Origin of the sequence: Sphingobium sp. (assembly GCF_049304695.1) — a bacterium.
In the GTDB taxonomy this organism is placed as follows: domain Bacteria; phylum Pseudomonadota; class Alphaproteobacteria; order Sphingomonadales; family Sphingomonadaceae; genus Sphingobium.
In genome coordinates, this window is the sequence record NZ_JBAQOK010000081.1 from 1 (window position 1) to 115,343 (window position 115,343).

At 62.7% G+C, this 115,343-nt stretch carries 104 protein-coding genes, 1 tRNA gene, 2 pseudogenes and 1 other annotated feature (1 of these 108 running past the window's edge); of the genes and pseudogenes, 68 read left to right on the forward strand and 39 right to left on the reverse strand.

The window, feature by feature from the left end:
* Together WA070_RS14830 and WA070_RS14835 are read left to right on the forward strand one after the other, a co-directional pair.
* Positions 1–379: transposase (locus WA070_RS14830; RefSeq protein WP_422634698.1), on the forward strand; the 379-nt coding region annotated here is incomplete at its 5' end.
* Between the two features lie 411 nt (positions 380–790).
* Positions 791–1,851: pseudogene (locus WA070_RS14835) on the forward strand (IS630 family transposase).
* A 563-nt stretch (positions 1,852–2,414) separates the two neighbouring features.
* On the opposite strand, the pseudogene WA070_RS14840 reads toward WA070_RS14835, so the two are convergent.
* A pseudogene (locus WA070_RS14840) lies at positions 2,415–2,534 on the reverse strand (electron transfer flavoprotein subunit beta/FixA family protein); the annotation flags it as partial.
* A gap of 130 nt (positions 2,535–2,664) precedes the next feature.
* Here WA070_RS14840 and WA070_RS14845 point away from each other — a divergent pair.
* On the forward strand, positions 2,665–3,408 hold the full coding sequence (locus tag WA070_RS14845) for a FadR/GntR family transcriptional regulator (protein WP_422634699.1): 744 nt from the start codon (positions 2,665–2,667) through the stop codon (positions 3,406–3,408).
* A gap of 95 nt (positions 3,409–3,503) precedes the next feature.
* On the forward strand, positions 3,504–4,691 hold the full coding sequence (locus tag WA070_RS14850) for a CaiB/BaiF CoA transferase family protein (protein WP_422634700.1): 1,188 nt from the start codon (positions 3,504–3,506) through the stop codon (positions 4,689–4,691).
* 20 nt (positions 4,692–4,711) lie between these two features.
* Here the strand turns inward: WA070_RS14850 and WA070_RS14855 are convergent, their stop codons facing one another.
* Complete coding sequence (locus tag WA070_RS14855; protein WP_422634701.1) at positions 4,712–5,071, reverse strand: YciI family protein; 360 nt, start codon at positions 5,069–5,071, stop codon at positions 4,712–4,714.
* 119 nt (positions 5,072–5,190) lie between these two features.
* Positions 5,191–6,330 carry an acyl-CoA dehydrogenase family protein gene (locus tag WA070_RS14860; RefSeq protein ID WP_422634702.1) on the reverse strand — a complete coding sequence of 380 codons (1,140 nt, stop codon included), beginning with the start codon at positions 6,328–6,330 and terminating at the stop codon, positions 5,191–5,193.
* A 206-nt stretch (positions 6,331–6,536) separates the two neighbouring features.
* Here WA070_RS14860 and WA070_RS14865 point away from each other — a divergent pair, with 206 nt between their 5' ends.
* Complete coding sequence (locus WA070_RS14865; protein WP_422634703.1) at positions 6,537–7,769, forward strand: LysR family transcriptional regulator; 1,233 nt, start codon at positions 6,537–6,539, stop codon at positions 7,767–7,769.
* Between the two features lie 144 nt (positions 7,770–7,913).
* On the opposite strand, the gene WA070_RS14870 is transcribed toward WA070_RS14865, so the two are convergent.
* The 5 genes from WA070_RS14870 to WA070_RS14890 all read right to left on the reverse strand — a co-directional run bounded on the left by WA070_RS14870 (position 7,914) and on the right by WA070_RS14890 (position 14,885).
* Positions 7,914–9,401: an aldehyde dehydrogenase family protein gene (locus tag WA070_RS14870; RefSeq protein WP_422634704.1), complete on the reverse strand. Its 1,488-nt coding sequence runs from the start codon at positions 9,399–9,401 to the stop codon at positions 7,914–7,916.
* Positions 9,402–9,421: 20 nt separating this feature from the next.
* The gene (locus WA070_RS14875; RefSeq protein ID WP_422634705.1) at positions 9,422–11,050 is read right to left on the reverse strand and encodes a GMC family oxidoreductase; all 1,629 of its coding nucleotides are present in this window, start codon (positions 11,048–11,050) and stop codon (positions 9,422–9,424) included.
* Positions 11,047–12,411 carry an MFS transporter gene (locus WA070_RS14880; RefSeq protein WP_422634706.1) on the reverse strand — a complete coding sequence of 455 codons (1,365 nt, stop codon included), beginning with the start codon at positions 12,409–12,411 and terminating at the stop codon, positions 11,047–11,049. Before WA070_RS14880 ends, WA070_RS14875 begins: the two co-directional genes overlap by 4 nt.
* Positions 12,412–12,491: 80 nt before the next feature.
* The gene (locus WA070_RS14885) at positions 12,492–13,424 is read right to left on the reverse strand and encodes a PDR/VanB family oxidoreductase (RefSeq protein ID WP_422634707.1); all 933 of its coding nucleotides are present in this window, start codon (positions 13,422–13,424) and stop codon (positions 12,492–12,494) included.
* Between the two features lie 147 nt (positions 13,425–13,571).
* Positions 13,572–14,885, reverse strand: a complete 1,314-nt coding sequence (locus tag WA070_RS14890) for a Rieske 2Fe-2S domain-containing protein (protein ID WP_422634708.1) — start codon at positions 14,883–14,885, stop codon at positions 13,572–13,574.
* A gap of 220 nt (positions 14,886–15,105) precedes the next feature.
* Here WA070_RS14890 and WA070_RS14895 point away from each other — a divergent pair, with 220 nt between their 5' ends.
* From WA070_RS14895 to WA070_RS14970, 16 genes are all read left to right on the forward strand, one after another.
* Complete coding sequence (locus WA070_RS14895; protein WP_422634709.1) at positions 15,106–17,358, forward strand: TonB-dependent receptor; 2,253 nt, start codon at positions 15,106–15,108, stop codon at positions 17,356–17,358.
* A 62-nt stretch (positions 17,359–17,420) separates the two neighbouring features.
* Positions 17,421–18,200 (forward strand): SDR family NAD(P)-dependent oxidoreductase, encoded by a 780-nt coding sequence (locus WA070_RS14900; protein WP_422634710.1) that lies wholly within the window; start codon positions 17,421–17,423, stop codon positions 18,198–18,200.
* A gap of 146 nt (positions 18,201–18,346) precedes the next feature.
* A complete protein-coding gene (locus WA070_RS14905) occupies positions 18,347–19,390 on the forward strand; it encodes a Rieske 2Fe-2S domain-containing protein (protein ID WP_422634711.1) in 1,044 nt (347 codons plus the stop codon).
* A gap of 175 nt (positions 19,391–19,565) precedes the next feature.
* Positions 19,566–21,941, forward strand: a complete 2,376-nt coding sequence (locus tag WA070_RS14910; RefSeq protein WP_422634712.1) for a TonB-dependent receptor plug domain-containing protein — start codon at positions 19,566–19,568, stop codon at positions 21,939–21,941.
* A gap of 17 nt (positions 21,942–21,958) precedes the next feature.
* Complete coding sequence (locus WA070_RS14915) at positions 21,959–23,227, forward strand: aminotransferase class V-fold PLP-dependent enzyme (RefSeq protein WP_422634713.1); 1,269 nt, start codon at positions 21,959–21,961, stop codon at positions 23,225–23,227.
* 40 nt (positions 23,228–23,267) lie between these two features.
* Entirely contained in the window at positions 23,268–23,561 is a 294-nt protein-coding gene (locus WA070_RS14920) for a hypothetical protein (protein WP_422634714.1), read from the forward strand.
* A 141-nt stretch (positions 23,562–23,702) separates the two neighbouring features.
* Positions 23,703–24,362 (forward strand): TetR/AcrR family transcriptional regulator, encoded by a 660-nt coding sequence (locus WA070_RS14925; protein ID WP_422634715.1) that lies wholly within the window; start codon positions 23,703–23,705, stop codon positions 24,360–24,362.
* A gap of 84 nt (positions 24,363–24,446) precedes the next feature.
* Positions 24,447–25,439, forward strand: a complete 993-nt coding sequence (locus WA070_RS14930; protein ID WP_422634716.1) for an alpha/beta fold hydrolase — start codon at positions 24,447–24,449, stop codon at positions 25,437–25,439.
* Entirely contained in the window at positions 25,439–27,067 is a 1,629-nt protein-coding gene (locus WA070_RS14935) for a carboxylesterase/lipase family protein (protein WP_422634717.1), read from the forward strand. Before WA070_RS14930 ends, WA070_RS14935 begins: the two co-directional genes overlap by 1 nt.
* 11 nt (positions 27,068–27,078) lie before the next feature.
* Positions 27,079–27,600: a DUF3237 domain-containing protein gene (locus WA070_RS14940; protein ID WP_422634718.1), complete on the forward strand. Its 522-nt coding sequence runs from the start codon at positions 27,079–27,081 to the stop codon at positions 27,598–27,600.
* Complete coding sequence (locus WA070_RS14945; protein ID WP_422634719.1) at positions 27,597–28,676, forward strand: hypothetical protein; 1,080 nt, start codon at positions 27,597–27,599, stop codon at positions 28,674–28,676. The genes WA070_RS14940 and WA070_RS14945 overlap by 4 nt, the downstream gene beginning before the upstream one ends.
* A gap of 110 nt (positions 28,677–28,786) precedes the next feature.
* Complete coding sequence (locus WA070_RS14950; protein ID WP_422634720.1) at positions 28,787–29,242, forward strand: type II 3-dehydroquinate dehydratase; 456 nt, start codon at positions 28,787–28,789, stop codon at positions 29,240–29,242.
* Positions 29,239–30,531, forward strand: a complete 1,293-nt coding sequence (locus tag WA070_RS14955) for an MFS transporter (RefSeq protein ID WP_422634721.1) — start codon at positions 29,239–29,241, stop codon at positions 30,529–30,531. Before WA070_RS14950 ends, WA070_RS14955 begins: the two co-directional genes overlap by 4 nt.
* A gap of 66 nt (positions 30,532–30,597) precedes the next feature.
* Complete coding sequence (locus WA070_RS14960) at positions 30,598–33,558, forward strand: TonB-dependent receptor domain-containing protein (protein WP_422634722.1); 2,961 nt, start codon at positions 30,598–30,600, stop codon at positions 33,556–33,558.
* 54 nt (positions 33,559–33,612) lie between these two features.
* The gene (locus tag WA070_RS14965) at positions 33,613–34,509 is read left to right on the forward strand and encodes a shikimate dehydrogenase (RefSeq protein WP_422634723.1); all 897 of its coding nucleotides are present in this window, start codon (positions 33,613–33,615) and stop codon (positions 34,507–34,509) included.
* Positions 34,510–34,513: 4 nt separating this feature from the next.
* The gene (locus tag WA070_RS14970; RefSeq protein ID WP_422634724.1) at positions 34,514–36,379 is read left to right on the forward strand and encodes a bifunctional sugar phosphate isomerase/epimerase/4-hydroxyphenylpyruvate dioxygenase family protein; all 1,866 of its coding nucleotides are present in this window, start codon (positions 34,514–34,516) and stop codon (positions 36,377–36,379) included.
* A 7-nt stretch (positions 36,380–36,386) separates the two neighbouring features.
* Here WA070_RS14970 and WA070_RS14975 read toward each other — a convergent pair whose 3' ends face one another.
* The gene (locus WA070_RS14975) at positions 36,387–36,860 is read right to left on the reverse strand and encodes an Lrp/AsnC family transcriptional regulator (RefSeq protein WP_422634725.1); all 474 of its coding nucleotides are present in this window, start codon (positions 36,858–36,860) and stop codon (positions 36,387–36,389) included.
* A gap of 155 nt (positions 36,861–37,015) precedes the next feature.
* Between WA070_RS14975 and ald the strand changes: the two genes are divergently transcribed.
* Both ald and WA070_RS14985 read left to right on the forward strand, forming a co-directional pair.
* Positions 37,016–38,131, forward strand: coding sequence for an alanine dehydrogenase (ald, locus tag WA070_RS14980; RefSeq protein ID WP_422634909.1), 1,116 nt, complete (start codon positions 37,016–37,018; stop codon positions 38,129–38,131).
* A 277-nt stretch (positions 38,132–38,408) separates the two neighbouring features.
* Positions 38,409–39,239, forward strand: coding sequence for a sulfite exporter TauE/SafE family protein (locus tag WA070_RS14985; protein ID WP_422634910.1), 831 nt, complete (start codon positions 38,409–38,411; stop codon positions 39,237–39,239).
* Between the two features lie 37 nt (positions 39,240–39,276).
* On the opposite strand, the gene WA070_RS14990 is transcribed toward WA070_RS14985, so the two are convergent.
* Positions 39,277–40,491 carry a phospholipase D-like domain-containing protein gene (locus tag WA070_RS14990; RefSeq protein WP_422634726.1) on the reverse strand — a complete coding sequence of 405 codons (1,215 nt, stop codon included), beginning with the start codon at positions 40,489–40,491 and terminating at the stop codon, positions 39,277–39,279.
* Between the two features lie 123 nt (positions 40,492–40,614).
* Between WA070_RS14990 and rpoZ the strand changes: the two genes are divergently transcribed.
* Positions 40,615–40,959: a DNA-directed RNA polymerase subunit omega gene (rpoZ, locus tag WA070_RS14995; RefSeq protein ID WP_422634727.1), complete on the forward strand. Its 345-nt coding sequence runs from the start codon at positions 40,615–40,617 to the stop codon at positions 40,957–40,959.
* Between the two features lie 141 nt (positions 40,960–41,100).
* On the opposite strand, the gene WA070_RS15000 is transcribed toward rpoZ, so the two are convergent.
* Complete coding sequence (locus WA070_RS15000) at positions 41,101–41,457, reverse strand: glycine zipper 2TM domain-containing protein (RefSeq protein ID WP_422634728.1); 357 nt, start codon at positions 41,455–41,457, stop codon at positions 41,101–41,103.
* A gap of 117 nt (positions 41,458–41,574) precedes the next feature.
* Positions 41,575–42,288: a uracil-DNA glycosylase gene (gene ung / locus WA070_RS15005; protein ID WP_422634729.1), complete on the reverse strand. Its 714-nt coding sequence runs from the start codon at positions 42,286–42,288 to the stop codon at positions 41,575–41,577.
* Between the two features lie 75 nt (positions 42,289–42,363).
* On the opposite strand from ung, the gene WA070_RS15010 reads away from it, so the two are divergent.
* From WA070_RS15010 to WA070_RS15020, 3 genes are read left to right on the forward strand one after another with little or no spacing between them, the layout of a single operon-like run.
* Positions 42,364–43,374, forward strand: coding sequence for a serine hydrolase (locus WA070_RS15010; protein WP_422634730.1), 1,011 nt, complete (start codon positions 42,364–42,366; stop codon positions 43,372–43,374).
* Between the two features lie 51 nt (positions 43,375–43,425).
* The gene (locus WA070_RS15015) at positions 43,426–43,794 is read left to right on the forward strand and encodes an Mpo1-like protein (protein ID WP_422634731.1); all 369 of its coding nucleotides are present in this window, start codon (positions 43,426–43,428) and stop codon (positions 43,792–43,794) included.
* Positions 43,795–43,845: 51 nt separating this feature from the next.
* Complete coding sequence (locus tag WA070_RS15020; RefSeq protein ID WP_422634732.1) at positions 43,846–44,919, forward strand: GNAT family N-acetyltransferase; 1,074 nt, start codon at positions 43,846–43,848, stop codon at positions 44,917–44,919.
* On the opposite strand, the gene WA070_RS15025 is transcribed toward WA070_RS15020, so the two are convergent.
* Together WA070_RS15025 and WA070_RS15030 are read right to left on the reverse strand one after the other, a co-directional pair.
* Positions 44,897–45,766 carry a cupin-like domain-containing protein gene (locus tag WA070_RS15025; protein ID WP_422634733.1) on the reverse strand — a complete coding sequence of 290 codons (870 nt, stop codon included), beginning with the start codon at positions 45,764–45,766 and terminating at the stop codon, positions 44,897–44,899. The two genes, WA070_RS15020 and WA070_RS15025, sit on opposite strands and share 23 nt — an antisense overlap.
* Positions 45,763–46,893, reverse strand: coding sequence for a GNAT family N-acetyltransferase (locus tag WA070_RS15030; protein WP_422634734.1), 1,131 nt, complete (start codon positions 46,891–46,893; stop codon positions 45,763–45,765). The genes WA070_RS15025 and WA070_RS15030 overlap by 4 nt, the downstream gene beginning before the upstream one ends.
* Before the next feature lie 165 nt (positions 46,894–47,058).
* Here WA070_RS15030 and WA070_RS15035 point away from each other — a divergent pair, with 165 nt between their 5' ends.
* From WA070_RS15035 to WA070_RS15050, 4 genes are all read left to right on the forward strand, one after another.
* Positions 47,059–48,060: an NAD-dependent epimerase/dehydratase family protein gene (locus tag WA070_RS15035; RefSeq protein ID WP_422634735.1), complete on the forward strand. Its 1,002-nt coding sequence runs from the start codon at positions 47,059–47,061 to the stop codon at positions 48,058–48,060.
* A gap of 349 nt (positions 48,061–48,409) precedes the next feature.
* Complete coding sequence (locus WA070_RS15040; protein ID WP_422634911.1) at positions 48,410–49,369, forward strand: KpsF/GutQ family sugar-phosphate isomerase; 960 nt, start codon at positions 48,410–48,412, stop codon at positions 49,367–49,369.
* Positions 49,366–50,175, forward strand: coding sequence for a 3-deoxy-manno-octulosonate cytidylyltransferase (locus WA070_RS15045; protein ID WP_422634912.1), 810 nt, complete (start codon positions 49,366–49,368; stop codon positions 50,173–50,175). Before WA070_RS15040 ends, WA070_RS15045 begins: the two co-directional genes overlap by 4 nt.
* A gap of 12 nt (positions 50,176–50,187) precedes the next feature.
* Positions 50,188–50,778 (forward strand): histidine phosphatase family protein, encoded by a 591-nt coding sequence (locus WA070_RS15050; RefSeq protein WP_422634736.1) that lies wholly within the window; start codon positions 50,188–50,190, stop codon positions 50,776–50,778.
* Positions 50,779–50,786: 8 nt separating this feature from the next.
* Here the strand turns inward: WA070_RS15050 and egtD are convergent, their stop codons facing one another.
* The 6 genes from egtD to gluQRS form a co-directional block, all read right to left on the reverse strand.
* The gene (egtD, locus tag WA070_RS15055; RefSeq protein WP_422634737.1) at positions 50,787–51,746 is read right to left on the reverse strand and encodes an L-histidine N(alpha)-methyltransferase; all 960 of its coding nucleotides are present in this window, start codon (positions 51,744–51,746) and stop codon (positions 50,787–50,789) included.
* Between the two features lie 4 nt (positions 51,747–51,750).
* The gene (egtB, locus tag WA070_RS15060) at positions 51,751–53,019 is read right to left on the reverse strand and encodes an ergothioneine biosynthesis protein EgtB (protein ID WP_422634738.1); all 1,269 of its coding nucleotides are present in this window, start codon (positions 53,017–53,019) and stop codon (positions 51,751–51,753) included.
* Between the two features lie 78 nt (positions 53,020–53,097).
* Positions 53,098–53,958 carry a GGDEF domain-containing protein gene (locus WA070_RS15065; protein WP_422634739.1) on the reverse strand — a complete coding sequence of 287 codons (861 nt, stop codon included), beginning with the start codon at positions 53,956–53,958 and terminating at the stop codon, positions 53,098–53,100.
* A 142-nt stretch (positions 53,959–54,100) separates the two neighbouring features.
* Positions 54,101–54,670 carry a cob(I)yrinic acid a,c-diamide adenosyltransferase gene (locus WA070_RS15070; RefSeq protein ID WP_422634740.1) on the reverse strand — a complete coding sequence of 190 codons (570 nt, stop codon included), beginning with the start codon at positions 54,668–54,670 and terminating at the stop codon, positions 54,101–54,103.
* 30 nt (positions 54,671–54,700) lie between these two features.
* Positions 54,701–54,937: a twin transmembrane helix small protein gene (locus WA070_RS15075; RefSeq protein WP_422634741.1), complete on the reverse strand. Its 237-nt coding sequence runs from the start codon at positions 54,935–54,937 to the stop codon at positions 54,701–54,703.
* Between the two features lie 10 nt (positions 54,938–54,947).
* Positions 54,948–55,829, reverse strand: a complete 882-nt coding sequence (gene gluQRS / locus WA070_RS15080; protein WP_422634742.1) for a tRNA glutamyl-Q(34) synthetase GluQRS — start codon at positions 55,827–55,829, stop codon at positions 54,948–54,950.
* Between the two features lie 96 nt (positions 55,830–55,925).
* On the opposite strand from gluQRS, the gene WA070_RS15085 reads away from it, so the two are divergent.
* Entirely contained in the window at positions 55,926–56,492 is a 567-nt protein-coding gene (locus tag WA070_RS15085) for an HNH endonuclease (RefSeq protein ID WP_422634743.1), read from the forward strand.
* A 9-nt stretch (positions 56,493–56,501) separates the two neighbouring features.
* Here WA070_RS15085 and WA070_RS15090 read toward each other — a convergent pair whose 3' ends face one another.
* Entirely contained in the window at positions 56,502–57,236 is a 735-nt protein-coding gene (locus WA070_RS15090) for a Crp/Fnr family transcriptional regulator (protein WP_422634913.1), read from the reverse strand.
* 209 nt (positions 57,237–57,445) lie between these two features.
* Here WA070_RS15090 and murA point away from each other — a divergent pair, with 209 nt between their 5' ends.
* On the forward strand, positions 57,446–58,729 hold the full coding sequence (gene murA / locus WA070_RS15095) for a UDP-N-acetylglucosamine 1-carboxyvinyltransferase (RefSeq protein ID WP_422634744.1): 1,284 nt from the start codon (positions 57,446–57,448) through the stop codon (positions 58,727–58,729).
* Positions 58,722–60,248, forward strand: a complete 1,527-nt coding sequence (locus WA070_RS15100) for a PAS domain-containing protein (RefSeq protein WP_422634745.1) — start codon at positions 58,722–58,724, stop codon at positions 60,246–60,248. Before murA ends, WA070_RS15100 begins: the two co-directional genes overlap by 8 nt.
* Here WA070_RS15100 and WA070_RS15105 read toward each other — a convergent pair.
* The 3 genes from WA070_RS15105 to WA070_RS15115 all read right to left on the reverse strand — a co-directional run bounded on the left by WA070_RS15105 (position 60,163) and on the right by WA070_RS15115 (position 61,563).
* On the reverse strand, positions 60,163–60,630 hold the full coding sequence (locus WA070_RS15105) for a response regulator (RefSeq protein WP_422634746.1): 468 nt from the start codon (positions 60,628–60,630) through the stop codon (positions 60,163–60,165). The two genes, WA070_RS15100 and WA070_RS15105, sit on opposite strands and share 86 nt — an antisense overlap.
* A 97-nt stretch (positions 60,631–60,727) precedes the next feature.
* Positions 60,728–60,949 (reverse strand): DUF2188 domain-containing protein, encoded by a 222-nt coding sequence (locus WA070_RS15110; RefSeq protein WP_422634747.1) that lies wholly within the window; start codon positions 60,947–60,949, stop codon positions 60,728–60,730.
* On the reverse strand, positions 60,946–61,563 hold the full coding sequence (locus tag WA070_RS15115) for a DNA-3-methyladenine glycosylase family protein (RefSeq protein WP_422634748.1): 618 nt from the start codon (positions 61,561–61,563) through the stop codon (positions 60,946–60,948). Before WA070_RS15115 ends, WA070_RS15110 begins: the two co-directional genes overlap by 4 nt.
* Before the next feature lie 77 nt (positions 61,564–61,640).
* On the opposite strand from WA070_RS15115, the gene WA070_RS15120 reads away from it, so the two are divergent.
* Complete coding sequence (locus WA070_RS15120; RefSeq protein WP_422634749.1) at positions 61,641–61,958, forward strand: 2Fe-2S iron-sulfur cluster-binding protein; 318 nt, start codon at positions 61,641–61,643, stop codon at positions 61,956–61,958.
* Positions 61,959–62,011: 53 nt separating this feature from the next.
* On the opposite strand, the gene WA070_RS15125 is transcribed toward WA070_RS15120, so the two are convergent.
* Entirely contained in the window at positions 62,012–62,752 is a 741-nt protein-coding gene (locus WA070_RS15125) for a TrmH family RNA methyltransferase (protein ID WP_422634750.1), read from the reverse strand.
* A gap of 108 nt (positions 62,753–62,860) precedes the next feature.
* On the opposite strand from WA070_RS15125, the gene WA070_RS15130 reads away from it, so the two are divergent.
* From WA070_RS15130 to WA070_RS15160, 7 genes are all read left to right on the forward strand, one after another.
* A tRNA-Tyr gene (locus tag WA070_RS15130) sits at positions 62,861–62,947 on the forward strand.
* Positions 62,948–63,286: 339 nt separating this feature from the next.
* Positions 63,287–63,376 carry a potassium-transporting ATPase subunit F gene (locus WA070_RS15135; RefSeq protein ID WP_422634751.1) on the forward strand — a complete coding sequence of 30 codons (90 nt, stop codon included), beginning with the start codon at positions 63,287–63,289 and terminating at the stop codon, positions 63,374–63,376.
* Between the two features lie 14 nt (positions 63,377–63,390).
* The gene (gene kdpA, locus WA070_RS15140; protein WP_422634752.1) at positions 63,391–65,094 is read left to right on the forward strand and encodes a potassium-transporting ATPase subunit KdpA; all 1,704 of its coding nucleotides are present in this window, start codon (positions 63,391–63,393) and stop codon (positions 65,092–65,094) included.
* 13 nt (positions 65,095–65,107) lie between these two features.
* Positions 65,108–67,144, forward strand: coding sequence for a potassium-transporting ATPase subunit KdpB (gene kdpB, locus WA070_RS15145; RefSeq protein ID WP_422634753.1), 2,037 nt, complete (start codon positions 65,108–65,110; stop codon positions 67,142–67,144).
* An 11-nt stretch (positions 67,145–67,155) separates the two neighbouring features.
* Complete coding sequence (gene kdpC, locus WA070_RS15150; RefSeq protein ID WP_422634754.1) at positions 67,156–67,737, forward strand: potassium-transporting ATPase subunit KdpC; 582 nt, start codon at positions 67,156–67,158, stop codon at positions 67,735–67,737.
* Positions 67,734–70,403, forward strand: coding sequence for a DUF4118 domain-containing protein (locus tag WA070_RS15155; RefSeq protein WP_422634755.1), 2,670 nt, complete (start codon positions 67,734–67,736; stop codon positions 70,401–70,403). The genes kdpC and WA070_RS15155 overlap by 4 nt, the downstream gene beginning before the upstream one ends.
* The gene (locus tag WA070_RS15160) at positions 70,400–71,089 is read left to right on the forward strand and encodes a response regulator (RefSeq protein WP_422634756.1); all 690 of its coding nucleotides are present in this window, start codon (positions 70,400–70,402) and stop codon (positions 71,087–71,089) included. The genes WA070_RS15155 and WA070_RS15160 overlap by 4 nt, the downstream gene beginning before the upstream one ends.
* Positions 71,090–71,098: 9 nt before the next feature.
* Here WA070_RS15160 and ubiG read toward each other — a convergent pair whose 3' ends face one another.
* The gene (gene ubiG / locus WA070_RS15165) at positions 71,099–71,839 is read right to left on the reverse strand and encodes a bifunctional 2-polyprenyl-6-hydroxyphenol methylase/3-demethylubiquinol 3-O-methyltransferase UbiG (protein ID WP_422634914.1); all 741 of its coding nucleotides are present in this window, start codon (positions 71,837–71,839) and stop codon (positions 71,099–71,101) included.
* A gap of 175 nt (positions 71,840–72,014) precedes the next feature.
* Between ubiG and WA070_RS15170 the strand changes: the two genes are divergently transcribed.
* From WA070_RS15170 to WA070_RS15185, 4 genes are all read left to right on the forward strand, one after another.
* Positions 72,015–73,280: an aspartate kinase gene (locus tag WA070_RS15170; RefSeq protein WP_422634757.1), complete on the forward strand. Its 1,266-nt coding sequence runs from the start codon at positions 72,015–72,017 to the stop codon at positions 73,278–73,280.
* Positions 73,281–73,337: 57 nt separating this feature from the next.
* Positions 73,338–74,351, forward strand: coding sequence for an NAD(P)H-dependent flavin oxidoreductase (locus WA070_RS15175; RefSeq protein WP_422634758.1), 1,014 nt, complete (start codon positions 73,338–73,340; stop codon positions 74,349–74,351).
* A gap of 65 nt (positions 74,352–74,416) precedes the next feature.
* Complete coding sequence (locus WA070_RS15180) at positions 74,417–75,382, forward strand: hypothetical protein (protein WP_422634759.1); 966 nt, start codon at positions 74,417–74,419, stop codon at positions 75,380–75,382.
* 36 nt (positions 75,383–75,418) lie between these two features.
* Positions 75,419–75,886: an SRPBCC domain-containing protein gene (locus WA070_RS15185; protein ID WP_422634760.1), complete on the forward strand. Its 468-nt coding sequence runs from the start codon at positions 75,419–75,421 to the stop codon at positions 75,884–75,886.
* A gap of 44 nt (positions 75,887–75,930) precedes the next feature.
* Here WA070_RS15185 and WA070_RS15190 read toward each other — a convergent pair whose 3' ends face one another.
* Together WA070_RS15190 and WA070_RS15195 are read right to left on the reverse strand one after the other, a co-directional pair.
* Complete coding sequence (locus WA070_RS15190) at positions 75,931–77,424, reverse strand: SulP family inorganic anion transporter (RefSeq protein WP_422634761.1); 1,494 nt, start codon at positions 77,422–77,424, stop codon at positions 75,931–75,933.
* A 61-nt stretch (positions 77,425–77,485) separates the two neighbouring features.
* Positions 77,486–77,541: a sequence feature (sul1 is cis-regulatory element that is thought to sense ions involved in sulfur or methionine metabolism; They are found in Alphaproteobacteria), on the reverse strand.
* A gap of 119 nt (positions 77,542–77,660) precedes the next feature.
* Positions 77,661–78,830 carry a pyridoxal phosphate-dependent aminotransferase gene (locus tag WA070_RS15195; protein WP_422634762.1) on the reverse strand — a complete coding sequence of 390 codons (1,170 nt, stop codon included), beginning with the start codon at positions 78,828–78,830 and terminating at the stop codon, positions 77,661–77,663.
* A 215-nt stretch (positions 78,831–79,045) separates the two neighbouring features.
* On the opposite strand from WA070_RS15195, the gene ptsP reads away from it, so the two are divergent.
* The 9 genes from ptsP to WA070_RS15240 all read left to right on the forward strand — a co-directional run bounded on the left by ptsP (position 79,046) and on the right by WA070_RS15240 (position 90,332).
* A complete protein-coding gene (gene ptsP, locus WA070_RS15200) occupies positions 79,046–81,322 on the forward strand; it encodes a phosphoenolpyruvate--protein phosphotransferase (RefSeq protein WP_422634763.1) in 2,277 nt (758 codons plus the stop codon).
* 82 nt (positions 81,323–81,404) lie between these two features.
* Positions 81,405–82,313, forward strand: coding sequence for a helix-turn-helix domain-containing protein (locus tag WA070_RS15205; RefSeq protein WP_422634764.1), 909 nt, complete (start codon positions 81,405–81,407; stop codon positions 82,311–82,313).
* An 87-nt stretch (positions 82,314–82,400) separates the two neighbouring features.
* Positions 82,401–83,345 carry a hypothetical protein gene (locus WA070_RS15210; RefSeq protein WP_422634765.1) on the forward strand — a complete coding sequence of 315 codons (945 nt, stop codon included), beginning with the start codon at positions 82,401–82,403 and terminating at the stop codon, positions 83,343–83,345.
* Positions 83,336–84,283 carry a tRNA lysidine(34) synthetase TilS gene (tilS, locus tag WA070_RS15215; RefSeq protein ID WP_422634766.1) on the forward strand — a complete coding sequence of 316 codons (948 nt, stop codon included), beginning with the start codon at positions 83,336–83,338 and terminating at the stop codon, positions 84,281–84,283. The genes WA070_RS15210 and tilS overlap by 10 nt, the downstream gene beginning before the upstream one ends.
* Before the next feature lie 132 nt (positions 84,284–84,415).
* Positions 84,416–84,607: a hypothetical protein gene (locus WA070_RS15220; protein ID WP_422634767.1), complete on the forward strand. Its 192-nt coding sequence runs from the start codon at positions 84,416–84,418 to the stop codon at positions 84,605–84,607.
* Positions 84,608–84,697: 90 nt separating this feature from the next.
* Positions 84,698–86,647 (forward strand): ATP-dependent zinc metalloprotease FtsH, encoded by a 1,950-nt coding sequence (gene ftsH, locus WA070_RS15225; protein WP_422634915.1) that lies wholly within the window; start codon positions 84,698–84,700, stop codon positions 86,645–86,647.
* A 287-nt stretch (positions 86,648–86,934) separates the two neighbouring features.
* On the forward strand, positions 86,935–88,392 hold the full coding sequence (gene guaB / locus WA070_RS15230) for an IMP dehydrogenase (protein ID WP_422634768.1): 1,458 nt from the start codon (positions 86,935–86,937) through the stop codon (positions 88,390–88,392).
* A 153-nt stretch (positions 88,393–88,545) separates the two neighbouring features.
* Positions 88,546–89,721 (forward strand): RsmB/NOP family class I SAM-dependent RNA methyltransferase, encoded by a 1,176-nt coding sequence (locus WA070_RS15235; RefSeq protein ID WP_422634769.1) that lies wholly within the window; start codon positions 88,546–88,548, stop codon positions 89,719–89,721.
* Between the two features lie 92 nt (positions 89,722–89,813).
* Positions 89,814–90,332 (forward strand): tetratricopeptide repeat protein, encoded by a 519-nt coding sequence (locus tag WA070_RS15240; protein ID WP_422634770.1) that lies wholly within the window; start codon positions 89,814–89,816, stop codon positions 90,330–90,332.
* 232 nt (positions 90,333–90,564) lie between these two features.
* Here the strand turns inward: WA070_RS15240 and rsmA are convergent, their stop codons facing one another.
* The 4 genes from rsmA to WA070_RS15260 all read right to left on the reverse strand — a co-directional run bounded on the left by rsmA (position 90,565) and on the right by WA070_RS15260 (position 96,162).
* Positions 90,565–91,413, reverse strand: coding sequence for a 16S rRNA (adenine(1518)-N(6)/adenine(1519)-N(6))-dimethyltransferase RsmA (gene rsmA / locus WA070_RS15245; protein WP_422634771.1), 849 nt, complete (start codon positions 91,411–91,413; stop codon positions 90,565–90,567).
* Positions 91,406–92,428: a 4-hydroxythreonine-4-phosphate dehydrogenase PdxA gene (gene pdxA, locus WA070_RS15250; protein ID WP_422634916.1), complete on the reverse strand. Its 1,023-nt coding sequence runs from the start codon at positions 92,426–92,428 to the stop codon at positions 91,406–91,408. The genes rsmA and pdxA overlap by 8 nt, the downstream gene beginning before the upstream one ends.
* On the reverse strand, positions 92,406–93,794 hold the full coding sequence (locus WA070_RS15255) for a foldase protein PrsA (protein ID WP_422634772.1): 1,389 nt from the start codon (positions 93,792–93,794) through the stop codon (positions 92,406–92,408). The genes pdxA and WA070_RS15255 overlap by 23 nt, the downstream gene beginning before the upstream one ends.
* An 85-nt stretch (positions 93,795–93,879) precedes the next feature.
* A complete protein-coding gene (locus tag WA070_RS15260; protein ID WP_422634773.1) occupies positions 93,880–96,162 on the reverse strand; it encodes an LPS-assembly protein LptD in 2,283 nt (760 codons plus the stop codon).
* A 186-nt stretch (positions 96,163–96,348) separates the two neighbouring features.
* Here WA070_RS15260 and WA070_RS15265 point away from each other — a divergent pair, with 186 nt between their 5' ends.
* From WA070_RS15265 to ndk, 3 genes are all read left to right on the forward strand, one after another.
* Positions 96,349–97,797, forward strand: coding sequence for a leucyl aminopeptidase (locus WA070_RS15265; protein WP_422634917.1), 1,449 nt, complete (start codon positions 96,349–96,351; stop codon positions 97,795–97,797).
* A complete protein-coding gene (locus WA070_RS15270; protein ID WP_422634774.1) occupies positions 97,797–98,234 on the forward strand; it encodes a DNA polymerase III subunit chi in 438 nt (145 codons plus the stop codon). Before WA070_RS15265 ends, WA070_RS15270 begins: the two co-directional genes overlap by 1 nt.
* 76 nt (positions 98,235–98,310) lie before the next feature.
* The gene (gene ndk / locus WA070_RS15275) at positions 98,311–98,733 is read left to right on the forward strand and encodes a nucleoside-diphosphate kinase (RefSeq protein WP_169570824.1); all 423 of its coding nucleotides are present in this window, start codon (positions 98,311–98,313) and stop codon (positions 98,731–98,733) included.
* A gap of 58 nt (positions 98,734–98,791) precedes the next feature.
* Here ndk and WA070_RS15280 read toward each other — a convergent pair whose 3' ends face one another.
* From WA070_RS15280 to WA070_RS15295, 4 genes are all read right to left on the reverse strand, one after another.
* On the reverse strand, positions 98,792–99,436 hold the full coding sequence (locus WA070_RS15280; RefSeq protein WP_422634775.1) for a hypothetical protein: 645 nt from the start codon (positions 99,434–99,436) through the stop codon (positions 98,792–98,794).
* 4 nt (positions 99,437–99,440) lie between these two features.
* The gene (locus WA070_RS15285) at positions 99,441–100,115 is read right to left on the reverse strand and encodes a glutathione S-transferase family protein (RefSeq protein WP_422634776.1); all 675 of its coding nucleotides are present in this window, start codon (positions 100,113–100,115) and stop codon (positions 99,441–99,443) included.
* A 272-nt stretch (positions 100,116–100,387) separates the two neighbouring features.
* Positions 100,388–101,410 carry a Rieske 2Fe-2S domain-containing protein gene (locus WA070_RS15290; protein ID WP_422634777.1) on the reverse strand — a complete coding sequence of 341 codons (1,023 nt, stop codon included), beginning with the start codon at positions 101,408–101,410 and terminating at the stop codon, positions 100,388–100,390.
* A 53-nt stretch (positions 101,411–101,463) separates the two neighbouring features.
* Positions 101,464–103,920 (reverse strand): TonB-dependent receptor, encoded by a 2,457-nt coding sequence (locus tag WA070_RS15295; RefSeq protein ID WP_422634778.1) that lies wholly within the window; start codon positions 103,918–103,920, stop codon positions 101,464–101,466.
* Between the two features lie 148 nt (positions 103,921–104,068).
* Between WA070_RS15295 and WA070_RS15300 the strand changes: the two genes are divergently transcribed.
* The 5 genes from WA070_RS15300 to WA070_RS15320 are packed head-to-tail and all read left to right on the forward strand — an operon-like array spanning position 104,069 to position 109,700.
* Entirely contained in the window at positions 104,069–104,980 is a 912-nt protein-coding gene (locus WA070_RS15300) for a LysR family transcriptional regulator (protein ID WP_422634779.1), read from the forward strand.
* A 41-nt stretch (positions 104,981–105,021) separates the two neighbouring features.
* Positions 105,022–106,185, forward strand: a complete 1,164-nt coding sequence (locus WA070_RS15305; RefSeq protein ID WP_422634780.1) for an alpha/beta hydrolase — start codon at positions 105,022–105,024, stop codon at positions 106,183–106,185.
* On the forward strand, positions 106,178–107,755 hold the full coding sequence (locus WA070_RS15310) for a bifunctional 3-(3-hydroxy-phenyl)propionate/3-hydroxycinnamic acid hydroxylase (protein WP_422634781.1): 1,578 nt from the start codon (positions 106,178–106,180) through the stop codon (positions 107,753–107,755). The genes WA070_RS15305 and WA070_RS15310 overlap by 8 nt, the downstream gene beginning before the upstream one ends.
* Positions 107,756–107,760: 5 nt before the next feature.
* Positions 107,761–108,825: a maleylacetate reductase gene (locus WA070_RS15315; protein WP_422634918.1), complete on the forward strand. Its 1,065-nt coding sequence runs from the start codon at positions 107,761–107,763 to the stop codon at positions 108,823–108,825.
* Entirely contained in the window at positions 108,822–109,700 is an 879-nt protein-coding gene (locus tag WA070_RS15320) for an intradiol ring-cleavage dioxygenase (RefSeq protein ID WP_422634782.1), read from the forward strand. Before WA070_RS15315 ends, WA070_RS15320 begins: the two co-directional genes overlap by 4 nt.
* Positions 109,701–109,772: 72 nt before the next feature.
* Here the strand turns inward: WA070_RS15320 and WA070_RS15325 are convergent, their stop codons facing one another.
* Both WA070_RS15325 and WA070_RS15330 read right to left on the reverse strand, forming a co-directional pair.
* Positions 109,773–110,411 (reverse strand): TetR/AcrR family transcriptional regulator, encoded by a 639-nt coding sequence (locus WA070_RS15325; RefSeq protein ID WP_422634783.1) that lies wholly within the window; start codon positions 110,409–110,411, stop codon positions 109,773–109,775.
* A gap of 11 nt (positions 110,412–110,422) precedes the next feature.
* On the reverse strand, positions 110,423–110,773 hold the full coding sequence (locus WA070_RS15330) for a c-type cytochrome (protein ID WP_422634784.1): 351 nt from the start codon (positions 110,771–110,773) through the stop codon (positions 110,423–110,425).
* Positions 110,774–110,991: 218 nt separating this feature from the next.
* Between WA070_RS15330 and WA070_RS15335 the strand changes: the two genes are divergently transcribed.
* From WA070_RS15335 to WA070_RS15350, 4 genes are read left to right on the forward strand one after another with little or no spacing between them, the layout of a single operon-like run.
* Positions 110,992–111,459 carry a hypothetical protein gene (locus WA070_RS15335; RefSeq protein WP_422634785.1) on the forward strand — a complete coding sequence of 156 codons (468 nt, stop codon included), beginning with the start codon at positions 110,992–110,994 and terminating at the stop codon, positions 111,457–111,459.
* Between the two features lie 14 nt (positions 111,460–111,473).
* Positions 111,474–113,096, forward strand: a complete 1,623-nt coding sequence (locus WA070_RS15340; protein ID WP_422634786.1) for an FAD-binding oxidoreductase — start codon at positions 111,474–111,476, stop codon at positions 113,094–113,096.
* The gene (locus WA070_RS15345) at positions 113,093–113,500 is read left to right on the forward strand and encodes a c-type cytochrome (protein WP_422634787.1); all 408 of its coding nucleotides are present in this window, start codon (positions 113,093–113,095) and stop codon (positions 113,498–113,500) included. The genes WA070_RS15340 and WA070_RS15345 overlap by 4 nt, the downstream gene beginning before the upstream one ends.
* Positions 113,501–113,507: 7 nt before the next feature.
* Positions 113,508–114,272 (forward strand): SDR family NAD(P)-dependent oxidoreductase, encoded by a 765-nt coding sequence (locus WA070_RS15350; protein WP_422634788.1) that lies wholly within the window; start codon positions 113,508–113,510, stop codon positions 114,270–114,272.
* A gap of 25 nt (positions 114,273–114,297) precedes the next feature.
* Here WA070_RS15350 and WA070_RS15355 read toward each other — a convergent pair whose 3' ends face one another.
* Positions 114,298–114,960: a FadR/GntR family transcriptional regulator gene (locus WA070_RS15355; protein ID WP_422634789.1), complete on the reverse strand. Its 663-nt coding sequence runs from the start codon at positions 114,958–114,960 to the stop codon at positions 114,298–114,300.
* A gap of 167 nt (positions 114,961–115,127) precedes the next feature.
* On the opposite strand from WA070_RS15355, the gene WA070_RS15360 reads away from it, so the two are divergent.
* Positions 115,128–115,343, forward strand: partial view of an ornithine cyclodeaminase family protein gene (locus WA070_RS15360; protein WP_422634790.1) — the start only. 759 nt of this gene lie beyond the right edge of the window; only the first 216 of its 975 coding nucleotides appear in the window; it begins with the start codon at positions 115,128–115,130; its stop codon lies beyond the right edge, outside the window.

A 115,343-nucleotide genomic window follows, 5' to 3' on the forward strand; every position in this document is an offset into this window, starting at 1 on the left:
CGTCAGCGCTGACGAGACCAAGGTAACCTTCCGCTGGCGTGATTACCGGCGTGGCAACGCGCCCAGGCAGATGTCGCTTCATCCGCACGAGTTCATTCGTCGCTTCCTCATCCACAGCCTGCCAGACGGCTTTCATCGCATTCGCCACTATGGGTTCCTCGCTAACGGCTGCCGCCGGGCACGGCTCGCCACCATACGGCAGATCCTGATCCCGACGGAGCCGATTGCGACCGCCGCGGCCGAGGTCAGCGAGCCCACCAGGCTGCTCCCGCACTTTGATCCAACCCAGTGCCCATGCTGTGGCGGCATTCTGCGCGTCACCGCCACGCTGCCGCGATGGCGCAACGGGCTGTCGCGACCGTGGCCCGATACGTCATGACCGCAGGACCTCGATCGAACATTCGACTTGGCAGCGGCGTGACATCTGCGCTGACGATCCCCCATGTCTGCCATCTTGCAATTCCGCTCGCCGGACAGCAGCGCCGTCCCAAAGTCCGCGCAAATATCCGTTTGGCGCGTCGATTACCTCGACCTATGCCGCCAATACGGCATCGTACTCACCAGCACAGTGATATCGGATCATCCCAGACCGGTCGCCCGCAACCAGAGGCGCGGCACTAATCCCATAGCTCGCGAGCGCGTCAGCGGGCTCGTTCAATCCGGCTTCAATGAGGTCGCGCCGCACCACGACGCCAGCGTTGCGCCGTGCGACCTCACAGAACCCTCCAGATTGAACCCTCCAGATTCCCTTGACGCTTGATTTGTGATTCACCCTCCTTGGAGGTGTATCATGGGCAAGAGCAGTTCGGTTGATCTTCGAGTTCGGATCGTTGGCGCGATCGAGCGCGGACAATTGTGTCGAGCGGCAGCGCGGCGCTTTGGAGTGAGCGCGGCGACGGCGGTTCGCCTGGCGCAGCGCAAAGCGCAGACGGGATCGTTGGCCCCTGCGCGGCAGGGTCGCCCGGCGGGGAGCGGTTTGCTGGCTGCGCATATCGACGTTTTGGTGGGCTGGGTGGACGCCGACGGCGACATCACCATGCCGGAGTTGGCGGCGCGGTTGCTGGCCGAGCGCGGGGTGAAGGCACACCCGGCCTCGCTGTCGCGGTTGCTGATCCGGCACGGTTTTACCGTTAGAGCGGACAGCATGATTTCTGAATCATGCTGTCCGCTCTAATTGTTTGTTGTCGCATCGTTTTAAGCGAAAAACCGGTTCCCACTTTTTCGCACGATGCTCTAAAAAAAACGCTGCTGGCGAGCGAAACCGATCGCGCTGACATCGTGCACAGTCGTCGGATATGGACGGTCCATCGCCAGCCGTGGATGAACAAGCGCCCGGAAAGGCTGGTATTTATCGACGAGACCGGAACCACCACCAAGATGACCCGCCTGCGCGGTCGGGCCCGCAAGGGCCAACGGCTCAAGATGAAGGCGCCGTTCGGTCACTGGGGCACCCAGACCTTCATTGCTGCCCTGCGTCACGACGGGCTCACCGCACCCTGGGTGATCGACCGCCCGATGAACCGCCAGATCTTCGAGGCCTGGGTCGAAACCCAGCTCGCCCCGACATTGAAGAAAGGCGACATGGTCATCCTCGACAATCTCTCCAGCCACAAGAGCGAGAAAGCCGCCGCAATCCTCAAGGAACGCGGGGCGTGGATCCTGTTCCTGCCGCCCTACAGCCCCGACCTCAATCCCATCGAAATGGCCTTCGCCAAGCTCAAGGCACACCTCCGCAAGGCCAAAGCCCGAACCATCGAGGCCCTGTGGCAGGCCGTCGGATCAATCTGCCAACTATACTCACCAGACGAATGTTGGAATTACCTCAAACATGCCGGGTATGTTGCAGATTAAAAGCACGGTGCTCTAGGTCAGCAATTGGCTCCTCGCCATTGGCCATTGAGGCGATAACGGCGGTTTTTATCCAGAGCTGCCGCTCGCGCCCGGTGCTCTGAATAGCGTAAGTTGGTCGCGAGGGGACACCGCAAGAACAGCAGCTGTTCCCGCATCCCGGCTCCGAACGGGACATTCACCAACCGCCAATCATGTGCGAGTAAAAGTGTCTAGACACGTCCAAGATCATCCGTCATTATGCCATCAAGCTGGTGGTTTTATGATCAGCAGAGGCGCTTGTGGGAACTGGTGTGGTAAAGCCTCAGGTAATGTGTAAGAAGAGTTTGGATTTTCGCCGTTTTTATTGACGGTTATTAATCCCTGCCGCTCCGCCACCCGGTCACTGACTGACAGAGAGTTCAGCCATATCCCGGTTGAAACGGCGCAATTGCGGCGCTTTTGATTTCAAAGCCGTAGCGTGGACAATTTTTCGTAACGGCCATCCGCCGCATTTTCCTGCATTTTCTCCGCGTGAGTGGGCAGCTGCCCTTAGAGGCCCGCAGACTATTCGCTCCTGCACGGATTTCTGGCGCAATGACTGGACCGATGGACACGGCGATCACTTCGGTTGCGACGCCCTTTTCCTTCATGCGCGGCTTTACATTGTAATCAATCACCCGCTTCACGGGCACGGGGATATTCATTTCCTCCTTTGTTGCGGTAATGGCCCGACCATTGATATTTTGACATACGCTGTCCATCCCGCTCGGTCCGGCCATTGCACCTTTGGTTACGGCGGCTATAGATTTTCCGGTCTATTCCGGAGCGCACCCTATGGCATCTACCTCTTCTGCAAAGCCCAGCTTCGCGCCCATCAAGACGCGGCGCGCGTTCGAGATTATCTGCGAGCAAATCCGCGAGCAACTGTCGGCGGGAACGCTCAAGGCCGGGGATAAACTGCCGGCGGAGCGCGAACTGGCGGTCGAGTTCCAGGTAAGCCGCAGCGCGCTGCGCGAGGCGCTGCGCAGCCTGGAGGTGGCAGGGATCATTCGCAACGTGAAGGGGGCAAAGGGCGGGGCATTCGTTCAGACCGCAGAACCCGACCGGATCGTTCAGGCGATGCAGGATTATGTCCATTTGGGCAATATCTCACTGAATGAACTGACCGAGGCGCGGCTAGCCCTGCAGGACATCATTGTGCGGCTGGCATGCGAGCGCGCGACCGAAATGGACCTTGCCGACCTGGAGGCGATCGCTGAGCGAACCAAGCGGGAAACCAGCGTCGAGGCGCGCTATCAATGCGCGGCAGAATATTATGGCGTGCTGGCGAGGGCGACGAAGAATCGAATATTCGGCATTTTCGTCGATTCCTTGTCGTCGATCCTGCACGAATTCGTGCAGGGGCCAGATTATGAGACATTGCAGCAGTCGCTGATCGAATCCCGATTCCGGCTGGTGCGGCAATTGCGGGCGAAGGACAGCGAGGCGGCGGTGGCGGAAATGCGTAAGCATCTGGAGCGGGTGCATCGCCATGTGCGCAAGAACAGCAAGGTGGTGAAAGGCCGACCTGGCTTTTGAAACAGCGAGACGGACGGGTGTAGCGATTGACCGCCATATCTCGCCATGCAATAGGTAGGACCATTGAATATTTAGTTCTACAGGCAGGTGAGGATATGGCGGAAGACGGCAAGACGGTGACGATCGGCGCGCTGGATGGCGTTAGGGTGTTGGATTTCACAAGCGTCATGGCCGGACCCTTTGCGACGCGAATGCTGGCCGACCTGGGCGCCGATGTCATCAAGGTGGAATCGCTGGAAGGCGATCAGGTCCGCGCGCGTCCGCCCCAACGCGACGGTTTCAGCGCCTATTTTGGCAATCTCAATGCTGGCAAGCAGAGCATCGCCTGCAATCTTAAATCGCCTGAGATTATCGCCCTCATCAAGCAACTGGTGGCGACTTGCGACGTGCTGGTGGAGAATTTCCGGCCGGGCGTCATGGCGCGGTTCGGGCTGGATTTCGCCGCGCTGCACCAATTCAATCCGCGGCTCATCTACTGTTCGATCTCAGGTTATGGCCAGACCGGGCCGAAGGCCCTGTTTCCCGCTTATGCGCCGGTGATTCATGCGGCCAGCGGCTTCGACATGGTCAATCTACGCTATCAGGACGGCGCGGACAGGCCCGCGACCAGCGGCGTCTTCATCGCCGACGTGCTGGGCGGCACCCATGCCTTCGGCGCGATCCAGGCGGCGCTTTACCAGCGCGAAAAGACGGGAGTGGGCCAGCATATCGACCTGTCCATGCTGGAAGCGATGGTCGGCATGCTCGTGTTCGAGACGCAGGAGGCGCAGTTTCCCGGCGACGCGCGGCGGCCGCTTTATACCCCGCTCAAGACCAGGGATGGTTTCATAATGGTGGCGCCGACATCGCCGCGCAATTTTGAGCAATTGTCGGAAGCGGTCGGCCATCCCGAGTGGCGCGACGATCCGCGTTTTCTGACCAATGCTGACCGCAACGCCAACTGGGCGACCTTGCTGGCGCTCACCGAAGAATGGACGCTGGAGCGTAGCGCAGAGGAGGCTGAAACTGTGCTATCGCAACATGGCGTGCCATGCGGGCGCTATCGCGAGATCGGTGAATTGCTGGATGATCCGCAACTTGCGGCGCGCGGCGCCTTTGCGGAGATTAGCGACGGGGCGGGTGCCTTCAAGGTGCCCAACCCGCCGTTCCGCATGAGCGGATCGCGGGCAGAGGCGCGCGATCATGTCGCCCGACTGGGTGAGGAGGGCGCGGATATCCTGGCTCAACTGGGTGTCAGCGAGACTGTGGTCACTGATCTGCGCAAGCGCGGCGACCTGCTGTGACAGGCGAGATGAGCAGACCTTCATTCTAGTTCGTGGAAGGGCCGGATCTCGATCTCGCTCGGCCCCGGCATGGGATTGGGGCAGCGTTTCACCCAGTCAACCGCCTCTTCCATGTCCCTGACCTCCCAGAGCCAGAACCCCGCGAGCAGTTCGCGCGGCTGGGGGAAGGGGCCGTCGATGACGGTGCGGTCGGTGCCGTCGAAGGCGACGCGCTTGCCCTGTGAGGACGGGGTGAGGCCGTCGGCCATCACCAATATGCCGGCATCGCGCAATGCGTCATTGAAGCGGCCCATCGCGGTCATCATCGCATCCGTTTCGGGCGAGGGCTGATAGCCTTTCTCGCTGTCTTCGGTCGCCTTCACCAGCACCATCACGCGCATCGCCTGTCTCCTTGCCCGGCGTTGAAACGATGGCGGGAGTGTTCGGGAATTACCGTCCCGGCACAATATATTTCATGGAGATGAGGGGGCGGAATGCCTGGACGCATCCCGCCCCACCTTTATCGCAGCAGTTCGCGCGCGATCGTGTTCTTCTGGATTTCCGATGACCCTTCATAGATGCGGGTGATGCGGATATCGCGATAAAGGCGTTCGATAGCGAAGCCACGGCAATAGCCTGACCCGCCAAAAATCTGGACCGCCGTATCGACTGTGCGGCTGCCCGCTTCGGTAGCGAATAGCTTTGCCATGGAGGCAAGGTCGCGGCGCTTTTCGCCCTGATCGTAGCGCCAGCAAGCGTCGAACAGGATCAAGCGGGCGGCGCGCATGTCGGTCGCCATCGTCGCGATATAGTGGCGGATCGCCTGAAAATCGGAGATCACGCCTCCGAAGGCTGGACGCTGTTTGGATTCCTCAATCGCAAGTTCCAGCGCATATTCGCCCATGCCAACCGCCGTCGCGCCGACATTCATGCGGCCCTCGTTCAGCCCTTCGAGCGCGTAATGAAAACCCCGGCCGAGTTCGCCGATCAACGCGTCGGGGCTGACCTGGCATTCGTCGAAGGTCAGTTCGTAAACGCCCGGCGTCGCGGTGCCCATGAGTTCGATCGTGCCGGTAACGGCAAAGCCGGGCGTGTCAGCCGGCATCAGGAACGCGGAAATGCCGCCGCGCGGCCCTGCGCTCTTGTCCGTATAGGCATAGACGATCACATATTTCGCGTTCTTGCCGTTGGAAATATAGGTTTTTGACCCGTTGATGACCCAGCCGTCGGCGTTGCGGGTTGCTGTGGTTCGCATGGAACCCGGATCGGAACCGCTGTTCGGCTCGGTTAGCGCAAAGGCGATCGGGATTTCGCCGGTCGCCATGCCCGGCAGCAACGCCTCGCGCTGCGTTTCCGAAGCGTGATACATAATATTTTTGGCGCCCGGCCCCATCAGCGGGCGCAGTTCGGTCCAGAATTGCGGGGGAAGGCGCGCAAGTTCGATCTGCACGGCCGCCTGCGCCAGTGCGCCTAGGCCCAGGCCGCCATATTGTTCGGGCAACGCCATGCCGAAATAGCCATTGTCGATCAATGTCTTGCGCACGATCGGCGGGACTTTGCCAGTCGCCTGAAATTCGATTTCGTGCGGCAGCAGGTCGCGAACTATGTCGCGGGTGACGTCGCAAAATTCTTTGATGTCGTCGGGCAGTTCAAAGTCCACGGGGCAGCCTCCTTACGGTTCGGGTCCGATGCGCCGATTGTCGCGCCTTTCCATCAATGGTCCTACCAATAAATCAATGGTCCGTCCATTGCATTTTACTGAATAAGTCCAGAGCGGCGGCTGTCCTTTGGGGCAGATGTCCATTAGGGATGGGGCGGCCCGACAGCGCAAGAGCGCGCGGACGCAGGGTAACAAGAGTAAGCGGTATGGCGACCGATCCGTTCGACCTCAATCTACGCCATTTGCGCGCGTTGCTGGCCATTCGCGAACATGGGAGCATTACGGCTGCCGCAGACGTGGTGAGCCTGTCTCAGCCCGCGTTGACGCAGGGGCTGGCCAAGCTGGAGCGGCAGTTTGGCTATACTTTTTTCGAGCGGCGTTCGGGGGGGATGGTGCCGACGCCCATGGGCGAAATCGTGATCGAGCGCGCACGTGCGGCGCTTGATCACCTGTCGCAGGCGGCTAAAGGGCTGTCGGGCGTATTCCAATATCCTGAGCGGTTGATGACGATGACACAGCTGCGCGCCTTTCTGGCGCTGGCGGAGGCGGGAAGTTTTTCCGCAGCCGCGCATGGCAGCACGCTGTCGCAGACAGCGGTGCATCGCGCCGTCGGCGACCTGGAGCAAATGATCGGCGGGAGGCTGGTCGAGCGGCGCGGGCGCGCGGTATGGCTCAATCCGGCAGGCAAGCGCTTGGCTCGTGGGACGAGGCTGGCGGTCGCGGAGATTGTCGCGGCGCTCGCCGACATGGGGCTGGATAGCGGCAGCGGCAGCGAGGTGATCTCCTTTGGGGCTCTCCCATTGGCACGCCCCTATCTCGTTCCGGCCGCGATGGCGAGGATGGCGCGGAGCGACCCGCGCGCGGCATTCAAAGTGCTGGAGGGCAGTTGGCGTGAACTGGTGGAACCATTGCGCGACGGCGTGATTGACATGATCGTCGGTGCGCTGCGTCCCTATGAGATTGCCGACCTGTATCAATTGCCGCTGTCCGAGGATCGGCTGGTGATTGCAGCGGGAAGCCAGCATCCACTTGCAGCGGTGGCAAAACCAACGATGGACCAGCTGGCCTCCTATCCCTGGATCGTCGCGCCGGCCAATTCGCCGCTGCGCGAGCAATGGGAGAAATTGTTCGGCGATGGGAAGTTGCCTGCTACCCCGGTCGAATGCGGGTCGGTGATGATTATTGGGCGGCTGTTGACGGAAGGCAATTTTCTGACCCTGCTGTCGCCCGATCAGGTGGCATTGCAGATCCGCAGCGGGCTATTGACGCAAATCGGTCCGCCGCTTGAGGGCAGCAAGCGCGTGGTGGGAATTACCACGCGCCGAAGCTGGCGCCCCACCGCAACGCAGCGGCGCTTTCTTGAAATGCTCAGCGAGGCGGCAAAGGGCGAACGGATCGAAGGTGCGCCGCCCGATTTGCGGGAGTCCGGCTGGGTGTGATGCTATTGTCGGTTGGCGGCCTGCAAAGCAGCTATGCGGCTCTTCAGCCGATCGGCAGATAGGGAGGCGAATGGCCTGTCCGGCTATCAGTTTGCGCAATATATTGTAACGCCGTTGCGGCTGGTCTGGTGCATGGCGCGCACGTCAGTCCAGATTGATCCAGACCGCCTTGGTCTCCAGATAATCCTCGATATGGTGCGGACCGGATTCGCGTCCAAAACCGCTCATCTTATAGCCGCCGAAGGGAACGGCGGGGTCGAGCATCTGGTAGCAGTTGATCCAGACCGACCCGGCACGGATTCCGCGCGCCATGCGGTGTGCAGTGGCAAGGTCGCGGGTCCATACACCGCTGCCCAGGCCAAATTCGGTTGCGTTGGCTCGGGCCAGCACTTCATCCACCGTGTCGAAGGTGAAGGCGGAGAGGACAGGGCCGAAAATCTCTTCCCGCGCGATCGTCATGTCATCGGCGACATGGGTGAAAATGGTCGGCTCGATGAAATAGCCCGCGTCATAGCCCGCACCGCGCATGCGGTTGCCGCCGGTCAAGGGACGGGCGCCTTGCATGCTGGCACCGTCGATGAAGGCGAGGATCTTATCCATCTGCAGCGCAGACACTACCGGTCCCATCTGGGTCGTTGGATCCAGCGGATCGCCCACCTTGATCGTCTTCGTGAACGCAGCAAGGCGCCCCATAAATTCGTCATGGATCGCGGATTGAACGAACAGGCGGGTGCCTGCGCTGCAAATCTGCCCGGCATTGGCGAACACGGCCATGGCGGCGGCGGGGACGGCCTTGTCGAGATCGGCGTCGGCGAAGACGATGTTGGGCGACTTTCCGCCCAGTTCGACGGTGACGCGCTTCATCGTCGGGGCGGCGGCGTGGAGGATTTTTTCACCGACGCCGGTGGAGCCGGTGAAGGCGATCTTATCGACGTCCGGGTGGCTGGAAAGCGCGGCGCCCGCGTCACCCAGGCCAGTGACGATGTTGATGACGCCTTCGGGCACGCCCGCTTCCAGGCAGAGTTCGCCGAAACGGAGCGCGGAAAGGGGCGTCTGTTCGGCAGGCTTCATGACAAGGGTACAACCAGTGGCAAGGACCGGGCCGGCTTTCCACACCGACATGCCGATTGGACCGTTCCATGGATTGATCGCCGCAACGACGCCGATTGGCTCCTTGAGGGTCTGGGAGAGAATGTCGCCGGGCGCATTATTGTCGATCGTGTCGCCGGTGATCAGCATCGCTTGCCCGGCATAATAGCGCAGCAGCGCGCTGGCGCGTGCCTTCCCCATGATAGTGCGGCTGTAGGGCGCGCCGAGGTCGAGCGTATCGAGCATCGCCAGCTCTTCAAAATGGTCTTCCACAAGATCGGCGAGGCGGAGCATGATGCGTTGGCGATCGACCGGTTTCATGCGACGCCATGGTCCTTCGAACGCGGCGCGAGCGGCCTTGACGGCGCGATCCACATCTTCCGCGCCGCCCTGCGCAATGGTGGCGAGCAGTTCGCCGGTAGCGGGATTGCGTGTCTCGAACCGCTTGCCCGACAGCGCTGGGACGCGTTGGCCGCCGATCAGCATGTCCTGTTCTGGCGTATCGAGCAACGCGGGGCGGGGGGGGATGGTCATCATGTTCATAGAAGTTCTCCGGGCCGCGATCAGGCGGCGATATTTGATGTGACGGCGTCTTCCAGGATGAAGCGAGCGGCGCGCTCGGCGATCATCATGGTCGGGGCAGAGGTGTTGCCGCTGATGATTTCAGGCATGACTGACGCGTCGACGACACGCAGGCCCGACACACCGCGCACGCGCAGACGGCGATCGACCACAGCCATGGGGTCGCTATCCGGTCCCATCTTGCAAGTGCCGGTCGGGTGATAGGCGGTGTTGACGATCTTGCGCAGGGCGGTGTCTATCTCCGCGTCGCTTTGATGCTGGATGCCCGGTTCAATCTCCGCTCCGGTCATGGCAGCGAGCGCTGGCTGGGCAAAGATATGACGGCACGCGCGGAACCCGGCGATCAGCGTCTTCATGTCATAGGGATCGGCAAAGAAATTGGGATCGATGACGGGCTTGTCTTCGGGTCTGTTGCTGGCGAGCCGGACCGAACCGGCGCTTTTGGGCCGCAGCAACTGGATCAGGCCCATATAGCCGTGACGGCGGGGAACCGAGCGGGCGTCGAGCTTCAGTCCGGCAAGAAAGGTGATCTGGATGTCAGGGCGCCCGCTGCCGTCGGTGCAGAGGAAGCCGCCTGCCTCTGCAACGTTGGATGCCAGCATGCCCTCACGCTTCAAAAGATATGTGGTGGGGCTGGCGAGGATGCGGGGCAGCACCTTGGCCGAAATGGCGTAAGATTCAGCCGTGGGATTTTCCATCGCGACATGAACGGTGGGGTGGTCCTGAAGATGTTGGCCGACGCCGGGGAGATGGTGGACGACATCGACGCCCATCCCGCGCAAATGGTCCTGCGGGCCTATGCCCGACAGCATCAGCAGTTGCGGCGAGTTCGTCGCACCGGCGCAGAGGATGATCTCCCGCTTTGCGGCAACCGTGCTGCGCGCGCCGTCCTTCTCGATTTCCAACCCTATGGCATGGCCTCGATCGAAGAGGATGCGGCGGACCATGGTCTCGTCAAGAACGGTAAGGTTGGCGCGCTTGAGGGCGGGATGCAGGAAAGCGCGGGCGCTCGACAGGCGGGTGCCGTTGCGTTGGTTGAGGTCATAACGGCCGAAACCGCCCTGGCGCTCGCCGGCGAAATCATCATTGCGTTGATGGCCGGCTTGCTCGGCCGCATCGACGATAGCGCTGCTGATGGGGTTCCAGCTTTTGGGCTTCTCCACGTCCAGTTCGCCGCCTTTGCCATGCCACGGCTTGTCGGGACCAGCGTAATTCTCCACCGCTTTGAAGGCGGGCAGGACATCCTCATAGGCCCAGCCATCATTGCCAGCGTCTGCCCATGCGTCATAATCCGACTTCTGCCCGCGAATATAGACGCCGCCATTGATGGCGCTGCATCCGCCCAGCAGCTTGCCGCGCGGGAAATTGATCCGGCGGTTATTGACCGCTTCATTACCGACGAGCGACTGTTTCCAGTTGTACTTCTCATGCGGGAGAAGGAAGATATTGCCCACCGGCATGGCGGTTTTCAGGTTCACTGGCCATTTTCTGTCGGACGGTCCGGCTTCGATCAGGGCGACGCGGTTGGCAGGATCGACGGACAGGCGGTTGGCCATCAGGCTGCCCGCCGATCCGGAGCCGATCACGATATAGTCGAAAGCGTCCATCATAGCGCATCCTTGGCATTGAGCGCGGGCACATGGCCCCGCACGGCGATGAAGCCCAAAGCATTGACCAACATCAGGACAGCGAGCGCGCCAAAGAAGCCGAAATTGCCCCAGTCGATCAGGATCGCGCCCGCGATGGCGCTGACAATCGCGCCGACGCGACCCGCCGCACCCATCATGCCAAGGCCACGGGCGCGCAGGCCAGTGGGAAAGGCGTGCGCGCCGACGGCAAACATGGCCGATTGCGCGGCGCTGGCGAAGAGGCCGAGCGCGCCGAGGCAGGCAAGGACGGCCCCTTCGTTCCGCGCCCCACTAATGGGGAGCAGCGCAAGCGTGGCGCAGACCGCCGCCCCGACGACCGCCATCAGGATCAGCACCGGGCGCGATCCGAAGCGGATGATAGCCAGCGACGCAATCATCGCGCCGATGGTGCCGCCAATGTTGAAGCTGGTAAGGCCGAGACTGGCGGTTTGCAGGCCAAAGCCTGCGCTGGTCAGCATGGTCGGCGCCCAGTTGAACATGAGGTAGATCATGAACATGCCGGAGAACATCGCCACCGACAGCGCCAGTGTATCGCGGAGCAGGGCCGTGCCGAACAGGTTGCGCATCGGTTCGTAGCGGGGCGCTTCCCCCTCGGCGCGTGGCACATGTGCGACGGAGGCAGGGTCGGGATGGCCGATGCGACGCAATATGCGGTCCAGTTCAGCGGCGCGATCGGGCCGTTCGGCGAGGTATCGGGGGGATTCGGGCAGGACCGACCAGAGCCAGACGACAAAGATCATCGTCACCGTGCCGCCGATATAGAAAAGCCAGCGCCAGCCCAGATCCGGCAGGATCAGCGCGGCGGCGACCCCGCCCAATATCCCGCCGATCGACACACACACTACGCCGAAGGTGACGGCGACGCTGCGCCAGCGGACGGGGGTGAACTCCGCGATCATGGCGCTTGCGGTGCCGGGGACGCCGCCAAGACCCACGCCAGCCAGCGTCTTGAGCGCTGCGACCTGCCACAGCGCGTTGGAAAAGCCGGTAAGCAGGGTCGCAACGCCAAAGATGGCGACGCCGATGATAAGCGCGCCGCGTCGGCCGAATCGGTCCCCGACCCAGCCCGATGTCAGCGTGCCGATGGTCATGCCGACGAATCCCAGGGCGAAGACGGATCCGAGTGCTTCGCGGGATATGTCCCATTCCTTGAGCAGAGATGGCGCGGCGAGGCCGAGCATCTGATTGTCGAGGCCGTCGAGAATGACGGTCGCAGCGATCATCAGCACCGACCAGATCTGGAAGGACGACATGGGTATGTCGTCCAGCATGCCCCCTGATCCCGCAGGCCTGCTGCTGGCTTCTACCGTGGCGACCGCCAAGACCTTCTCCTTACCCTTGGACCGTTTGCGGCCGCTTCATTCATTTGCCGGTGTGACATTGGAAAACCGGAATGTCGCAATCAAATATCGAGAACCAGGTTCGCCGTTTTCGATCCCGAGCAGCAAACCATAATCGATCTGTTTGCCGCCTTATCGTCGTCGCTGAGGAAATGATCGCGATGGTCGGGGATTCCGTCCAGCACCTTGACCTCGCAGGTGCCGCAAATCCCCTCCGAACAGGCGAAGCCGACATCGACGCCCGCGCCAAGCAAAGCATCGAGCATGGTCTCGCCTTCCTCAACGGCAATGGTCTTGCCGCTCTTCGCCAGTTCCAGCGTGTAGCCGCCCTCGGTCGCCATTTCGGTTTCAGCCGAGAAATATTCGATATGGGCGTGGCCTTTGGGGCGGTCGCAATTGATGGCGACGAACGCGTCGAGCATGCCGCCCGGCCCGCAGCAATAGAGATGGGCGTCGGCAGGCGCGGCGGCGCAGATGGCCTTGAGGTCGAGGCGGCGGCCACCGGGGATGCCGTCATAGGCGATTTCGACCTGCGCATAATCGGACAGCCGATCGACATAGGCGGCGCGTTCCGGGGAAGCGGCGACATAATGGAGTTCCCAGCTTTTCCCCAATTTTTCAAGGCGTGCGATCATCGGCAGCATCGGCGTGATGCCGATCCCGCCGCCGATCATCACCGTGTGGCTGGCGTCATCCACCATCGGGAAATTATTCTTGGGGTCAGAGATTTCGAGAACCTGGCCGACCTGCCATTTTTCATGGATGTGGCGCGATCCGCCGCGACCGTCGATCGCATGATGGACGGCGATCTCATAATAGCCGCGAATGGCAGGGTCGTTGACCAGCGAATAGCTGCGCGCCAGGCCCGGCGATAGCTGCACATCGACATGAGCGCCCGGATCGAAGGCCGGCATCAGTCCGCCGTCGATGGGTTCGAGGATGTAGCTGTTGATCCCTTCGGCTTCCCAGCGGATATTCTTCAATCGTGTACGCATCACCCTCTCCGTCCGGTGCGATGCGTCTCTTGGCAGGGCCGGAGCGCCATGGATCGGCGAACCGGGCAAACCGCAATGCGTTTCGTCACCTCAATCATCCTCGTCCGTAAGGTCGGCGCATGGATCGCGCCGACCCCTTTTAATATCCTATTCAGCCGCTTCGACCTTGTCAGGCCAGCGCACTGCCTTGGCCAGCGCCGATTCATAGGCGTTGGCGAGCGTGTCATGGGGATCGTGCAGAAACGATCCCGCGCGCGCGCGATAGAAGATGCTGGGGTCTTCGATGCCCGGCGGCAACGTGCCCTTGTTGGCGAGCGCGCGGGCGGCGAGCAGCACGCGGCGGCGCACGCGGGCGATCATCTGGTCGGTGGGGGCCAGATTTTCAAAACTGTGGTCGGTGATCGGCCCCATGCTTTCGGTCACCGCCTGATCCTGCATCGTGATGTTGGCAATGCCGGTGAACTGGGTGCCATTGCGCTGGGAGTCGCGGTCGATCGCCCAGTCGTTCGCCTGACTGTCGGGCGAGCGCCAGCGGCCATACCAGTCGGTGGTCGTCGGCGCATATTCCAGCGGCGCAAACAACGGCGTGCCGTTCTTGAGCGTCGAGGTATAGGCCGGGTTTCCGGCATCAACGCCGCAGGTGATGTCGAACAGCATCGAATGTTCGTCGTCCATCGGCACCCAGGCGCGGGCTATTGCGCGGGTCGCGAAACGGTTGTTGGGCGTCTGCGTCCAGAACGGAAACATATAATGGGCGACGCGCCAACTCATCTGGCCATCGTCGTTCGGGCGATATCCGCCATACATGACGCCCCAGTCCGCCTGCGCCACTTCATAATCGGGCGCACGGTTGAGGACGGTCGGGCGCATCGGATGATCCTCATCCAGATCGTCGGCCTCGATCGATCCGACGTGCAGGAATCCGACATGGCTGGTGTCAATGTCGCCCTCCAGCGCCTGAAGCCAGTTGCAGTCGCGCTGCAGGCACCAGATTTCGGCGTCCGGGTGCATCGCCGCCTCGATTTCGGGGATAGGCGGCGGCGCGGACTGGTTCTCGCCCATATAGACCCAGATCAGACCATTGGCTTCGTGCGTCTTGTACGCCTTGGCATGGACCTTTTCCTTGAAATCCATGCGGGCGGGGACGGACGGCATGTCGACGCACTTCCCATCCACATCGAACTTCCAGCCATGATAGACGCAGCGTATGCCGTTTTCCTCATTGCGGCCGATGAACAGCGACGCGCAGCGGTGCGGGCAGCGATGGTCCATGATGCCGACCCGGCCGCTGCTGTCGCGAAAGGCGATCAGCTTTTCACACAGGATCATCAGGCGTATCGGATCGCCATCAGCGGTAACTTCGGACGACAGGCAGGCGGGCAGCCAATATTGGCGCATCATCGTGCCCATGACCGTGCCTGGCCCCACTCTGGTCATGTCGGCGCTATCTGTGGACTGCATGAGTTTTTCAGCCTCTTCCTTGCTTCACGTTATCGGCGCGGCTTGGATCAATGCCATGCCATTTCCTGATTCTTGACTAGATGGACACGCTCGATCACCCCAATCGGAATGTGGTCCGACCATTCAATAATCGGGACGATACTATTGCGCCTCGTCCTGTTTTCCTGCTTCACGCTCTTCAGGCGGCATCAAGCCGTGTTGTTAAGGGAGAGTCCGGGAAATGCCTTTCAGCTTTAAAACATCCTGCGCGTTGGGCGCGATTTCCGCCGTTATGGCGGGTACGCCGGCCCTTGCGCAGGCCGATCAGTCCGCGCCTCAGGAGAGCGCGCCGCAGGACAAAATATTCCCGGAAGATATCGTCGTCACTGCGGAAAGGCGCGAATCGACGGTGCGTGAAGTGCCCTTTTCTATTGCGGCATTCGGCGGTGAACTGCTGCGCGAGGCACAGGTCTACAGCCCGGCGGCACTGACCCAGCAAATGCCCGGCATCACCGTCAATACCGCCGACAAGTCGCTATCGATCGTCGCGATCCGCGGCAATGTGTCGACCTTCCGTACCGCAACCCTGGACACGCCGGTCGCCTATTTCATGGACGACGTCTATTATGTGTTCAACAACGACCTGAACGCCAACTTTTACGATACCAATCGCGTCGAAGTGCTGCGTGGGCCGCAGGGTACATTGTTCGGGCGCAACGTGGTCGGTGGTGCAATCGCGGTCATCACCAACAACCCCGACTTCAAAGATGATTATTACGCCCAGATCACCGGCGGCAACGGCGGCTATGTACGGACCGAGGGCATGGTCAACGGCACTCTGGTCGATGACAAGATTGCCGGTCGCTTCGCGTTCAGCACCGAACATAATGACGGGCTGATCGATACGCCCAACCAGTCCGGGAGCTATGGCAAGTCGGACAGCTATTCGGCGCGCGGTAAATTACTGTTCCAGCCGACCGACACGCTCAAGATCGTCCTGTCTGGCGATTACAGCTACACCAAGGGCAATGGCGGCGCGATCCAGTTGGGTATTGGCGGGGTGCAGCGGATCCCGGCGACTTTCGGCAATTATGACGATGACGAGTGGACCAATAACGACTTTGTGTCCTCGCCCTATCGCCAGCGTCTGCGCGGCGGCTATCTGCGCGGGGATCTGGATTTGTTGGGCGGCACGCTGACGTCGATTACCGGTTATCGCATGAACGACAGTCGCGCGATCAATGATGACGTGCCGGTCGCCACGGTCGTGCCGGTGTTCGACCGCCGCCAGGTGGTAAAGAACCGCAGCTTCACGCAGGAAGTGCGCTTCGCGTCGGCGCCGGGGCGTTTCTCCTATGTCGTTGGCGCCTATTTCCTGTCGGCCGATGTTTCGACCACCAACATCTTCTTTTACAGCCCGCTGCCCGGTTCGGCCGTGCCAGCCAGCATTCGTCGCAACCCCGGCGTGACCAACATTACCCGTGTGCAGGAAGGCAATGTGCGCAGCTTGGCAGCGTTCGGCGAGGCGACCTTCGAGATCACCGACAAGCTGTCGGTCGTCGCAGGCGGTCGCTACACATCGGATCGCAAGAAGATCGACTATCACGCCTTTTCGACCACCGACGCGGGCGCGATTCCCGGCTTCGGCTTCCCCGGCGAAGTCTTCGCGTCGGGTGGCAAAACATGGGACGCCTTTACCCCCCGCTTCACTGTCAAATTCGAGCCGATGGACAAGGTCAACATGTACGCGACCTATGCCAAGGGCTTCAAGTCTGGCGGCTTTGTCGATAATGCGTACCGCGATCCCACCATTCCGCTCGAACCGGAAAAGGCGACCAATTATGAAATCGGTGCCAAGTCGCGCTTGTTCGACAACAGGCTGGACCTGAACGTCGCGCTGTTCCGGCAGACGACGAAAAACCTCCAGAATTTCTCCGGCGCGGGCGGCATCGCTCATACCTATAACGGCACACTCAAGATGAAGGGGCTGGAGGTCGAATCCGTGATCCGTCCGGTCGAGGATCTGCGCCTGACCGCCAACTATACGCATCTGGTCGGCAAATATACTTCTCTGCGTGATCCGCTGGTGAACCTGGATTATTCGGGCAATCCGGCCAAGTTCGCGCCGCGCGACAGCTTCACCGTGGGCGCGGCCTATACCGGGCGTCTGGCCAATGGTGCGACGCTGACGCCACAAGCGGACTTCAATTTCTCGACCCGTATTTCGACCGACGATGCCAATACGCTGCGGCTCTACGATAATCTGCATGAAGATACTCGCGGACGGACGCTGAATGCACGGCTCAATTACGAGACGGCTGACGGCCGGTTCCAGATCGGTCTGTGGGGCAAGAACCTGACCAATAACTACCAGATCGTGAATGCGGACGACATCACCGCCTTTCTGGCGGTGCCCGGCAATGGCACGACCTATTGGAAGATATTTACCAATACACCCCGGACTTACGGCCTGACGCTGTCGTTCCGTCACTAATGATGTGAGCGGGAAAGGCGATGCCTTTCCCGCTCCTTTTGCTTTACATTTCAGGACGTCCGATGACCGATCAATTCTCCCTTCCGGCCAATGGCAGTTTTTCCTTCGACGGGCGCACCGCCCTCGTCACCGGCGGCGGACGCGGCGTGGGGGAGGCGGTGGCGCGCGAAATCCATGCCGGTGGCGGGCGCGTGGCAGTGAGCGACGTGGATATCGATGTCGCGCAGGCGGTCGCGGCATCGCTCGATCCGACGGGCGAGACGGCGATCGCGCTGACGTTGGACGTGCGGGAGAAGGATCATTTCCTGGCCGCGCGGGACGAGATTGCGGGCCTGTGGGGCAAGGTGGACATTGTGGTGAACAATGCCGGTTTCGCCAAGCGCACGCCGACGCCGGATATCAGCCCGGAAGAGTTCGACGCGATCGTCCAGATCAACATGCGCAGCGTGTTCCTCAGTTGCCAGATATTTTCCGAACATATGCGCGAAAATGGCTACGGTCGTATCGTCAACATTACCTCTCTCGCCGGTCAAAATGGTGGGACGGTGGCCTCGCCCCATTATGCCGCGTCCAAAGCCGGGGCGATCATGCTGACCAAATATTTCGCGCGCTATCTGGCCGGAACCGGTGTGACCGTGAATGCCATTGCGCCCGGACCGATCGACACCGCCAAGGCGCGGCTGTCGGCGGAACAGATTGCACGGGTCGAGGGCGAGGTGCCGGTGGGGCGCTTCATGGCAGTGGGCGAGATTGCGGCGGCGACTGCGCTGCTGGCGTCTGACAGGGGCGGCTTTTTCGTGGGCGCGACGCTGGATATGAATGGCGGGCTGTATCTGCGATAATCCCGGTTTAGGGCGGCGCATTCCCGATTTTCTTATGGCTTTATGGGATTGCGATTGGCGCTGGCGCGCGGCCTATCCATAATCATGCCCAACAACAGGTCAGCGCCCGGAGCAGTCAGCTGCTCGGTCGGACAATGGAGAGCAGGATGTTCATTTATAACGCATGGTATGTGGCCGCTTTTGCCGCTGATATCGAGCCGGGCAAAACGCTGGGGCGCAAATATCTGAACAAAGCGGTTGTACTGTTCCGCACTGAAAGTGGTGAAATCGCCGCTCTGGAGGATCGGTGCAGTCATCGCGCCATGCCCCTGTCTGCAGGGCATGTCGACGGCGATGTCATCCGGTGTTGCTATCATGGCGTCGAATTCGACGGCAAAGGCACCTGCACGCGTATCCCCAACCAGGCGCGTATTCCTGCCGCCGCCAATGTCCGCCATTATCCTGTGGTGGAAAAGGATCACCTGATCTGGATATGGATGGGTGAGCCAGCGCTGGCCGACCCGAGCATCATTGTCGACAGCCCCGAACATAATAATCCGGCATGGACGTGGCGACCCTATAATTTTCCGGTCAAGGCCAACTGGCAACTCATCATCGACAATATCATGGACCTGACCCATGTACCCTACATCCACGCGCGCACGATCGGCGGGAATCCGGAGCAGCATTATAATGCGGACACCAAGGTCGAATTTGACGGCCGCAAGGTGACGTTGCTGCGCAAAATGCCCAATTCCATCCCGCCCAAATCCTATATCGACGCGGGGGGCTTCAAAGGCCGTGTCGATCGCTGGCAGGAGGTACGGTTCGAACCACGCATCGGCATGACATGCCGCGTCAATGCGGGGGGCTGCGAGGTTGGGACCGGCGCTTATGAAGGCGAGCGCGACAATGGTTTCATGCTGGCCAATAATCATTTCATCACGCCGGAAACGGAGACGACCAGCCACTATCTGTGGACGATCTGCACTACCGCTCCCAAGGAAAGCGGTGTGCCCGACACGCTCTTCGATCAGTTTTTCGACACCATTACCGAGGATGAGGAAACGTTGCAGGCGCAGCAGGCCCGGATCGACGATGAACCTGAGCGGCCCTTTATCGGCATCGCGAGTGACGGTGCAGTTAATCAGGCGCGCCGCCTGTTGAGCGCGATGCAGGAAGAGGAGGAGGGGGGCAGGGTCGCCGCCTGAGCACGCCCCCTTGCTTATACAGGAAACATAGCGGCTTGCTCCGCCCGGAATTTTGTCGATCTGCATTCTGACTGCGCAGCTTTGAAAATTCCCTGGCGAGAGACACAGAAGCGTCATGTACCAACCCTAGAGGCGCTGACAGACCACAATCTCTGTTATGTCTTTGGGGACAATCATGAAGCTGTCGACGTATAGTGCGCTGATCGTACTAAATGTTTCCGTATCTACTATTGCCATGGCACAAGAAGCATTGCCGCCTGAAGGCAATGTAAATACTGGCGACTACATCATCGTAACAGGAACACGCGACGCCAAGCGTACGAAATTCGACACATTGGCTCCGATTGATGTTTTGCCGTCAAGGGCCATCGATAACAGTATTTCGAACGATATTTCCGATACGCTCGCTCAACTGCTCCCGTCATTCAACGTGCAGCGCCTGCCTGCTGCCGATGGTCAGGCTTTCGTGCGGCCCGCTACGCTGCGCGGCCTGTCCGCTGACCAGACGCTCGTGCTGGTGAACGGCAAGCGCTATCACCGTTCCGCGCTGCTCGGCACGCGGGGCGCGCAGTCGGCCGACCTGGCGACGATCCCAAGCCTGGCGATCAAGCGTATCGAAGTGCTGCGTGACGGCGCTTCGGCACAATATGGTTCCGATGCCATTGCCGGTGTCGTCAACATCATCCTGGACGACCAGCCGGGCATGGAAGCCTATGGCCAGGTTTCCCAATATTATAAGGGGGACGGCACCGGATATCAGACCGGCGGGCAGGGCGGCATCGCGCTGGGCGATCGGGGCAGCATTGTCTTCACAGGCGAATTTTCCAGGTCCGACGCCACATCGCGGACCCGCCAACGCCCTGACGCTGCTGCATTTCAGGCGGCCAATCCCAATATCGCCGTCGCCAATCCCGTGCAGCGGTGGGGGCAGCCGGACCTGCGTTCGGTGCGCGGGGGCATCAACGCCCATTATGACTTTTCCGACGCCGTCACCCTCTATGCCTTCGGCACTGTCGGCAATGGCGAGGGCGTCACCGATTTCAACTGGCGCAACCCGGCTGGTACAGCCAATGTCTACGGCAATAGCGCGGCCTTTCCCGGCTTCAATTTCACCAGCCTGTATCCCGCCGGTTTCACGCCGCGCTTTGGCACCAAATATGATGATTTCCAGGCCGACGGTGGATTGCGCGGTGCCATAAGCGAGCAACTGACCTACGACATCAGCGCATCGTCGGGACGCAGCCGCATCAATTACAACATGCATGAATCGCTCAACGCGTCGATTGGACCGGCAAGCCCGACCAGCTTCTATCTTGGCCGTCTGCGCCAGAGCGAGTTCAACCTGAACGCCGATTTCGTCTATCGCCTGCCGCTGGGCTTCTTCGAACCAGCCAACATCGCGTTCGGTGCAGAGCGGCGGAAGGAAACCTACGGCATCCGCCCCGGCGATCCGGCATCCTATGCGATCGGACCGGGCGCTGCGACCGGGCTTTCGCCCAACAGCAATGGCTTTCCAGGATACAGCCCTCTCACCGCAGGCGAATGGTCGCAGACCAGCTATGCTGGCTATATGGACGTCGAAGTGCGCCCGATCGAAGCGGTGACGTTGGGCGCGGCGGGGCGCTATGAGGATTTCTCGGCCTTTGGCGACACGTTCAACTACAAGCTGTCGGCGCGGTTCGAGCCGGTGAAGGGCGTCGCCCTGCGCGGCACCTATTCCACTGGCTTCCGGGCGCCGACCCCTGCGCAGCTTAACGCGATCAACACCAGCCAGGGTCTCGACACGCGCACCTTGCAAATCTTCAACACCGGCCGCCTGTCACCCAACGACCCGATCGCCATCGCGCTGGGCGCCAAGCCGCTGACACCGGAAAAGTCGCGGACCATCACGGCTGGCATGACGTTCCAGTCGAGCTTCGGCCTTACCGGCAGCATCGATCTCTACCAGATCAAGCTGCACGACCGTTTCGGCCAGTCGGCGACCTTCGCGGTGCCCGCAGCCCTGCCCAATCCACAGCGCTTTACGTCCGTCACCTATTTCACCAATGATTTCGACACGCGCACCCGCGGCATCGATGTCGTGCTGGCCTATGCGCAGCAGGTCGGGCCGGGCAAGGCAGACATCAGTCTGGCCTATAACTACAACCAGACCAAAGTGACGAGCGGCACATCGTCGGCCATCGCCAACGAAAGTCAGCGGATCGTGTTCGAAGAACGCCTGCCCAGGCATAACGGCACGGCGTCGATCGGCTACGCTATCGGCAAGGTCGGCATTCAGGGTCGCGCGCGCTATTATGGCGCCTGGACCGATGTCAGCGGCAACGCGACCGGCGATGTTTTTCAGCGGTTTGGCGCGATGGTGCTGTTCGACCTGTCGGCCAGCGTTCAGGTCACGCCGAATATCTCGATCCGGGGCGGCGCGGAAAATATCTTCAACAGCTATCCTGACGAGGCCACCAACCAGGCAGTGCGCGGCCTCATCTATTCGCGCAACGCACCCTATGACACCGATGGCGGCCAATATTATGTCCGCTTGGGCCTGACCTTCTGATCGGTTAGGATTGGGTAATGAATATAAGTCGCAGGCAGATGATGGTGGCAGCGGCGGCAGTGCCGGTGGCGGGGCGGATCGACGCTGCCCTGGCCCCGGCTGCGGTCGTTCGCCCTGATGATGAAGCATATTGGGCGAAGCTGGCGGGCCAGTATGACGTCACCCGCGACATCATCCAGCTGGAAAATGGCAATTGGGGCATGATGGCCCGGCCGGTGCTCGAACATTATGAAGCCGCGGTGCGGCGCGTCAATCGTGAGACCAGCTACTATGCGCGCCGTGGCCTGACGCCCGATCTGATGGCTGTGCGGGACAGGGTGGCGGCGAAAATGGGCGTGGCTTCGCAGGAGATCGCCTTCACCCGCAACGCCACCGAAGCCCTCAAAGCCTTGATCGGCGGTTATAACCGCCTGCGGGCGGGGGACGCCGTTTTATATGCGGATCTCGACTATGACAGCATGCAGGCGTGCTTTGCCTCCCTCAAGCGCAGTCGGGGTGTCGATGTGGTGTCGATCGCACTGCCTGAACCCGCCACCCATCAGGGGTTGATCGATACTTATGAAGCAGCCCTCAAGGCCAATCCAAAGATCCGCCTGATCCTGCTCACGCATCTTAGCCACAGGACCGGGCTGGTGGTGCCGGTTCGGGACATCGTGGCGATGGCCCGTGCGCGCGGCGTCGATGCGATCGTCGATGCAGCGCATAGCTGGGGCCAGCTCGATTTTCGTCCTGCGGATCTCGACGCGGATTTCGTCGGCTTCAACCTGCACAAATGGTGGGGCGCGCCGTTGGGCGTCGGTGTCATCTATATCCGGGGGAGCAAGATCGACCTCATCGACCCGGACAGCGCCAACACCCCACCCTTTGCCGCCAACAGCTATACGCGGGTCCATACCGGCACCGTCGATTTTGCCGCACAGTTGACCGTGCCAGCGGCACTGGATTTTCAGGATGCCATCGGTGACGCGGCCCGCGCCGCACGGCTTCGTCATCTGCGCGACCTGTGGGCCGAAACGCTGCGTGGCACGCCGGGACTGGAAATATTGACCCCGTCCGACCCGCGCCTGCACGGGGGCATTACATCGTTTCGCTTTGCAGGACGCACGAGCGTTCAGGACAATGCCGCTATCGCCAAACGGCTGCTCGACGAACATCGCATCTTCTCCGTCCACCGCGATGGACCGGCGCGCGGCGCGTGCGTGCGCATCACGCCAGCTCTGTTCAACAGCGCCGCAGACATACGCGTGCTGGAAAAGGCCATTCCAAAATTGTTGCGGCGCGCCTGATTTCAACGCCATCGATTTTGCCTCTTTCGCAATTTGGGCTATGGCCCCCGGCAGCGAACGAAAAGGGGTAATAATGGCCGCACCAATGTCAGTGGACGAACGACGCGAACATTTTGCCTATTGCGTTCAACTCTTCGGCGGAACCACGTCTTTTTCGCGGCGGCTTGGCATAGACGAGCGAGCCATCCGCCGCTTCATCAACGGCGTGCGGCCTGTTGGTGCAGGCCTTCTGGAAGACACCGCCAAGGCATTGCGAGCGCTCATCGCAGAAGCGACCAAAGCCGAAGAACAGATCGCCGCGTCATTACGCTTTCCGCCGATCGATCTGTCGTAGAGCGCCCGGCGGGTTCTGACGCGCCAATGCGCATCCCTGGATATGTGCCATGGCAGGCCTCAAGGCATCAGCCTCATCTGGAGTGCGCTGCCGAAGCCCGCTATGCAAAGGGCGCGACGCACTGAACGAAGGAAAAAGCAGGTGGCCAAAGCCGCTCCTACCAAGAAAGAGGCCGCTGGTCATGGGCGGGCGACGGACGCGGAAGAAACGCGCTTCAACATTTTGGATGTCGCCACCGCTGAATTTGCCGACAAGGGGTTAAGCGGCGCGCGGATCGATGAAATCGCCGAGCGGACCAATTCGTCCAAGCGGATGATCTATTATTATTTCGGCGGCAAGGAAGGCCTGTATCGCGCCGTTCTGGAACGCGCCTACACCGCCGTGCGCGAAGTCGATGCCGATAACCAGCGCGATCATCTCGATGCGCCGGCGGCATTGCGCGATGTGGTTGGCGCGACCTTCGACTATCACACCCAGCATCCCGAATTCGTGCGGCTGGTCATGAACGAAAATATCCTGCGCGGCGCGCATGTCGGCGAAGTGCCGGGGATCAAAGAGCGCAACCGCAAGGTGATCGAACATTTGCGCGGCATCCTGACACGGGGCGTCGCCAGCGCAGAATTTCGCGACGGGATCGATCCGGTCGATCTGCACATGACCATCAGCGCGCTCTGCTTCTACAATGTCTCCAACCGCTATACGTTTTCCTACGGCTTCGAACGCGACATGAGTTCGGTGGAGGCGCTGGCGCGGCGGCGCATGAGCGTGATCGACGTGATCGAAAGCTGGTGCCGCCGCTGACGGGACTTGTCGGGCAGATCATTCTTCATTACCACTGTACGAAATAGTTCGCTCAACAGGAAGCGATCGTAGTGGGAGAGTGATATGCGCATGTGGACCGGCACGGGCTTTCTGACGTCATGCGCCTTATCGGCTGTCGTCATGGCCAGTAGCGCGCAGGCGCAGGCACCGACCCCCGCGACATCACCCGAACCCGCGCTGGGCGATCCGCTGCCCGAACGCATCCTGACACTGGGCGACGGTGTCCGCGTCAGTGCCGACATCCCCTTTTCCACCATCCCCGGATTCCGTCCGATCACGCTGGATATTTACCGGCCCAGGGATATGGGGCCGCATCCGCTGGTCATCTACGTCCATGGCGGCGGCTGGATGAACGGGCATACGCGCCAGTCGGGCGCATTTAGCGACTTCACCGCCGTGCTGGCCGATCTGTCGGCGCGCGGCTATGTCGTCGCCTCGCTGGAATATCGCTTGTCCCGCGAAGCGCCTTTTCCCGCCGCGATCCATGACGTGCGCACCGCAATCCGTTTCCTGAAGGCAGGCGCGGGCCGCTATGGCATCGATCCGCGCCATGTGGCGATCTGGGGCGGTTCGGCAGGGGGGCAACTGGCCGCACTTGCCGCACTCGATTGCGGCGGCGCGCCGACGGGCGATGACAGGAGCAATGCGGGCCAAAGCGACTGCGTGCAGGCGGCGGTCGGCTGGTACGGTGTCTATGATTTCGCGACCATGCCGCAATCGGCCATCCCGCGTGCGGAAAACGCCTATCTGGGCTGTGAGAAGGGCGCTTGCCCCGCCGATCGCGTGGCCGCCGCCAGCCCCGCCGCGCATGTCGATGCCAAGGATTCCCCGATGCTGCTGATCCACGGGACCGAAGACAAAACCGTGCCCGTCACCCAGTCGCAGGAACTGGCGGCCAAGCTGAAGGCGGCAAAAGTGCCGGTGACGCTGGAGGTCATCCCGGCGGTCGGGCATAGCTGGATCGGGGCCGATGCCGCCGCGACCCGCGCCGCCAGCCTGCATGCGCTCGACCTGACGTTCCGCTTCTTCGACATGCAGTTGAAGGGCGCGCGCTGATGCGGGGCGGGCGTGTCGCGCTTGGACTGCTGGCGCTGTTGTGCGCGTCGGCAGGATCGGCGCAGATCGTCGATCGTCCGGCGGGCGATCCCACAAGCACCGACGCAGGGCTGGTGGCGGGCAAGACCCTGCCGTCAGGCGTGCGCGCGTGGTTCGGCGTTCCCTTTGCCGCGCCACCGGTGCGCGACCTGCGCTGGCGCGACCCGCAACCCCATGCCGCCTGGACCGGCGTCTGGAACGCCGACCGGCCCGCACCCGAATGCATACAGTCGTTACGTAGCCGAAACATAAATCATTATTTTGGTGAGGAAGCGACCAGCGAAGACTGCCTCTACCTCAACATCTGGGCACCCCCCGCGCCGTCGCCGGCAGGCAAGCCTTACCCCGTCATCGTCTGGATCTATGGCGGCGGCTTCACCGTCGGCTCTGCCTTCATGGCTAATTATGCGGGCGAACCGCTGGCCGCCAGGGGCGCGGTCTATGTCGCCATCGCCTACCGCCTCGGCCCGCTCGGCTTCCTCGCCCATCCCGCTTTGACGCAGGAGGGTGGTGGTCATTCAGGAAATTACGGGCTGAAAGATCAGGTCGCGGCGCTCCAATGGGTCAACCGCAACATCGCCGCCTTCGGGGGCGACCCTGCCAATGTGACGATCGCGGGCCAGTCGGCAGGGTCGATGTCGGTATCGCTGTTGCAGGCCAGCCCTGCGGCCAAAGGCCTGTTCCACCGCGTCGTGGGCATGAGCGGCAGCGCCTTCGGCGGGGTCAGCGCGCCGGTGCCTCTGGCGGAGGGAGAAGGCGAAGGACTGGAATTGCAAAAGGCGCTCGGCGCGGCTTCGATCGAGGCGATGCGCGACATCCCCGCCGATCGCCTGATCGCCGCCGCCGCGCCATTGCGTTCCCACGCGATCGTGCTGGACGGGCAGGTCGTCCCGGCCTCGCTTGAACAGGCATTCGGCAGTGGTCGCCAAAATGACGTCCCCGCCATGATCGGCTTTACCCGCGACGAATTTTTCCGCTCCCTTGGTCCCATCGCCAGCGTGACCGATTATGAAGCGGCGATCGGCAAGTCCTTTCCCGCCAGCGCCGCCGCAATCCTGCGCGCCTATCCCGCCCGCACGGTGGAGCAGGCGCGCCGCGCCGCCCGAGACGTGGAGCGCGACATGACGCTGGGCTTGCAGATGGCGGACTGGGCAAACGGGCAATCGACCGGCACGTCGCCGACCTTCACCTATCTCTTCACCCGGACACATCCCTATCGGACGGGCGTCCGCTTTGCCGATCATGATCCCGCGACCGTCGGTGCCTATCACACCGCCGACGTGCCCTATTGGCTCGGCACGCTCGACAGCCTCAACCGCTTCCGCGTGACGCGGGACTGGACGGCCTATGACCAGAGCCTGTCGGCGGACATGATGGACCGGCTGCTCGCCTTCGCCCGCACCGGCACGCCGGGCAGGGACTGGCCCGCATGGCGCGCCGCCAGACCCCGCGTCCATCTGTTCGGCGACGCCATGACAGAGGGCGAGGGCGGGATGATCGACTGGCCCAACGCCAGGGCGCTCCCTTTGCTGCGCGACGCGGCCTCCGCCACGCCGCAACCGCGCAATCCAGCGAGGATCAGAGATTGAACATCATGGACATGAACCGGCGGAGCCTTCTGACGGGCGGCGCGGCGACGCTGGCTGCGGTTCTGCTAACCAACGTCGCACAGTCGTCGGTGGCGGACGAACCGGGGCTGGAGTTCATCTATGAAGCGGTGGTGACGCTAGAACCGACGGTCGAAGTAGGGCATACGCCGCTCGGCACCCGGCGGCGCGTGCCGATCACCGGCGGCAGTTTCAGCGGCCCGAACATCCGGGGCAGGGTGCTATCGGGCGGGGCCGACTGGCAACTCCAGCGCGCAGACAACTGGACCGTGATCGAGGCGGACTATATGATGCAGGCCGACGACGGCACGCTCATCCACGTCCGCAATGTGGGGCTGACCAACAGCCGCGTGCCCGACGCGCGGCGCCGTTATCTGCGCACGATCCCCAGCTTCGAAGCGCCCGATGGTCCCCATGGCTGGCTCAATCAGGCCGTGTTCGTCGGCACCATCGGCGCGCCTCCGCCTGCCGCGCCCAAGCCATCCGTCCGCATCCGGGTCTATCGCGTCACATGAAATGCGCGCACCTCCTGTGGACTGCGCTGCTGCTTGCCGGTTGCGCCACGCTGCCCAGTGCGACGACGCAGGACACATGCGCCCCGACCGCACAATTCGCCTTCGCCTGCGGGGCGATGAAGCCGGAGGATCTGGCACATATTCCGCAAACCCCCTGGATCATCGCCAGCGGCTTCGCGACCGGCGCGGGTCTCAAGATCGTCGACAGTCGCACGCGCAGCGTAACGCCGTGGTTTGAGGGGAGGGCGGACCAGATCGCGCGCGATCCACGCTATCCTGATTGCGCCACGCCACCCGATCCGGCATTATTTACCGCGCGCGGCCTTCATCTGCGGACCACTGCGCCCGGCCGTGCGCGCCTGCTGGTCGTGAACCATGGCGGGCGGGAATCGATCGAGGCGTTCGACGTCGATTATCGCGATGCGTCGGTGCAACCACGCCTGCGCTGGCAGGGGTGCCTTGTCATGCCGCAGGGCCATGTCGCCAACAGCGTTTCCTCCTACAGCGACGGCACGGTGATCGCGACGGTGCTGACGCGACCTGGCACCAGCATCACCGACTTCGTGCTGGGTCGCGATACGGGCGGTGTGTTCGAACGAGGGCCGGAGGAGGCTGCGTTCCGATTGCTGCCGGGAACGGAACTGCCCGGCAATAATGGCCTCGAAACGGCGAAGGACGACAGTGGCTTCTACGTCATCGCCTTTGGCAGCCGTGAAGTGGTCGCCTATGCGCGGCGCAACACACGCCAGCCGCTCTGGCGCGTGCAGGCACCCGAGTTCATGCCCGACAATATCCATTGGGACGGCAGCCGACTGCTGCTTGCCGGTATGGTGCGCGACGAACCGGCCTGCGGCGGCGTGCGGCAAATCGTCGATGGCGTCGCTGACGGAATGGCCTGCCACAGGGGCTGGGTGGTAGCGCAACTAGAACCTGAGACGCGCCGATTCTCGTTGGTTGCCTATGGTCCCCCTGATCCAGTCTTCAACGGCGTATCGGCGGCGGTGATCGTAGGCGGCGCGCTATGGCTCGGTTCCTATCAGGCCGACCGGATTGCCGCGCAGCCCCTGCGTAATTGATGTATGAACTAGTTCGTACATTTCGCTTGCACGATCGATATGTCGGGCGTAAATAAGTTTTGCAGGATCGGGAACCTTATCCCGGCAGGCAGGGGAGGATCGGGCCAGTCATGGGCCAGCGTTTCATTCATGTGCTGAACGGACCCAATCTGGACATGCTGGGCGTGCGCGAACCGCACATTTATGGCAGCCAGACGCTCGCTGACGTGCAGGCCGCCTGCGCGCGCGAGCTGGAGGGGACGGGCATCGACCTGATCTTTCGCCAGACTAATGCCGAGGCAGAGATGATCGGCTGGCTGCACGACGCCCGCGTCGGTGCTTTTGGCATCATCATCAACCCGGCGGCTTTCTCCTATGCCGGATACCCGGTGCTGGACGCGCTCAAAATGTGCGATTGCCCGATTATCGAGGTGCATATCTCCAACATCCATCGCCGTGATGAGGAATGGCGCGCGCGATCCATCATGACCCGATCGGTCACGGCGATCCTGTCGGGCATGGGCACCGACGGCTATGCGCTGGCGATGCGCCATCTGCTCCAGATCGACCGGCGGAACGCGGCATGAGCGCAGGCATCCAGACCCAGCGCCGCACTGGCACGCGCTTCGGCATATTGGGTCTCATCAGCGTGGCGACGCTCATCAACTATATGGATCGCGCGGTCATGGGCGTGGCCGCGCCTTCGCTTACCGCCGAACTCAGGATTTCGCCGGAGATGATGGGCTTCATCTTCTCCGCCTTCTCATGGACCTACGCTGCGGCGCAGATTCCCGGCGGCCTGATCCTTGACCGGTTGGGCACGCGGATCACCTATGCCGGATCGCTGGTTCTCTGGTCCATCTTCACCCTGCTTCACGGTTTGGCTGGCAATGTGGCGATGTTGTTCGGCTTCCGTCTGGCGCTGGGCGTGGCGGAAGCGCCCTGCTACCCATGCAACAGCCGTATTCTGAGCAGTTGGTTCCCCCAAAATGAACGCGCGCGGGCCAATTCAGTCTATGCCGTGGGGCAATATGCGGGGTTAGCCTTCTTCAGCCCTGTCCTTTTCTGGATCGTGGGCAGCTTCGGCTGGCGCGCGCTGTTCGTGATTGCCGGATCGCTGGGCGTCGCCTTTGGCCTGTTGATGTACGCCCGTTATCGCGATCCGGCCGACCATCAACGCGTCAATCAGGCGGAACTGGACCATATCAGCGCGGGCGGTGGCCTGACCATATCGACGCAGCCCGGCACGGTACGCTTTTCCTGGCATAATGTGCGCAGGCTGCTGTCGCACCGCCAGATACTGGGCGCATCGATCGGGCAGTTTTGCGGCAATTCGACGCTGGTCTTCTTCCTGACCTGGTTCCCCACCTATCTGGCGACCGAGCGGGGCATGGACTGGTTGAAGTCCGGCACCTTCGCCGTCTTGCCTTACATCGCTGCATCGGCCGGTGTGCTGCTGGGCGGGCAAGTGTCGGACTGGCTCATCCGTCGCACCGGATCGGCCAATATCGGGCGTAAGCTGCCGATCGTCGCGGGCCTGCTGCTCGCCTCCACGATCGTGCTGGCCAATTTCGTGCAGAGCAACACGCTGGTCATCGCGATCATGTCGATCGCCTTCTTTGGTCAGGGCATGGTCAATCTGGGCTGGACGCTGATCTCCGACGTCGCGCCACGACAGTTCATTGGATTGACCGGCGGCGTGTTCAACCTCTGTGCCAATCTGGCGGGCATCGTCACGCCGATCGTCGTTGGCGTGATTGTCGGACAGACCGGCTCCTTCTATGGCGCGCTCGCTTTTATCGGCGTCCTCGCACTCGTCGGGGCGGCCGCCTACATCTTCATCGTCGGGGACGTCAAACGGGTGGAAATGGACTGAGTCGAACAACGGCTTCACGTCCGAATATGTACGAACAAGTTAGTAATATAAGAGGGAGGATATAGGATGAAAACATCTGTTACCACGCAGCTCCGATTGGGCGGATCGCTGGCAGCTTTGATATTGGGCGCTACCGCGCCGTCGCTTCATGCGCAGGATCAGGCGCCGGCGGATGCCGCCTCCACCGCGCTGGCGCCCCCGGCAGCCAATGCTGCGACGGATCAGCCCAACAATGCCGACATCGTCGTCACCGGATCGCTGATCGCGCGTCCTAACAATGTCGCGGTCAGCCCGATCGTGACCGTGTCCGATGAACTGGTCCAGCAGAGCGGACAGATCACGTTGGAAGATTCGCTCAATCAGCTTCCCGGCTTCACGCCGTCGGGCAATGCGGGCACCGGCGGGCAAGGGGCGGGCGGTCGCGCCACGCTGAACCTGCGCGGCCTGGGTTCCAACCGCAACCTCGTGCTGCTCGATGGCCGTCGTCTGCCGTTGTCGGACATCAACGGCAATGTCGATATCAACATCCTGCCGGAATCGATCATTGGGTCGGTCGATGTCATCACCGGCGGTGCGTCGGCCATTTACGGGTCGGATGCCATGTCGGGCGTCGTCAATTTCAAGACCGACCGCTATTTCGACGGCGTGCGTATCGACGTCCAGAATGGCGACAGCTTCCGTGGCGACTATGGCAAGTTCAACGCCTCCGTTGCGCTGGGTACGAAGTTCGCGGAGGATCGCGGTCGCCTGATGCTGGCGTTCAGCTATGGCCATCGCGATCCGCTGTCGGGCTCGCAGCGCGGCTTCTTCGCCGACAAGGTGCCGTCTTCTTTCATCGGCACCAGCACATATGTCCCCGACGCGCTCAACCTGCCAAGCCAGGCGGCGCTCAATGGCGTGTTCGCCCGCTATGGCGTGACCACCCCGATCAACCGCACGCTGAACCTGGGCTTTAACGACAACGGGTCGCTGTTCGCGCAGACAGGTGCGGTCAATTATCAGGGGCCACGCACGGGCGCTTATGCAGTCGTGGGCGGCAATGTCCGCATGCCGGTGGGTCCGCAGCTTCAGATCCTCAACGAATTTGAACGCAAGTCCGCCTTTGCAAAGGGCGAATTCGACATCACAGACTCGCTGACCGCCTATGGCCAGTTCCTCTATGTCGATTCCACCGTCACCACGGAGAGCGGCAGCAGCCTGACGCAGTTCGCGCCCTTTACCACCATCCCTACCACCAACCCCTTCATCCCCACCGACCTGCGCACGCTGCTGGCGTCACGGGCCAACCCCAATGCGCCGTTCCGCTGGAGTTCGCGCTATGTCGGCGTAGGCGACAAGGGCTGGGACGAAAATTACCGGGTGCAGCAATATCTGGGTGGCCTCAAAGGCACGATCGCCGGATCTTGGAAATTCGACGGCTTCGTGTCGTGGGATGAAACCGTCCATAATCAGGCGATGTTCAACGCTGTGCTGAAGAATCGCGTGCAGACGTTGCTGAACGCAGCCGACGGCGGCGCCTCGCTGTGCGAGGGTGGGTTCAATCCGTTCAGCATCGCCAATTCAACCCGGCTGTCGCAGGCCTGCCAGCAATATATCACCGCCACGGTCAACAGCCACGAACGGCTGACCCAGACCCAGGTGCAGGGTCAGGTCAACGGCCCTCTGTTCGATCTTCCCGCCGGTCCCGTCCAGCTGGCCGTGCTTGCGGGCTATCGCAAAAATACCTATCGCTACGACCCAAGCGCCGATCTGGTGTCCAACAATGTGGAATCGGTCGTCGGCTCTGCTGCCGCGCGCGGAGAGATCAGCGTCAAGGAATTCGCGGCGCAAATCGACGTGCCGCTGCTGTCGGAAAAGCCCTTCTTCCACGAACTGGGCGTAGGCGCGGCCTTTCGTTATTCGGACTATAAGCCGTCGGGCAGCGTCAAAAGCTATGAATTTGATGGCCGGTGGCAGCCGATCCAGGCGCTGCTGATTCGTGGCAGCTATCAGCGGGCGGTGCGTGCGCCCAATATCGGTGAACTCTTCTCGCCCGTCACGGGATCGCAACTCGCGATCGGCACGCCACCGTCGGCTATCGGCGATCCGTGCGACACCCGCTCGCCCGCGCGCACCGGGGCGAACGGCGCGCAGGTTCGCGGACTTTGCCTGGCGCAGGGCATTCCGGGCGCGGCCATCGACGCCTACCAGTTTGCGACCACCGCGACCGGCGGCAACATTCAGGGCAACAGCAGCCTGACCCCGGAAAAGGCCAACACCTTCAACGTCGGCTTCGTGCTGAACCCGAAATTCTCGTCGCCCTGGCTGAACGGCTTCTCGCTGTCGGTCGATTATTACAACATCAAGATCCGCAACGTCATTTCGACCATCAATGGTCTCACCGTTCTGGCCAAATGCTATAATCTCGACGGGTCGAACAGCAGCTATTCGAACAGCAACGAATTCTGCCAGTTGATTCAGCGCGATCCCACTGGCCAGCTTGTCGCCATCGCCCAGCCGTATCTCAACCTGGGCGCGCTCGACACCGATGGCGTCGATGTTCAGGTCAACTGGTCGCTGAAACTGGGGGACGCAGGCATCGGCAACGGGTCGGGCAAAATCTATGCTTCGTCCGCTGTCGGCTGGCTCAACCATTATAAGGTGCAGACCCTGCCCGGTTCAGCATCGCAGGACTTCGTGGGCACCAGCACACCGGGCCGTCCCCTGCCCAAGTGGAAGGCACTGACGACCGTCGGCTATAGCTCCGATGTCTTCGGCATCGGCATGCGCTGGCGCTATCAGGGCAAGCTGCGCGACATCAGCGCGATCACGACGCCAGCCGCCGAACAGGTGGGGGTAAAGCCCTATAATCTGTTCGACATCTTCTCCACGGTGGATGTCACGGACAATTTCCAGCTGCGCGGTGGCATCACCAACCTGTTCGACAAAGCCATACCCTTCGTCGCCAGTTCGCAGAATGGCACGGACGCAGGCACTTACGACATGGTCGGCCGGTCCTTCTACGTCGGCGCGAAATTCAACTTCTGACCTTTCTGCCGCCTTCGTCTTCTGCGGGCGGAGGCGGCCATTCTCTCTTTGGATATGACGATCTTGACCCATGCACGCACCGCCACCGCGCGTTATCTGACCGGTCTGATCGGACGCGATATTCAGGCGTCGCTCTCACCTTTCCTGCATGAAAGCGAAGCGGACGCGCAGGGCGTTCGGCTGATTTATCGCCTGTTTGATCTGGCGGCGGATAAAGCCGACGCGGATCATCTGCCTCGCCTGCTCGACGCCTTGCAGGTCACGGGGTTCGCTGGCGTGAACATCACCCACCCCTATAAGCAGGCCGTGATCGCCTATCTCGATGACCTGTCGCCTCAAGCGCGGCAGATCGGCGCGGTGAACACGGTGGTGTTCAGGGAAGGGCGACGTCTGGGCTTCAATACGGACGTCACCGGATTTGCCGAAAATCTCCGCACCGGGCTGCCAACGGCGCGGTTCGATCGGGTGGTGCAAATGGGCGCAGGCGGCGCTGGGTCGGCGACTGCGCATGCGCTGCTGCATATGGGCGTCAGGGAACTGACCCTGTTCGATCCCAATGCCGACCGCGCCCAAATACTTTGCAACGCTTTATGCGACACCCATGGCCCGCAGCGCGCCGTGGTGGGGCAGGATCTGGCCACAGCAATCGCTGCGGCGGATGGCATCGTCAACGCCACCCCGATCGGCATGACTGGCTATCCCGGCTCCCCCGTTCCGCAAGCCTTTCTGCGCCCCGAACTCTGGGTCACGGACATCGTCTATTTTCCGCTGGAAACGCAATTTTTGCGTGAGGCTAACGAAGCCGGTTGTGCGACACTGAACGGAAGCGGCATGACGGTCTTTCAGGCCGTAGGCGCGTTTGAACATTTTACCGGTCGCAAGGCGGACAGTCGCCGCATGGCCGACAATTTCCGGGTCGCACTGAACGCGGGAAACCAGAACAGGGAATGAGCGCATGACGTACGGCATCGCCACGGTTTCGCTCAGCGGCACGCTGGAGGAAAAGCTGCGCGCGGCAGCCGCAGCCGGCTTCGACGGGGTGGAGATATTCGAAAATGACCTGATTGGCTGTTCGCTGCCGCCTCGGGACATCAAGGCGTTGATGGACGACCTGGGCCTTGCCTGCCTCCTCTACCAGCCCTTCCGCGATTTCGAAGGCATGCCCGGATTGCTGCGCCAGCAGGCTTTCGACCGTGCGGAGGCCAAATTCGACCTGATGGGCGAACTGGGCACGGATCGCATCCTCGTCTGCTCCAACTGTTCCCCCCAGTCGCTGGGCGAGCGCAGCCGTATCGTCACAGACCTGCGCGAACTGGGCGAGCGCGCCGCAAAGCGCGGGATTATCGTGGGCTATGAGGCGCTTGCCTGGGGCCGCCATATCTTCGATCATCGCGATGCATGGGCGATCGTGGAGGAAGTTGATCACCCCGCCATCGGCATCATCCTCGACAGTTTCCATTCCCTGTCCCGTGGAATCCCGACCGAAAGCATCAGCGCGATCCCCGGCGACAAGATCGCCTTCGTCCAATTGGCTGACGCGCCGAAACTGGACATGGACCTGCTTTACTGGAGCCGGCATTTCCGCAATTTTCCGGGCCAGGGCGGCCTGCCCGTCAGCGAATATGTCGCGGAAATTCGCAAGACCGGATACACCGGGCCGCTCTCGCTCGAAATCTTCAACGACCGGTTTCGTGGCTGGTCGGCGGACCTGATCGCGGCGGACGGATTGCGCTCGCTCCGCCATGTGGAGGATGCCGCCGGGCGTCTGCTTGGCAAGATGTCGCCGATCCCTGCGCCCCCAATTCAAGTGCAGCCCGAGTTCATCGAGTTCGCCGTCGAACATCGCGACGTTCCGGATCTGGAGGCCATGTTCCGGTCGGTCGGCTTCACCCGCACCGGCATGCATCGCAGCAAGGCCGTCTCCCGCTGGCAATCGGGATCGGTCAATCTGGTCATCAACGCCGAACCGTCCGGTTTCGGCCACAGCTTCGCCATCACCCACGGTCCGTCGATCTGCGCGGTCGGGCTGGTCGTGGCGGATCAGAATGAAGTCGCCGCGCGCGCGCATCATCTGGGCATCCAGACGATCGGCGAAAAGGACGCGCCCGGCAATCTGGCCGTTCCCGCCCTGCGCGGTATCGGCGGCAGCCTCGTCTATCTTGTCGAACAAGGGGACGCGGGGGCGTTATGGGACAGGGAGTTCGACGCGACCGGCGAATCCTTCGACACGACCCCGCTTGCCATCGATCATCTGGCGGCAGTTGTCCCGATCGAGGAATATCTGTCGTGGCAACTCTATTGGCGCTCGCTTTTCGGGCTGGAGCAAAGCCCGCAGGCCGACGTCATCGACCCGTCCGGCCTGGTGCTGAGCCAGCCGTTGCAATCGGCCGACGGCGCACTGCGCATCACGCTTAACGCGTCGGAGGCCAATCGCACCCTCTCGTCCCGCTTTGTCGAACATAATTTCGGCGGCGGGTATCAGCATATCGCCTTCGCGACGCCCGACCTGATCGCCAAGGCCAGTAGTCTCGCAGGCAGCGGAGCGGAAACGCTGTCCGTGTCCGACAATTATTATGCCGATCTGGTCGCACGGTTCGGCTTCGACCAAAAGGCCCGGACCGGCTTGGCCGATGCCAATATCCTCTACGATCGCAGCGGGGACGGGGAATATTGGCAGCTATACAGCCGCGCCTTTCAACGGCGTTTCTTCTTCGAATTCGTCGAAAGGCTTGGCTATGAAGGCTATGGCGCGCCCAATGCCGGCGTGCGGCTCATGGCGCAGGAACGCTTCAAGCTGGCGGATTCCCACTGGCAACGATAGGCGCAGTTTAAGACGACGCCCTGATCGCGCGCAGATGATAGCCGCGCAAGTCGCGGATGCGCCGGATCGCGAAGCTGGTGCGGATCGCCGATACGCCCGGCAGGCGCGCCAGGCAGTCGCGATGAACGGCATCGAATCCGTTGAGATCGGCCGCCGCCACGCGCAGCAGATAGTCGGCATGCCCCGCCATCAGGTGACATTCGAGAATTTCGGGAAAGTCCGCCACCGCGCGCTCGAACCGGTCCATGGCCTCGCGGCTCTGGCTGGTCAGCGAAATCTCCACAAAGGCCAGCAGGTCCAGCCCCAGCGCGACCGGATCGAGCCGCGCGGCATAACCCGCAATCGCGCCGCCATCCTCCAGCGCCTTGACGCGCCTGTGGCAGGCCGAAGCAGAGAGGCCGACCTTTTCCCCCAATTCCGCCATCGACCGACGCGAATCACTCTGCAGCGCTTCGATTATCGCGATGTCGAACCGATCCATGCAATGAAATCCCGTTAAGTTGACCATCTTTGGGATAACATCCCGAACGCTTATGCGAAACTGGTGAAATCAGGGAACATTCGCTGGTCGGCTTACGCTATATTCGCGTCACAAGGACGCGGACCAGAGCCCGCCTCTTATTTCGGAGAGTCATGATGATTGTCGGCACCGTCAAGGAAATCAAAAATCACGAATATCGCGTCGGCCTGACGCCGGAAAGCGTCCACGAGTTGACGGCCCATGGCCATCGGGTGCTGGTAGAAACCGGCGCGGGCGACGGCATTGGCGCAAGCGACGCTCTATATGAAAAGGCGGGCGCGGACATCATCGCCACCGCCGCCGAAATCTTCGCCACCGCCGAAATGATCGTGAAGGTGAAGGAACCGCAGCCGGGCGAACGCGCGATGCTGCGTCCCGGCCAGATACTCTACACCTACCTGCACCTCGCACCCGATTCTGAGCAGACCCGCGACCTGATCGCGTCCGGCGCGACCTGCATCGCCTATGAAACTGTCACCGACGCCAGCGGCGGCCTGCCACTACTCAAGCCCATGAGCCAGGTCGCTGGCCGTATGGCGATCCAGGCGGGCGCGACCGCCTTGGAAAAGGCGCATGGCGGACGCGGCGTGCTGCTGGGCGGCGTGCCCGGCGTATTGCCTGCCAAGGTTGCGGTGATCGGCGGCGGCGTCGTCGGTTTCAACGCGGCGCAGATGGCTGCAGGGCTGGGTGCGGACGTCACTATCCTAGACCGCAGCCCTGAAGTGCTTGAAAAGCTCGGCATGTATTTCGAAGCGCGCGCCAAGACCCGCTTTTCCAACCGCGCGAACCTGGCCGAATGTGTGGCCGATGCCGACCTCGTCATCGGCGCGGTGCTGATCCCCGGCGCGGCCGCACCCAAGCTGGTCACCGCCGACATGCTCAAGACCATGAAGAAGGGCGCGGTGCTGGTCGATGTCGCCATCGATCAGGGCGGCTGCTTTGAAAGCAGCCACGCCACGACCCACGCCGATCCGACCTATATCTTCGATGGCGTTGTCCATTATTGCGTCGCGAACATGCCCGGCGCAGTTGCGCGCACCAGCACCTATGCGCTCAACAATGTCACGCTGCCCCACGCCCTGCGCATCGCCGAACTGGGGTGGAAGGACGCGCTGCGTCGCGACCCGCATCTGCGCGCGGGCCTGAACGTGTGGAATGGCAAGGTCACCTATCAGGCGGTCGCCGAAGATCTGGGCCTGCCCTACACTTCGGCGGAAGACGCGCTGGCTTAACCAGCCCTGCCTTCATCTCTTTTGCGGCGTCGGTCCTCACGGACCGGCGCCGTTTTGCGTTGGGCTACATGCTTTTATCGCAAAGGCTTGCGGGTTAGCCGCGCTGCTTCGTCTATCCCCGCAAGAGTGTCTCAAACGTCGCTCTTACGCTGGTTTCCGCCGAAGAGAGGCATTGGTTCAACGACATGGTCGATTTCCCTTCATCCGCAGCCTTGGCCTTCACGGGCGCGCGCAACGGCAAAAACACGATGTGGTCGCTGGCAGGGGGGGCGTGCTGATGCAGATGGATCTGATGACCTGGCTCTTGCCGCTGGTCGCCATGCTGGGGGCTGGCCTCTTTGCGGGCTTCGCTGCGGGAATATTCGGCATTGGCGGCGGCTTCGTGGTCGTGCCTGCGCTCTTTGTCGTCCTGCCACTGTTGGGCGGAACGCATGACGCCATCGCCCACGTAGCCATCGGCACATCGGCGGCGACGATCATCGTCACCTCCATCCGCTCGCTTCTGTCTCATGCCAAGCGCGGCGCGGTGGAGTTTGACATCCTCAAGACCTGGGCGCCCTGGATCATCCTGGGCGACGGCATCGGCGTCATGCTGGCGGGCCATGTCGATGGCCGCATCCTGACCATGATCTTCGCGGTCGGCGTGTTCCTGATGTCGCTCAACTTCCTGTTGCCCAAGGTCGGCGACAAGGTGATCAGCGATAACATGCCATCCGGCATCGCCCGCGTCGGCATCGCCGGTGGGCTTGGGACGTTTTCCGCCCTGCTGGGCATTGGTGGCGGCACCATCGCCATCATGGTCATGACGCTGTGCGGGCGGTCCATCCACCGCGCCATCGCGACGGCTTCGGGTATCGGCACGCTGATCGCCATCCCCAGCGCCATCGGCTTCGCACTGATCGGCCTGAAGGAAACCGGCTTGCCTTGGGGATCGCTGGGCTATGTCAACGTGCCCGCGACGCTGGCCATCGCCTCCATGTCGGTCATGACCGCGCCACTCGGCGTGGCGGCGGCCCATGCGTTGCCTGCCAAGCCGCTCAAGAAAATCTTCGGCGTCTATCTGATCATCATCGCCATCGTGATGTTCCGCAACGCGATCAAGATGTAATCATATGGGGAGGGGGCGCTTCGCCTCCTCCACGACATCAATCCGCGTCGGGATCGCGAAAATTGAGCCGCCGCGTCACCGTATAGTCCAGCACACCGACCAGCAGATAGCTGATCCACCGCTTGACCAGCGTCAGCATCGTCCAGCTGGCCCTATGGCTCTCCAGCGTGATCGCCTTGCTCTCGCTCCACCGTGCATCGATGAACCGACGAACCTGCCGCGCGAAATCGCCATCGTCGATTCGCAGCATGATTTCCAGGTTCACGAACAGACTGCGCATGTCGAAATTGGCCGACCCGATAAACACCGCATCGTCGATGACGATCAGCTTCATGTGCAGCTTGCACGGCTGATATTCGCCGATCTCCACCCCGCGTTTCAGCAAGGGCCCATAGAGCAGCCGCGCTGCCGCCACTGTCGCGCCATTGTCGGACCGCGCAGGCAATATGATCCGCGCGCCATCCCGCTGTGCCGCGCGTGCGACTCGCTTGAGCATGCCCCGGCCCGGCGAGAAATAGGCCGCGATCATATCGACCCGCCGCGCCTGCTCCAGGTCGTGTTTCACCACTTTGGCCCATGGGCTGAGCCGCCGGGTCGGCCCGCCGATCAGCCAGCGGAACGGATCGGCGGGTTCGTGGTGCAGCGTGGGATGCCAACTGCGCACCATATAGCGCAAGGTCCGAAACCTCTGCCCGCGCGACGCGACCCAGCGCCACAATTTCTCGTACCACAGCGTCATCGCCTGGACCTGCGGCCCTTCGATCCACAGGCCCAGGTCCAGCCAGCAATCTTCCGGCGGGATGCCGAAATAGCCATCTTCGATATTGAAGCCGCCAATCATCAACCGTTTATCGTCGGCGATGGCCATCTTCTGATGATTGCGGATCAGGTATCGGGTCGATCGCTTCGTGCCGAACCGAGCGAACTGCGCGCCTGCGTCGATCAGCGGCGCAAAGAAATCGTCGGGCGTATCCGCCGTTCCGAAGCCATCGACCATCAACGTCACCGCCACCCCGCGCGCCTGCGCCGCTATCAGCGCGTTGCGAACCAGAAGCCCACTCTCATCGCGTGCAAAGATATAATAATAGAGTTTCAGGCTACTGCGTGCGCTCTCGATCAGGGCGATGAGCGTGGTGCGCAACACGCTGCCGCGCGCGATCAGGCGCAGATGATTGCCGTTCAGCGTGAAGTCTATATCGTCCGCGCCACAGGCTTGCAGGTCATGGTCGGGGGTGGGTTCACGCGTGGCCATGGCGACCTCATGCCGTTTTTAGGCGCACATCGCTATGGCTTTATGGCCTTTCATTGACTTCATGGGGGTGTGCTGCTAGGCGACCGGTTCGTAATTCCCCTTTGCTGTTTCAGGGAGGCCCGTTTGGCCCGCGTTACCGTCGAAGATTGTGTCGACAAGGTTACCAACCGTTTTGATCTTGTTCTGCTCGCTGCCCAGCGCGCGCGGGAGATTTCGGGTGGAGCCGAACTGACGATTGACCGCGACCGGGATAAAAACCCCGTCGTTGCCCTGCGCGAAATCGCGGAAGAAACTGTCTTGCCGGCCGATCTGCATGATTCGGTCGTCGCGTCTCTGCAAAAGGTGCAGATCGATGATGACGATACGCCTGATGAGATCGGATCGATCGCCCAGTCGGCGGAGGCTCTGCGCCTGACCGCCGCCGCGCCACCGCGTAACCAGAATATCGGCGGCGATTACGACGGCTGACGCTCTACCAGTTTGGAGAGGAACGAAGGCCCGGCCTGCGCAAGCAGGACCGGGCCTCACTTTGTCCGGGCGTCGATCTTCATCGAAGCGCACTCATAAAAAAGGGTCGGCGTCCATGTGAACGCCGACCCTTTGTCGAATTTAGCAGCTGCCGTTGCGGTCGATCGCCCGGCCTGCCAGCGCGCCTGCGCCTGCGCCAAGGACAGTGCCCGTCGTGCGTTCGCCGCGTGTATCGACGGCCCGGCCCAGCAACGCACCGGCTACGCCACCCACCAGCAACCCGGTGGTGCCGCCCGACTTGCGGCAGCGATAGCGATCATTGCGATCACCACGATAGTTGCGACGGTCCACATAGCGATCACCGCGATCACGATCACCGCGATATTCGCGATGATGTCCGCGACGATCGTCATGGCGCGCATAGGATGCCGACGGGATGACCGCAGTCATGGTAGCAGCGGTCAGTGCAGCGGCCATAATGGCTTTGCGGATGTTCATGATATTTCTCCTCTAACCCGAAATCTTGTGATTACGAATCAGGGTATGCCATCATCGTCCTATGCCAATGCTGAACCGACCTGTTATGCTCCGTTCAGCTAGAAATTTTTCAGGACTTCAGATCGAAAGCGTGCGCTGCGTCTCCCCGACAGGCGGTAAGGCCCAGTCGATTGCGCCGCGCCCCTTTGCTTTCAGAAAGGCATTGGCCTGCGAAAAGGGGCGGCTGCCCAGGAACCCGTTATGTGCGGATAGCGGGGAAGGGTGCGCCGATTTCAGCACAAGATGGCGGTCCTGATCCACGAATGCCGCCTTGCGCTGCGCGTAAGCACCCCATAGCAGGAATACGGTCGATGCGGATTGCGCCGCCACCGCCCGGATCACGGCGTCGGTGAATGTCTCCCACCCCTTACCCTGATGCGATGCCGCACGACCCATCTCCACCGTCAGCACGCTGTTGAGCAGCAACACGCCCTGCCGCGCCCAATGCTCCAGAAAGCCGTGGCGGGCGCGCGGCAGGCCCAGGTCGTTTTCCATTTCCTTGTAGATGTTGACTAGCGATGGTGGAATACGCACGTCGGGGCGCACGGAAAAGCACAGGCCATGGGCCTGTCCCTCGCCATGATAGGGGTCTTGCCCCAATATCACGACCTTCACATCGTCCAGCGGCGTCAGGTTCAGCGCGCGAAAATATTCGCTGCCCTTGGGAAAAATGCGTTTCCCTGCTGCCTTCTCCGCTTCCAGAAAGGCCTTGAGACCCTGCATATGCGGGGCGCCGAACTGATCGGCCAGCGCCGTGTGCCAGCTTTCGTGCAATGTGTTTGGTGCGTTCATGCGCCGCAGATGGCCTGCGTGCAAAACCACTGTCAACGCTCTTGCACGCGGGCCGCGCATCCGCGAATATGAGCCATGCCATTTCTACGCCCGTTCAGCGCCCTTGCCGCCGCCTGCGGCCTGTTCCTCACGCCTCTGCCCACGGCCGACGCTTTCGGTCCGGCCAGGACGCAGGTGCAGGAAAGTGCGGAGGCGCGCTTGCTGGGCCAGTTTCAACGCTTCGCTGCATTGACCGACGGCACCGTGGGCATCACGGTCAAGGATCTGGGGACAGGGGAAACGCTTGCGCTTAACGGCGACATGCTGTTCCCGATGGCCAGCGCTTACAAGGTCGCAGTGGCAGGCCGCATCTTCGCCATGGTCGATGCGGGGGAGGTAACGCTGGCCGACATGCTGCCGCCCGAACCGGCGCAGGTCGGGTCGATCGGCACCTTGTCGGTCGCAACGCTGCTCGACCTGATGCTGACCCGCAGCGACAATAACGCCACCGACGTTCTGGTCGCCCGTGCCGGTGGCCCGGTCGCCGTCAATGCCTGGGTCGCAGGGCTGGGCATCCGTGGCTTGCGCGTCGATAGCAATACCGCCGACCTGCTCTATCGCGCGATGGACCTGACCCCGCGCCCCGGCAATTTCAATCGCAACGTGGCAGCGGCCATGGCGGCGAACCCGGCTCTGCGGACACGCGATGCGCGCGACATGCCCAATATCGCCTTCGCCCGCGATCCGCGCGATACCGCCACGCCGGCCGCCATGACCGATCTGGTCGCCGCGATCCGCACTGGTCGGGCGCTCAAGCCCGCCAGCACCGTCGCTATGTTGTCGATCATGGAACATTGCCGCACGGGCAAAGCGCGCCTGTCGGGCATGTTGCCGCCCGGTACGCGCATCGCGCACAAGACCGGGTCGCTCAACGGGACCGGCAACGATACCGGCGTCGTCACTCTGCCGGACGGACGGCTGTTCGCCATCACCGTGTTCGTGATGCAGGATCATAAAGGGCATGACGCGCGTGATCGCATCATGGCCGAAGCGGCGCGCGCCGCTTTCGACTATTTTCTGTTCGCCCCCAATCGCGCCACGGCCTGACGCAACAGGCTTAATCCGGATCGGGTTTTTCGATAGATAGGGCAGGAGAGGATGATCGTGCCCATTACCCGATTCCAGGATTTCTGGCCCTATTATCTTCAGGAACATGCGCGTCCCGGCACGCGGGCTCTGCACTATGCCGGGACCAGTCTGGTCGTCCTGATGCTCGCCAGTGCTCCGGTCACGCCCCATAAGTGGTTGGCCTTGGCTGTGCCATTGGCAGGCTACGGCTTCGCCTGGGCGGGGCATAGCCTGATCGAGCATAACCGGCCCGCCACATTTCGCTATCCGCTCTGGTCGCTGCGCGCCGACTTCCGGATGTGGTTTCGCTTCATGACCGGTCGCATGCGTCACGACCTGGCCCACGCAGGCGTGCGTCCCGACGGCACGGTCGATCCGGCGCAGCGGCGGCAGGGCTGAAAGCGCAGCCGCCGCGCTTGACCGGACGCGCGGCTCTGCCACAAGGGCGCGATGAGCCTGACCGCGCAATTTTCCCCGCTACCCGACCGGGCAGCGCTGGCCTCACGCTGGCAGGCGCTGGAGGCGCGATCGCACGCGTCGTCCTTCTTTCTGGGATGGACATGGACCGGAAGCTGGCTCGACAGCTATGGCGTCCGCCCCGACCTGCTCACCGTCACCGACGATCAGGGGCGCGATGTCGCTCTCGCGCTGGTCGGCCATGCTTTGCGCCCGCGCCTGACCGGCCGCGTCGCCACCCTGCATCTCAACCAGTCTGGTGACCCCACCGCCGACCGGCCCTATGTCGAATATAACGGCCTGCTGAGCGCGCAGGGCCAAGAGGCGGATGCCACCGTCGCCGCCATCGCCGCGCTGGACCGTCGCCGCGACTGGCGCGCGCTGACGCTGGCTGGCATCGCGCCGGATTCACCCCTGCTGGCGCTACCCGCCCGCCGTCGCACGCGGGTCGATCACGCACCTGTGTATCAGGTCGATCTGACAGCCGTGCGCAGGGCGGGAGGCGATTACCTCTCCCTGCTCAGCAGCAACACACGCAGCCAGATCCGCCGCGCGATCAAGGATCATGGCGGCACGCTGCCAGAAGTCGAGGTGGCCGGGCTGAACGATATCGCCCCATGGCTGGATGAAATGGCGACGTTGAACCGGGGGCGCCATGCCGACAATGCGTGGGATGACGAAGGCTTTCGCCGCTTCGTCGCGACGATCGCCGCGCGCGGGCTGACGGATGGGTCGGTGGAGGTCATGCGTTTTACCGACGCGGGCGGTCTGGTCGGGCTGCTCGTCAATTTCGTGCATCGGGGGCAGGCGCTCAATTACCAGTCCGCCTTCGCCGATCCGCGCACGGCCAAGGACAAGCCCGGCCTGCTCTGCCACACGGCGGCGGTCGATCATTATGCCGCCCGCAGCCTGTCGCTCTATTCGCTGCTGGCGGGCAAGGATCGGTATAAACAAAGCCTCTCCACCTGCGAAGAAAGCCTCGAATGGTGGAGACTGGAACGCTTCAGCCCTCGGCTGGAGGCGGAAGCGGTCCTGCGCCGGTTGCTTAAGCGCCCAGCTTCCGCATGATGCGATAGGCCAGACGCCGGATGCCCTGACGCTCCGGTTGCTGGCTCACCTGTCCGATCGGCAGCTTGCGTTTGCGCAGCAGCGCGTTGAAACTGTGCAGCTCGCCTTCCGCCACGCTGCGTTCCGACCGCCATGTCACCGACAGGCTGACCGATACGGCGGGGCCGTTTTCCACGAAATGCGGTGCCTTGACCGGCACATGGACGGCATCGCCCGGCGTCATGGGAAAGGGGGTGCCACGCGATTTGAACCCATCCTGCCAGACGAGGTTGCGATGGCCGCCGTCATGAAACTCTTCGCTCTTCTGCGCAGGGACCAGCGTTTCGTCGCGCGCCGGGAACACCGTCATGACCTTGCTGCCCATGATCTGGAGCAGGATATTATGCTCCGGGTCCATATGAAATGGCGTGACGCTGCCCGGCGACGTTAGGAATATGAAGGCTTCGCGATGTAGCATCGGCCCGGTAGCCGCGCGCACGATCGCCTCCAGCTCGGCCAGTGCCGCGTCGAGCAGCGCAGCATAGGCCGGGTCGCGCTCGACATTCTTCAACACCGCCCAACTGCCATTGCTTTCGATCGTGCGGATCGTCTCGCCCAGTGTCAGGCCGTTGGTCGGCGTATCTTCGGGCCGCACACCCAGCGGCAGCTTGCCCAGATTATATTCCACGCTCGACGCGGGCATCCGTTCGGCCAGCACCGCCAGCGCGTCGAGCGTCAGCAGGTCATGCCCGACCAGCCCATGCGCCAGAGTGACTGGCCGATCAGGATAGGCGGCTGCAAAGGTCGCACGCGTCGCATCGGAAAAGATCGCCGCGTCCCCGCGCGCAATCGGGCCATGAGCGGTCATCCGCGTCCTTTCATCATGCTCGCCATCGTTTCAACGCCATTAGCGATGGCAAAGGCAGCGCTGCGCTGCATCCGCGCGACGCCCGATCCATGCAGGGCGATGCGATATTGCACGATCGTGCGCCGCTCCGCCCACAGGCTGTCGATCATCGGATGGCCGGGCGCTGCGCAACTGTCCATCCATGCGATCGCATCGTCCGCCTGCACAGCATGCAGATTGGCGATCTCGATCAGCACGCCGGGCGAAAAGCGGCCCAGTTCTTCATCGAATGCGATCTTGAAAGAGAATGCTCCCGCGCCATGGCGGAAATTGGCCAGCATTGCGATCGCCCGGCCATCCAGGTCGATGCGCAACATATGCAGCCGTCCGGCCTCGAACGCAGCGGCGCAGGCCGCGCGAAAAAAAGCGGCATCGGCAGGCTTGCACGACAGCGCCGTGCCTTCGCGACCCTTCCATCCCGATGCTTCCAGCGCCAGAAAATCCGCGCACCAGCGTGGTAATTCGCGCGGCTCGACCAGCAAGTGCTGCTCCACCGTTCCCATATCCGCCAGTCGCTTTTGCAGGCGGCGCAATTCCTTGCGTTTCTTGGACCGGACATGCGTGTCCCAATAAGCATCGGCGGTCAGGTCGGATCGCAGCATCGCCCGGTCATAGCGATGAATTTCGCGCCGCCCGCGCCGCTGCTCCACGCACACCGCTTCCAGCGCGGCGGCATTGGCTCCAGCAGCATCCAGCGCCTGAAGATGCAGGAATCCCCGCGCCCATGGTGCATCGTCCAGTTGTTGCAACAACCCACGCCATGCGGCGACTTCGCGCCCGCGCCGGATCACTGGCGCGCCAAAGAAGCAATGATCGTGCATCCAGTTCGCCACGCAGCCAATGGGCAGTCGCCCGTGCCGCTGACGCAGTACGACCGGCAGCAGCCCGATCAGCTCCGCGCCGTCCCGCGCTTCGATCATCCGCACCGTGCCGTCGGACGCCAGATGGTCGATCGCCGCGCCCAGCATGTCGGGCGCGTAAAAGGCATTGGCCTCCGCCGCGTCCTGCGCCAGCGCCGACCAGCGTGCGCGCTGTGCCATTTCCGGCGCGCACGGCAGAGGGGGCGTAGGATGCGATGCCATGTCCATGGCCTGGCCATAGACGGGAAAGATTAGGGAAAGCCTAAACGTCCCCCACGGTGGATCGACCATCCCGGCGCATAAGTCGCGCAAACCTCTTTACATCGGGTCTCGCAATGGGTGTGACTGGATGCGGTCCGGCATCCCTGCGCCGGGCTGGAAGGAGATGACGAGATGACGATTTTGATCACCGGCGTGGCGGGCTTCATCGGCCGTGCGGTGGCCGACCAGCTAATGGCGCAGGGGCATGCGGTGGTCGGCATCGACAATATGAATGACTATTATCCCGTCTCACTGAAACGCGATCGCATCGCCACGCTGCATGCCGCCCATGGTAAGCTGTTCACCTTCCATGAACTGGATTTCGCCGATCTGGATGCGCTGCACGCGGCGCTCGCCGATCAGGTGATCGAAGCGATCGTGCATCTGGGCGCACAGGCCGGGGTCCGCTATTCCCTGATCAACCCGCATGCCTATGTTCGCTCCAATCTGGCGGGCCATGTCAACATGCTTGAACTCGCGCGCGAACGGCGGGTGCGGCATCTGGTCTATGCGTCCTCATCATCCGTCTATGGCGGCAATGACAGCCTGCCATTCCGCGTGGAGGATCGTGCCGACCATCCCGTCTCGCTCTATGCCGCGACCAAGCGGGCCGACGAATTGATGAGCGAAACCTACGCCCACCTGTTCCGCATCCCCATGACCGGCCTGCGCTTCTTCACCGTCTATGGCCCATGGGGGCGGCCCGACATGGCGATGTGGATCTTCACGTCCAAAATTCTGGCGGGGGAGGCGATCCCGGTGTTCAACCATGGCCGGATGCAGCGCGACTTCACCTATATCGACGATATCGTCGCGGGCGTGATTGGCTGCCTCGACCATCCCCCCGCCGATGACGGCGCGCTCAAGGCAGGCGGCAGCCGCAGCCCGCACCGGCTCTATAACATCGGTAACAACCGGCCAGAGGAACTGATGCACCTGATCGCCGTGCTGGAGGAGGCGATCGGCATGAAGGCAAAAGTCGATTTCCAGCCGATGCAGCCGGGTGACGTCCATGCAACATTCGCCGACATCGGCGCGATCGCGCAGGACATCGGCTATGCTCCGACCACACGAATCGAAGCGGGCGTGCCGCAATTCATATCCTGGTATCGCGACTATCATGCCACAGGCTAGGGCATATGCTGCGATGCACATTCGATGATGAAAGACATTGCCCGATCACTGACCGTTACGACTGGCCTGACCCGTCAACTGCGCCGATGCGACGCGTTAGCACGCTCAACGATTGTTCGCAGTTGCGAAATAGATTGCGTTAACTAGTTGAAACGTCGTAGACAGACGTCGGTGCTGGTTGATAAAACTGGCTAGGGGTCGGTGAACGAGGTTAGGACGATAAGCCGAATTTGGTGGTTCGTCGCCGTGTGCGAAATCCGGGCAATCCGGGATAGCGGACGGAAAAAAGGGCAAATACGTGTCGACACTAGCATCGAAGATCGTCCCGTTCGGATCGGGCGGACGGATCATTGAAACAGCATGCCGCAGTCTCTCCATCGCGGCGTCTGGCCTCAATGCACTGGAAGCGCAGTTTGCGGAGCGTGACTTTTCTGCCACATTCCTGCGGCTGATCGGCGTAATCATGAACGTGCGCGGTCGGGTGATCGTCACCGGCATCGGCAAGAGCGGCATCGTCGCGCGCAAGATGACGGCGACGCTGACATCCACCGGCACACCGGCTATCTTCCTGCACCCCGCCGACGCCGGCCATGGCGATCTGGGCATGGTAACGCCCGACGACGTGGTGCTGATGCTGTCCCATTCGGGCGAATCGACCGAACTCGGTCCGATCATCCAATATTGCAAACGCTTCGCCATCCCTCTGCTGGGCATGACGGCGCGCGATAACAGCACGGTCGCGTCCGCCGTTGACATCTGCATGATGATGCCCGACGTGCCCGAAGCCTGTTCCAACACGCTTGCCCCCACCACATCAACTACGGTTCAGATGGCGTTCGGTGATGCACTGGCGATCGCGCTGATGGAAATGCGTGGTTTCTCTGCTGACGATTTCCACAAATTCCATCCCAACGGCCGCCTTGGCGCACAATTGCTCAAGGTACGCGAACTGATGGCGAAGGGCGATGATGTGCCCAGCGTGCAGGAAGGCGCTTCGCTGCTCGACGCGACGATCGAAATGACTCGCGCGCGTCTGGGCGGCACGGCCGTGGTCGATCAGAACGGTCGCCTGATCGGCGCGTTCACCGATGGCGATCTGCGCCGCGCCGTCACGGGCAAGCAGAACCTGACCGAAGCGGTCGGCCGTTTCATGACGCCAACGCCGCTGGCCGTCGCGCCCGACGAACTTGTCCATGAAGCGCTGCATCTGATGCACGAACGCAATATCATGCTGCTATTCGTGTGCGACAAGGGTGCGCTGGTCGGGGCTGTTCATATGCATGACCTGCTGAACGCCGGGGTCGCCTGACTCTCCTCGTCGTCATTCCCGCGCGGGCCGGATCGTCCCGCCTGCCGCGCAAGCCTCTGGCGCTCATCGCCGGGCGAACCCTGTTGCATCGGACGATCGCCATGGCGCGTGCCGCCATCGGCGCGCGAACCGGCGTCGCGCTGACCGTCGCCACTGACGATGACGAAATTGCCGCCCATGCCCGCGACGTCGGATGCGATGCGGTCATGACCGACAGCGCCATCGCAACCGGATCGGGCCGCGCGCTGGCGGCAGCGTTGCAGCAGGATGCGCCGCCGCATTTCGTCGTCAATCTTCAGGGCGATTCCCCCTTTCAGCCGCAAGGCGCGCTGGGTGCCGTGATCGCAGCGCTGGAATGCGGCGCGCAGGTCGCCACCCCGGTCATTGCCCTCGACTGGCCCGCGCTCGACGCCCTGCGCGATCACAAGACGCGCTCGCCCTTCAGCGGCACCACTTGCGCTCGCGCGCCCGACGGCCATGCACTCTGGTTTTCAAAGGCGATCATCCCGGCCATCCGCAACGAAGACAGGCTGCGCGCCAGTCAGCCCCGTTCACCCGTCTGGCGGCATGTCGGCCTGTACGGCTACACGCTGGACGCCCTGCGCCGGTTCGAGGCGGCCCCGCCGACCGATCTGGAAAATCTTGAGGGGCTGGAGCAACTACGTCTGCTGGAACTTGGCATCCCCGTCATGACCGTGGCCGTCAATCCGCCCATATTCGACAGCTCAGGCATTGATACACAGGCGGATATCAGCCGGGTTGAGGCGCTGATCGCTACCCATGGCGACCCGACGCCGCCACTGTAAGTCGATCCGACCATGCACCGTATCTTCATCATCCGCCACGGCAACACCTTCGCCAGCAGCGCGGACGCTCGCCGCATAGGATCGCGTACGGACATCCCCCTGGTCGAAAGCGGTCGCGCTCAAGCCGACAGGCTGGGCGCATGGTTCGCGAGCCAGAACTTCCCCATCGCCCGCCTGCTGTCCAGCCCCCTGCTGCGCGCAAGGGAAACGGCGCAGGCCATCGCCACCGCCTGCGATAAAGTGCTGGACGGCACGCGCAACTGGTTGGGGGAAATCGACCATGGCCCGGACGAAAATGCTCTTGAGGCTGACGTTCTCGCGCGCATCGGTGCGCCGGCCTTGGCCGACTGGGACGAACGCGGCATCGCTCCGGATGGCTGGATCGTCGATGCAGAGCGCCGCATCGGCGCTTGGCGCGCTTTCTTCGCAGAGGGTGGGAAAGGGGCCGATCTGCTCGTCACCAGCAACGGCGCCGCGCGCTTTGCGTTACTTACCTTGGGCCTGCCCCTCTCCACGCTCAAATTACGCACGGGTGCCTTTGGCGAACTGGCGGTGGAGAATGACGGCACCGTGCGCCTGATCCGCTGGGACGAACGCCCTTAGCGCGCCGCTCAGGCCGCCTCCGCCAGCATCAGCGAAAACAGCCCATCTGAATCGCTCCATTCCTGCACCGGGTTCCATCCGCCCGCGCGCAGCAGCAGGCGGCTATCACGCGGCCCATATTTATGGCTGCTCTCGGTATGGATCGTCTCGCCCTGTACCATGGAAAACCGCTCGCCGCTGACATGGAACGTCAGCGGATGAACCGCTTCCAGATGCATTTCGATCCGCGCCTTGTCATCGTTCCACACCGCACGATGGGCCAGCCCATCCATCGGCATATCGCCGTTCAGCTCGCGATTAATTCGTGCGATCAGATTTAGGTTGAACGCTGCCGTCACGCCTGCCGCATCGTCATAAGCGGCGATCAGCCGGTCGCGATCCTTGATCCGGTCCATGCCGATCAACAACTGCGCGTCGTCGCCCAGCAGCCGACGCATCGCGCGCAGCAGATCGACCGCCTCGCCCGGCTCCATATTGCCGATGGTCGAACCGGGGAAGAAGCCCAGACGCGGCATCGCGGCGATGGCGGTAGGCAGCGTGAGGGGACCATTGAAATCGCCGACCAGCGGCAGCACAGGCAAGCCAGGGAAGGCATCGCCCAGTGCCGCGCTGCTGGCGTGTAGAAAATCGCCACTGATGTCGATCGGCACATAGGCGGCGGGCGCAATGGCGCGCAGCAGATGGGGCGTCTTGCGCGCGCTCCCCGCGCCAAATTCCACGACCGCCCGGCCAGCGCCAACTGCGGCGGCAAAATCCGCGCCATGCCGTTCCAGCAACCCCGTCTCGGTCCGCGTTGGATAATATTCAGGCAGATCGGTGATCGCCTCGAACAGTTCCGAACCGCGCTGGTCATAAAACCAGATCGGCGGCGTCGCCTTGGGCGTGCAGGACAGGCCTGCCAAGATATCGCGGCGAAAGGCCGGATCGGCAGAGCGGGTGGGGGCGGGGGCGTCTTCAGTCAACAACATCGCGTTACAGATCCTTGGCAAGGCGCAGCCCGGTAAATTGCCAGCGTTGATGGGGGTAAAAGAAATTGCGGTAACTGGCGCGCACATGCCCACGCGGCGTTGCGCAACTGCCCCCGCGCAGCACGAACTGCCCGGACATGAACTTGCCATTATATTCGCCGACCGCACCGGGAGCGGCGCGAAAACCGGGGTAGGGGCGATAGGCGCTGCCCGTCCATTCCCACACATCGCCGAACATCTGTGTCAGGTTCGCATCGTCGCTCGCCGCATGTGGGCGCGGTGCCGTCGCATCGTCCAACTGCGTGCCGCTGATCGGCGCGACATTCTGCGCCGCGCTTTCCCATTCCGCCTCGGTCGGCAATCGGGCACCCGCCCAACTGGCATAGGCATCCGCTTCATACAGGCTGATGTGCGTCACCGGCGCAGCGGGGTTTACCGGCTGGCGCCCGTCCAGCCCAAAGCGCGTCCAGCCCTGTTCGCCCTGCTTCCAATAAGCTGGCGCGTCCACGCCCTGCGCCTGCACCCATGCCCATCCATCGGACAGCCAATGCGATGCCTCGCCATAGCCGCCATCCTCGATGAAGGCGATCCACTCGCCATTCGTCACCGGACGATGGGCCAGCGCATGGGGATGCAGCAACGCCTTGTGCCGTGGCCCTTCGCAATCGAACGCGAAATCGCTCTGTCCGCCATGGCCGATCTCGACCAGCCCCTCGCGTCCTTCGATCCAGTGCAGCGGCCCCGGCAGCGCGACTGGCGCGGCGGCGGGGGCAGCAAACAGGGCAGGCTCCATCGGATTGCAGGAAAACAGATGAAGCAGATCGGTCAGCATCAATTCCTGATGCTGCTGCTCGTGATGCAGGCCCAACGTCACCAGCGCCCGGACGGCTTGCGGCAGCATCGGCAGTGCGCGGACCATAGCGGCATCGACATGCGTCCGCCATGCCAGCACCTCGTCCAGCGACGGCCGCGTCAGCATGCCGCGCATGGCCCGCGCATGACGCGGCCCTTCCGCCTCATAATAGCTGTTGAACAGAAAGGCGTAGCGCGGGTCGAACGGCTGATAGCCTTCCACATGATCGCGCAGGACAAACGTCTCGAAAAACCACGTCACATGCGCCAGATGCCATTTGGCGGGCGACGCATCGGGCATCGACTGAACCGTGGCGTCAGCGTCCGACAGGGGCGTGGCCAGCGTCTGCGTCAGATGCCGGACATCGCGATAGCGCCGTTCCAGGTCATCTTGCCGGTTTTCGGTCCAGCTTTTCGCCACGCATGCCCCTTCCGATACGGTGATCTGCTCTCTTCCTATCCCAAAGCGCATGAATGGCCAGAGCGGTTCCCCATACCCTTAAGGGCAGGCGGTCTGTAACGGCACGGCGGCGCGGCAGATGCGGTCCCGACCCGCACCCTTGGCTTCGTAAAGGGCGGCGTCGGCAGCCTCGATCGCACGGTCCATGCCATCGCCGCTCCACCGGGACACGCCAGCGGAAAAGCTGATCGGGCGGCCGTTGATCCGGCCGATCGGGGTGTCGCGCATCTGGCTGGCGATCCGCGACAGCGACCAGCAGGCTTCATCCTCGATCGCGTCCTGAAAGAAGAGAAGGAATTCCTCGCCACCCCAGCGGGCAACGATATCCATCCGGCGCATCTGCGCCGACAGGCGATCGGCAAAGGTGGCTAAAATCCGGTCGCCCTCGTCATGGCCGAGTTGGTCGTTGACCTGCTTGAAATGGTCGATGTCGAGGATGGCGATGCAGCCACGACGGCGTTCATCGGACAATCCCTCCACCTGCGCCATAAAGCCACGCCGGTTGGCAAGGCCAGTCAGCGGATCTTCATGCGCGGCGATATGCAGGTCGTCGATCTGCGCGCGCGTCGTGGCGGCGGCGCGATGGACGCCGGTATAGAGCGTGTGAATAACGTCGCCGATGTCGGGCAGGGCGCTATTGTCATTGTCGCCCTGATGCAATCTATCGGCCAGTGCGTGGATCGGATTGAGCAGGGCGCCAATGCCAAACAGGGCGAGGCCCGTCCCGGCCACGGTCATGACAGTCAGCAGGATGAACTCCGCCAGGGCGATACGCCCGGTCGCCAGCCCCCACACGCAATAGGCGATCAGGGGCAGGTGGGTGGCGATGAAGCACAGGGTAAAGATACGCAGGCGCAGCGAGCGCGGAAATATGAAGGAAGTCGCGAGGTAAAATTGCATAAGCGGTCCCGAATGATTGGATCGGCCAAATGATTGGATCGGGACGCACGGTCGGGGATGTCAGGTAAACCGAAGCTGAAGAAACAGGATTAACGACGCGTAATAGGCTGACCCGTGCCGCCGATGAGTCAGGCCGTGGCGATCAGCGGGACGCGCCCGGCACCCACTTCACATCTGCCGCGCCATTGTCGTTCAACCGGCGCGCCAGCACGAACAGCAGGTCGGACAGGCGGTTGAGATAGGCGAGCGCATGGGCGTTGATCGCGATATCCACTGCCGCTGCGGTGGCGCTGCGTTCGGCCCGCCGCGTAATCGCGCGGGCCAGATGCGTTGCTGCGGCACCGGGCGATCCACCCGGCAGGATGAAACTGTCCAGCGGCGACAAGTCAGCGTTCATCGCGTCGATCTGTTGTTCCAGCCGGGCGACCTGCGTCGCGACGATGCGCAAAGCCCATGGTTCGTCCGCGCCGTCCGGTATCGGCGTGGCCAAATCCGCGCCCAGATCGAACAGATCGTTCTGAATCGTCGTCAACCAAGCTGCTTCGGGCGCATCGCCCAAAGCCAGCACCGCCAGTCCGATCGCGCTGTTGGCTTCATCGACATCGCCCACCGCCTGCATACGCGGCGCATATTTGGGCAGGCGCGATCCATCGACCAGACCAGTCGTGCCGTCGTCGCCCGTGCGGGTGTAGATCTTGTTCAGCTTGACCATGGAACAGGCGCTTTCGTCGGCGCTCCCACTTCAGCCATTGCCCTTGGCGAGCAGCAGGATGGCGACGATGATGATCGCCGCTGCCTGAAACAGGATGCGGTTCATCATCATCTTATTCTGTTTCAGCCGCGACGGGCCGGGACCGCTGCCCTCTGGCATATTCAATTCCTCCTTGGTGGTCTGGAGGAATGCGATGATGCCACGGATCAGCGCGAACAACGTCGCGGCCATGGCAAGGATGAGGGCGATGACAAGGACCGTATTCATGGCACCGACTCTAGGCGCTTCCCAAAGTGATTCCAACCGGAAAGCGATTGTCCCTTAGGTCATCGGCCAGTCGCGCCGGGTCCATCCCCTGCGCGCGCAGGTCGGCCAGCGCGATGGCACCGTCCCGTTTGGCCAGCCGCCTGCCATCGGGACCGACCAGCAGCGGATGGTGGATATAAAAAGGGGAGGGCAGGTCGAGCAGCGCCTGAAGCAGCCGATGAATGTCGGTCGCGCCGTAGAGATCACCCCCGCGCAGCACATGCGTCACGCCCATCGCCGCATCGTCCAGCGTGCAGGATAGATGGTAGCTGGCCGGCGCATCCTTGCGTGCCAGCACGACATCGCCATGGACCAGCGGGTCGGCGATGATCGGCGGAGAGGACGGCGCGCGCCATGTGATCTTTCCGGCTCGCGCCACCGCCCGCCCCATGTCGATCCGCCAGGCATGGGCATCCCCGTCCGCGATCCGCCGCGCCCGCTCGGCATCCTCCAAACCCCGGCATGTCCCCGGATAGATCGCCCCCTCCGGCCCATGCGGCGCGGTCAGGCTCGCCTGTATGTCGGCGCGCGTGCAGAAACAGGGATAGAGCAGCCCCATCGCCCGCAAGCGCCCGAGCGCTGCGTCATAATGCTCGATCCGCTGGGACTGGACCATGACGTCATTGTCCCACGCGACGCCCAGCCAGGCCAGATCCTCCATGATCCCCGCGACATGTTCGGGCCGACTCCGTGTCCCGTCGATATCCTCGATGCGCAGCCGGAAAGCGCCACCATGCGCGCGCGCCATGTCCATCGCCATCAATGCAGACCAGCCATGGCCGACATGCAACCGGCCGGTGGGGCTGGGCGCAAAGCGGGTCACCATATGCTGTGGCGGGGTGGCGTGCGTCATACAGGCTCTTGACGGACAATGCTGGTTAATGCTGTCATGCTCTTGTCACGTTGCTGGTGGATCAGCGGCGTTGGCAAGGGGGTAGAGTCTTTATCTATGTACCATCCCGACATCATACGACACCCGGAAAACTGTCCGGCGCTTGTTCTCAATGCGGATTATACGCCGCTCAGCTATTATCCGCTCAGCCTCTGGCCATGGCAGACGGCGATCAAGGCCGTGTTCCTGGACAGGGTAGACATCATCGCCAGCTACGACCGGCATGTGCATAGCCCCAGCGTGGACATGAAAATCCCGTCGGTCATCGCGCTCAAACAATATGTGAAGCCGTCCGAACATCCCGCCTTCACGCGCTTCAACCTGTTCCTGCGCGACCGGTTTTCCTGCCAATATTGCGGCACGTCCAGCGACCTGACCTTCGATCATGTGGTGCCGCGTCGATCGGGCGGCCGCACGACCTGGGAAAATGTCGCCACCGCCTGTTCGCCCTGCAACCTCAAAAAAGGCGGGCGCACCCCCAAACAGGCCGGGATGCAACTCTATGTGCAGCCGATCCGTCCGACCAGCTGGCAATTGCTCGAACATGGCCGCGCCTTTCCGCCCGGCTATCTGCATGAAAGCTGGCACGACTGGCTTTATTGGGATGTCGAACTGCTGGCGTGACGCAATGCGTCAGGTGGCGGGTAACCAATCCAGGTCCATGTCCTTGAGCCGGTTGGTATAATGGCCGACCTCCTCCAGCCGCGCCATGTCGATCAATGTGATGCGACCGCTCGACCGGCTGATCAGCCCTTCCTGCTCCATCTGGCGGATCATGCGGTTGACGTGGACCGACGTCAGCCCGATCGAATCGCCAATCTCCTCCTGCGTCAGCTTCAGGTCGAAACTGTCGACGATGGTTTCGTCTACCACCCGCAACCGGTCGAACATGTCGAGCAGAAAGGCCGCAACCCGCGCCTTGGCCGAAGTCCGCCCCAGCGCGGCCAGCCGGTCGGTCATCGCCACCCGCTCCGCAGTAGACAGCAGAAACAGCAGCGCGGCGACACGGGGGTGCGCGTCCAGCAATCGGCCCAGACTCGCCCGGTCGAACGGACAGATGATCGAATCGGACAGGGCGACCAGCGATTCCGGCGCCTTGCTGTAAATGGTGCTGGCCGATCCGATAAAGTCGCCGGGGAAATAGACGCGCAATATCTGGCGGCTGCCGTCCGGCAGGATGACGAAACTCATCACCCGCCCTTCACGCAGCACGAACAGTTCCGTCACTGTCTCGTTCACCCGCTGGATCATCGCGCCGCGCTTCACTTTGCGGGGATTTTCCTCAAGCCGGGCCAATGCTGTCTTTTCTGCATCGGACAGGGGCAGATAGTCCGCCAGCTTTTCAGCGAAACAGCTTGTCGCCACCAGTAAACCTTTTTGTCAGATATTGTCGTTTCGATGGCAGAACGCCTTGACTGTCTTTTGGCTGCATTTTCAGTTGCCGCACTAAACTCGATCAAGATGACGGCAGCTTTGTGCAATTGTTACCAGATGCGGCGCGAAAGGCCCGGTTTTGGCGGCCAATCTTCGTCCACCCGCCTTGCGTGATTGACGTTTGTTGCTATTACCCCTGACCAATGGACCGTATTCACATTCGCGGCGGCAATGCCCTCAATGGCCGCCTTCCCATATCCGGCGCAAAGAACGCAGCTTTGACGCTGCTACCCTGCGCCTTGCTGACGGACGAGCCGGTAACGCTGCGCAATCTGCCGCGCCTCGCCGATGTCGACAGCTTCGGGCATCTGCTGAACCAGCTTGGCGTATCGACCATGATAGAGGGTGCCCGGCCGGAGGATTTCGGCCGCGTCATGACGATGCGCGCAGGCCGCGTAACATCGACCGAAGCGCCCTATGACATAGTGCGCAAGATGCGCGCGTCGATCCTGGTGCTGGGACCATTGCTGGCCCGCGCTGGCGAAGCGCGTGTGTCGCTGCCGGGCGGCTGCGCCATCGGCAACCGTCCGATCGACCTGCACTTAAAAGCGCTCGAAGCGTTCGGCGCGATCATCGAGATCGCGGCGGGCTATGTCCGCGCCAGCCTGCCCGATGGCGGGCTTCCCGGTGGCATCTATACCTTCCCCGTCGTGTCCGTAGGCGCGACCGAAAACGCGCTGATGGCCGCCGTGCTGGCGAAGGGGACGTGCATCCTCGAAAATGCCGCGCGCGAACCGGAAATCGTCGATCTGTGCAATCTGCTTCTGGCGATGGGCGCGGATATCGAGGGTGTGGGCAGCGACAAGCTGATCGTCCATGGTCGTGATCGCCTGCATGGTGCGACCTATCGCGTGATGCCCGACCGAATCGAGGCGGGCAGCTACGCCTGCGCCGCCGCCATCGCCGGTGGATCGCTCGACCTGATCGGCGCCAATGCCGACGACATGCATGCCATCCTGGCCGCGCTGCGCGACGCTGGCGTTCAGGTGGACGTGCATAAAGACGGCATCCGCGTGTCGTCGGATGGCAAGCTGCGCCCGCTGACGATCTCGACCGCGCCATTCCCGGCCTTCCCCACCGACATGCAGGCGCAGTTCATGGCGATGCTGACCATGGCCGACGGCGCATCGGTCCTGACCGAGACGATCTTCGAAAACCGCTACATGCACGTACCCGAACTCGCCCGCATGGGCGCGGACATCGCCGTCAACGGGCGCACCGCCGTCGTTCGCGGCGTGTCGGGTCTCGTCGGCGCGCCCGTGATGGCGACCGACTTGCGCGCCTCCATGAGCCTCATTCTGGCGGGGCTTGCAGCCGAAGGGGAAACGCAGGTCAATCGCGTCTATCATCTCGATCGCGGCTATGAGCGGCTGGAAGAAAAACTGTCCGCCGTTGGCGCGGACATCGAACGGGTCAGCGATGGCTGACACATGCGGCGTGATGATCGATCGCACGAGCCTGCTGGCCCTGTACGATCTCGACGCAGGCGGCTTCCGCACTCTCGATGAAATCGCGACCTTTGCCGCATCCCTGTGCGACACCCCGATCGCGCTGGTCAGCATCGTGGAGGAAGAACGGCAGCGGTTTCTGGCGCGCACAGGTCTCGATGCCGATGGCACCCCGCGCGACGTGTCCTTCTGCGCGCTTGCCATGCTGGGCGATCACATCTTCACCGTCCCCGACGCCAGGCTTGATCCGCGCTTTGCTGACAATGCGCTCGTTACCGGCGCGCCGCATATCCGCTTTTACGCCGGCGCACCGCTGATTGATGCCGATGGCACGCCCCTTGGTGCGCTGTGCGTCATCGACACGGTCCCGCGCGAAGGGCTGACCGACCTGCAACGGCAGGGTCTCTCGCTGATGGCGCGGCAGGTCATGGCCGAACTGGAGGGCCGCCGCCGCCATCGCGAAGTGACGGAGCAGCAGCAACTCGACGCGCGCGCCGTTGCGGAAAGCGACCGCCTGTTCCGCACTCTGGCTGACGCCATGCCCCAGATGGTGTGGTCAACGCTGCCCGACGGCTTGCATGTTTATTACAACGCGCGCTGGTACGACTTTACCGGTGTGCCGGAAGGTTCGACCGATGGCGAAGGATGGAACGACATGTTCCATCCCGACGATCAGGAACGGGCTTGGAAGCGCTGGCGGACCAGCCTCGAAACGGGCGCGCCTTATGAGATCGAATATCGGCTGCGCCATCATAGCGGGGATTATCGATGGACGCTGGGGCGGGCCTTGCCGATCCGCGACGCGGACGGCACGATCACCAGTTGGATGGGCACCTGCACCGACATCCACGAACAGAAATTGATGCTCGAAGAGCGCGAAATGATCGCGCACGAACTGTCGCACCGCATCAAGAATATCTTTTCGGTCATCGCCGGGCTGATCGGACTGTCTGCACGCCAGCATCCCGAAATCCGCGCCGTCGCCGACGATTTGCGCGATCGCATCCTGGCGCTGGGCCGCGCGCATGACTTCGTGCGCCCGCACAGTGCTGATTCAGCGCCTCAGCCCGGACAGGGGCGGGGGCTGCTACGCGGCGTGCTGGACCAGATCTTCGCGCCCTATGATGACGAAGCTGGTCTTCGCATTCAGATGTCGGGCGAAGATGTACCGATCGACGATCGTTCAGCCACGCCGCTTGCGCTCCTGTTCCATGAACTCGCGACCAATGCTGCCAAATATGGCGCGTTGTCGGTGCCGGATGGTCGGATACTGCTGCATATCGATCGTGTCGAAGACGACATCCGCATCGACTGGCGCGAAGAAGGCGGCCCGACGGTTAAGCCAGGTGGAAGCGATGGTTTCGGCAGCCGCCTGATAACGCTCAGCGTCGAGCGTCAGTTGGGCGGCAGGATCACGCGCGAATGGAGGCCGGACGGACTGGCGCTCCGCCTCTCGATTCCTGCCCGTTCGATGAGCCGGGTGGCAGAAAAGGGATAAAGCCAGCAATATCCGCCATATGCGGCTCGGGCTGGTCCGCTGCCGCCAATCGCAGCGCAGCCGACACGCTATGCGCGCGAAATGGCTTTGTGATTACGCCCAGAGCCACGACCGAAGCGGCCCCAATCTGGGCAGGATTGGCGGTAACATAAATGATGCGCATGCCATGCTGCGCCGCCAGGTCCATCCCGATCGACGGCCCGGTTGGGCCATCCCGTAGGTTCAGATCGACCAGCGCAATGTCGCATCCCGCAGCGGCCTCCAGTGCAGCGGCCCTATCGGCGGCAATAGCTGCCACCTCGAACCCTGCATCTTCGACGATCTGTTCGATTTCCAGAGCAACGAAAATCTCGTCCTCAACAATCAGTATTTTCTTACACATTATATAGTCCGAGAAGTTGCCGACAGATAATGCTCCGTTCGGCAGCCCGGTTCCTGAAAATGCGAAAGAATCTACCGTCGTCTGGAACAAATGCAGATCATTCCGGCTGGTTGGTCCACACCGTCTCGAACGCGGTCCCCTCCATCACCAGCACCGATGCCGGATAGCCGCCGTCCCCTGCCTTGCGCGCTGTGTCGGTCGCACTCTCCACGGCGGCCGCGCGTGTAGGGAAGGGGCCGTAATAGCTGTTGTTCAGGTTTATCTTCCATGCGCCATCATGATGGACGATAATGTAGCGGGCGTGGGGCAGGACTGTCACAGAACCTCCGTATTATAATGGTGCCAGGCCAGGATGGCCACTGCACCGCGATGGGGACGCCATGCTTGCGCCAGCGCGCGCACGGTCTTTTCGCTTGGCCGTTCGGGCAGACCCAGCATCCGGCCGATCTCGATCTGCACGGCCAGGTCACCGGCTGGCCAGATATCGGGTCGTCCTTCGGCGAACAACAGATAGATTTCCGCAGACCAGCGCCCGATGCCCTTGATCCGCACCAGCTCTGCAATCGCGGCTTCGTCATCCTGCGGCAGCGCAAGCAGGTCCAGTTCCCCCGACAGCACCAGTTCCGCCAGACTGCGCGCATAACCCTGCTTCTGGCGCGACAGCCCGCAGGCGCGTAACGTATCGAAATCCCGCGCGATCAGTTGTTCGGGCGCACAGCCCACGCCCAGTCCCGCCTCCAGCTTGCGCCAGACCGCTGCGGCCGATGCGACGCTCACCTGCTGCCCCAATATCGTTCGCAACAATGTTTCATACCCCGGCGCAAGCCGCCGGGGCGGTGGATAGCCCACGCGGGCGATGGCGGCGGCAAATCCCGGTTCGATGGTGGCCAGCGCATCAAGGCTGGCGGCGATCTGGTCATGCGTGGCGATCATCGTCTTTCCTGCTGCCCCTTGATTTCCCTGCGCCTGTCAGCCAGAGCGACGAAGAAAATATGATAGGGACTGGATAAATGCCGAAACTGATCGTGGTCAACCGTGCGGGCGAAGAACAGGCTGTCGATGGCGACAATGGCCTGTCGGTGATGGAAATCATTCGCGACAATGGGTTTGACGAATTGCTGGCGCTTTGCGGTGGCTGCTGCTCTTGCGCAACTTGCCATGTCTATGTCGATCCTGCCTTTGCCGACATCCTGCCTGCGCTCAGCGAAGATGAAAACGACCTGCTCGACAGCAGCGATCATCGCAACGAAGCCAGCCGCCTGTCGTGCCAGCTGGTGCTGACCGACGCGCTCGACGGTCTGCGCGTCACGATCGCACCGGAAGACTGATCGACGCTTGAAGCGGATCGGCGGCATCAACCTCATGCCGCCGATATAGCTGATTATCGACTGGCCGCAGCGTATAGCGCGATGGCCGCCGCGTTGGATACGTTCAGGCTCTCCATGCGCGGGCTGATCGGCAATTTGGCGATGATGTCGCAATGCACCATGCTGTTGTGGCGCAATCCTTCGCCCTCCGCCCCCAGCACCAGCGCGACCCGCGATTCGCCGATGGCGTCGCTCAATAACGTGTCCGCCTCGCCGTCCAGGCCGATGCGCCAATAGCCAGCATCCGCAATCTCATCGAGCGCACGGGACAGGTTCACCACCCGCACCCATGGCACGACTTCCAGCGCGCCCGACGCCGCGCGCGCCAGCACACCCGATTCGGGCGGTGCATGCCGGTCCTGCGTCACGATGCACAGTGCGTCGAACGCGGCGGCGGACCGCAGGATCGCGCCGACATTATGCGGATCGGTCACCTGATCGAGCACCAGGATCGGCCGTTTGTCATCGCGCCCCTGTTCCAGCACATCGCCCAGCCATACGTCGTCCAGCGCCTCGACTTCGGCGACGATCCCCTGATGCGGCGCGTCGGACGGCACCATGCGGCCCATGTCCGCCACATCGGCATAGACGATGGGCAGCACGGGCGGCAGATCGAGCGCGCCGAGCGCTTCGCGCGTGCCCCATATCTTGCGCACGATGCGATCGGGGTTGGCAAGTGCTGCAATGACGGCATGACGGCCATAGAAGCGGGGGAAGGCACCCTTGGGCTTGGTGGAACGATTAGCTTTTTTCATGGAAGCGCTCTTTTCACATCCTGCCATTGACAGGCAAGCCTCCTTTCGCCATTGAGCCGCCTCCAGCGTGATCGGGGGCGCATTTTTTCCCCGATCGGCGTAGGCACTGGACAGGTGGCCGAGTGGTTAAAGGCAGCAGACTGTAAATCTGCCCGGGTTTCCCGTACGCTGGTTCGAATCCAGCCCTGTCCACCATTCTCGGGCGCATAGTCGCCACTCTCAGCCCATCATAGCTATTACCGGTCGCAGGAAAGTCCGCGACAGGCTCCATGCGCACTCGCCAGCTGCCTGACTGGTCACACCCCGCCATTTCATACGCAAATACTATGCGTTGGCGCTGGCCTCCGTCTCGCATTCCAACGGCGGCCTGCACTATCTGATAACCGCAGCCCACGCATGCCGCACGCCGCGCGCAAAGGGCTGCGGGAGCATTTATCATGCAGGACATCCTCTGGATCGGCCTCATCCTCGCCTCGCTGGGGGCAAGCCTTGGCTATGTCGCCCTGTGCGGCAGGGCGTGAGGGAGGCCGCCACATGACACCCGATCTCTGGCTCGCGGCGATCACCGCCTTTGGCCTTCTCCTTTATCTGGTCGCCGTCCTCGCGCGGCCCGAACGCTTCTAACAAGGGAAGCCTCCATGACATTTCAGGGATGGCTGCTGATCGCGGCCTTTGTCGGCATATTGCTGGCGTTGACGAAGCCGATCGGGCTTTGGTTGTTTGCACTGTACGAAGGGCGCCCCACGCCGCTGCATGGCGTGCTTGGCCCGGTCGAGCGGGCTTTCTACAAACTCTCCGGCGTCGATCCGAACGAGGACCAGAGCTGGCGGCGCTACGCGATCAGCATGTTGATCTTCAACGCTGCCTTGCTGCTGCTGACCTATGCGGTCCTGCGCCTGCAATCGGGCCTGCCGCTCAATCCGCTGCACTTTGCCGGGCTGAGCGAGCCTCTGGCTTTCAACACGGCGGTCAGCTTCACCACCAACACCAACTGGCAAAGCTATGCCGGGGAATCGACCATGTCGAACCTCAGCCAGATGCTGGGCCTGACCATCCATAACTTCCTGTCGGCAGCCACCGGCATCGCGCTCGCCTTTGCCTTCTTCCGTGGCTTTGCGCGACGCAGCGCGACGGGGATTGGTAATTTCTGGGCGGATGTGACGCGGGTGACGCTCTATCTGCTGCTGCCGATCTGCATCGTCTATGCGCTGTTCCTGATCGCCAGCGGCGTGCCGCAGACGCTGGCCGGTTCGGTCGACGTGACGACGCTGGAGGGTGCGAAGCAGACGCTCGCGCTCGGCCCGGTCGCCAGCCAGGAAGCGATCAAGATGCTCGGCACCAATGGCGGCGGCTTCTTCAACGCCAACTCCGCCCATCCGTTCGAAAATCCCACCGCGCTCACCAATCTGGCGCAGATGCTCTCGATCTTCCTGATCGGCTTTGGCCTGACATGGACCTTCGGCAAAGCGGTGGGCAACACGCGGCAGGGCTGGGCCATATTGGCCGCCATGCTCACCATCTTCCTGATCGGCGTGACCATCGTCTATGCGCAGGAAGCGGCGGGCAATCCCATCCTCCACGGCATCGGCGTCCCCGGCGGCAATATGGAGGGCAAGGAAGTCCGTTTCGGCATCGCCGCGTCGGCGCTCTTTTCCGTCGTCACCACGGCGGCCAGTTGCGGCGCGGTCAACGCCATGCACGACAGTTTCACGGCGCTGGGCGGCATGATCCCGCTGTTCAACATCCAACTGGGTGAAGTCGTCGTCGGCGGCGTGGGCGCGGGCATCTATGGCTTCCTGCTGTTCGCCATTCTCGCCGTGTTCGTCGCGGGGCTGATGGTCGGCCGCACGCCCGAATATGTGGGCAAGAAGATCGAGGGGCGCGAGGTCAAGCTCGCCGTGCTGGCCATCGCCGTGCTGCCGCTCATCCTGTTGGGCTTTACCGCCATCGCATCGGTCACGGACGCCGGGCTTGCCGGGCCGCTCAACAAAGGCCCGCACGGTTTTTCGGAAATCCTCTACGCCTTCACCAGCGCAGTCGGGAACAACGGATCGGCCTTTGCCGGGCTGAGCGCCAACACGCCTTTCTACAATGGCTTGCTGGGCATCGCGATGTGGCTGGGCCGCTTCTTCGTCATCATCCCGATGCTGGCCATCGCAGGCAGCCTGGCGGCCAAAAGCTACACGCCCGAAACCGCCGGTTCCTTCCCGACGACCGGGCCGCTGTGGACGGGCCTGCTCATCGGCATCGTGCTGATCGTGGGTGGTTTGACCTTCCTTCCCAGCCTCGCCCTTGGTCCCATCGCCGATCATCTCGCGATGATCCACGGCCAGACTTTCTGATCGGAGCATCATCATGGCACGCACCGCGTCCAAATCGCTCTTCACCGCAGACCTGATCGTTCCGGCGATCGGCGACGCCTTCCGCAAACTCAGTCCCAAACAACTGATCCGCAATCCGGTGATGTTCACCACGGCGGTCGTCGCCGTCCTGCTCACCATATTGCTGGTCGTGGGTCAGGATGGCCTGACCACGGCGTTCAAGCTGCAACTCGTCATCTGGCTGTGGCTGACCGTGTTGTTCGGCACCTTCGCCGAAGCCATCGCCGAAGGACGCGGCAAGGCGCAGGCCGCATCACTCCGCGCGACCAAGGCGGACCTCACCGCCAAGCGGCTGAAGGGCGACGGACGCGACAGCGAAGCCGTCCCCGCCAGCGCATTGAAAATGGGCGACATCGTGCTGGTCGAAACCGGCGACCTGATCCCGGCGGATGGCGAAGTCGTGTCCGGCGTCGCATCCGTCAACGAAGCGGCCATCACCGGCGAAAGCGCCCCCGTCATCCGCGAAGCAGGCGGCGACCGATCGGCGGTGACGGCAGGCACGCGGGTCATATCGGATGAAATCCGCGTGCGCGTCACCGTCAATCCGGGGCAGGGCTTCCTTGATCGGATGATCGCTCTGGTCGAGGGGGCCGAGCGGCAAAAGACGCCCAATGAAATCGCGCTGACGCTGCTGCTGGTGGGCCTCACGATCATCTTCCTGATCGCCGTCGCCACCATCCCCAGCTTCGCGCTTTATGCCGGTGGCGCGATACCCGTCTCGATCCTCGCCGCGCTGCTCATCACGCTGATACCCACGACCATCGCCGCGCTACTGTCGGCCATCGGCATTGCGGGCATGGATCGGCTGGTGCGTTTCAACGTGCTGGCCAAATCGGGCCGCGCGGTGGAGGCGGCTGGCGACATCGACGTGCTGCTGCTCGACAAGACCGGCACCATCACCGTCGGCGACCGGCAGGCGACCGAGTTCCGCCCCGTGGGTGGCGCAACCCCCGCCATGCTCGCGCAAGCCGCGCTGCTCGCCAGTCTGGCCGATGAAACGCCGGAGGGCCGTTCGATCGTGCTGCTCGCGCGCGACAGGTTCGACCAGTTGACGGATGCCTTACCCGACGGGGCGGAGGTCATACCCTTCACCGCGCAGACCCGTATTTCCGGCGTAAGGATCGGCACGACCGTCATTCAAAAGGGCGCGGTCGATTCCATCCTGCGTGCCAACCCCGGTCATGACGCCGAACCAGCGACGCAGGAACTGCGCCGCATCACCGACGAAATCGCCCGCGCCGGTGGCACGCCACTGGCGGTCGCGCAGGATGGCAGGCTGCTGGGCGCGATCTTCCTGAAGGATATCGTCAAGGCGGGCATCCGCGAACGCTTCGGCGAACTGCGCGCCATGGGCATCCGCACGGTCATGATTACCGGCGACAATCCCCTGACCGCCGCCTCCATCGCGGCAGAAGCAGGCGTCGATGATTTCCTCGCGCAGGCCACGCCGGAGGACAAGCTGGCCCTGATCCGCAAGGAACAGGAGGGCGGGCGTCTGGTCGCCATGTGCGGCGATGGCACCAACGACGCCCCTGCACTGGCGCAGGCCGATGTCGGCGTGGCGATGAACACCGGGACGCAGGCTGCGCGTGAAGCAGGCAATATGGTCGATCTCGACAGCGACCCGACCAAGCTCATCGAAATCGTGGGTCTGGGCAAGCAGTTGCTGATGACGCGCGGCGCGCTCACGACTTTCTCCGTCGCCAACGATGTCGCCAAATATTTCGCGATCATCCCGGCGATGTTCGTGGTGCTCTATCCGGGGCTTGGCGTCCTCAACGTCATGGGGCTGGCCACGCCGCAAAGCGCCATTCTGTCGGCGATCATCTTCAATGCGCTCATCATCCCGATGCTGGTGCCACTGGCGTTGAAGGGCGTGACCTATCGCCCGATCGGCGCAGGGCCGCTGCTGGCGCGCAACCTTGCCATCTATGGGCTTGGCGGTCTGCTCTCACCATTCATCGGCATCAAACTCATCGACCTGGCCGTCAACGGCCTTGGCCTGGCATGAAGGAACCCATCATGGGCAAGGATATCCTCTCCACTCTCCGTCCCGCACTCATGCTGGCCCTGTTGTTCGCCCTGTTGCTGGGCATCGCCTATCCGCTCGCCATCACCGGCATCGGGCAGGCGCTCTTTCCGCATCAGGCCAATGGCAGCCTGATTATGGACAAGGGCAAGGCCGTTGGCTCCGAACTGATCGGACAGGGCTTTTCCGACCCTCGCTATTTCTTCTCCCGCCCCTCTGCTGCGGGCAAGGGCTATGACGGCCTTGCCTCATCGGGGTCCAATTTCGGCCCCACCAGCCGCGCGCTGATCGACCGCACGCAGGCTGACATCGCCAAATTTCGCCAAACGTCACCCGGTTCTCCCGTTCCGTCCGATCTGGTGATGGCCTCCGCCTCGGGCCTTGATCCCGATATCTCGCCCGAGGCGGCTTTTTATCAGGTGGAGCGTGTCGCAAAGGCGCGCAACATCCCGGCGGCGAATGTGCGCGCGCTGGTGGAGCGCACGATCCAGCAACCCCTGTTGGGCGAACGCCATGTCAATGTCGTAGATCTCAATCGACGGCTGGACCAGATCGGCGCTACCATAACGCGGTGAACGACAGCAACGACCGACCCACGCCCGAATCCTTCCTGCGCGCCGCCGCGCAGGAAGGACGAGGCCGCCTCAAGCTCTTTCTGGGCGCAGCGCCCGGTGTCGGCAAAACCTATGAAATGCTGACCGACGCCATGCGGCTCAGGACGTCGGGCGTCGATGTCGTCATCGGCGTGGTCGAAACCCACGGACGTCGCGAAACCGAAGCGCTGATCGCCGGGCATGAAGTCATTCCCCGCCGCGCGATCGATCATGTCGGCCACAGCGTCGGCGAAATGGACATCGACGCCATTCTCGAACGGCGTCCCGAACTCGTCCTTGTCGATGAACTCGCCCACACCAACGCGCCGAGCAGTCGCCACCCCAAACGCTATCAGGATATAGAGGAACTGCTCGACGCCGGGATCGACGTGTTCTCAACGATCAATATCCAGCATATCGAAAGCCTGAACGACGTCGTCGCCTCCTTCACCCGCGTCCGTGTCCGCGAAACCGTGCCGGACTCGGTGCTGGAAACCGCCGAAATCGAAGTCGTGGATATCCCCCCCGACGAACTGATCGAGCGGTTGAAGGAGGGGAAGGTCTATATCCCGGCCGAAGCCAGCCGGGCGCTCAACCATTTCTTTTCCAAATCCAACCTGACTGCCCTGCGCGAACTGGCCCTGCGCCGCGCGGCTCAGGCGATCGACGCGCAGATGCTCGACTATGTGCGGGGTCAGGCGCTGGCAGGCCGCTTCGCCGTCGGCGAGCGCGTCGTCGTCGCCGTCAGTGAACAGGCCAGCGCGCCGGGCCTCGTCCGCGCCGCCAAGCGCCTTGCCGACGCGCTCAAAGCCCCCTGGACCGCCGTCCATATAGAAACGCGCCGCGCGCAGGGCTTTTCCGATGCGGAGCGCAAGGCACTGGCCGATACGCTGGCGCTGGCCTCCCGACTGGGCGCTGCCACCGCCAGCATCCCGGCGGAAAATGTCGCGGAGGGCTTGCGCAGCTTCGCCGCCGACGCGCGCGCGACGCAGATCGTCATCGGCAAATCCAGCCGGTCGCGCTGGTTCGAACTACGCCACCGGTCCGTTGTGGACCGGCTGGTGCGCGAAATCGGATCGGTGGCGATCCATGTGCTGCCTTCGGATGAAGCCCCTCCGCTGACTCACGCGCGCCGAACCACGCCCGCCCTGTGGGGAAAGCCCGGCGACTATATCTGGTCGGCTTTGATGATCGCGCTGATGACGGCGGTTGGCCGGTTGCTGGTGCAGGCGATCGACCTTGGCAATATCGCCTTGCTCTATCTCGTCCCCGTCATGTTCGCCGCCGCCACCTATGGCCTGCGCGCAGGGCTTTTCGCGGGTCTTGCATCCAGCCTCGCCTATAATTTCTTCTTCCTGCCGCCCACCGGCACGCTGACGGTAAGCAACCCGGAAAATGTCGTGTCCATCCTCGTCCTGCTGGGCGTGGCGATCGTCACCAGCCAGTTTGCTGCCCGCGTACGCGATCAGGCTGATCTTGCTCGGTTCAGCGCGCGCCAGAACGCCGCGCTCGCTGGCTTCTCGCGCCAACTGACATCGGCGGCCAGTCAGGACGAACTGATGCAGGCGATCTGCGCGGAAATCGCCCGTCTGCTCGACGTGCGCACCGTATTGCTGCTCCCCTCACCGGGCGGGCCGGAACTGCGCGCCGCCCATCCGCCCGAAGACCGGCTGGAGGAGATTGAGCGGGCCGCCGCGCAATGGGCGATGAACAATGCGCAACCGGCAGGGCGCGGATCGTCCACCCTCACTGCGTCGGACTGGCTGTTCCATCCGCTGCGCACCCAGCGCGGCGTGCTGGGCGTATTGGGCCTTGCGCGCGAGGATGCGGGCGAGCCACTCCGTTCCGATCAGCTACCCTTGTTGATGAGCCTGCTCGATCAGGCCGCCATCGCCCTTGATCGCATGGCGCTGGAGGAGGAGATGCAGGGCGCGCGACAGGCGCATGAGCGCGACCGGCTCCGCTCGGCGCTGCTCTCCTCGGTCAGCCACGACCTGCGCACCCCACTCACCACGATCATCTCCGCGACGCACGAACTGCAAAGGCTGCAACCTTCCGAACTGCTCGATGTCATCGACGGGGAAGCCCGGCGTCTCAATCGCTTCGTCGCCAACCTGCTCGACATGGCGCGGGTGGAGGCAGGCGCCTTGCCGATGAAGGTGGAACCGACCGACCTGTTCGACGCCGTCGCCGCAGCGGTGCAGGACACGCGCCGGTCGCTCGCCGGTCGCGACATTAAAGTCGATATCCCGCCCGACATCCCGCTGGTCCGGGTCGATCCCGTCCTGCTCCATCACTGCCTCATCAACCTGCTCGACAATGCTGGCCGCTATGGCGATCCCGATACGCCCGTCACCATCCGCGGCCGCCGCTTGCCCGATGCGCTGCTCTTGTCCATCATCGACCAAGGACCGGGCATTCCCGCCGACGCGGAAACCCGCGTGTTCGACACCTTCATCCGGCTGGAGGGGTCGGATCGCGTGAAGCAGGGCACGGGCCTTGGCCTTGCCATCGTCAAAGGCTTTGCCGAGGCGATGGGCCTTGGCGTCGAGGCAACCAACGCCGTCGATCCACGGGGCGCCTGCTTCACGCTGCGTTTCCCCCAGAACCTTATCCTCACCGCTGTACCGGACGAAACCCCGCCATGACGATCCGCCACAAAATCCTCATCATCGATGACGAACCGCAGATTCGCCGGTTGATACAGGCCGCCCTGACCCGCGCCGACTATGCGACGGTCGAAGCCGGGACCGCGCGGGAAGCGCTCGAAAAACTGCGCACCGAACGACCCGATATCAGCCTGCTCGATCTGGGCCTTCCCGACCGCGACGGTCTGGAACTGGTGCCATTGTTCAAGCAGCAGAGCGACACCACGCTCATCATCATATCCGCCCGCGACGCGACGGAGGAAAAGGTGACGGCGCTGGATCTGGGTGCCGACGATTATCTGACAAAGCCGTTCGACACCGACGAATTGCTCGCCCGCGTGCGCGTGGCGCTGCGCAATCGCATGACCAGAGACGGCGGCGTATCGGCGGTGCGCGCAGGCGATGTGGAGATCGACCTGCTCAACCGGATCGTGAAGAAGGCAGGGCAGGAAATGCACCTGACGCCCAAGGAATATGCCGTGCTGGCCCAGCTTGCCCGATTCCCCGGACGCGTCATCACCCACAGTCAGATCATGAAACATGTCTGGCCCAACGATCATGACCATCATGTCGAATATCTGCGCGTCCTCGTCCGCACCCTGCGTCAAAAGCTGGAGGACGACCCCCAGCGTCCGCAGATCATCGGCAACGAACTGGGCATCGGCTACCGCCTGCGCACCGACTAGGGCCGATTCTCAACCCCGCCGATGGCGCGCCGTCAGCAGATAGTTGATCGCGCTGTTGGACGACAGCACGAACCCCTTGCGCGGGTCAAAGCTCAGGCCGCTGCTGTCGATCACCTCCAGCCCCGCCGCCTCCAGCAGCGCCGTCAGTTCGTCTGGCGTCAAAAACCGGTTCCAGTCATGCGTCCCCCTGGGAATCCCGCCCACGCTCTCGCCCACCGTAATCATCGCCAGCCGCGACAGGGGCGTGCGGTTGGGCGTGGACAGGATCATCAATCCGTCATGCGCCAGCCTGCTCGCCAGCGCGGCAACGAACGCGGCCGGGTCCGCCACATGCTCGATCACTTCCATCGACGTGACCAGATCATAGGCCACATCGCCGATCGCCTCGACCGGCGTCGCGCGATAATCGATCGTCAGTCCCTGACCCTGCGCATGGGCGCTGGCAACCGCGATATTCTCCGGCGCAGCGTCGAGTCCCGTCACGATGCCACCCATCCGCGCCAATGGCTCGGTCAGCAATCCCGCGCCGCACCCTACGTCCAGCACCCGGCGACCGGCCAGCGGCCGAAACGCCTGCGCATGTCCCGGCCAATGCGTGTCGATCGCCGCGCGGATATAGCCCAGCCGCACAGGGTTCAGCTTGTGCAGCATCGCGCTGGACCCCGCCGGATCCCACCAATCCGCCGCCATCGCACCGAAATGCGCCGCTTCCTTCGGGTCGATCGTCGCGATACTGCTGCTGTCTGTCATGCCTGTCCTGCCGATGTCGGGTGGCCGCCATCCTATCAGCACTGGCGGATCAGGCCAATGCGTTCCCGCCCGCGCCACGCCGTTGCTTGCCATATCCGTGAGCACTGCTAATAGGAGCGCCGTTTAGCCCTTTTGGGACATTTTCTTTCTCACCATAGGCAGGTTCGGCACACACATGGCGCGCATCGTGATGAAATTCGGCGGCACCTCGATGGCGGGGATGGAGCGAATTCGCAACGTCGCCGCGCGCGTGAAGCATGTCGTGAGCCAGGGCCATGAAGTCGCCGTCGTCGTATCCGCCATGGCGGGCGAAACCGACCGGCTCGTGGGCTTCTGCAAGGAAGCGTCCGCGCTTTACGATCCCGCCGAATATGACGTGGTGGTCGCCGCTGGCGAGCAGATCACATCCGGCCTGCTGGCGATGACGCTCAAGGCCATGGACGTGGACGCGCGCAGCTGGCTTGGCTGGCAACTGCCCATCCGCACGATCGAGGCTCATGCCAAGGCGCGGGTCAGCGATATCGACACGCTCGACCTGCTCGCCTCCATGCGATCCGGCACCGTGGCCGTGATTCCGGGGTTTCAGGGCATGATGGCCGATGGCCGCGTATCCACGCTGGGGCGTGGCGGGTCCGATACTTCGGCCGTCGCGGTGGCTGCGGCGATCAAGGCGGATCGCTGCGACATCTATACCGACGTCGATGGCGTCTACACCACCGACCCGCGCATCGTGGCCCGCGCGCGCAAGCTCGACCTCGTAACCTATGAGGAAATGCTCGAACTCGCGTCGGTCGGCGCAAAGGTGCTACAAACCCGATCGGTGGGTCTGGCCATGAAGGAAGGCGTCGTCGTTCAGGTTCTGTCCTCCTTCGACGATCCCACGCAGCAGGATTTGCCCGGCACGCTGATCGTCAGCGACGCGGAACTGGAAGCCAAGCTCAAGGAAGACAAGATGGAACGTCAGCTCATCACCGGCATCGCCCATGACAAGAATGAAGCCAAGATCATCGTGACGCGCGTGCCCGACAAGCCCGGCGCGGTCGCCAACATCTTCACGCCCTTGGCCGATGCGGCGATCAACGTGGACATGATTATCCAGAATGACAGCAAGGATAATGAAGAGACCGACGTCACCTTCACCGTCCCGCGCGCCGACCTGGCGCGCAGCGTCGATATTCTCGAAGCGAACAAGGATGCCATCGGCTTCCGCCGCATCATCACCGACACCGAAGTCGCCAAGATCAGCGTCGTTGGCGTCGGCATGCGCAGCCATGCTGGCGTCGCGGCCACCATGTTCAAGACGCTGGCCGATCGCGGCATCAATATCGAAGCCATCTCGACCAGCGAGATCAAGGTCAGCGTGTTGATCGACGAAGACGAAACCGAACTCGCCGTCCGCGTCCTCCACACCGCCTACGGCCTGGACGCGCCGGTCGCTTGACCTTTTCTCCCCTCCCCTTCAGGGGAGGGGCTTTTGTGCTTGTTGAGGCTAAACCAGATGACGCACGCGAAACTCACGTCCCTCATGGCGCGCGGCGCTGAATTTCTCGGCTGCGAGACCGCGATCCTGTGCGGCGCGATGAGCTGGGTCAGCGAACGCCATCTGGTGTCCGCCATCTCCAACGCGGGTGGCTTTGGCGTCATCGCGTGCGGCGCGATGACGCCCGAACTGCTCGACGCGGAAATCACTGCGACAAAGGCGCTGACGGAGAGGCCTTTCGGCGTCAACCTCATCACCATGCATCCGCAACTGTTCGACCTGATCGACGTCTGCGCGCGCCACGACGTGACCCATATCGTGCTGGCCGGTGGCCTGCCGCCCAAGGGCAGCATCGAAGCGATCAAGCAGAAGGGCGCGAAACTCATCTGCTTCGCCCCCGCGCTCAGCCTCGCCAAGAAGCTGATCCGGTCCGGCGTAGACGCGCTGGTGGTCGAAGGGATGGAGGCTGGCGGCCATATCGGCCCGGTTTCCACCAGCGTCCTGGCGCAGGAAATCCTGCCCGACATCGCAGAGCAGGTGCCAGTGTTCGTTGCGGGCGGCATTGGCCGTGGCGAAGCGATCGCCGCCTATCTGGAAATGGGCGCGGCGGGCGTGCAGCTTGGCACCCGTTTTGCCTGCGCCACCGAAAGCATCGCGCACCCCGCCTTCAAGAAGGCCTTCTTCCGCGCATCGGCCCGCGACGCCATTGCCAGCGTGCAGATCGACGCGCGCCTGCCGGTCATCCCCGTCCGCTCGCTCAAGAACGCAGGTATGGAAAACTTCACCGCCAAGCAGCGCGAAGTCGCCAACCTGCTCGACAGCGGCGCAGTAGATATGATGGAGGCGCAGCTTCAGATCGAACATTATTGGGCCGGTGCGCTGCGCCGCGCGGTCATCGACGGCGACGTGGATGGCGGGTCGCTGATGGCGGGCCAGTCGGTCGGCATGGTGACGAAGGAAGAGCCGGTCGCTGCCATCATCGCCGAACTGATGATGCAGGCCGCTGGTGCGCTGGAGCGGCGAGCCGCCTGAAACCGTGCGATGAACCGAGTCAAACGCGTATTTCCTCCAACGGCAATGCGCGGCATGACCGGAGCATGATCCAATCGCATATTCCGCTGTCCTTCACGCGCCGATCCGTGCCCAGATCCCTACGGCGTCTGTCCCTCGTGTCGCTGGCGGCGATCGCCGCCTGTTCGACGCCGCCACCCCCGCCACCGCCCACGGCCCCGCCGCCGGTCATCTCGACCATCCGCCCGGTCCCGCCGATGGGCGCGGTCGCGGGGATGAGCATTCCGGAGGTCGGCAAGGACGGCAAGTTCCTGACCGCCAATCGCGGCGTTACGTCCAACACCGCGCTCTGGCATGTCCGCATGGCGCTCAACGTCGCCGCGCTCTCCTGCAACGGCGGCGGCGATCTGGCGCGGCTGCAATATAACCGCCTGCTCCATGTGCATCAGCCTGCCCTGCGCGAAGCCAACGCGGCCGTCGATCGTAACTATGCCGCTGCCTATGGCACCACCGGCACCGCCTATCGCGAACGGCTCAACACCGTCGTCTATAATTTCTTCTCTCTGCCGCCCGTCACCAGGAGCTTCTGCCCGGTCGCGATCACGGTCGGCGCAAAGATGCTGGCGATGCCCTCATCGGCCCTGCTCGAATATGCGCCACAGGCACTGGCCGAACTGGAAAAGCCGTTTCAGGATTTCTACGCCGCCTATGCCGACTATCTGCGCCGTCTGGCCGAATGGCAGTCGCGTTTCGGCGCGACCGTAACGGTCGTCGTGTCGCCCACCCCCCTGCCGCCCCCGCCAGTTCCGCCCGGCGAAGTGCTGCCGTCAGGCACTGCGCAGCGCCTGCCAGCCCTGCCATCCAGCAGTCTGCCATTGGCCACCACGCCCCCGGCTGCGACTACGCCTCCATCGGCCACGCTCCCATCCGCCACCACGCCGCCTCCAGCCGCCCAGCCGCGTACGCTTCCGCCAGCGGTCGTGCGAACGCAGCCAGCCAGTCCCATCACGCCAAAATTGACGGTTCAACCGCTGCCCACCACCGGGGAATAACCACCGCCCAAAGCCGCCTTTCAAAGGAACGACGTCATGAGCCAGGAACGCCACGAACTGTCGGTCTATTGCTATATCGAAGCGCCTCGCGCGATCGTGTGGAAGGTTTGGACCGACCTCAAGGACGAATGGTATTGCCCCAAACCCTGGCGCGCGCAGGTGATCGAGCAGGACATGCGACCCGGCGGCCGCAGCGCGGTGCAGATGTTCGGCCCCGATGGCGAGGATACCGGCCCCATGGAGGGCATATTTCTGGAGGTCGTGCCCGGTGAACGGGTTGTCACCACCGACGCCTATGCCGCAGGCTGGGTGCCGCAAACCCCCTTCATTACCGCCATCTGGACCTTCGCCGATGCAGAAGACGGCACCCGCGTCACCGCCACCGCCCGTCATTGGGATGCCGAAGCGAAGGCCCGGCATGAGGACATGGGCTTCCATCCCGGTTGGGACCAGATGCTCGCTCAGTTCAAGGCGCTGAGCGAAACATCCGCCGCCAGCGCCTAGCGCCTCCTGCCTTCACCCCTCATCCGTTCGTCGCACCGCGCCCCTCAATGCGGCACGACGCCCAGTTCCACTCCGGTCTTGTCGTGCAGCGCAAAGCGGTCGATCAGATCGGCGCTCGCCCGGTTATAGCCCACAACCTCGACCACATGTCCGTCGCGCCGCAGCCGGGCGACGATCTTATCCAGCGCTCCGACGCCCGAAATGTCCCAGAAATGCGCCGCCGACACGTCGATCAGGATGCGCTCCGCTTTATCGTCGTCCTGAAACGCGCGCGTGAAGCGATCCACCGATGCAAAGAATATCTCACCCTTCACGCGATAGACGCTTTGCCCATCGGCGGCCGTTTCCCGATCGACCGAAAACATCCGCTGCACCTTGCCTGCAAAAAACACGCCCGACAGCAGCACGCCCGCCAGCACGCCCAGCGACAGGTCGCGCGTTGCAACCACCACGATCACGGTCGTCAGCATCACGACGGACGACGTGGGCGGATGGCGGCGCAAATTGGGGATTGAGTTCCAGCTGAACGTGCCGATCGACACCATGATCATCACCGCGACCAGCGCGGGCATCGGCACACGCCCGACCAGCGGACCCAGCATCGTAAGCAGGAACAGCAAAAAGGCGCCCGCCACAAATGTGGACAGCCTGCTACGCCCGCCCGACGTCACGTTGATGACCGACTGGCCGATCATCGCGCAACCGCCCATGCCGCCAAACAGGGCCGCGACGATATTCGCGCCTCCCTGACCCGCGCATTCCTGCCTTTTGTCGCTGTCGCTGTCCGTCATGTCGTCCACGATCTGCGCGGTCAGCAGCGATTCGAGCAGGCCGACCGCCGCCATCGTCAGCGAATAGGGCAGGATGATGCGCAATGTGTCGAACGTCATCGGCACATGCGGCCACGTCAGGCTGGGCAGTCCTTCAGGCAGTTTCCCCATGTCGCCGACCGTGTGAACCGACAGGCCCATGCCGATGCTGATCGCGCTCAGTACCAATATGGCTAGCAGTGGGGAGGGCACGGCCTTGGTGATCCGGGGAAAGCCATAGATGATCGCCAGCCCGCCCGCGACCATCGCATAGCTGTCCCAGCCCACATTGGTCAGTTGCGGCAATTGCGCCATGAAGATCAGGATCGCCAGCGCATTGACGAAGCCGGTAATGACTGATCGCGACACAAATTGCATGACGAGGTCGAGCCGCAGCAATCCCGCAACGATCTGGATCACCCCCATCACTATGGTCGCGGCGAACAGATATTCCACGCCATGATCGCGCACCAGCGGCACGACCAGCACCGCCACCGCTGCCGTGGCGGCGGAGATCATGCCCGGCCGCCCGCCGATCAGGGCGATGGTCATGGCGATGGCGACGGAGGCATACAGGCCCACGCGGGGATCGACGCCTGCGATCACGGAAAAGCCGATCGCTTCGGGGATAAGGGCGAGGGCGACGACGATACCCGCCATGACGTCGCGGCGCGCGGCGGCCCCGTCAGTAAACCACTGGCGAGAATAAAGAGTGAGTTTTGAAGACATGTAAATTCCACATCAAGGCACATGGCGCCGATATAAGGCGCGTTCACTTGTTCATGTGTGATGTTGTCCGGCGGATCGGCGGCCGGAATAGCCACCCGGAATTGCACCGGGTCCATGCGAATGTCCCGCCCTTAGCGGCATGCCGCTGTCCAATGCAAGTCCTGTCGACGCACGGCAAAAAGGGCGCCCGGTTTCCCGAACGCCCCTTTCACCTTCGCGACCTCTGATGCGAACCCTCAGGCCTTGTAGGTCTTTTCCACCGCAGAGCAGAATTTCTTCATGTCTTCGGCCGACCCAACGGTCACGCGCGATACGGTGGGCCAGATCGGCCAGTTGCGCCCGATCTGCACCTTTTCCGGCGCGGCGAGCAGCGCGGCCTGCATCTCTTTGGCGGGCTTGGTCTTCCAATCGACCATGAACATATTCGCCTGACTGCCCGGATGCACCATGATGCCCTTCTTGGTCAGCCATGCGATCGTCTCGTCGCGCGCGGCGATCATTTCGTTGCGCCGCGCGGTGATCAGGTCGGCTTCCTTATACACCGCATTGCCGCACGCCATCGCCGTGATCGACAGGCCACCGGCCGACGGGCCGAACAGCATGATCTGCTTCTGCACTTCGGGATCGGCAAAGGTCAGGCCCAAACGAATGCCCGCCATGCCAAACAGCTTGGAGCAGGTCCGCATGACGATGATGTCCTTGCGGGTGCCGATCAGCGACGCCGCGCTGGGCGCGCCGGAAAAGTGCAGATAGGCTTCGTCCACCAGCAGCATCGCGTCGGCAGGCTTGTTGTCCAGCAGCCACTTGATGTCGGCCACTGGCGTGATCGTGCCGGTCGGGTTGTTGGGCGTGCAGATATAATAGAGACCCGCATTGGGATTGGCGGCCAGCATGCCCTTGACGTCATGGCCCTTGCCGACGGCCTGCGGCACTTTCTTGATCGGCGCTTTCAGATAATCGGCCGAACGCCATGCGGATTCGAACGTCGGATCGGCGGTCACCAGCCCCTTGGTGGGCGAGCAATAGGCCGCCACGACGCTGACCAGCGGGCCACCCGAACCGGGCCAAAGCTGGATATGCGTTTCGGGCAGGCTTTCCACGGTCGCGACCGTCTTGATCAGGTCGGCGCGATAGGTGTCGGGATCATACCAGTTGCCCACGGCCCCGGCGCGCGCGATCGCTTCGACGCCCGATGGGAAGGGGCCGGTCCAGCATTCGTTGGACCCGATACGCACTGCGCCTGCGATGCCGCGTGCGGCCTGCTGCTGCGCCATTGCGACGTCGCTCATCAATCCGCTGACGGCAACGCCTGCGCTCAATACGGCGGCGATCTCGCCAAGCTGGCGGCGCGAATAGCCGCGCTCGATCAGATTATCCTTCGCATCCTTGTTCAACATCATGGTCATGTCGTCAGTCCCCTATGTCCTGCGTGTGTCGGGCCAGCGTCTGCAATCCAGGCTTCATTGGGGGAAACGAAGCCCGCGCATATTTCCACAATGCGCGTTCGTCGCTTTTACATTTTTTTTATGTCCCATGATCGGCGGGCCAGCTTTCGCGCCATTATGCGCGGCTGCGTGAATCGCCTTGGAAAGCGGGGCACCAATCTGTTAGCCACTGAAGCATGCCAGAAACGCCCGCCGCCGCCGCCCGTCAGATCCTCATCCGCCTTCAGGAAGTGATGGCGTCGCGCACCAGCGCGCAGGCGAAGCTGAACAAGGTGGTGGAGATCATCGGCGAATCGCTCTCCAGCGAAGTCTGCTCCATCTATCTGGTGCGCGAAGGCGTGCTGGAACTCTTCGCCACCCGTGGTTTGAAGCAGGAAGCCGTCCACGTCACCCGCATGGCGATGGGGGAGGGGCTGGTCGGCCTGATCGCCACCAATGTCGAAACGCTCAACCTCGACGAAGCCGCCTCGCACCCCGACTTTGCCTATCGCCCCGAAACGGGGGAGGAACTGTTCCACAGCTTTGCCGGCGTGCCGATCGTGCGGCGCGAACGGGCGCTGGGCGTCCTGTGCGTGCAACATGCCGACCCGCGCAGATATGAAGAAGTGGAAATAGAGGCGCTCCAGACCGTTGCGATGGTCATGTCCGAACTTATCGCCAACGCCGAACTGGCCGACGACAGCCCCACCGACCTGCGCGTCACCGACACCGGCACCACCCTGCTGCACGGCCTGCCGCTGGTGATGGGCATGGCGCGTGGCCATGTCGTCTTCCATCAGCCGCGCGTCCACATCGAACATACCGTGGCGGAAGATACGGAGGCGGAGCGGCAGCGCGTCATTTCCGCCTTCACCAAGATGCGCGAACAGATCGACCGCATGACTGGCGCTGCGGAATTCGGCATGGAGGGCGAGCATCAGGAGGTGCTCGAAACCTACAAGATGTTCGCCTATGACGAAGGCTGGACGCGGCGTATCAACGAAGCGATCGACAGCGGCCTGACCGCAGAAGCGGCGATCGAGCGGGTGCAGCAACGCACCCGCATGCGGATGCGCCAGATCGACGATCCCCTGCTGTCCGACCGGATGCATGATCTGGAGGATCTGGCCAACCGGTTGCTGCGCATCGTGTCGGGCCAGCTTGGCACGGCGGCGCAGATGGGCCTGCGGCAGGACGCCATCCTGATCGCCCGCAATCTTGGTCCCGCCGAACTGCTCGAATATGACCGGCGACGCCTGAAGGGCGTGATCCTGGAGGAAGGGTCGCTGACCGCCCATGTCACCATCGTCGCGCGCGCCATGGGCGTGCCGGTGCTGGGCCGTGTGCGCGACATTCGGCATCAGGTGAACGAGGGCGACCTCATCCTGATGGACGTGACGGCGAACGCTTTGCTGATCCGTCCGACATCCGACATGGACGAAGCGTTCGATAACAAACTGCATGTGACGCAGAAACGCCGCGCCGAATTTGCCGCGATGCGCGACCTGCCTTCCGTCACCGCCGATGGGCAGCGGGTCGAACTGATGGTCAATGCGGGCCTGCGCGAAGATGCGCAGGCGCTCGACATGGTGGGTGCCGACGGCATCGGACTTTTTCGCACGGAATTTCAGTTCCTCGTCTCCGCCACCCTGCCGCAGCGCGAAAAGCAGCAGCGCCTCTACAAAGACGTGCTGGACGCTGCGGGCGACCGCCCGGTCATCTTCCGCACCGTCGATATCGGCGGGGACAAGGCGCTGCCCTACATGCAGCGTGAGGATGACGAGCATGAGGATAATCCCGCCATGGGCTGGCGCGCGATCCGCCTCGCGCTCGACCGCGACGGGCTGATGAAGGCGCAGGCCCGCGCGCTGCTGGAGGCCAGCGCGGGCAAGATCCTGCACGTCATGTTCCCGATGGTGTCCGAACCGTGGGAATATGAACAGGCCCGCGCTCTGGTCGAACATCAGCGGGCATGGCTGCAATCGCGCAAGAAAAAGCTGCCTATCGCCATCCGCTACGGCGCGATGCTCGAAGTGCCCGCTCTGGCCGAAGTGCTCGACATATTATTGCCGCAGGTCGATTTTCTGTCGATCGGCACCAACGACCTGACGCAATTCCTGTTCGCCGCAGACCGCGCCCATCCCAAACTCGCCGAACGCTATGACTGGCTCAGCCTCGCCATCCTGCGTTTCCTCGACCGCGTGGCCAAAAACTGCGCCGCCTATCAGGTTCCCGTGGGCGTATGCGGCGAAATGGGCGGCCGCACGCTGGAGGCGATGGCCCTCATCGGCCTTGGCATCCGCCGCCTGTCGATCACCCCGGCATCGGTCGGCCCGGTCAAGGCGATGATCCGCGCCATCGACGCGGCTGAACTGCAGACTCTGATGCGGCAACTGCTGGACAGTGGCGAACGCGACATGCGTGGGCGGCTGACCCAATGGGCGGCTGAACGCAACATCGAACTGGGCGCCTAAGACCATGAAAAGGTCCGGCTCGGCGTTGACAACATCCGTCCCACAGTGAGACAAGGCTGACCGACAAAGGTCGCGGAGCAGCATGGCAGACGAAATAAACGTGGACACCGGCACAGGCAGTGCGCCGGAAATGCAGCCGAATACGCCGGGTGGAAAATTGCGTGCGGGGCGGGAGGCGTTGGGCCTGTCTCTCCCCGACATCGCAACCCGCACGCGCATCGCCCAGCGCCAGTTGGAAGCGATTGAACGCGACGATTATACCGCCCTGCCGGGCATCCCCTATGCCGTGGGTTTCGCCCGCGCCTATGCCCGTGCGATCGACATGGACGATGTCGCCATCGCTGCCGACGTGCGCCGTGCCGTGCATGACAGCGACATGGGCGCAAACCGTTATGAAGCGTTCGAGCCGGTCGATCCGGCCCGCGTGCCATCCCGCGCGCTGGCCTGGACGGCGGCGGTTATCGTCGTGGTGCTGATCGCTGGTTTCACCATCTGGCGCACGCAAATGTTCACGGCCCCCACCAGCACGGAAATTGCCGCGCAGCAGGGTGATGCAGCACCCGTCGCCGCCCGTCCCGCTGGCACGACCGCGCCAGTACCGCCGGCGGCCCAACCGGTCGTCTTCACCGCCGTCGATGACGTCTGGCTGCGCATCTATGACGAAGCAGGCGAGCGGCTGAAGGACGGGCTGATGAAGAAGGGCGAAACCTTTGCCCTGCCCACCACTGCGCGCAATCCGATGATCCTGACGGGCCGTCCGCAGGCGCTGTCCGTGACCGTGGGTGGCAAGGCAGTGGCCCCGCTCGGCGCGCCGGACCGGACCATTGCCGACGTGCCGGTCAATGCCGAAGCGCTGCTGGCGCGCGGTGCGGCAACGGCAACGCCTGCACCCGGATCGCCGTCGCTGACCGGCACGGTCATTCCGCAGGCCGCAACCCCGCCCGTCGCGCCTTCGCCAAACCCGGCTGCATCGGCTACGGGCGCGAACTGAGCGGCACAGCCTCCTGACGCAGGTCGGGCTTTACCGCGCCAAATAACCCCTTATGGTTAAACGCGACATATTCAGTCGGGGAACATCATGCGTCACGCCTTTTTCGCGACATCTGCTCTGGTCTGGACCGCGCCGGTCCTGTTGGCCCTTGCGCCGCCCGCTCTGGCGCAAAATCCGGCGGTAGAGGTCCGCGTCGATCGGCTGGAAAAGGAAATGCGCGCGGTCCAGCGGAAGGTCTTTCCCGGTGGCACCCCGATCGAAGCGCAGATCACCAAACCCAATACGCCCAGCATCGCGCCCGGTTCGCCATCCTCTGCGCCCATCGCCGATCTGACCGCCCGCGTCGGCGCGCTGGAATCGCAACTGGCCTCCATGACTGGGCAGATCGAGGACAATAGTTACAAGCTGCGCCAGCTTCAGGACGCCTTCACCAAATATAAGGCGGAGGCGGACGCCCGCATGGCCTCGACGGATGCGCCGCCAGCCACTGGCCCAACGTCCGCGCCATCCATCACCACTCCCGCGCCCACCCCCTCGCGTCCGGCATCGACCAAGCCGACCGCCGCCGCGCCCGCATCGACCCCCGCCGCCAGCGAAGCGCGCAAGACCGCCGTCGCCGCGATCGAACGGCCCGACAGTGGCGATGCGGCGATGGACGCCTACTCCTACGGCTATCGCCTGTGGGACGCCAAATTCTATCCCGAAGCGCAAGGGCAACTCAAAGCCACGGTCGAAAAATATGGCACCGCCAATGTTGCCAGCCGCGCACAGAATCTGCTGGGCCGCGCCTATCTGGACGATGGCAAGCCTGCACTCGCATCGGTCGCCTTCTACGAAAATTACCAGAAGCGTCCCCGTGGCGATCGCGCCGCCGACAGTCTGGCCTATCTTGGCGAAGCGCTGATCCAGCTAAAAAAGCCCGCCGACGCGTGCAAAGTCTATGCGGAACTGGAGCAGGTCTATGGATCGAGCCTGTCGAGCAGCCTGCGCACCATGATGGACAAGGGCCGCACACAGGCGAAGTGCAGCTGACGATCGACACGGCAGCGGCGCACCTGCGCGCCGCAACGCTGGCGCTGGTTGGCGAAGGGCAGGGCGTCCGCTTCGGCATTGCGGTATCCGGCGGTCCCGACAGCATGGCGCTGCTGCATCTGGTCGCGCTGGCCTTCCCCGGTCAGGCAGAGGCGATCACCGTCGATCACGGCCTGCGCCTCGCCTCGGCGGATGAAGCGGCCATGGTCGCCCGCTGGTGCGACGCCCACGCCATCCCCCACGCCACGCGCCACCCCGAAACGCCGCTGACCGGCAATGTGCAGGATTGGGCGCGCACCCAGCGCTACGCCCTGATCGAACAGTGGCGCACGACACGCGGCATCGACTGGATCATGACAGCCCATCATGCCGACGACCAACTGGAAACCCTGCTCATGCGCCTCAACCGTGGGGCTGGCGTGGCCGGTCTAGCCGGGGTGCGCGCGCGCACGGGCCACATCATCCGCCCGCTGCTAGGCTTTCGAAAAGCCCAATTGCTCGCCATCGCGCAGGCAGAGGCATTGCCCTATGTCGATGACCCCTCCAACGCCGACCCCCGCTTCGACCGCGCCGCCCTGCGCACGGCCCTCTCCGAAGTCGACTGGCTCAACCCCTTGGCTGCATCGCGCAGCGCAGCCGCACTGGCCGAAGCGGACGCGGCGCTCGAATGGTCCGTCGCTGATCTCGCTGCTCACCACGTAACCCGGACGGAAGACGGCTACACCCTGACCCGCACCGACGTCCCCCGCGAATATCTCCGCCGCCTCCTGCTCCACATGCTGACTCAGGCCGACTCGGCTGCACCGCCCCCGCGCGGAGACACCATCGACCGCGCGATCGCGCTCGCCATGGCGGGCCGACAATCCAGCATCGGCGCATGGCTCCTGCGCGGCGGCCCCGTCTGGACCCTGCGCCCGGCACCCGCCCGTCGCGCTTGAACAGGTCGTTACGGAAAGGTTCCACGACCCATCCTGCAACCCAAACGGCCCGTCGATTTTGTGCGCTGCGGTGATCGTTCTTTAACCGCTGCCATGGTTAACCACTGACCATCAATTGCAGGGAATCGGCATATGGTGGAATTTGCGGCACTGACTTATGGCCTGTTGGCCAGCGTCATCCTTTCGGCGGCGCAGCGTAACAGCAAAATGGCGCGCCCCCATCCACCGCTGCTCCTATATTTGGGCTATCTGCTCTGCGGCCTGTCGGCTGGCGCGGCGCTGGGGCTGGGCTATATCATTCTGACCCGGTTCATCGGACACTGACCATAACGCAACGTCGGAACATCCGCGCACGGGTCGGCTTGCGCTTTGCCGCACGCACCCTATCTTGGCCGGTGTGAAAAGAGAGTGATGATGAACGACGAAAAAGACCCTCAGCCAAATCCCTGGATCAAGAGCGCCATGATTTGGGCGGGCGTCATCGTCGCCCTGCTCCTGTTCGTGTCGATGTTCGACGGCCGGACTGCGGCGGGCGCGGGCAGCAGTATCGCTTATTCCGAATTTCGCTCCAGGGTGCAGGAAGGCCAGGTCAAGGACGTCGCCATAGCGCCGGACAAGATCAGCGGCACTTTGTCGAGCGGCCAGAAATTCAGCACCGTCCCGGTCAACGACCCCGGCCTCACTGGCCTGCTGGACGATTATAACGTCAAATATTCGGGTCAGGCCGAAGAGGGGCCGAGCTTCTGGCAGATACTCCTCTATCAATCGCTGCCTTTCCTGCTGATCCTGGGCATCGCCTTCTTCGTCCTGCGCCAGATGCAAAAGGGCGGCGGCGCTGGCGGCGCGATGGGCTTTGGCAAGTCGAAGGCCAAGCTGCTCACTGAAAAGCACGGCAAGGTGACGTTTCAGGACGTCGCGGGCATCGATGAAGCCCGCGAAGAGCTGGAAGAAATCGTCGAGTTTCTGAAAGACCCGACCAAGTTCGCGCGTCTGGGCGGCAAGATTCCCAAGGGCGCGCTGCTGGTCGGTTCGCCCGGCACCGGCAAAACGCTGCTCGCCCGCGCCATCGCGGGGGAAGCGGGCGTGCCCTTCTTCACCATCTCCGGCTCCGACTTCGTTGAAATGTTCGTCGGCGTTGGCGCCAGCCGCGTGCGCGACATGTTCGAACAGGCCAAGAAGAACGCGCCCTGCATCGTCTTCATCGATGAAATCGACGCGGTCGGTCGCCATCGCGGCGCTGGCCTTGGCAATGGCAACGACGAACGCGAACAGACGCTCAACCAGCTGCTGGTCGAAATGGACGGCTTCGAAGCGAACGAAGGCATCATCATCGTCGCGGCCACCAACCGTCCCGACGTACTCGACCCTGCGCTGCTGCGTCCGGGCCGCTTCGATCGTCAGGTCGTCGTCCCTCGCCCCGATATCGAAGGGCGCGAGAAGATCCTGGCCGTCCACATGAAGAAAGTCCCGCTGGCCCCCGACGTCGATCCGCGCACCATCGCGCGCGGCACGCCGGGCTTCTCCGGCGCGGATCTCGCCAATCTGGTCAACGAAGCGGCGCTCATGGCCGCACGGCGCGGCAAGCGTCTGGTCGCCATGGACGAATTTGAATCGGCCAAGGACAAGGTCATGATGGGCGCGGAACGCCGCTCGATGGTCATGACCGACGATGAAAAGAAAATGACTGCCTATCATGAGGCGGGCCACGCCATCGTGTCCGTGCATGAAGCTGCGTCCGATCCGATCCACAAAGCGACGATCATCCCCCGTGGCCGCGCGCTGGGCATGGTCATGCGCCTGCCCGAACGCGACAGCTACAGCTATCATCGCGACAAGATGCACGCGAACATGGCCGTCGCCATGGGTGGCCGCGTGGCCGAAGAAATCATCTTTGGCTATGACAAGGTATCATCGGGCGCATCGGGCGACATTCAGTATGCGACCAAGCTGGCCCGCGACATGGTCACCCAATGGGGCATGTCCGACAAGCTGGGGCCGCTGCAATATGAAGAGCAGCAGGGCGAAACCTTCCTCGGCTATTCTCAAAGCCAGCGCACTCATATGTCGGACGAAACCGCCAAGCTGATCGACGCGGAAATCCGTGGTCTGGTGGAGCAGGGCTATAATCGCGCGCAGGAACTGCTGAAGGGTCATGAGGACCAGTTGCACCTGCTCGCCAACGCCATGCTCGAATATGAAACGCTCAGCGGCGAAGAAATCCGCGCTCTGCTCGAAAATGGCGAAATCACCCGCGAAGACGGCACGACCATCAAACCATCGGTCATTCCCGCCGTCGGTTCGTCCATCCCCCGCAGCCGCAAGCGGAAGGGTCCATTCGGCGACCCATCGCCAGCGGCGGTGTAAGCCACGCGAAAAGTTCAGGAAAAAGGGCGCGGACCAAATCCGCGCCCTTTTTCGTGAGCGCATACGTAAAGTTCCTCCCCTTGGAAGGGGAGGTGGCTGGCCGCAGGCCAGACGGAGGGGTGTCACCCTCTCGTGATAGGGCTACGCCCCCACCCCAACCCTCCCACAATAAACCCCCAATAAGGTCTGGCCGTCCGCACCCGAAATGGTTACATGGGCCGCCACAAATCCCTTGGGACGCGCCGCCTGATATTGGCCTGTCCCCGCATCAGAAAGTGGCTCGTTCCATGGAAATCCGCCTCGGCCTCACCTTTGACGACGTGCTCTTGCAGCCCGGCGAATCCGATGTGCTGCCCAGTCAGGCGGACACGTCCACCTATGTGACCAAAGCGATCAGGCTCAACATCCCGATCCTCTCGTCCGCCATGGACACCGTGACCGAAGCCGACATGGCGATCGTCATGGCGCAGCTTGGCGGCATCGGCGTGCTGCATCGCAACCTGTCGGTCGAGGAACAGGCCGCTGCCGTCCGCGCGGTCAAACGCTTCGAAAGCGGCATGGTCGTCAACCCCATCACCATCCTGCCCACCGCGACGCTGGCCGACGCGCAGATGCTGATGCAGCGTCACAGGATCAGCGGCATCCCCGTCGTGGAATCCAGCGGCAAGCTGGTCGGCATCCTCACCCACCGCGACACACGCTTCGCCGAAAACCCCAAGCAGCCGGTCAGCGAACTGATGACCAAGGAAAACCTCGCGACCGTCAATGTCGGCGTGGGTCAGGAAGAAGCGCAGCGCCTGCTGCATGCGCGCCGCATCGAAAAACTGCTGGTGGTGGACGACAGCTATCATTGCGTCGGCCTCATCACTGTCAAGGACATGGAAAAGGCGGTCAACTATCCGCAGGCGACCAAGGACGGCACCGGCCGCCTGCGCGTCGCCGCCGCCACGACCGTCGGCGAAACCGGGCTGGAACGCAGTCGTGCGCTGATCGACGCGGAATGTGACCTGATCGTCATCGACACCGCCCATGGCCACAGCAAGCAGGTGTCCGCCGCCGTCGAAGCGGTCAAGCGCCTGTCCAGCAATGTGCAGGTCGTCGCGGGCAATGTCGCCACCGCCGAAGCGACCAAAGCGCTGATCGGCGCGGGCGCGGACTGCGTGAAGGTCGGCATCGGCCCCGGCTCCATCTGCACCACCCGCGTCGTCGCGGGCGTGGGCGTGCCGCAACTCACTGCCGTCATGGATTCCGCCGCCGAAGCGGCCAAGCATGGCATCCCCGTCATCGCCGACGGCGGCCTGCGCACCAGCGGCGATCTGGCCAAGGCGCTGGCGGCAGGCGCAGGCTGCGTCATGGTCGGTTCGCTGCTGGCTGGCACCGCCGAAGCGCCGGGCGAAACCTTCCTCTATCAGGGGCGCGCCTATAAAAGCTATCGCGGTATGGGCAGCGTCGGCGCCATGGCACGCGGCAGCGCGGACCGCTATTTTCAGGCGGATATCAAGGATCAGATGAAGCTGGTCCCGGAAGGTATCGAAGGGCAGGTGCCGTTCAAAGGCCCGGCGCAGGACGTCATTCATCAACTCGTCGGCGGTGTAAAAGCGGCGATGGGCTATACCGGCAGCCGCACGATCCCCGACCTGCAGGAACGCGCCCGCTTCGTCCAGATCACCAACGCTGGCCTGTCGGAAAGCCATGTCCATGACGTCACCATCACCCGCGAAGCGCCCAATTATCCGACGCGGTAAATCCTCCCCGACACGGGGAGGGGGACCGCTGGCGAAGCCAGTGGTGGAGGGGGATCGCCGCAGGGCGCTGCCTCTTGAAAGATTGCGTTTGCCGCCGGCCCCCTCCATCACCCGCCTGTGGCGGTCGGTCCCCCTCCCCGTGCCGGGGAGGATATGACCCCCTCCGCCCGCATTCAGGCCGCGATCGACCTGCTCGACGCCATCATCGCCGCCGCGCGCGATGGCGGCCCGGCGGCCGACACGCTGATCGCCCGCTATTTCAAGGATCGCCGCTATGCCGGGTCGCGCGATCGGCGGGCCGTGCGCGATCATGTCTATGACGCCATCCGCCGCAACGCCGAACGCCCCGACACGGGCCGCGCTGCAATGATCGGCCTTGCCCTCGACCAGCCGGACCTGACCACCCTGTTCGACGGCTCCACTCACGCCCCACTGCCAATCGAACCCGGCGAAACCGGCACCCCCTCCGGCGCAGTCCCCGCTTGGCTTCAACCCCTGCTGGCCACCCCCGTGGAGCAGGACGCGCTGCTGGGCCGCGCCCCTGTGGACCTGCGCGTCAATCACCTGAAAGCCACGCCGGACCAGATCGCCGCCGCCATCCCCGAAGCCACCCCGATCCCGCACATCCCCGGCGCCCTGCGCCTGCCCGAAGGCTTCCCGGTCGAACGCCATCCCGTCTGGATCGACGGCCTCGTCGAAGTGCAGGATGTCGGCAGCCAGATGATCGCCATCGCCTGTGCCGCGCAACCGGGCATGACCGTCGTGGACCTGTGCGCAGGGGCGGGGGGCAAGACGCTGGCGCTGGCCGCCGCGATGCGTGGGCAGGGCAGGCTGATCGCCGCCGACACCATCCGCGCCCGACTCGCGCGCCTCACGCCACGGGCAGAGCGGGCAGGCGCACGACACATCGAAACCCTGCTGCTCGACCAGAATCACGAAGCGCGCGGGCTGGAACCGCTCACGGGCGAAGCCGACATCGTGCTTGTCGATGCGCCCTGTTCCGGCACTGGCACCTGGCGGCGCAACCCGGAGGCACGCTGGCGGCTCACACAGGCGCGGCTCGATCGCCTCGTCGCGGAACAGGCCCGCATCCTCGATTTCGCCGCGCCCCTTCTCGCGCCCGGCGGCACCCTCGTCTATGCCACCTGCGCGCTCACCGATCGGGAGGGGCGCGATCAGGTCGATGCCTTCCTGCGCCGCCATGACGGATGGAGCGCGCAGCCCTCCGATCTGCCCATCGGTCGGAACCATGGGGCGGGGCGGCTGTTGACTCCGGGCCACGATGGCAGCGATGGCTTCTTCTTTGCCTGCCTGCGCCGGGGGACGTGAAACAGGCCATGGACAAGCGCCCGCAAAATCGCGACACTTGTCAGTCGGCTCATGAGCCGCAATCAGTGCCTGAAACATGGCTGGAGATATGCATGCGTTTTACCCCTGCCTCGATCGCTCTTGCTGCTGTCCTGACCACCGTGTCGAGCATGGGCCTGAGCCAGCGGCCCGACAGTCAGATCAGCCCGCAGTCGATCGAATGGCAAAAGGCCGGTGAAGCCGCACGCCGCGCGGGCAATCTGTCGGGCGCGACCGACGCGCTCGAAAGCGCGCTGGCGCTCGACCCGCGCAACCGTGCTGCATTCGTCGAACTGGCCGAAGTCGCCCGCGCGCAGGGGCTTCAGGGTAAGGCGATCCGCCTTTACAAGGAAGCCCTGCTGCTCGACCCGACGGACATTGTCGCGCTCTCCGGACAGGGTGAGGCCATGGTCGAAAAGGGCGCGGTCGCGCGCGCAAAGGAAGTGCTGGCAGAGGCGCAAAAGCTTTGCAAGGCAGACTGCGCGCCCGTCACCCGCCTGTCCGCCGCGATCCAGAAAGGGCCACCCGTCGTCGCCCTGACGGCCAAGGATACGATCCCCGCACCCAAATCCTCACCCACCGAAACGCCATGATCGGGCGGGGGCTTGCTGCCCTGATAGCGTGCGGAGCCCTTCCACCTCCGTTCGTCCTGAGTAGAGACTGAGCGAAGTCGAAGGCTCGTATCGAAAGGCGCGCAAAACCGCATTTCGAGCAATTCAGAAAATATAAAAACGTATAAATATCAATAACTTATTGATAGGATCGGCCACCAAAACCGCAAAACCTGTGGTGCTCACTCTGGAAATTCGCAGTCCCGCTCCAGCCTCAGGCGCTCAGCAGCCGGGCCACCGCGACAAACTCCTCGACACTCACCGTCTCGGCCCGCCGCTGCGGATCGATCCCCACCTGCGCCAACGCATCCAGCGCACCGGGCAGTCCCTTCAAACTCTGCCGCAACATCTTGCGCCGCTGACCAAAGGCCGCCGCCGTCAGCCGCTCCAGCCACTTGAGCTGCACCCCCTCGGGCGCGGGCTTGGGCGTGATATGCACCACCGCCGACATGACCTTGGGCGGCGGGGTAAAGGCGCTGCGATGCACCTTCATCGCAATCTTCGCCTCGCTGCGCCATTGGGACAGAATGGCCAGCCGACCATAATGATCCGATCCGGTCGTCGCCACGATCCGCTCGGCCACCTCCATCTGGAACATCAGCGTCAGGCTCGACCACCAGGGCAGCGGCTCCCATGGCGCAGACAGCCATCCCACCAGCAGTGGCGTGCCGATATTATAGGGCAGGTTGGCGATGATATGCGCGCCATCCCCGGCCTCCGCCCGGGCGTCGATTTCCATGGCGTCGCCCGACAGGGTACGCAACTGGCCGGGAAACGCCTGCTCTAGTTCGGCGAGCGCAGGCAGGCAGCGCCGGTCCCGCTCCACCGCCACTAACCGCGCCCCGGCCCGCAAGATGGCGCGGGTCAGGCCACCGGGACCGGGACCAACCTCGAACGCGGGCGCGTCCTTCAACGATCCGGGTATCGCAGCGATCCGGTCGAGCAACTGTTCGTCCAGCAGGAAATTCTGCCCCAACGCCTTGCTCGCGGCCAGCCCATGAGTCGCGATCACTTCCCGCAATGGAGGCAGCGGGGGGGGCGGCGGCACTGGCGCTTCAACCATGGGCAAGACGCGCGCGCGCCGACTCCGCCGCCATGCGCAGCGCGGCGATCATCGCACCGGGATTGGCGCGATCGGTCCCGGCGATGCCGAACGCGGTGCCATGGTCGGGCGACGTCCGCACGATCGGCAGGCCCAGCGTGATGTTGACGCCATCGTCGAAATTCAGCGTCTTGATGGGGATCAGCGCCTGGTCATGATACATGCACAGCGCCGCGTCATAGGTCTCGCGCGCCCGTGCATGGAACATGCCGTCCGCCGCCAGCGGCCCGACAATGTCCAGTCCCTCCGCCCGCAGCATCTCGATCGCAGGTCGGATGATCTCGATCTCTTCCCGCCCCAGCGCGCCATTCTCCCCGGCATGGGGGTTGAGACCCGCAACGGCCAGCCGTGGACGGGCAATGCCGAAATTGCGTTGCAGCCCCTTGGCCGTGGTCATGGCGCGCGCGCGGATCAGGTCGATGGTCAGCGCGTCTGACACCTGCGCGATCGGGATATGGATCGTGATCGGCACGACCTTGAGCGACGGCCCCGCCAGCATCATCACCGCATTATGCGGCGCAACGCCGCACCGTTCGGCGATGAACTCCGTCTGGCCCGGATGGGTGAAGCCGACGCCGTACAATTGCTCCTTGCCCACCGGGGCAGTAACCAGACCCGCCGCCGATCCCGACCGGGCCAGCCCGACCGAAGTTTCGAGCGCCTGAAACGCCACGCGCGCACCATCGATGCTGGGCGATCCCGGCACGATCTCGCCCGCCTCCGCGATCTGGAGGCAAGGTAGCGCCTTGCCAAACGCCTCAGCGGCCTCCTGCGGCGATTCGATCATTACAATCGGGCCGAGCCATACCGCACGCAGCGCCGCAACGTCACCAACCGCGAAGAAGGGCGACAGATTACGCGCCTCGCGCATCACCCATGCCTTGGCGACGATCTCCGGCCCGATCCCGGCGGGATCGCCCAGCGGCACCGCGAACGGCGCGAGAGGCGTCGGATCAGTTATATTCGATGACTGCATCACGGCGAAGGTCGCGCAGGTAGATGCGTGCCCGCTTGTTGACCCGCTCTTCTTCCAGTTGCGCCATGATCTGGCTGGCGTCGGGCGCGTTGGCGGACGCCGGATCGTCGCGACCGCAGACCACCAATATGCGCACGCCATCGGTGATGGAGCCGAACGGCGGGGTCGACTGGCCGACCTGGAGATTGAGCAGGATGTCCTGCAACTGCGGTGGCAGATCACGCAACTTCACATTGTCATTATCGACAACGTCCGCACCGACCTTCGCGCCGACTTCATTGGCCTGGCCGCACCCCTTGATCTCCTTGACCGCACCGGCAAAGCTGGCGGCCTTGACGCTCGCCTGCTCCTTGGTGATGCCCTTGGGGAACAGGATCGACAACTGCTTGAGGCTCAGGAGCGAATCGCGCGGATCGGCGGTCAGCACCTTGCGCTTGTCCATGACGTAGATCAGCGACACGCCGCCTGCCACGTCGATCGGCCCGGCGATCTGCCCGACCTGCATGCCGTTGGCCGCCTGCGCCAGTTCGTCGGGCAACTGCGCCGGACGGACCCAGCCCAGATCGCCGCCAACCGCCGCCGTGGAGGCTTCGGAAAACTGGCGGGCATAGGCCTGGAAGCTGCCGCCCTGCTGAATCTGCTGGATGATGTTGCGCGCGTTCGCGACGATCTGCGCGTGATTTTCCGGCGTCGCCGACAGGTAGATTTCGCCGATTCGAAATTCGTCGCTACCCTTGGCCGCGTTCAGCCGATCGACGGTGGATTTGACCTCTTCTTCCGACACGTTGACGAACGGCTGGATATTGCGGCGCTGCAAGCGGCTCCATGCCAGCTCGCCTTCGATCTGGCGCTTGATGCTGGCGGACGAACTGCCCTGCGTGCGCAGATACTGGTCGAACTGCGCAGGGGACTGACGGAAATTCGACGCGACCCGCTCGTAACTCTGCTCGACCTCCGCCTTGTCCACCTTGATGTCATTGGCGGCGGCTTCCTGAATCTGGAGCGTTTCGTCGATCAGGTTGCGCAGCACCTGCACGCGCAGCCTCTCCTTTTCCTCCGCTTCCACCTTGCCGCCATTGGCGGTGATGATCAGGGCCAGCCGCTGGTCCACGTCGGTGCCGGTGATGATGCGGCCATTGACGATCGCGGTCGCCTTGCGAATGTTGGGGTCGCTCTTGCCAAAGACGGTGACGTCCTTGGGCAGGTTGAGCTGCTGGCTGGATACGCCGCTGTTATCGTCATCGACCGTCTGCGCGGACACGCCCTGCATCCCGACGCCGATCAGCGCCGATGACAGGAATAGGGTGCGCAGGGCCGAAAGAACGGCGGGGATCATGCGGTTGGGCGTGGAAACGACAGGCAGCATCGTCGGCAAAAATCTCCAATACGGTCGGCGCATGATGCGTCGAGCCGCCTTAACCAACCCTGACGGGCGGAAGGGACGCTGATCCTTATATCCCAATATTGCGGAAAGCTAGCCGAAGCTGGAAACCATTGCCCTTTCGTGCGTCGCCATTGGCCTGATAGTCACGCCGCCAGGTGATGCCCAGCGTCAGGCAGTCATCCTCATAGGCGATGCCAAGCCGATGCCGTACCGGGTCGAACCCGTCCGCAACACTCGTCGGGTCTTCCCGTCGCCCGGTCAGGTCGATCACGGTGGAGCCGAACACCGACCAGAAACGCGCGAATTGCACGCGCCCGCCCAGCCGCACTTCTTCCCGATCCTGCAAATCCTCCAGCGACGCCAGCGCGTTGCGGTTGAGGCGCAGATAGCCGACCATCGCATAGGTTTTCTTGCTGCCGATCGTCGCATCGATTTCGTTGCGGCGCACCGACAGGCTGTCCTTGTCCAGTCGGAACCGGTGGGTCAGGCTGACGAAATCCTTGTAGCGCACAGTGACGCGACCCACGATGTCGGACATGCGGTCGGACAGTCCGGTGCCGTCGGGCAGGATGCTGGTGCGGCTGTTGATCCGATAGCTTTGCCCGATGATGCTCTGAAGCGAAAAGTCGGGCAGCGACAGGCTATATTCCAGGCCATAGGTGATGCGGCTGGAATCTTCGAACCGGTCATAGCCGGCAAAGCGGTTGAGCGCGAAGAGGTTGCTGTCCTCCAGATCGACGGCGCGGGCGTCTTCATTGGGCAGGGACAGGTTGGCCAGTTTCGGCGCGGCGACGATCTGTACGCGCGGGGCGATTCGCTGCACGCCGCCAAATGCCTCACCCTGAAATGGCCAACGCAGGTCCACCGCCGCCGCCGCGATCCCGCGCGTCTGCCAGCCCGGAGAGCCAGCATAGCTGGCGGTCGATGTCAGTGCATTGTCGCTGCTGTGGTACAGATCGCCGCGCAGATATCCTGTGAAGGTAACTTCCTGCCCCATGGCGGTCAGCTTGCGCAAATTCCATTCGGCTGCGGCAAAGGCGCGCTGCGTATCCTGCCCATGCGTGCGGGTGATGGCCAGGGTGTTCGCCTGCAATTGCAGCACGCCGCCCAGCCATGGATCATTGAGGCGCAGGAGATAGTCCATGACAGGCAGGGCGATAGGGGTCTGCCCCTGTGAATCGCCCGCCCGCAACGTCTGGACCGCCCAGCCGCGCAGCGAGAAATAGCTGTTCTGCCCGATCCGCTGCGCACCGATGGTCGAACGCAACCGATCGTCGCGGCTGATATCGTAACGCCGCAGGAAGGTGCGATCGGACGCTACCCGGATGGACCCATCGACGCTCCATTCCGGCGTCAGCGCCAGCCCGCCACTGGCATCGAAATAGCCGCGCAGATCCTTTTGCGCCTGCGCAGGCGTGGGATCGGTCGATGTGTCCCCCGCCGCCACGCGGCTGCCATAGGTGGCAAAGCCAGTGATCTGGTAAGCGCCGCGATCTGTCAGGTGGCGGAAATTGCCTTCCAGCATCGGCAGGCTGTTGGTGTAGATATGCGGTGTAACGGTCAGGTCGCGATTGGGCGCAATCTTCCAGTAATAGGGGACCGCCACCTCGAACCCGTTATTGCGGTCGTAGCGCAGGTTGGGCATCAATATGCCGCTACCGCCACCTTCGCCCACGGGATGCGACAGGCCGGGCAGGGGGATGAGCGGCAGGCCGAACAGTTCGATATTGGCATTGGTGTAGGAAACGCGTTCTCGCACCGGATCATAGATGACCTTGACCGCATTGATCTGCCAGGTCGGGTTCTTGGGGCAACCGTCGCTGTCTTCGACCGCGCAACCGGTGTAAGCGGCCCGGTTGAGCGTATAGACGCCGTTCACGCGCGTACCCGTCGTGGAAGCCAGGCGCCCGCCGGACTTGAGCACCAACAGCATATTGTCCACCATGCCGTCTTTGAGCGTGTCGGTAACATCGAACCGGTCGCCATAGGCGATATTGCCGTCCGGGTCGGTCATCGACACGTTGCCGATCGCCTCGACCTTACCGGTCGTGCGGTTCCACACCACCTTGTCGGCGCGCATCCGGTTGCCTTCACGCAGCAACTGGACGCTGCCGCTGGCGGTCACGACTTCACTATTGCTGTCATATTGCAGCGCGTCGGCGGAAAAGCCGATCTGGTCGTCCGTCTGTGGCACTGGTGCATCCGGCGCGCTGATCGGGGCGACCGGTTCGTTGAGCTGCTGCGCCAGCGCGGGACCGACGATCGCCAGGCCGGGCAGGGCCAGACACGACAGGGCCGCGCTGCGCAGGAGTGCGGCACGAAGAGGACGGGGGAACAAAAGGGTCTGCAAGCGGTCGAGCCTTCAACGGGGCGCATCTGGCCCCCGCCTATCGCACTGATTGCCCCTCCGCAATCGCCTGACGATGCGGATTGGGCGGAAATCGTTCGAACGCCTTTGCCAGACGCGCAAAGCCGCACTATCTGACAGACAATATGGCGGCCCACCCGCCCCAGAAAAATGAGGAAAAAGCCCCCGATGGATATTCAGTTTAGTCCCGCCCGCCCCGAAACCGATACGCTGGTCTTCGCCGTGCCCAAGAACGGCTTTGACGCGCTACCCGTGAACGCGTCCGCCACGCTGGTCGCCGGTGCAGCCGCGGCCCGTTTTACAGGCGACGTCGGGGCGAGCTTTGAAAGTTTCGTGGATGAAGGCGGTCGCACCGTCCGCGTGCTGCTGATCGGCACCGGTGCGGCATCGGCCAGCGATCTGGAGCGGGCGGGCGCGACCTTGACTGCCCGGCTGCTGACCAGCGGCGCGACTCATGCGTCGGTCGAATTTGTCGGGGGCGGTGTCAGCGGCGATCTGGCCGCGCATCTGGGCATGGGGGCGCTGCTGCGCGGCTGGCGCATCGACACCTATCGCACGCGGCTGCCGGAAAAGGCCAAGCCGACGCTCAAGACCGTCACGATCGTCGCGACCGGCGCAGAAGCGGCCTGGGCGAAACTGTCGGCGGTCGCTGGCGGCGTCGCCTTTACCCGCGAACTGGTGTCGGAACCCGCCAACATCCTCTATCCTGAAAGTTTCGTGGAACGGTGCCAGCATCTCGCTGACCTGGGCGTCAAGATCACCGTGCTCGATCGTGCGGCGATGGAGGCGCTGGGCATGGGCGCGCTGCTGGGCGTCGCGCAGGGTTCCGTGCGCGAGGCGCGCCTGCTGGCGATGGAATGGGACGGCACCGATGGCGCGACCGATAAGCCGGTCGTTTTTGTCGGCAAGGGCGTCACGTTCGACACCGGCGGCATCTCCATCAAGCCTGCAGCCGGTATGGAAGACATGAAGTGGGACATGGGCGGCGCGGGCGCCGTTGCCGGCGCGATCAAGGCGCTGGCCAGCCGCAAGGCTAAGGCGCGCGTCGTTGGTATCTGCGGCCTTGTCGAAAACATGCCCGATGCCAATGCCCAGCGTCCCGGCGATATCGTAACGTCCATGTCCGGCCAGACGATTGAGGTGATCAACACTGACGCGGAGGGCCGTCTGGTCCTGTGCGACGTGATTACCTGGGCGCAGAAAACCTATGCGCCGGAAGTTATAGTGGACTTGGCGACCCTGACCGGTGCGATTCTGGTGTCGCTGGGCGATCAGCATGCCGGTCTGTTTTCCAACGACGACGGCCTGTCGGGCGATCTGACGGCAGCGGGCACGACGGCTGGCGAGCCTTTGTGGCGCTTCCCCCTGTCCGACGCCTATAACAAGATGATTGACAGCCCGATCGCCGACATGAAGAATATCGGCGGCCGCTACGCCGGATCGATCACGGCGGCGCAATTCATCAAGCGATTCGTCGATGATGGCGTCAAATGGGCGCATCTCGACATTGCAGGCATGGTCTGGGCGGACAAGCCCGGCGCGACGTGGGAAAAGGGTGCGACCGGTTTTGGCGTGCGCCTGCTCGACCAGTTCGTGACCGATAAGTTCGAGCGCTGATGCAGGTCGATTTCTACCAGCTAAGCCGCGACCCCGTCGATCAGGTGCTGCCTGCGATCGCAGCGCGTATCCTGCAGATGGGCGGTCGGCTGCTGGTGGTGGCGCAGGAGGCGGACCGGCTGGACCGGATTTCCACCGGTCTGTGGAACGGCCCGCCCGACAGTTTTCTGGCGCATGGCCGCGCGGGGGAGGAGCAGGAGGCTATTCAGCCCATTCTGCTGGCCCCGACCTGCGACCCTGCCAATGGCGCGCGCCATGTGGCGATCGCTGACGGCCTCTGGCGGAGCGAGGCGCTCACATTCGACCGCGCCTTCTACTTCTTCGACGCCGATACGATCGACGGTGCGCGGTCAAGCTGGCGGACTTTGGCGAAGCGGGACGATGTCGATCCACGCTTTTGGCGACAGGACGGACGCAAATGGGTGCAGGGACCGTAATCACGCCCCTTGCAGTGCAGCACGGCGGCGTCTAAAGGCGCGCCATATTTCCTAACAATTCGGAGTTACGAGGGCCATGGCCGTCACGCGCACCTTTTCGATCATCAAGCCCGACGCGACCCGTCGCAACCTGACCGGCGCCGTTGCCAAGATGCTGGAAGAAGCGGGTCTGCGCATCGTCGCATCCAAGCGGATCCGCATGAGCCGCGAGCAGGCAGAAGGCTTTTACGGCGTTCACAAGGAACGCCCTTTCTTCGCCGACCTCGTTGCTTTCATGATCTCCGGCCCGGTCGTCGTGCAGGTTCTGGAAGGCGAAAACGCCGTTCAGCGTAACCGCGACATCATGGGCGCGACCAACCCCGCCAACGCCGACGCCGGCACGATCCGCAAGGAACTGGCCGAATCGATCGAGGCGAACTCGGTCCATGGTTCGGACAGCGAAGAAAATGCGGCGATCGAAATCGCCTACTTCTTCAAGCCCGAAGAAATCGTCGGCTAAAAAGCGGTAGCGCTTTAACGCTCGAAAGGCCCGGCTCCTGCAAAGGCGCCGGGCCTTTTCATGACCGTGCTTTGACCGCCTTGGCCCAGCGCGCATCCACGCGCTCCTGCGGATCGCCAACCGCGCCGCGCGCCACCAGCGACAGGCCGCGCAGCGTCACTCGATGCCCGGCCAGCCACTTGCCCGCGATGCCATAGCCGATGTCGTAGAGCGCCGTGTCCACATGCGCCTCGCCATTCACGACAAAGCGGGTCGTGATCTCCACCGGCAATTGTTCGTCGCCCACGCTGTCGTCGGGCAGCTTGGCCTTCTCTCTCGCCTTTTTCAGCGCGTCGGCAAACCAGCCCGCTTCGATTCGCGCTTCGCCCGTGGTCGGCACAGGCGCAAGGCCCAGCGCCTTGGGAAAGAGGATGGTTTGGCTCTGGACGATCTGCTCCGGCGCGGCGGGCGACAGCAGCAAGCGATCGCTCCCGTCGGCTCTGGCGTTCAGCACCAGCTTGACTGACCGGGCTGACGCCTGGCGGCTTTCGCTCGCCTTGTCGGCGCGCTCTTCCTGCTTCTCCGACCAGTTGAGATACAGGGTCAACGCGGAAATCCCGACCGCCAGTACAGTCAGCATCTCGCCCAGCGTGATCCAGCGGCGGCGAATCGCGGCGGCTTCGGCCGCACGCGCTTCCTTGGGCGTTTCGGGCATTTCGCTCATGGGGTCACACCGTCTGGGGCGGGGTTTCGAACCGGTCGATCACCCAGTCTTCTGCCTGCGCGCTGCCGATCCATTCCTGCATCCACGGATGGGCGATCATCGCGGCCATATAGGGTTCGGCAAAGCGCGCAACGGGCAGTTGATAGGTAATCAGACGCGTCACTACCGGCGCGAACATAACATCGACCGCGCCGAATGCACCGAACAGGAAATCCCCTTCGCCGCCATGGCGGGCCCGTGCCTGCGCCCACAGCTGCATCAACCGGGCCAGATCCTGCACTACGGCTTCCGAAGGCTTTCCTGCGTCGTAGATGCGGCGGATGTTCATGCTATGCTCGCGACGCAATGCGGCAAAGCTGCTATGCATTTCCGCCGCCATCGACCGGGCCATCGCCCGCGCGGCGGGATCGGCGGGCCAGAACAGATCGCCATTGGTCTTGTCGTTGAGATATTCGACGATGGCCAGACTATCCCACACGACGATATCGTCGCCATCCCACAGGATTGGAACCTTGCCTGACGAAGGCGCAAACTCATCGCCCTCGCGCCGTTTCTCCCACGCCTCGTCATAGAGGGGAACGACCACTTCCTCGAACGGCAGGCCGGAAAGTCTGCATGCCAGCCACCCGCGCAGGGACCAACTCGAATAGGCTTTGTTGCCAATGAACAGCTTCATCATGCCGCCCCTCTTAGACGGGGGCGGGGCGACAAGTCGAGAAGGAAGAAATTGGCTGAGCCGGAATCCAGCCTACGATATTTTTGGTCTAAATTTCAAAGATGCAGTGAGATTCATACGAGCGATCAGGCCCTAACAAGGCCCGAATTCAGGGCCGAGAGGGCGTGGCCCTGAGCCTTTTTTACCTTAGCTGATAAGGACGGCGCCTGCACGGCATGGCTCATGTCACGCTGCCTCTTGATCAAAGTCGGTGGCTCCTCCAAAATACGTCTGCTTCAAAAATCTATGTCATGCTCGCTTGCTATCCGCTTGCTTAGCAGCCTGCGCATGCGCGCGGAACCGGCATCGGTGCGTAACAATACCGGGCGGCTGTCCATGATATCGCGGTTCCCGATTGACCGTTGTTGAGCCTCCAGCATCGGCTTGTCTTCGCCGGCAAAAGTGGCCCGCAACATTGATTGTAAATGGCTGTTGAATGCTGCGTCATCGGTCATGAAATTTCGGCTGTTGCAGAAGAAATAATGCGTTTCGAACGCATTTTTCGGCGTCATGATATGGGCGTTGTAGGTCATTGGTCCGCTATGGGCAGGATCGCCAGGCTGACTTGCCCCGAAATCCAGCTTCATCACGCCGGGCGCCCACCAGTCGACCCGCAGGCGCACGTCGCCGCGACCGTTGGGAAAGGCGGTGGCAAGCGCGGGGGGCACTATGTCATCAAGCGCTTCCCATTTGATCCGCAAACCGTCATCCGTTTCACTGACCGACGATTTGGCGCGGGTCGCAGATCCACCCCCCAGGGTCGATGGATGAAGATAGTCGGCATGACTGAGGTCCAGAATATTGTCCACACACAGCAGATAATTGGCCGCGATATGTTCGTAGCCCGCGCTTTTTGCCGTCTCTTTCGTCTGGTCGATGAAGCCCAGATCCGGGATTAATGCCGGATCGGCCGACGACGCATCGCCAAGCCAGATCCACAAGCCGTCATGGCGCGCGACGACTGGAAAAGCCTGAACCCGCAACGCGTCGAGCACCGGGCCATGCGGGTTATGCAGGCACGCCCCATCGCGGCCAAATTGCAGGCCATGATAGCCGCACGTCACCCGGCCCGGTTCCACCTGCCCGCAGGACAGGGGCACCAGCCGATGCGGACATTGATCGAGAACCGCAGAAAAACCACCATCGCCGTCAGGGAAAATCAGGAGATTGCGATCGGCGATCGTCCTAACAATCTTGCCGTCGGCTTCCATTTCGGCAAGCCACCCAGCAAAATACCAGCAGTCTAGCAAAAATGACATAGAGCCTCCCAACGATGGCCTGCAACGCGTAGCGACACGCTGATCATTACCGATCAAAACCGCATGGTTCCCCGAACACCATAAGTACGCGGTGCTGCGAAAAACGTGTTCATCGTTCCCGCAACAGTCGAATTCAACTGGGCGTTCACCGGCACGTCGCGATCGCCAAGATTGCGGACCCAGGCATTGACCGACCAGCTTTTGCTGTGTGGCTCGAAATTGACGCTGGCATCGGCGGTGAAATGTTGCCCCGAATTTTGCTGCGGCAAATATTCAAAGCCGATAATCTGGTTGGAGCGATAGCGGCCATCTGCCGTAAAAGTCATGCGATAATCGCCGATGTCGAAACCCTGCTGGACGCCGATGTTGAACGCCCATTTCGGGGAATTGAGGCCCGGCTTTCCGGCGCAATCGACGCGGTATATGGCAAAGCCGTTCGCATCATTTCCGGGCGTATAGGGGCAGGAAACGATAGGTGGCAGTGCGGTCGGGCCGCGTGGTGTATCATAGACGAACTCGGCAAGCCTGTTGTCGAGATACTGCAAGGAGCCTGACACGATCGTGTCGCGAGCCAGTTTGAACTGAATATCGACATCCACGCCCTTTACCGTGGAGCGCCCCGAATTTTCCGTGAAGTAATTGCTCAGGCCGCTGCGATCCAGGCCGAAATGGGTGATCTGCTGACCGCTGTAGCGCCAGTGGAACGCTTCCATGTTCAGTTGCAGGCGATTGTCCAAGAACCGGTTCTTGATGCCCAGCGTCAACGCCTTGATATATTCCGGGTTGAAGGTTTCACGACCAAATACGAGCGAGAAGCCGCCTGACCGATAACCGGTTTCGTAGCTGGCATAGGCCAGCGAGTTGGCACCGATATCGGCCTCTATCGCCAGCCGGTAGGTGAAGCGATTATTCTTCTGTGTCCTGTTTACCGCATAGGGCGAGAAATACAGGATATTGCCTGCGGTGCCAAAAGGCCGCGCATTGGCCGGACCGGGTTCAGTGGGGAAGCCCGCAGGCAACAGGCTGCCTAGGATTGCGGCTGCAATTTCGGCGAGACTGGACCCGGCAGGGATGGACGGGCCACCGAAGCATCCGGCGCCAGCGGGCGGTGGCGGATTGGTGCAGACATTCAGCAAGGTGTCGACCGAACCGTCCAGGACTTTCTTGTCTTTCGTATATCGGCCCCCCGCCACGAACCGAACGGAATCGGCCAGATGAAAGGTCAACCGTCCAAAGGCAGCGAGCGACGTCGTCTCGATATCGTAGCGCTGGATAGAGGTGACCAGATACTGGCCATAAGAGGCCGATCCACGGGTGCGCTGATCGTAGAAATAGCCACCGACGAGCCAATCGACCGGACCTATACGTTCGCCGTCAAACCGGATTTCGGTGCTGACCTGACGGTCTGTTTCGTCAACCAGGCCGAAGCGGAATGCCGGGCCATTGAGATTGTCGTCCATCGTCGATTTGCGGTAGGCGGGAAGGATCGTCAAATCGCCAACCGCTGTTTTCAGGTTGATTTCCGAATAGACGCCCCAGTTGGCGTCATCGCGATAGGGCCGGGTCAGCGGGGCGGGAAAGATGAACGATCCGCCGATCACCTGCTGGGCAAAATAGGCCTGGGCAGCCGGGGTGAAATTGCCTTCCCGATTGCCCAGTCCGGATGTTTCATAGACATAGTTGGCTGGCGCGGTCGCGCTGGCGGGTGCGCCGGGCGCAAAGTGGAATTCACCCAACATGGTGCTGGCTGGCCCGGCACCGCCGACATGACCGTAATCGGCGGCCAGCCGGATGCGCAGCGTATCGGTCGCCTGGGTCAGCAATTGTATCCGCGCGGACTCATTATCATTGTCCTGCGAGCCATCCCGGTTGAAGCCATCGCTGCGCACGCCCCGCGCGCCGATGCGGAGCGCGGTGTTATCGCCCAGCGGCGCGTTGAGTACGGCCTCGCCTTCAAACGTATCGTAATTGCCATATCCGGCGGTCAGGTAGCCACTAAGTTCGCCAAGCACCGGCTTGGCCGGAAGGACGTTGATGGCGCCGCCGGTCGCATTACGTCCGTACAAGGTGCCTTGTGGCCCCTTAAGCACTTCGACACGCTCAAGGTCGAAGAAGGCGCCAATGGTCGATGTCGTGCGGCCGATATAGACGCCGTCCAGGTTAAAGGCGACGGCAGAATCGCTGTAGGCGTTATTGGTGTAATTGCCCACGCCGCGAATGAAGTAGCTCGCGCTGGCGCCGCCGCCCTGCACGACCGCCAGCGAAGGCGCGACCGCGTTTAGAGTGCTGGTGTTCGCAACGCCCGCCTGAGCCAGGGCGTCGGCAGAAATGACCGAGATCGCTAGCGCGGCCTTCTGGACGTTTTCGGTCCGTCGCTGGGCGGTTACGACAATATCGGCCAGTCCGACGCTATCCTGCACCTCTGAATTGCTGGCGTCCTGCGCGAAAGCGGGCAGTGTCGAAAGCGCCATTGCGCACATCGCTACACCGCAGAAATATGGCTGTCTCATCAGCACCCTCCCTGAAATCTTCTATTCTTTTGAGCCTTGTGGGGCTGATCAATAGCTTCACCAGAAGGCGGCAGGTTACAAATGATTAAATGATATCCAGAATATCCAGATATGGTATAATGTCGAAGATGCAGGAGCGGACGGTCTCATGGGCGAACTGAATCTCAATAATATCGATCTCAACCTGCTGGTCGCGTTCGAGGCGCTGGTGATCGAAGGCCATGTTTCGCGGGCTGCGTCGCGGATCGGTGTCAGCCAACCGGCGATGAGTCGCTCCCTGCGCCAGCTTCGCGAGATGTTCGGCGACGCTCTGTTTCGTCGCACATCCACCGGGATGTTGCCGACGCCAAAGGCGATCGAACTGGCAAGAGCGGTGCGTCCGGGGCTGGACATCATTGCCGCCGCCGTGGGGCGCAGGGTCCAGTTTGACCCTTCCACCTCGGCCCGGCGATTTGTGCTGTCGATGCCGGACATGGCCACCCATCTGGCCTTGCCGCGCTTTGAACGAGGATTACGGCCACGCGCACCGTCAATCGATCTGGTCGTGCATGGCTATGGCAATCAGGAGGCGATCCGGCGGATCGAGACAGGGCAGGTCGAACTGGCGTGGGGCGTTTTTGAACATCTCCCCCCTTCGATTGTCAGCGAAAACGCGCAGATGATGAAAGAAGTGTGCATCGTCGATCCAGCCAACCCGGCGATCGCAAAGAATGATTTCAGCCTCAGCACATTTTTGACACTGCCGCATGTCGTTGTCGCAATGAACGACGATTTCGGAACGCCTATCGATACCGTGCTGGAAACCATGGGGCTGAAACGGCGGGTGGCCTTGCGTGTACCGCATTTCCTGCCGGTTGCGCGTCTGGTCGTGGGGACGGACATGATCGCCGTCATGACCGAGGCCTTGCTCGACAGCTTGCCCGAAGCCGGGCTGTTGAAGCGGTTCGCCATACCTTTGCCGGTGGAGCCGGTCATGGCGCGCATGATCTGGCATCAGCGATCGGAACAGGATCCAGGGCATATCTGGTTGCGCAAACAGGCGATGGAGTTGATGGGATAATATACGTTTTCTGAATAATGCTAATATCAACATTCTATTGGATGTTGATGGGCATCCCACTCTACAGCCCGACCCAAGGCCAGACAGGCGTGACGGGAGTGGAGACGGACATGAATGAGCGCACGCCTGCGATCGCCGTCGCAGACCATGACAAGGCGCTCGAAGCGCTGCTTCGCGGCCTGCCTGTGACGCGGCTGATCGATTATGGCGTCAGTCGGGAAAACGCGCTCTCGCTGGTCCAACAGGCATTGGATGTCGATGCCTGGATCGCGCGTGCATGCAGGATTGCCGACCATCAGGGTGGTTTGGCGCAAGCGGCGCTGGCGGACGGTTGCCCCTTGCTGGCGGCGCAATATCTGGAATGGCAGGCTGCGGTGCTGAATATCGCCCAGCTTGCCTATAATGCCGACGTCCCCCACAAACTGGCGCTGTATCGTGCCGCCGTCGAGACCTGGGCACGCAGTGGCGCGCTGAGCGGAGAGTTCCGCCTGCTCGATTATGGCATCGGCACGTCCCGCGGCAAAGTCTGGGCGTTCGGCCCAGGCAATCCCGTGGGCTGCGTCATCATATGGGGCGGCCTGAGCGGGTGGGGCATGAGTTATCTCGGCATGGCGCGGGCTTTGGCGCGGCGCGGGATGGCCACGCTGCTGGCTGAACTGCCGGGGCAGGGGTTGACGCGGATGGAGGGCGGCGTGGCCCTGCGCAGGGAGAGGCTGGCTGATCTTGGACCGCTGATCGACCTTGCCGGTTCCATGGCACCGAAAACCGGCGTGATGGGCAACAGTTTCGGTGGCCTTCTGGCGGCGCATGTCGCCGCGCAATATCCACGGCGGGTTGCGGCCTGCTGCATTAATGGGGCAGCCCCGGTGATTGCCGTGCCGCAGCATCGCGCGCCGCGCGAACAGATGCTGGCGGCATCGGGCCTGAACGACGCGGATATTGGCCAGTGGCTGTCTGAGTTTAATTTCGATCACCGGCAGACGCCGTTACGATGCCCGGTCCTGGTCGTCGAAGGCGGCGCGGACCCGCTCGTCCCCGTCGGCGCACAGGCCGACTTCCTGTCCGGCGGATCGCCTGGCAGCCGCCTGCTGCATTGGGCCGATGGCGAACATACGATCTACAACCACGCAACCGATCGCAACGCCCTCGTTTCGGCGTGGTTTGCGGATCGGTTCAGCACGGCACAGGGCATCCATCATGAATAAGACCGCATTTGACGTTGCGATCATCGGCTATGGTCCAACGGGACTGGTCCTGGCTTCGGCGCTGGGACAGTTGGGCCATAGCGTCGTGGTCATCGAGCGTTGGCCCACGCTGTACGGTATGCCACGGCTGAGCCATATCGACGATGAAACCGCCCGGATCATTCAGGCGACCTCTGACGTCGATCATGCCCTGCGCGGTTCGGAAGCCATTCCTCATTTCACTTTCGTCAATGCCGAAGGTCTGATGCTGACGCAGGCAGGGGAAGGCACAAAGCAGGGCAAATGCGGGTTTCCGGCCGACATTTCCATCTATCAGCCCGATATCGAAGAGGCGATCGACGCGCGGGTTCAAGGCCTGCCGTCCGTCACCCGGATGATGGGATGTGAACTGAACGGCTTTTCGCAGACGGCTGGCGACGTTCAACTGACCGTGACGCCCAAAGACAGCGCGGTAACGCAGGAAATTTCGGCGCGGTTCGTGGTGGGGTGCGACGGCGCGCGTAGCACGGTGCGCGAATTGCTGAACATCGGGCGGAGCGATGAAGGGTTTAACGAGCGGTGGCTCAATATCGATACGCGGATACTGCGTCCGATCGACGCGGCGTTCCGCAAGACCATCCAATATTGCGATCCGGCCCGCGGCCATATGCACCTGCCGATCGGAACCGAACGGCTACGTTTTGAACTGGCGGTGCTGAAGCATGAAGATGCCGACGCGTTTCTCCGGCCGGAATTCGCCTGGCAGTGGCTGCGCACGCAACATGATCTGGGGCCTGACGATGTGCAGATCATCCGGCAGATCGTCTATCAGTTCGGGGCGCAGATGGCGGATCGCTGGCGCAGTGATCGCATATTGATTGCCGGAGACGCGGCCCACACCATGCCGCCCTATATGGGGCAGGGGGCCTGTTCCGGGATGCGCGACGGATATAATCTGGCGTGGAAACTCGACCTGATTTTGCGGGGCGTTTCGCATCCTGATCTGCTCGACAGTTATGAAACCGAACGGCGTCCCCATGTTGCTGCCATCACCCAGATGTCGCTGGGGCTGGGACGGATTGCAAATGAACATGATGCTGAAAAGGCCCGTCAGCGCGACGCCTATATGAGGGCCAATCCACCGCGCAAGCCCGTGATACCGGGCATGGTTGCGGGCATTGTCGATCTGGACCGGTCGCCCATGGCAGGCGAAATCTTTCCCCAGGGCAGGGTGCGGCTGGGCGAAATGGAGGATCGTTTCGACACGGTGATGGGTAACGGCTTCGTGCTGCTCTCCCGCACCGATCATTCGACCGCATTTGGCCCTGACCGATTGGCACTGCTCCGGCGTATCGGCGTAAAATTTGTGGCGCTGGATATGCCCGCATTTGTCGATATTGACGGGGTTTATGGCGATTTACTGGGCGAAGGCCGGGCGGCGGTACTGGCGCGGCCTGATTTCACCCTGTTCGGCACTGCCAACGGGCCGGATGACGTGCCGGCTCTGGTGGATCGGCTGCTGGCGCGGCTGCATGTGCAGGAACAGGCATCGGCCGACGCCGAAGCGCGACATGGGCAACTGACGGGCTGATGCGCGTGCCATTCGTCCACCTGACGCATGCTGCCCGTGTCGTTTTTGGCGTGGGTACGCTGGATCGCCTGTCTGCCGAGGTCGAACTGGCAGGGCTGGAGCGCTTGCTCGTGCTGACCACGCCGGGCCAGGCAGCCTTGGGCGTTCGCGTCGGGGACATTTTGGGGTCGCGGGTCGCGGCGATCCACCCGCATGCAGCGATGCATACGCCGGTCGATGCGACCTTGGCGGCTGTTGCGCGGGCGCAAAGCCTGTCGGTGGACGGCTTGTTGGCCATTGGTGGCGGGTCGACCATCGGCCTTGGCAAGGCGATTGCGCGCCGTCTTCACCTGCCCCAGATCGCCGTGCCGACGACCTATGCCGGATCGGAAATGACGCCGATATCGGGCGAGACGGAAAATGGTTTGAAAACCACCATGTCCGACGACCGCCTGCGTCCGGCGATGGTGCTATATGATGTCGATTTGACGATCGGACTGCCCGCCTCGATTGCCGCCGTCAGTGGTCTCAACGCCATCGCCCACGCCGTCGAAGCGCTGTATGCGCGCGATGCCAATCCCGTGACCGCCCTGTTTGCGCGGGAGGGGATTGCGAAAATGGCCGGCGCTTTGCGTGTGATCGCGCGGGCACCGGGCGATGTCGCAGCCCGTTCCGATGCCCTCTATGCGTCGTGGCTTTGCGGGATGTGCCTGGGTTCCGTCGGGATGGCGCTGCATCACAAATTATGTCACACGCTCGGCGGCTCCTTCGGCCTGCCCCATGCACCGACCCATGCCGCCGTCCTGCCGCACGCCATGGCCTATAATGCGCCCGCTGCACCACAGGCAGACCGGGCCATCGCCGAAGCGCTGGGTTCGCGATCAGCAGCGCAGGGACTGTTCGATCTGGCAGCCGACATCGGCGCGCCAACCGCCCTGCGCGATATCGGCATGGCCGAACAGGATATTGAACCTGCGATCGAAATCGCGCTTGCCAACCCCTACTGGAATCCGCGCCCGATCGAACGGGCACCCCTGCGCGCGCTGTTGCGCAATGCCTGGTCGGGGCAACGGCCGGAGATCATGTCATGACCGAATATCCGCTGTTTTCCGAAGAAAAATCGGTCGAGGCGGTCAACGCCCGAATGGGGGACGCCGTATCGCCCCGCATGCGCGCGGTGATGGCGACGGTGGTTCGACATCTGCATGAGGTGGTGAAGGAGTGCGACCTCAGCCGTGAGGAATGGGCCGCGGCTATCCAGTTCCTGACTGACACCGGGCAGATGTGCAGTGACTGGCGGCAGGAGTTCATTCTTCTGTCCGACGTGCTGGGCGTTTCCATGCTGGTGGAAGCGATCAACCATCGCCGGCCACAGGGCGCCACGGAAAACACGGTGCTGGGTCCGTTCCATGTCGAAGGCGCGCCGGAATATCCCAATGGCACCGACATCAGGCTGGACGGCAAAGGGGATCCGATGCGCGTGCAGGGGCGTGTCGCGGACGTCGAGGGCCATCCATTGCCGGGCGCGCTGCTGGATGTCTGGCAGACCAACGATGCCGGATATTATGACGTCCAGCAGCCCGAATGTCAGCCGAAATGGAATTTTCGCGGTCGGTTCCGCGCTGATGCCGATGGCCGTTATGCGTTCGTAACGGCGCGGCCCCGCTATTATCCGATCCCTGACGATGGTCCGGTCGGCAAGCTGCTGGCCCAGTTGGGACGGCATCCCAACCGCGCGGCGCACATCCATTTCATCGTGACGTCACCGGGTTTCGATCCGGTCATCACCCACATCTTCGATCCCGACTGCCCCTATCTGACGGAAGATGCGGTGTTCGGCGTAAAGGATTCGCTGGTTGCGCGGATCGAACCGGCTGTGGACCAGCAAGGATGGGCTGTCGAATGGGACTTCGCCCTTATCCCGGCATCGACGCTTCAGCCCGGCCCGGTTGCCCCCAGTTCCTGAGCAGCGCAGCGTGGGCAGATAGCGTGTCTGAGAATCGGTGATCGGCACGCGCGCTGCCTGGGGCCTGCGTTCTTATCCGAGTTCATGGCGGCATGCAGCCAGACCGCGAACATGCATCGTTAGCAAACGACGGAGACGTTCGTGAAACATCTCTATATCGACCGCATCGTTCGCCCAGTCGCGCAGGCAGTGCCAGTAGGCTGAGAAGGCAAGCGCGGCTATGTCATCGGATGAGAATTCGTTGGCAATGTCGCCTCTCGCTTTTGCCCGATCGGCGATGATGGCAAGGTTGATCATCAGCGGAATCTCACTGAATCCATAGTCTCGCTGTGGGTCGCGCAGAAAACCTACTTCGCGCAAAAACGCCTTTGCCAGCACGACGTCCGCATCATGATAGGCAAGGATATAGCCGAAAAAGACTATCATCTGATCGATGAAATGCGCCGTGGGATCGATCGCCTCGAAAGCGTCGGAAGCAACCTCTCGCATCTCGTCGGTAAATGCCAGGATCAGCAGATCCTCTTTTCTGCTGACATATAGAAACAACGTGCCTTCAGCGATTCGCGCCCGTTTTGCGATCTGCGCAATCGTGGTCGCTTCGAACCCCTGCTCGTGAAATAATGCGCGGGCAGCCAGGATGATACGGCGGCGTTTCTCCTGCTTGTTGTGCTCGCGCCGCCCGATCGGTTTGAGGCTCGATCCATCCGCCATTGTTCATCCTGCTATTTTCCCGGAGCCGTCAGATAGCTGATCAAGGCGGCCCGGTCTTCCGCTTTTGAAACCGAGACGACCATCCGTGTTCCAGGAGCAACTTTTGCCGGTGCCGCCAGAAAAGCGTCCAAGGTGGTAGGATTCCACTTGATCGTCAATTTACGAAGGGCGGGCGAATAAGGGTAAGTCGTCCCAGCCGCCTTGCGGCCCACTACGCCCGTCAGGTCTGGTCCAACTTTCCCCCCTTTGCCTGCGACGGCGTGGCATACGGCGCACCGCTGAGCGAAAATCTTGTCTCCAGAAGCCGCTGAAGCGTCATGGGAGGTTACAAATCCGGCTGCTGCCATGAGGGCCAGCGCCATTGTTCGAACATATCTCATCCATCTTCCTATCCATTACGACCCCCATCTTGACGATGAGTGTTCGGTTCGATACATAAATGAGCATACTCATAAATACGGAGAGGGCAATGGCTACGCGTCGTGATTTCATGATAGCAATGGCGGCGGCAACAGCGGGAGGCATGACTTCTCAGGCCGCGTCTGGGTTTACGCCTGCGCCAACCCATCTGGATAGATTTTTGTTGGATCGCACCCATTCGCAAGCTGCTGGCTTTGCTGGCCGCGCGCGCAGCGCAGGTGCGCAGATCCACGAAATATGCGGTGACGCAACGCCTCTGTGGCGGCGTGTGTTGGATCCCGGCATAGGCGGCAAAGGCCAGTCTTTTGCCGGCCTGACCTGTCCTACAGCCCTATTCTGTCTGGAGCGGATGGCTTGGGACCGGGGTATGCGCGTGATGTTTCGCATCGACCATGCTCGCGACTCGGAGGGCCGCTGGCGTCATATCTCCGCAGCGCCGATATCCGATGTGATGCTCAACAAGTTGATGGCTGATGGCGACGGCTTTGGCAGGGCCGCGTTCGACATTCTCGTAGCCAGTGGAGCCTATTGGGGTGACGCTACCAACGCGGCGCCACTCTCCGGTGCCTCCAGTCAAGCCACCGCACCTTTAACCAGCTGGGTTATCGCCCCGCTCGCTCGCGCCTGATCTAGGAATTAGCCATGACAATGCCCCCCAATGTCACAGCAGCCCAATGGGAATCTGCGCTGGCCGGTTTTCGTGCCGCCGTAGGCGCGGCTTGGCTATTTACGTCCGATGAGGACGTGGGCCTCTATCGTGACGCCTATTCCCCGGTTTGGGGAGAAGCCGAGGAGCGCCTGATTTCCGCAGCGGTGGCCCCGCAAAATGTGGAGGAAGTGCAGGCGGTCGTCCGTGTCGCCAATCAACTTGGCATTCCGCTCTACCCGATTTCGACCGGAAAAAATCTGGGTTATGGCGGTTCCGCGCCCAATCTGTCAGGCAGCGTCGTCGTTGATCTGAAGCGTATGAACCGGATCATCGAGGTGGACGACAAACGCAATTTCGCGATTGTCGAGCCGGGCGTATCCTATTTCGACCTTTACCAATATATTCAGGACCATAAGCTGAATGTCTGGGTCGATGTGCCCGATCCGGGCTGGGGCAGTGTGGTCGGCAATGCGCTCGATCATGGCGTGGGTCATACGATGGCCGGCTATCGCGATCATTTCAACGCGCATGCGGGCCTGGAAGTAGTGCTGCCCAATGGAGAAGTGATGCGTACCGGCATGGGCGCCATGCCAAAGGCGAAAACCTCTGCTGCATTTCGCTACGGGTTCGGGCCTTCGGTCGATGGGCTGTTCGCCCAGGCCGGTTTTGGCATCGTCACACGCATGGGCATCCAGTTGATGCCGCAACCCGATGCCTATCTTCAGGGGCGCATAGTCGCACCGCGTCGCAACGACTTCATTGCAATGGTGGAGATCGCCAATCGGCTGGAGGATATTGGCCTGATCGGCATGCCGCTTTATGATTCGCCCATGTTCATTCATCAGTTCCAGGATCCGGAACTGCGCGCGCTCGGCAAATCAAAGGACGTGTGGAATGGCAATGCGATCGACCGCTATTCTGCGGATAAAGGCGTTGCGCCCTGGGGATTGAACCTGAGCTTTTATGGCCCGGAACCGGTGATCCGAGCCAGTTGGGACTATGCCAAGTCCTGTTTCCAAAAGGCGATACCCGGCGCGCGATTTGAAGACATCGAACTGCTGCATTTCCCGCTCAGTCTCGTCGAGCAGGAAGCGGTGAAGCACAAGGTCCTGGTCGGCATTCCGAACATGAACGCCTTTGCGCTTTCGGCGCGGTCCCAGATCAATCCCGAACCGGCAGATGGGCATTTGCTGTTTTCGCCGCTGGTCGAGCGATCCGGTGAAGCGGTCATGGAGGCGCAACGGATTTTCACCGATGCGATGGCCAGCATGAATGTGGATTTCCCATATTCCTATGGTCCCTTTACGGCACCCTTCACCTGGATTGAGCGCAATTTCGTTCTGGCGACCGGCCTGCCCACGTCGCGCGCTGATCCGGCCGTCAACAAGCTTTCGCGTGATACGATGAGCAAGCTCATCGCTGTAGGTGCGACCCATGGTTATGGCGAATATCGGACGCCGCCCATGTTCCAGGATCAGGTGATGGAAACCTATGATTTCAACAATAATATGCTGCGCCGTTTCTGTGAAACCTTGAAAGACGCGGTTGATCCCAAGGGCATCATCGCGCCGGGGCGCGGCGGATTCTGGCCCAAAGCGATGCGGGGAGCAAAATGATGAAGCGGTTGTTTTTTACGCTGGCCGTTGCCGCCAGCACCACCGCCTTGGCCGATGCGCCCAAAAAGGGTGGCGACGCGACGATTGAACAGGGGCGTCGGGTTTTCGAGGCCCATTGCAGTTCCTGCCATGGAGCGGGTATTGGCAATCCGGGCGCACAATTCCGCACGGGCACGGATGCGCTGCGCGTCAAATATAAAGGGGAAATGCCCGCGCTCCTGACCGAACGAACCGATCTTACGCCCGACACCGTGGCATATTTCGTACGCAATGGCGTTTCCGTGATGGCACCGTATCGCAAAACCGAGATTGACGGCGCGCAGCTCGCGGCGCTGGGTGCTTATCTCAGTCAGCATAACCCGGACCTTAAAGGTACGAAAGGTAAGCAACGTGGTCGTAAATGATACGGATATGGCACAGGGCCAACAGCGTCTGAGCGGAAGGGTTGCGGTTGTTACCGGCGCCGGTGCGGGCATTGGCCAAGGCTGCGCACTGATGTTCGCTGCGCAGGGCGCCACCGTCATCGCGATCGATCGCGACCTCGATGCGCTGGCGGAAACCGCCGCGCAGGCCAATGGCACCCTGCTGACCCGCCAGTGCGACTTGCTTGACGAAGCCGGCACGAACGCCATGGTGGAGCAGATCGGGCGCGAGCATGGCCGCATCGACATTCTGATGCCTGCGGCCGCCATCTCCTTGTTCAACTGGATCGAAGAGATGAGCTACGCGGACTGGCAACGCACGCTCAGCGGGGAGCTGGACATCGTGTTCCTGGTGACGCGCGCGGCATGGCCGTGGCTGAAACAGAGCGGCAGCGCATCGATCATCAACTTCGCGTCCGCCAATGCTCATATGACGCTGGAGGGGTCGGCTGCGCTCGCCCATTGCGCGGGCAAGGGCGGCGTGTTGGCGATGACGCGGCAACTCGCGATGGAAGGCGCTGCACATGGCATTCGCGCCAACACGATCTCGCCGGGCATGATCCTGACCCAGCAGACGCGCAAGCATATGGCAGCGGTGCCGGAAATCAGGGAGGCCGCGTTGCGGCGCTCCATGTTGAAGCAATTGGGTGAACCAGACGATATCGCATGGTGCGCAACCTGGCTTGCATCCGCCGAATCCCGCTTTGTCACAGGCGCGGATATTTGCATCGATGGCGGGGCGACGGCCTGGTAAGTACGCCCCAACGCTTGCGCGGTACTCAGCGCAGGCCGAACAGCCTGTCTCGCACGGAGCGCAGATGGTCGCGCATGATGGTTTCGGCGCCCGCTGGATCATGGCTGCTGATCGTTTTGACCATCGCGACATGTTCAGCTTCGGTATCGGCCTTGGGGCTGGGCGCTGAGCCGAACACCTGATCGATACGGCGGTCCAGCGTATGCTTCATGTGGCTGCGCAACGTATCGTAAAGGGTCAGCAGCAAAGGGTTATGCGTCGCCTGAGCGATCGAACGATGGAGGCGTTCGTCCAGCCGCTTCCAATGCAGCATGGATGGTGCGCGTTCCATCTCCTCAAGGCATGCCTGCATCGTTGCGATATCGTCGGCGGTGCAGTGCATGGCGGCTTGCCTGGCGAGTTGCGGTTCAAGCGCGAGACGCGCCTCCAATATGGCATCGACACTGTAGGATGTACCGACCGTTGCTGTTTCAGTCAGCTTGCGGGGGCCAACAAATGTGCCCTTGCCAACATGGCGCCAGATCATGCCCTCGCTTTCCAGCTTCTTGAGCAGCGTTCTGAGCCGACCGCGCGATACACCCAATTCCTCGCTGAGCCGGGGTTCGGGCGATAGACGCTCTTCACCGCGCTCGACCGCCTGATCGACCAGCAGGCGAAGGCGTGTGAGATCACTCTCTTGTTCTGGCAAAGCGTCCTCCTTGGGGTCCGATTATCATATCGCCACAAAATATAAAATCTAATCAATTCGATTATTGACGCATGTCAATTGCTCCAATAGACCAGCCAATGAAGCAGCCGGACTGTCCGGCACGCTGAGTCTCGGACGCGGAGGATGCCTTGCTCGAAACCCTTTTATTGAGCGATGACGACGTCTGCGCCGCCTTCGACTGGGCGTCTGCCGTCGAAGCGCTGGCCGTGGCCTATGGTGCCGGTGTGGATGAAGCCATGTTCCCGCCCCGGTCCATGGCGCGGGGCAAGGGGATGTGGCTGCGGACCCTGACCGGGATATTGCCGGGCCAGAAGGTGTTCGGCGCAAAGATGATTGCCGCGTCGATGACGGCGCGCGCGGCG

Excerpts from the sequence above, each read along its gene's own strand:
- WA070_RS15280 (WP_422634775.1), bottom strand. The coding sequence starts at position 99,436 with ATGAGCGAAATGCCCGAAACGCCCAAGGAAGCGCGTGCGGCCGAAGCC.
- WA070_RS15210 (WP_422634765.1), top strand. The coding sequence starts at position 82,401 with ATGCGTCACGCCTTTTTCGCGACATCTGCTCTGGTCTGGACCGCGCCG.
- WA070_RS15175 (WP_422634758.1), top strand. The coding sequence starts at position 73,338 with ATGACGCACGCGAAACTCACGTCCCTCATGGCGCGCGGCGCTGAATTT.
- WA070_RS15000 (WP_422634728.1), bottom strand. The coding sequence starts at position 41,457 with ATGAACATCCGCAAAGCCATTATGGCCGCTGCACTGACCGCTGCTACC.
- gluQRS (WP_422634742.1), bottom strand. The coding sequence starts at position 55,829 with ATGACGCACGCCACCCCGCCACAGCATATGGTGACCCGCTTTGCGCCC.
- WA070_RS14985 (WP_422634910.1), top strand. The coding sequence starts at position 38,409 with ATGCAGATGGATCTGATGACCTGGCTCTTGCCGCTGGTCGCCATGCTG.
- WA070_RS14955 (WP_422634721.1), top strand. The coding sequence starts at position 29,239 with ATGAGCGCAGGCATCCAGACCCAGCGCCGCACTGGCACGCGCTTCGGC.
- WA070_RS14945 (WP_422634719.1), top strand. The coding sequence starts at position 27,597 with ATGAAATGCGCGCACCTCCTGTGGACTGCGCTGCTGCTTGCCGGTTGC.
- kdpC (WP_422634754.1), top strand. The coding sequence starts at position 67,156 with ATGGGCAAGGATATCCTCTCCACTCTCCGTCCCGCACTCATGCTGGCC.
- WA070_RS15105 (WP_422634746.1), bottom strand. The coding sequence starts at position 60,630 with ATGTGTAAGAAAATACTGATTGTTGAGGACGAGATTTTCGTTGCTCTG.
- WA070_RS15020 (WP_422634732.1), top strand. The coding sequence starts at position 43,846 with ATGAGCCTGACCGCGCAATTTTCCCCGCTACCCGACCGGGCAGCGCTG.
- WA070_RS15010 (WP_422634730.1), top strand. The coding sequence starts at position 42,364 with ATGCCATTTCTACGCCCGTTCAGCGCCCTTGCCGCCGCCTGCGGCCTG.
- WA070_RS15320 (WP_422634782.1), top strand. The coding sequence starts at position 108,822 with ATGACCGAATATCCGCTGTTTTCCGAAGAAAAATCGGTCGAGGCGGTC.
- WA070_RS14895 (WP_422634709.1), top strand. The coding sequence starts at position 15,106 with ATGCCTTTCAGCTTTAAAACATCCTGCGCGTTGGGCGCGATTTCCGCC.
- ndk (WP_169570824.1), top strand. The coding sequence starts at position 98,311 with ATGGCCGTCACGCGCACCTTTTCGATCATCAAGCCCGACGCGACCCGT.
- WA070_RS14935 (WP_422634717.1), top strand. The coding sequence starts at position 25,439 with ATGCGGGGCGGGCGTGTCGCGCTTGGACTGCTGGCGCTGTTGTGCGCG.
- WA070_RS14960 (WP_422634722.1), top strand. The coding sequence starts at position 30,598 with ATGAAAACATCTGTTACCACGCAGCTCCGATTGGGCGGATCGCTGGCA.
- ung (WP_422634729.1), bottom strand. The coding sequence starts at position 42,288 with ATGAACGCACCAAACACATTGCACGAAAGCTGGCACACGGCGCTGGCC.
- WA070_RS14890 (WP_422634708.1), bottom strand. The coding sequence starts at position 14,885 with ATGCAGTCCACAGATAGCGCCGACATGACCAGAGTGGGGCCAGGCACG.
- ubiG (WP_422634914.1), bottom strand. The coding sequence starts at position 71,839 with ATGACAGACAGCAGCAGTATCGCGACGATCGACCCGAAGGAAGCGGCG.
- WA070_RS15100 (WP_422634745.1), top strand. The coding sequence starts at position 58,722 with ATGGCTGACACATGCGGCGTGATGATCGATCGCACGAGCCTGCTGGCC.
- WA070_RS15240 (WP_422634770.1), top strand. The coding sequence starts at position 89,814 with ATGCGTTTTACCCCTGCCTCGATCGCTCTTGCTGCTGTCCTGACCACC.
- WA070_RS14920 (WP_422634714.1), top strand. The coding sequence starts at position 23,268 with ATGGCCCCCGGCAGCGAACGAAAAGGGGTAATAATGGCCGCACCAATG.
- kdpA (WP_422634752.1), top strand. The coding sequence starts at position 63,391 with ATGACATTTCAGGGATGGCTGCTGATCGCGGCCTTTGTCGGCATATTG.
- WA070_RS15015 (WP_422634731.1), top strand. The coding sequence starts at position 43,426 with ATGATCGTGCCCATTACCCGATTCCAGGATTTCTGGCCCTATTATCTT.
- WA070_RS15120 (WP_422634749.1), top strand. The coding sequence starts at position 61,641 with ATGCCGAAACTGATCGTGGTCAACCGTGCGGGCGAAGAACAGGCTGTC.
- egtD (WP_422634737.1), bottom strand. The coding sequence starts at position 51,746 with ATGTTGTTGACTGAAGACGCCCCCGCCCCCACCCGCTCTGCCGATCCG.
- guaB (WP_422634768.1), top strand. The coding sequence starts at position 86,935 with ATGGAAATCCGCCTCGGCCTCACCTTTGACGACGTGCTCTTGCAGCCC.
- WA070_RS14970 (WP_422634724.1), top strand. The coding sequence starts at position 34,514 with ATGACGTACGGCATCGCCACGGTTTCGCTCAGCGGCACGCTGGAGGAA.
- murA (WP_422634744.1), top strand. The coding sequence starts at position 57,446 with ATGGACCGTATTCACATTCGCGGCGGCAATGCCCTCAATGGCCGCCTT.
- WA070_RS14845 (WP_422634699.1), top strand. The coding sequence starts at position 2,665 with ATGGCATCTACCTCTTCTGCAAAGCCCAGCTTCGCGCCCATCAAGACG.
- WA070_RS15185 (WP_422634760.1), top strand. The coding sequence starts at position 75,419 with ATGAGCCAGGAACGCCACGAACTGTCGGTCTATTGCTATATCGAAGCG.
- pdxA (WP_422634916.1), bottom strand. The coding sequence starts at position 92,428 with ATGCAGTCATCGAATATAACTGATCCGACGCCTCTCGCGCCGTTCGCG.
- WA070_RS14915 (WP_422634713.1), top strand. The coding sequence starts at position 21,959 with ATGAATATAAGTCGCAGGCAGATGATGGTGGCAGCGGCGGCAGTGCCG.
- ald (WP_422634909.1), top strand. The coding sequence starts at position 37,016 with ATGATTGTCGGCACCGTCAAGGAAATCAAAAATCACGAATATCGCGTC.
- WA070_RS15310 (WP_422634781.1), top strand. The coding sequence starts at position 106,178 with ATGAATAAGACCGCATTTGACGTTGCGATCATCGGCTATGGTCCAACG.
- WA070_RS14910 (WP_422634712.1), top strand. The coding sequence starts at position 19,566 with ATGAAGCTGTCGACGTATAGTGCGCTGATCGTACTAAATGTTTCCGTA.
- WA070_RS15170 (WP_422634757.1), top strand. The coding sequence starts at position 72,015 with ATGGCGCGCATCGTGATGAAATTCGGCGGCACCTCGATGGCGGGGATG.
- WA070_RS15255 (WP_422634772.1), bottom strand. The coding sequence starts at position 93,794 with ATGCTGCCTGTCGTTTCCACGCCCAACCGCATGATCCCCGCCGTTCTT.
- WA070_RS14930 (WP_422634716.1), top strand. The coding sequence starts at position 24,447 with ATGCGCATGTGGACCGGCACGGGCTTTCTGACGTCATGCGCCTTATCG.
- WA070_RS14855 (WP_422634701.1), bottom strand. The coding sequence starts at position 5,071 with ATGCGCGTGATGGTGCTGGTGAAGGCGACCGAAGACAGCGAGAAAGGC.
- WA070_RS15030 (WP_422634734.1), bottom strand. The coding sequence starts at position 46,893 with ATGGACATGGCATCGCATCCTACGCCCCCTCTGCCGTGCGCGCCGGAA.
- WA070_RS14940 (WP_422634718.1), top strand. The coding sequence starts at position 27,079 with ATGAACCGGCGGAGCCTTCTGACGGGCGGCGCGGCGACGCTGGCTGCG.
- rsmA (WP_422634771.1), bottom strand. The coding sequence starts at position 91,413 with ATGGTTGAAGCGCCAGTGCCGCCGCCCCCCCCGCTGCCTCCATTGCGG.
- WA070_RS14875 (WP_422634705.1), bottom strand. The coding sequence starts at position 11,050 with ATGATGGACGCTTTCGACTATATCGTGATCGGCTCCGGATCGGCGGGC.
- WA070_RS15350 (WP_422634788.1), top strand. The coding sequence starts at position 113,508 with ATGGCACAGGGCCAACAGCGTCTGAGCGGAAGGGTTGCGGTTGTTACC.
- WA070_RS14965 (WP_422634723.1), top strand. The coding sequence starts at position 33,613 with ATGACGATCTTGACCCATGCACGCACCGCCACCGCGCGTTATCTGACC.
- WA070_RS15115 (WP_422634748.1), bottom strand. The coding sequence starts at position 61,563 with ATGATCGCCACGCATGACCAGATCGCCGCCAGCCTTGATGCGCTGGCC.
- WA070_RS15345 (WP_422634787.1), top strand. The coding sequence starts at position 113,093 with ATGATGAAGCGGTTGTTTTTTACGCTGGCCGTTGCCGCCAGCACCACC.
- WA070_RS15220 (WP_422634767.1), top strand. The coding sequence starts at position 84,416 with ATGGTGGAATTTGCGGCACTGACTTATGGCCTGTTGGCCAGCGTCATC.
- WA070_RS14975 (WP_422634725.1), bottom strand. The coding sequence starts at position 36,860 with ATGGATCGGTTCGACATCGCGATAATCGAAGCGCTGCAGAGTGATTCG.
- WA070_RS15075 (WP_422634741.1), bottom strand. The coding sequence starts at position 54,937 with ATGAATACGGTCCTTGTCATCGCCCTCATCCTTGCCATGGCCGCGACG.
- ptsP (WP_422634763.1), top strand. The coding sequence starts at position 79,046 with ATGCCAGAAACGCCCGCCGCCGCCGCCCGTCAGATCCTCATCCGCCTT.
- WA070_RS15180 (WP_422634759.1), top strand. The coding sequence starts at position 74,417 with ATGATCCAATCGCATATTCCGCTGTCCTTCACGCGCCGATCCGTGCCC.
- ftsH (WP_422634915.1), top strand. The coding sequence starts at position 84,698 with ATGAACGACGAAAAAGACCCTCAGCCAAATCCCTGGATCAAGAGCGCC.
- WA070_RS15190 (WP_422634761.1), bottom strand. The coding sequence starts at position 77,424 with ATGTCTTCAAAACTCACTCTTTATTCTCGCCAGTGGTTTACTGACGGG.
- WA070_RS14885 (WP_422634707.1), bottom strand. The coding sequence starts at position 13,424 with ATGCGTACACGATTGAAGAATATCCGCTGGGAAGCCGAAGGGATCAAC.
- WA070_RS14865 (WP_422634703.1), top strand. The coding sequence starts at position 6,537 with ATGGCGACCGATCCGTTCGACCTCAATCTACGCCATTTGCGCGCGTTG.
- WA070_RS14850 (WP_422634700.1), top strand. The coding sequence starts at position 3,504 with ATGGCGGAAGACGGCAAGACGGTGACGATCGGCGCGCTGGATGGCGTT.
- WA070_RS15135 (WP_422634751.1), top strand. The coding sequence starts at position 63,287 with ATGACACCCGATCTCTGGCTCGCGGCGATCACCGCCTTTGGCCTTCTC.
- WA070_RS15160 (WP_422634756.1), top strand. The coding sequence starts at position 70,400 with ATGACGATCCGCCACAAAATCCTCATCATCGATGACGAACCGCAGATT.
- WA070_RS14990 (WP_422634726.1), bottom strand. The coding sequence starts at position 40,491 with ATGGCCACGCGTGAACCCACCCCCGACCATGACCTGCAAGCCTGTGGC.
- WA070_RS15125 (WP_422634750.1), bottom strand. The coding sequence starts at position 62,752 with ATGAAAAAAGCTAATCGTTCCACCAAGCCCAAGGGTGCCTTCCCCCGC.
- WA070_RS15325 (WP_422634783.1), bottom strand. The coding sequence starts at position 110,411 with ATGGCGGATGGATCGAGCCTCAAACCGATCGGGCGGCGCGAGCACAAC.
- WA070_RS15270 (WP_422634774.1), top strand. The coding sequence starts at position 97,797 with ATGCAGGTCGATTTCTACCAGCTAAGCCGCGACCCCGTCGATCAGGTG.
- WA070_RS15065 (WP_422634739.1), bottom strand. The coding sequence starts at position 53,958 with ATGCAATTTTACCTCGCGACTTCCTTCATATTTCCGCGCTCGCTGCGC.
- kdpB (WP_422634753.1), top strand. The coding sequence starts at position 65,108 with ATGGCACGCACCGCGTCCAAATCGCTCTTCACCGCAGACCTGATCGTT.
- WA070_RS15050 (WP_422634736.1), top strand. The coding sequence starts at position 50,188 with ATGCACCGTATCTTCATCATCCGCCACGGCAACACCTTCGCCAGCAGC.
- WA070_RS15195 (WP_422634762.1), bottom strand. The coding sequence starts at position 78,830 with ATGACCATGATGTTGAACAAGGATGCGAAGGATAATCTGATCGAGCGC.
- WA070_RS15035 (WP_422634735.1), top strand. The coding sequence starts at position 47,059 with ATGACGATTTTGATCACCGGCGTGGCGGGCTTCATCGGCCGTGCGGTG.
- WA070_RS15340 (WP_422634786.1), top strand. The coding sequence starts at position 111,474 with ATGACAATGCCCCCCAATGTCACAGCAGCCCAATGGGAATCTGCGCTG.
- WA070_RS15330 (WP_422634784.1), bottom strand. The coding sequence starts at position 110,773 with ATGGCGCTGGCCCTCATGGCAGCAGCCGGATTTGTAACCTCCCATGAC.
- WA070_RS15305 (WP_422634780.1), top strand. The coding sequence starts at position 105,022 with ATGTTGATGGGCATCCCACTCTACAGCCCGACCCAAGGCCAGACAGGC.
- WA070_RS15300 (WP_422634779.1), top strand. The coding sequence starts at position 104,069 with ATGGGCGAACTGAATCTCAATAATATCGATCTCAACCTGCTGGTCGCG.
- WA070_RS14900 (WP_422634710.1), top strand. The coding sequence starts at position 17,421 with ATGACCGATCAATTCTCCCTTCCGGCCAATGGCAGTTTTTCCTTCGAC.
- WA070_RS15285 (WP_422634776.1), bottom strand. The coding sequence starts at position 100,115 with ATGATGAAGCTGTTCATTGGCAACAAAGCCTATTCGAGTTGGTCCCTG.
- WA070_RS14950 (WP_422634720.1), top strand. The coding sequence starts at position 28,787 with ATGGGCCAGCGTTTCATTCATGTGCTGAACGGACCCAATCTGGACATG.
- WA070_RS15025 (WP_422634733.1), bottom strand. The coding sequence starts at position 45,766 with ATGACCGCTCATGGCCCGATTGCGCGCGGGGACGCGGCGATCTTTTCC.
- WA070_RS14905 (WP_422634711.1), top strand. The coding sequence starts at position 18,347 with ATGTTCATTTATAACGCATGGTATGTGGCCGCTTTTGCCGCTGATATC.
- WA070_RS15265 (WP_422634917.1), top strand. The coding sequence starts at position 96,349 with ATGGATATTCAGTTTAGTCCCGCCCGCCCCGAAACCGATACGCTGGTC.
- WA070_RS15235 (WP_422634769.1), top strand. The coding sequence starts at position 88,546 with ATGACCCCCTCCGCCCGCATTCAGGCCGCGATCGACCTGCTCGACGCC.
- WA070_RS15085 (WP_422634743.1), top strand. The coding sequence starts at position 55,926 with ATGTACCATCCCGACATCATACGACACCCGGAAAACTGTCCGGCGCTT.
- WA070_RS15290 (WP_422634777.1), bottom strand. The coding sequence starts at position 101,410 with ATGTCATTTTTGCTAGACTGCTGGTATTTTGCTGGGTGGCTTGCCGAA.
- WA070_RS15205 (WP_422634764.1), top strand. The coding sequence starts at position 81,405 with ATGGCAGACGAAATAAACGTGGACACCGGCACAGGCAGTGCGCCGGAA.
- WA070_RS15070 (WP_422634740.1), bottom strand. The coding sequence starts at position 54,670 with ATGGTCAAGCTGAACAAGATCTACACCCGCACGGGCGACGACGGCACG.
- WA070_RS14870 (WP_422634704.1), bottom strand. The coding sequence starts at position 9,401 with ATGAACATGATGACCATCCCCCCCCGCCCCGCGTTGCTCGATACGCCA.
- WA070_RS15295 (WP_422634778.1), bottom strand. The coding sequence starts at position 103,920 with ATGAGACAGCCATATTTCTGCGGTGTAGCGATGTGCGCAATGGCGCTT.